Source organism: Streptomyces sp. NBC_01314 (assembly GCF_041435215.1).
Classification (GTDB): Bacteria; Actinomycetota; Actinomycetes; order Streptomycetales; family Streptomycetaceae; genus Streptomyces.
In genome coordinates this window covers 2,817,361-2,931,841 of the sequence record NZ_CP108394.1, presented here as the reverse complement: position 1 = coordinate 2,931,841, position 114,481 = coordinate 2,817,361, and the positions used below count along the sequence as shown (strand labels likewise).

The 114,481-nt window shown below is 71.4% G+C and carries 101 protein-coding genes and 4 pseudogenes (2 of these 105 running past the window's edge); 49 read left to right on the top strand and 56 right to left on the bottom strand.

Translation table 11 applies throughout. The features are described from left to right. From OG622_RS12910 to OG622_RS12900, 3 genes are all read right to left on the bottom strand, one after another. On the bottom strand, positions 1–18 hold the 5' end (the start) of the coding sequence (locus tag OG622_RS12910) for an HRDC domain-containing protein (RefSeq protein WP_371575919.1). Its footprint begins 1,284 nt before the window's first position; only the first 18 of its 1,302 coding nucleotides appear in the window; its start codon is at positions 16–18; the stop codon falls past the left edge of the window. 176 nt (positions 19–194) lie between these two features. Next, positions 195–854: a response regulator transcription factor gene (locus OG622_RS12905; RefSeq protein ID WP_037701061.1), complete on the bottom strand. Its 660-nt coding sequence runs from the start codon at positions 852–854 to the stop codon at positions 195–197. A 318-nt stretch (positions 855–1,172) separates the two neighbouring features. After that, the gene (locus OG622_RS12900; RefSeq protein ID WP_371575916.1) at positions 1,173–1,844 is read right to left on the bottom strand and encodes a DUF3000 domain-containing protein; all 672 of its coding nucleotides are present in this window, start codon (positions 1,842–1,844) and stop codon (positions 1,173–1,175) included. Positions 1,845–2,030: 186 nt separating this feature from the next. Between OG622_RS12900 and hemE the strand changes: the two genes are divergently transcribed. Further along, positions 2,031–3,098: a uroporphyrinogen decarboxylase gene (hemE, locus tag OG622_RS12895; protein ID WP_371575914.1), complete on the top strand. Its 1,068-nt coding sequence runs from the start codon at positions 2,031–2,033 to the stop codon at positions 3,096–3,098. A gap of 18 nt (positions 3,099–3,116) precedes the next feature. Here hemE and OG622_RS12890 read toward each other — a convergent pair whose 3' ends face one another. Next, positions 3,117–3,926, bottom strand: coding sequence for a rhomboid family intramembrane serine protease (locus OG622_RS12890; RefSeq protein WP_371575912.1), 810 nt, complete (start codon positions 3,924–3,926; stop codon positions 3,117–3,119). A gap of 138 nt (positions 3,927–4,064) precedes the next feature. Here OG622_RS12890 and OG622_RS12885 point away from each other — a divergent pair, with 138 nt between their 5' ends. After that, positions 4,065–4,400, top strand: coding sequence for a hypothetical protein (locus OG622_RS12885; protein ID WP_371575910.1), 336 nt, complete (start codon positions 4,065–4,067; stop codon positions 4,398–4,400). A 142-nt stretch (positions 4,401–4,542) separates the two neighbouring features. On the opposite strand, the gene OG622_RS12880 is transcribed toward OG622_RS12885, so the two are convergent. Then, positions 4,543–5,943 (bottom strand): FAD-dependent oxidoreductase, encoded by a 1,401-nt coding sequence (locus OG622_RS12880; protein ID WP_371575908.1) that lies wholly within the window; start codon positions 5,941–5,943, stop codon positions 4,543–4,545. A gap of 57 nt (positions 5,944–6,000) precedes the next feature. Then, complete coding sequence (locus tag OG622_RS12875; protein WP_371575906.1) at positions 6,001–7,005, bottom strand: DUF4349 domain-containing protein; 1,005 nt, start codon at positions 7,003–7,005, stop codon at positions 6,001–6,003. A gap of 201 nt (positions 7,006–7,206) precedes the next feature. Here OG622_RS12875 and hemG point away from each other — a divergent pair, with 201 nt between their 5' ends. After that, a complete protein-coding gene (gene hemG / locus OG622_RS12870; protein ID WP_371575904.1) occupies positions 7,207–8,706 on the top strand; it encodes a protoporphyrinogen oxidase in 1,500 nt (499 codons plus the stop codon). A gap of 5 nt (positions 8,707–8,711) precedes the next feature. Further along, entirely contained in the window at positions 8,712–9,443 is a 732-nt protein-coding gene (hemQ, locus tag OG622_RS12865; RefSeq protein WP_371575902.1) for a hydrogen peroxide-dependent heme synthase, read from the top strand. 54 nt (positions 9,444–9,497) lie between these two features. On the opposite strand, the gene OG622_RS12860 is transcribed toward hemQ, so the two are convergent. Next, positions 9,498–11,102, bottom strand: a complete 1,605-nt coding sequence (locus OG622_RS12860; RefSeq protein ID WP_371575900.1) for an alpha/beta hydrolase — start codon at positions 11,100–11,102, stop codon at positions 9,498–9,500. 108 nt (positions 11,103–11,210) lie between these two features. Next, positions 11,211–11,978 carry a TIGR04222 domain-containing membrane protein gene (locus OG622_RS12855; RefSeq protein ID WP_371575898.1) on the bottom strand — a complete coding sequence of 256 codons (768 nt, stop codon included), beginning with the start codon at positions 11,976–11,978 and terminating at the stop codon, positions 11,211–11,213. Positions 11,979–12,139: 161 nt separating this feature from the next. Between OG622_RS12855 and OG622_RS12850 the strand changes: the two genes are divergently transcribed. After that, positions 12,140–12,334 carry a hypothetical protein gene (locus OG622_RS12850; protein WP_371575895.1) on the top strand — a complete coding sequence of 65 codons (195 nt, stop codon included), beginning with the start codon at positions 12,140–12,142 and terminating at the stop codon, positions 12,332–12,334. Between the two features lie 7 nt (positions 12,335–12,341). Here OG622_RS12850 and OG622_RS12845 read toward each other — a convergent pair whose 3' ends face one another. From OG622_RS12845 to OG622_RS12825, 5 genes are all read right to left on the bottom strand, one after another. After that, positions 12,342–13,136: a DUF4142 domain-containing protein gene (locus OG622_RS12845; protein WP_371575893.1), complete on the bottom strand. Its 795-nt coding sequence runs from the start codon at positions 13,134–13,136 to the stop codon at positions 12,342–12,344. A 250-nt stretch (positions 13,137–13,386) separates the two neighbouring features. Further along, positions 13,387–14,709, bottom strand: coding sequence for a DUF692 domain-containing protein (locus OG622_RS12840; protein ID WP_371575891.1), 1,323 nt, complete (start codon positions 14,707–14,709; stop codon positions 13,387–13,389). Positions 14,710–14,869: 160 nt separating this feature from the next. Next, a complete protein-coding gene (locus tag OG622_RS12835; RefSeq protein WP_371575890.1) occupies positions 14,870–15,676 on the bottom strand; it encodes a DUF4142 domain-containing protein in 807 nt (268 codons plus the stop codon). A gap of 121 nt (positions 15,677–15,797) precedes the next feature. Then, positions 15,798–16,406 carry a DUF4142 domain-containing protein gene (locus tag OG622_RS12830; protein ID WP_371575888.1) on the bottom strand — a complete coding sequence of 203 codons (609 nt, stop codon included), beginning with the start codon at positions 16,404–16,406 and terminating at the stop codon, positions 15,798–15,800. Between the two features lie 230 nt (positions 16,407–16,636). Next, positions 16,637–17,395 (bottom strand): peptidyl-tRNA hydrolase, encoded by a 759-nt coding sequence (locus OG622_RS12825; RefSeq protein WP_371575886.1) that lies wholly within the window; start codon positions 17,393–17,395, stop codon positions 16,637–16,639. A gap of 71 nt (positions 17,396–17,466) precedes the next feature. Here OG622_RS12825 and OG622_RS12820 point away from each other — a divergent pair, with 71 nt between their 5' ends. Together OG622_RS12820 and OG622_RS12815 are read left to right on the top strand one after the other, a co-directional pair. Continuing rightward, positions 17,467–18,474: an ATP-binding cassette domain-containing protein gene (locus tag OG622_RS12820; protein ID WP_371575884.1), complete on the top strand. Its 1,008-nt coding sequence runs from the start codon at positions 17,467–17,469 to the stop codon at positions 18,472–18,474. Next, positions 18,474–19,145, top strand: coding sequence for an ABC transporter (locus OG622_RS12815; protein ID WP_371575883.1), 672 nt, complete (start codon positions 18,474–18,476; stop codon positions 19,143–19,145). The genes OG622_RS12820 and OG622_RS12815 overlap by 1 nt, the downstream gene beginning before the upstream one ends. A 90-nt stretch (positions 19,146–19,235) precedes the next feature. On the opposite strand, the gene OG622_RS12810 is transcribed toward OG622_RS12815, so the two are convergent. Genes OG622_RS12810 through OG622_RS12800 form a run of 3 tightly spaced genes read right to left on the bottom strand, consistent with a single transcriptional unit; the run spans position 19,236 to position 20,555 of the window. Then, positions 19,236–19,388, bottom strand: coding sequence for a hypothetical protein (locus OG622_RS12810; RefSeq protein ID WP_371575881.1), 153 nt, complete (start codon positions 19,386–19,388; stop codon positions 19,236–19,238). A gap of 34 nt (positions 19,389–19,422) precedes the next feature. Continuing rightward, positions 19,423–20,301 carry a polysaccharide deacetylase family protein gene (locus OG622_RS12805; RefSeq protein WP_371575879.1) on the bottom strand — a complete coding sequence of 293 codons (879 nt, stop codon included), beginning with the start codon at positions 20,299–20,301 and terminating at the stop codon, positions 19,423–19,425. Further along, positions 20,298–20,555, bottom strand: coding sequence for a DUF397 domain-containing protein (locus OG622_RS12800; protein WP_371584083.1), 258 nt, complete (start codon positions 20,553–20,555; stop codon positions 20,298–20,300). The genes OG622_RS12805 and OG622_RS12800 overlap by 4 nt, the downstream gene beginning before the upstream one ends. A 101-nt stretch (positions 20,556–20,656) precedes the next feature. Between OG622_RS12800 and OG622_RS12795 the strand changes: the two genes are divergently transcribed. Beyond that, entirely contained in the window at positions 20,657–21,790 is a 1,134-nt protein-coding gene (locus OG622_RS12795) for a hypothetical protein (RefSeq protein ID WP_371575877.1), read from the top strand. After that, on the top strand, positions 21,783–23,342 hold the full coding sequence (locus OG622_RS12790; RefSeq protein ID WP_371575875.1) for an Imm1 family immunity protein: 1,560 nt from the start codon (positions 21,783–21,785) through the stop codon (positions 23,340–23,342). Before OG622_RS12795 ends, OG622_RS12790 begins: the two co-directional genes overlap by 8 nt. A gap of 61 nt (positions 23,343–23,403) precedes the next feature. On the opposite strand, the gene OG622_RS12785 is transcribed toward OG622_RS12790, so the two are convergent. The 5 genes from OG622_RS12785 to zapE form a co-directional block, all read right to left on the bottom strand. After that, positions 23,404–24,783: an alkaline phosphatase PhoX gene (locus OG622_RS12785; RefSeq protein WP_371575873.1), complete on the bottom strand. Its 1,380-nt coding sequence runs from the start codon at positions 24,781–24,783 to the stop codon at positions 23,404–23,406. 108 nt (positions 24,784–24,891) lie between these two features. After that, on the bottom strand, positions 24,892–25,713 hold the full coding sequence (locus tag OG622_RS12780) for a slipin family protein (RefSeq protein ID WP_371575872.1): 822 nt from the start codon (positions 25,711–25,713) through the stop codon (positions 24,892–24,894). A 409-nt stretch (positions 25,714–26,122) separates the two neighbouring features. Beyond that, a complete protein-coding gene (locus OG622_RS12775; protein ID WP_371584082.1) occupies positions 26,123–27,628 on the bottom strand; it encodes a SulP family inorganic anion transporter in 1,506 nt (501 codons plus the stop codon). Positions 27,629–27,711: 83 nt separating this feature from the next. After that, positions 27,712–28,290: a carbonic anhydrase gene (locus OG622_RS12770; RefSeq protein ID WP_371575870.1), complete on the bottom strand. Its 579-nt coding sequence runs from the start codon at positions 28,288–28,290 to the stop codon at positions 27,712–27,714. 609 nt (positions 28,291–28,899) lie between these two features. Beyond that, positions 28,900–30,045 (bottom strand): cell division protein ZapE, encoded by a 1,146-nt coding sequence (gene zapE / locus OG622_RS12765; protein WP_371575868.1) that lies wholly within the window; start codon positions 30,043–30,045, stop codon positions 28,900–28,902. On the opposite strand from zapE, the gene OG622_RS12760 reads away from it, so the two are divergent. The 5 genes from OG622_RS12760 to OG622_RS12740 all read left to right on the top strand — a co-directional run bounded on the left by OG622_RS12760 (position 30,044) and on the right by OG622_RS12740 (position 35,100). Continuing rightward, positions 30,044–30,982, top strand: coding sequence for a pyrimidine reductase family protein (locus tag OG622_RS12760; RefSeq protein ID WP_371575866.1), 939 nt, complete (start codon positions 30,044–30,046; stop codon positions 30,980–30,982). The genes zapE and OG622_RS12760 overlap by 2 nt on opposite strands. 121 nt (positions 30,983–31,103) lie before the next feature. Next, positions 31,104–31,559 (top strand): indole-3-glycerol phosphate synthase, encoded by a 456-nt coding sequence (locus OG622_RS12755; protein ID WP_371575865.1) that lies wholly within the window; start codon positions 31,104–31,106, stop codon positions 31,557–31,559. Between the two features lie 186 nt (positions 31,560–31,745). Beyond that, entirely contained in the window at positions 31,746–33,131 is a 1,386-nt protein-coding gene (murC, locus tag OG622_RS12750; protein WP_371575863.1) for a UDP-N-acetylmuramate--L-alanine ligase, read from the top strand. 13 nt (positions 33,132–33,144) lie between these two features. Further along, positions 33,145–33,552, top strand: a complete 408-nt coding sequence (gene msrB / locus OG622_RS12745) for a peptide-methionine (R)-S-oxide reductase MsrB (protein WP_371575861.1) — start codon at positions 33,145–33,147, stop codon at positions 33,550–33,552. 291 nt (positions 33,553–33,843) lie between these two features. Continuing rightward, positions 33,844–35,100 (top strand): DUF6545 domain-containing protein, encoded by a 1,257-nt coding sequence (locus tag OG622_RS12740; protein ID WP_371575859.1) that lies wholly within the window; start codon positions 33,844–33,846, stop codon positions 35,098–35,100. Between the two features lie 289 nt (positions 35,101–35,389). Here the strand turns inward: OG622_RS12740 and OG622_RS12735 are convergent. The 5 genes and pseudogenes from OG622_RS12735 to OG622_RS12715 all read right to left on the bottom strand — a co-directional run bounded on the left by OG622_RS12735 (position 35,390) and on the right by OG622_RS12715 (position 43,915). Next, positions 35,390–36,144 (bottom strand): annotated as a pseudogene (locus OG622_RS12735) (alpha/beta fold hydrolase). 65 nt (positions 36,145–36,209) lie between these two features. Further along, positions 36,210–37,190, bottom strand: a complete 981-nt coding sequence (locus tag OG622_RS12730) for an alpha/beta hydrolase (RefSeq protein ID WP_371575857.1) — start codon at positions 37,188–37,190, stop codon at positions 36,210–36,212. Positions 37,191–37,601: 411 nt separating this feature from the next. Continuing rightward, on the bottom strand, positions 37,602–38,549 hold the full coding sequence (locus OG622_RS12725; RefSeq protein WP_371575855.1) for a helix-turn-helix domain-containing protein: 948 nt from the start codon (positions 38,547–38,549) through the stop codon (positions 37,602–37,604). 103 nt (positions 38,550–38,652) lie between these two features. Then, a complete protein-coding gene (locus OG622_RS12720; protein WP_371575853.1) occupies positions 38,653–40,896 on the bottom strand; it encodes a BTAD domain-containing putative transcriptional regulator in 2,244 nt (747 codons plus the stop codon). A 94-nt stretch (positions 40,897–40,990) separates the two neighbouring features. Then, complete coding sequence (locus OG622_RS12715; protein ID WP_371575851.1) at positions 40,991–43,915, bottom strand: BTAD domain-containing putative transcriptional regulator; 2,925 nt, start codon at positions 43,913–43,915, stop codon at positions 40,991–40,993. Between the two features lie 280 nt (positions 43,916–44,195). Between OG622_RS12715 and OG622_RS12710 the strand changes: the two genes are divergently transcribed. Next, positions 44,196–45,581: an FAD-dependent oxidoreductase gene (locus OG622_RS12710; protein WP_371584081.1), complete on the top strand. Its 1,386-nt coding sequence runs from the start codon at positions 44,196–44,198 to the stop codon at positions 45,579–45,581. Positions 45,582–45,865: 284 nt separating this feature from the next. Here the strand turns inward: OG622_RS12710 and OG622_RS12705 are convergent, their stop codons facing one another. Continuing rightward, the gene (locus OG622_RS12705; protein WP_371575849.1) at positions 45,866–46,321 is read right to left on the bottom strand and encodes a GNAT family N-acetyltransferase; all 456 of its coding nucleotides are present in this window, start codon (positions 46,319–46,321) and stop codon (positions 45,866–45,868) included. A 303-nt stretch (positions 46,322–46,624) separates the two neighbouring features. Between OG622_RS12705 and OG622_RS12700 the strand changes: the two genes are divergently transcribed. The 4 genes from OG622_RS12700 to OG622_RS12685 all read left to right on the top strand — a co-directional run bounded on the left by OG622_RS12700 (position 46,625) and on the right by OG622_RS12685 (position 53,490). After that, on the top strand, positions 46,625–47,839 hold the full coding sequence (locus OG622_RS12700) for a sugar MFS transporter (RefSeq protein WP_371575847.1): 1,215 nt from the start codon (positions 46,625–46,627) through the stop codon (positions 47,837–47,839). A 103-nt stretch (positions 47,840–47,942) separates the two neighbouring features. Further along, positions 47,943–49,718 carry a beta-galactosidase family protein gene (locus OG622_RS12695; RefSeq protein ID WP_371575845.1) on the top strand — a complete coding sequence of 592 codons (1,776 nt, stop codon included), beginning with the start codon at positions 47,943–47,945 and terminating at the stop codon, positions 49,716–49,718. Beyond that, entirely contained in the window at positions 49,718–52,168 is a 2,451-nt protein-coding gene (locus OG622_RS12690) for a beta-galactosidase (protein WP_371575844.1), read from the top strand. Before OG622_RS12695 ends, OG622_RS12690 begins: the two co-directional genes overlap by 1 nt. 227 nt (positions 52,169–52,395) lie before the next feature. Then, positions 52,396–53,490 (top strand): LacI family DNA-binding transcriptional regulator, encoded by a 1,095-nt coding sequence (locus OG622_RS12685; protein WP_371575843.1) that lies wholly within the window; start codon positions 52,396–52,398, stop codon positions 53,488–53,490. Positions 53,491–53,641: 151 nt separating this feature from the next. Here the strand turns inward: OG622_RS12685 and OG622_RS12680 are convergent, their stop codons facing one another. From OG622_RS12680 to OG622_RS12670, 3 genes are all read right to left on the bottom strand, one after another. Further along, the gene (locus OG622_RS12680; protein WP_371575842.1) at positions 53,642–54,457 is read right to left on the bottom strand and encodes an SAM-dependent methyltransferase; all 816 of its coding nucleotides are present in this window, start codon (positions 54,455–54,457) and stop codon (positions 53,642–53,644) included. A 102-nt stretch (positions 54,458–54,559) separates the two neighbouring features. Then, positions 54,560–54,820 carry a DUF397 domain-containing protein gene (locus OG622_RS12675; protein WP_371575840.1) on the bottom strand — a complete coding sequence of 87 codons (261 nt, stop codon included), beginning with the start codon at positions 54,818–54,820 and terminating at the stop codon, positions 54,560–54,562. A gap of 1 nt (position 54,821) precedes the next feature. Further along, complete coding sequence (locus OG622_RS12670) at positions 54,822–55,697, bottom strand: helix-turn-helix domain-containing protein (protein ID WP_371575838.1); 876 nt, start codon at positions 55,695–55,697, stop codon at positions 54,822–54,824. A gap of 476 nt (positions 55,698–56,173) precedes the next feature. On the opposite strand from OG622_RS12670, the gene OG622_RS12665 reads away from it, so the two are divergent. Continuing rightward, complete coding sequence (locus OG622_RS12665; RefSeq protein WP_371575836.1) at positions 56,174–56,641, top strand: ATP-binding protein; 468 nt, start codon at positions 56,174–56,176, stop codon at positions 56,639–56,641. A 251-nt stretch (positions 56,642–56,892) separates the two neighbouring features. Here the strand turns inward: OG622_RS12665 and OG622_RS12660 are convergent, their stop codons facing one another. From OG622_RS12660 to OG622_RS12650, 3 genes are all read right to left on the bottom strand, one after another. After that, positions 56,893–57,495, bottom strand: a complete 603-nt coding sequence (locus OG622_RS12660; protein ID WP_371575834.1) for an ATP/GTP-binding protein — start codon at positions 57,493–57,495, stop codon at positions 56,893–56,895. A 44-nt stretch (positions 57,496–57,539) separates the two neighbouring features. Continuing rightward, positions 57,540–57,968 carry a roadblock/LC7 domain-containing protein gene (locus OG622_RS12655; protein ID WP_371575832.1) on the bottom strand — a complete coding sequence of 143 codons (429 nt, stop codon included), beginning with the start codon at positions 57,966–57,968 and terminating at the stop codon, positions 57,540–57,542. A gap of 74 nt (positions 57,969–58,042) precedes the next feature. Continuing rightward, positions 58,043–58,324 (bottom strand): hypothetical protein, encoded by a 282-nt coding sequence (locus OG622_RS12650; RefSeq protein WP_371575830.1) that lies wholly within the window; start codon positions 58,322–58,324, stop codon positions 58,043–58,045. Between the two features lie 796 nt (positions 58,325–59,120). On the opposite strand from OG622_RS12650, the gene OG622_RS12645 reads away from it, so the two are divergent. Further along, positions 59,121–60,356, top strand: a complete 1,236-nt coding sequence (locus tag OG622_RS12645) for an acyl-CoA dehydrogenase family protein (RefSeq protein ID WP_371575828.1) — start codon at positions 59,121–59,123, stop codon at positions 60,354–60,356. A 161-nt stretch (positions 60,357–60,517) separates the two neighbouring features. Here OG622_RS12645 and OG622_RS12640 read toward each other — a convergent pair whose 3' ends face one another. The 6 genes from OG622_RS12640 to OG622_RS12615 form a co-directional block, all read right to left on the bottom strand. After that, complete coding sequence (locus OG622_RS12640; RefSeq protein ID WP_371575826.1) at positions 60,518–61,102, bottom strand: GAF domain-containing protein; 585 nt, start codon at positions 61,100–61,102, stop codon at positions 60,518–60,520. A 37-nt stretch (positions 61,103–61,139) separates the two neighbouring features. Then, the gene (locus OG622_RS12635; RefSeq protein ID WP_371575825.1) at positions 61,140–61,742 is read right to left on the bottom strand and encodes an ATP/GTP-binding protein; all 603 of its coding nucleotides are present in this window, start codon (positions 61,740–61,742) and stop codon (positions 61,140–61,142) included. After that, positions 61,720–62,088: a DUF742 domain-containing protein gene (locus tag OG622_RS12630; protein ID WP_371575823.1), complete on the bottom strand. Its 369-nt coding sequence runs from the start codon at positions 62,086–62,088 to the stop codon at positions 61,720–61,722. Before OG622_RS12630 ends, OG622_RS12635 begins: the two co-directional genes overlap by 23 nt. Positions 62,089–62,092: 4 nt before the next feature. Next, the gene (locus OG622_RS12625) at positions 62,093–62,530 is read right to left on the bottom strand and encodes a roadblock/LC7 domain-containing protein (RefSeq protein ID WP_046707851.1); all 438 of its coding nucleotides are present in this window, start codon (positions 62,528–62,530) and stop codon (positions 62,093–62,095) included. Further along, complete coding sequence (locus OG622_RS12620) at positions 62,517–64,316, bottom strand: ATP-binding protein (RefSeq protein ID WP_371575821.1); 1,800 nt, start codon at positions 64,314–64,316, stop codon at positions 62,517–62,519. Before OG622_RS12620 ends, OG622_RS12625 begins: the two co-directional genes overlap by 14 nt. A gap of 561 nt (positions 64,317–64,877) precedes the next feature. Continuing rightward, entirely contained in the window at positions 64,878–65,834 is a 957-nt protein-coding gene (locus OG622_RS12615) for a helix-turn-helix domain-containing protein (protein ID WP_371575818.1), read from the bottom strand. 365 nt (positions 65,835–66,199) lie between these two features. Here OG622_RS12615 and OG622_RS12610 point away from each other — a divergent pair, with 365 nt between their 5' ends. Genes OG622_RS12610 through OG622_RS12590 form a run of 5 tightly spaced genes read left to right on the top strand, consistent with a single transcriptional unit; the run spans position 66,200 to position 70,265 of the window. Then, a complete protein-coding gene (locus OG622_RS12610) occupies positions 66,200–67,555 on the top strand; it encodes an ATP-binding protein (RefSeq protein WP_371575816.1) in 1,356 nt (451 codons plus the stop codon). After that, entirely contained in the window at positions 67,552–67,965 is a 414-nt protein-coding gene (locus OG622_RS12605; protein ID WP_371575815.1) for a roadblock/LC7 domain-containing protein, read from the top strand. The genes OG622_RS12610 and OG622_RS12605 overlap by 4 nt, the downstream gene beginning before the upstream one ends. Further along, positions 67,962–68,318, top strand: a complete 357-nt coding sequence (locus OG622_RS12600; RefSeq protein WP_371575813.1) for a DUF742 domain-containing protein — start codon at positions 67,962–67,964, stop codon at positions 68,316–68,318. Before OG622_RS12605 ends, OG622_RS12600 begins: the two co-directional genes overlap by 4 nt. Next, a complete protein-coding gene (locus tag OG622_RS12595; RefSeq protein ID WP_371575811.1) occupies positions 68,296–68,904 on the top strand; it encodes an ATP/GTP-binding protein in 609 nt (202 codons plus the stop codon). Before OG622_RS12600 ends, OG622_RS12595 begins: the two co-directional genes overlap by 23 nt. Positions 68,905–68,954: 50 nt before the next feature. Further along, positions 68,955–70,265: a cytochrome P450 gene (locus tag OG622_RS12590; RefSeq protein ID WP_371584080.1), complete on the top strand. Its 1,311-nt coding sequence runs from the start codon at positions 68,955–68,957 to the stop codon at positions 70,263–70,265. 290 nt (positions 70,266–70,555) lie between these two features. On the opposite strand, the gene OG622_RS12585 is transcribed toward OG622_RS12590, so the two are convergent. Continuing rightward, positions 70,556–71,803 (bottom strand): cytochrome P450, encoded by a 1,248-nt coding sequence (locus OG622_RS12585; protein ID WP_371575809.1) that lies wholly within the window; start codon positions 71,801–71,803, stop codon positions 70,556–70,558. Positions 71,804–72,002: 199 nt separating this feature from the next. Here OG622_RS12585 and OG622_RS12580 point away from each other — a divergent pair, with 199 nt between their 5' ends. Then, a complete protein-coding gene (locus tag OG622_RS12580) occupies positions 72,003–72,392 on the top strand; it encodes a hypothetical protein (RefSeq protein WP_371575807.1) in 390 nt (129 codons plus the stop codon). 93 nt (positions 72,393–72,485) lie between these two features. On the opposite strand, the gene OG622_RS12575 is transcribed toward OG622_RS12580, so the two are convergent. Together OG622_RS12575 and OG622_RS12570 are read right to left on the bottom strand one after the other, a co-directional pair. Beyond that, entirely contained in the window at positions 72,486–72,881 is a 396-nt protein-coding gene (locus OG622_RS12575; protein ID WP_371575805.1) for a DUF6114 domain-containing protein, read from the bottom strand. Further along, entirely contained in the window at positions 72,878–73,540 is a 663-nt protein-coding gene (locus OG622_RS12570; RefSeq protein ID WP_371575803.1) for a DUF6230 family protein, read from the bottom strand. The genes OG622_RS12575 and OG622_RS12570 overlap by 4 nt, the downstream gene beginning before the upstream one ends. A 570-nt stretch (positions 73,541–74,110) precedes the next feature. Here OG622_RS12570 and OG622_RS12565 point away from each other — a divergent pair. After that, positions 74,111–74,269: a hypothetical protein gene (locus tag OG622_RS12565; RefSeq protein WP_371575801.1), complete on the top strand. Its 159-nt coding sequence runs from the start codon at positions 74,111–74,113 to the stop codon at positions 74,267–74,269. A gap of 14 nt (positions 74,270–74,283) precedes the next feature. Next, on the top strand, positions 74,284–74,937 hold the full coding sequence (locus tag OG622_RS12560) for a Tat pathway signal sequence domain protein (protein WP_371575799.1): 654 nt from the start codon (positions 74,284–74,286) through the stop codon (positions 74,935–74,937). A gap of 77 nt (positions 74,938–75,014) precedes the next feature. Here the strand turns inward: OG622_RS12560 and OG622_RS12555 are convergent, their stop codons facing one another. After that, positions 75,015–76,064, bottom strand: coding sequence for a lytic polysaccharide monooxygenase (locus OG622_RS12555; protein ID WP_371575798.1), 1,050 nt, complete (start codon positions 76,062–76,064; stop codon positions 75,015–75,017). A gap of 385 nt (positions 76,065–76,449) precedes the next feature. Here OG622_RS12555 and OG622_RS12550 point away from each other — a divergent pair, with 385 nt between their 5' ends. The 4 genes from OG622_RS12550 to cyc2 all read left to right on the top strand — a co-directional run bounded on the left by OG622_RS12550 (position 76,450) and on the right by cyc2 (position 82,520). Further along, a complete protein-coding gene (locus OG622_RS12550; RefSeq protein WP_371575796.1) occupies positions 76,450–78,252 on the top strand; it encodes a S8 family serine peptidase in 1,803 nt (600 codons plus the stop codon). 135 nt (positions 78,253–78,387) lie between these two features. Continuing rightward, entirely contained in the window at positions 78,388–79,062 is a 675-nt protein-coding gene (locus OG622_RS12545; RefSeq protein ID WP_371575794.1) for a hypothetical protein, read from the top strand. Then, the gene (locus OG622_RS12540; RefSeq protein WP_371575792.1) at positions 79,055–80,215 is read left to right on the top strand and encodes a damage-control phosphatase ARMT1 family protein; all 1,161 of its coding nucleotides are present in this window, start codon (positions 79,055–79,057) and stop codon (positions 80,213–80,215) included. Before OG622_RS12545 ends, OG622_RS12540 begins: the two co-directional genes overlap by 8 nt. Before the next feature lie 97 nt (positions 80,216–80,312). After that, positions 80,313–82,520, top strand: coding sequence for a germacradienol/geosmin synthase Cyc2 (gene cyc2 / locus OG622_RS12535; protein WP_371575791.1), 2,208 nt, complete (start codon positions 80,313–80,315; stop codon positions 82,518–82,520). Here cyc2 and OG622_RS12530 read toward each other — a convergent pair. After that, positions 82,508–83,272, bottom strand: coding sequence for a hypothetical protein (locus OG622_RS12530; protein ID WP_371575789.1), 765 nt, complete (start codon positions 83,270–83,272; stop codon positions 82,508–82,510). The two genes, cyc2 and OG622_RS12530, sit on opposite strands and share 13 nt — an antisense overlap. 97 nt (positions 83,273–83,369) lie before the next feature. Between OG622_RS12530 and OG622_RS12525 the strand changes: the two genes are divergently transcribed. Together OG622_RS12525 and OG622_RS12520 are read left to right on the top strand one after the other, a co-directional pair. Next, positions 83,370–84,254: a LysR family transcriptional regulator gene (locus OG622_RS12525; protein ID WP_371575787.1), complete on the top strand. Its 885-nt coding sequence runs from the start codon at positions 83,370–83,372 to the stop codon at positions 84,252–84,254. Between the two features lie 76 nt (positions 84,255–84,330). After that, entirely contained in the window at positions 84,331–84,954 is a 624-nt protein-coding gene (locus tag OG622_RS12520; RefSeq protein ID WP_371575785.1) for a PDZ domain-containing protein, read from the top strand. Positions 84,955–84,979: 25 nt separating this feature from the next. Here OG622_RS12520 and OG622_RS12515 read toward each other — a convergent pair whose 3' ends face one another. After that, entirely contained in the window at positions 84,980–85,735 is a 756-nt protein-coding gene (locus tag OG622_RS12515; protein WP_371575783.1) for a phosphodiesterase, read from the bottom strand. A gap of 209 nt (positions 85,736–85,944) precedes the next feature. Between OG622_RS12515 and OG622_RS12510 the strand changes: the two genes are divergently transcribed. After that, positions 85,945–87,105 carry an aminopeptidase P family protein gene (locus OG622_RS12510; RefSeq protein ID WP_371575781.1) on the top strand — a complete coding sequence of 387 codons (1,161 nt, stop codon included), beginning with the start codon at positions 85,945–85,947 and terminating at the stop codon, positions 87,103–87,105. Between the two features lie 48 nt (positions 87,106–87,153). After that, positions 87,154–88,095 (top strand): aminoglycoside phosphotransferase family protein, encoded by a 942-nt coding sequence (locus OG622_RS12505; protein WP_371575779.1) that lies wholly within the window; start codon positions 87,154–87,156, stop codon positions 88,093–88,095. Positions 88,096–88,195: 100 nt separating this feature from the next. Here OG622_RS12505 and treZ read toward each other — a convergent pair whose 3' ends face one another. Then, on the bottom strand, positions 88,196–89,941 hold the full coding sequence (treZ, locus tag OG622_RS12500; RefSeq protein ID WP_371575777.1) for a malto-oligosyltrehalose trehalohydrolase: 1,746 nt from the start codon (positions 89,939–89,941) through the stop codon (positions 88,196–88,198). Between the two features lie 242 nt (positions 89,942–90,183). Between treZ and OG622_RS12495 the strand changes: the two genes are divergently transcribed. From OG622_RS12495 to OG622_RS12485, 3 genes are all read left to right on the top strand, one after another. After that, positions 90,184–90,735: an FHA domain-containing protein gene (locus OG622_RS12495; RefSeq protein ID WP_371575775.1), complete on the top strand. Its 552-nt coding sequence runs from the start codon at positions 90,184–90,186 to the stop codon at positions 90,733–90,735. Positions 90,736–90,888: 153 nt separating this feature from the next. Next, complete coding sequence (locus OG622_RS12490) at positions 90,889–92,253, top strand: M14 family zinc carboxypeptidase (protein WP_371575773.1); 1,365 nt, start codon at positions 90,889–90,891, stop codon at positions 92,251–92,253. Further along, positions 92,250–92,657: an SSI family serine proteinase inhibitor gene (locus tag OG622_RS12485; RefSeq protein WP_371575771.1), complete on the top strand. Its 408-nt coding sequence runs from the start codon at positions 92,250–92,252 to the stop codon at positions 92,655–92,657. The genes OG622_RS12490 and OG622_RS12485 overlap by 4 nt, the downstream gene beginning before the upstream one ends. 34 nt (positions 92,658–92,691) lie before the next feature. On the opposite strand, the pseudogene OG622_RS12480 reads toward OG622_RS12485, so the two are convergent. From OG622_RS12480 to glgX, 3 genes and pseudogenes are all read right to left on the bottom strand, one after another. Continuing rightward, positions 92,692–92,913 (bottom strand): annotated as a pseudogene (locus tag OG622_RS12480) (3-hydroxyacyl-CoA dehydrogenase); the annotation flags it as partial. A 141-nt stretch (positions 92,914–93,054) separates the two neighbouring features. Beyond that, entirely contained in the window at positions 93,055–95,382 is a 2,328-nt protein-coding gene (treY, locus tag OG622_RS12475) for a malto-oligosyltrehalose synthase (RefSeq protein WP_371575769.1), read from the bottom strand. 88 nt (positions 95,383–95,470) lie between these two features. Continuing rightward, positions 95,471–97,609: a glycogen debranching protein GlgX gene (gene glgX / locus OG622_RS12470; RefSeq protein ID WP_371575767.1), complete on the bottom strand. Its 2,139-nt coding sequence runs from the start codon at positions 97,607–97,609 to the stop codon at positions 95,471–95,473. 326 nt (positions 97,610–97,935) lie between these two features. On the opposite strand from glgX, the gene OG622_RS12465 reads away from it, so the two are divergent. The 3 genes and pseudogenes from OG622_RS12465 (at position 97,936) to OG622_RS12455 (ending at position 100,500) form a co-directional block, all read left to right on the top strand. Next, complete coding sequence (locus OG622_RS12465) at positions 97,936–99,183, top strand: SAV2148 family HEPN domain-containing protein (protein WP_371575765.1); 1,248 nt, start codon at positions 97,936–97,938, stop codon at positions 99,181–99,183. 211 nt (positions 99,184–99,394) lie between these two features. Continuing rightward, positions 99,395–99,700: pseudogene (locus OG622_RS12460) on the top strand (exonuclease domain-containing protein); the annotation flags it as partial. 86 nt (positions 99,701–99,786) lie between these two features. After that, positions 99,787–100,500, top strand: a complete 714-nt coding sequence (locus tag OG622_RS12455) for a 3'-5' exonuclease (protein ID WP_371575763.1) — start codon at positions 99,787–99,789, stop codon at positions 100,498–100,500. A 9-nt stretch (positions 100,501–100,509) separates the two neighbouring features. Here the strand turns inward: OG622_RS12455 and OG622_RS12450 are convergent, their stop codons facing one another. From OG622_RS12450 to OG622_RS12430, 5 genes are all read right to left on the bottom strand, one after another. Continuing rightward, positions 100,510–102,009 (bottom strand): S1 RNA-binding domain-containing protein, encoded by a 1,500-nt coding sequence (locus tag OG622_RS12450; RefSeq protein ID WP_371575761.1) that lies wholly within the window; start codon positions 102,007–102,009, stop codon positions 100,510–100,512. 164 nt (positions 102,010–102,173) lie between these two features. Continuing rightward, positions 102,174–102,581 carry a hypothetical protein gene (locus OG622_RS12445; RefSeq protein WP_371575759.1) on the bottom strand — a complete coding sequence of 136 codons (408 nt, stop codon included), beginning with the start codon at positions 102,579–102,581 and terminating at the stop codon, positions 102,174–102,176. After that, positions 102,568–104,601: a hypothetical protein gene (locus OG622_RS12440; protein WP_371575757.1), complete on the bottom strand. Its 2,034-nt coding sequence runs from the start codon at positions 104,599–104,601 to the stop codon at positions 102,568–102,570. The genes OG622_RS12445 and OG622_RS12440 overlap by 14 nt, the downstream gene beginning before the upstream one ends. Next, positions 104,601–106,373: a hypothetical protein gene (locus OG622_RS12435; protein WP_371575755.1), complete on the bottom strand. Its 1,773-nt coding sequence runs from the start codon at positions 106,371–106,373 to the stop codon at positions 104,601–104,603. The genes OG622_RS12440 and OG622_RS12435 overlap by 1 nt, the downstream gene beginning before the upstream one ends. 35 nt (positions 106,374–106,408) lie before the next feature. Beyond that, entirely contained in the window at positions 106,409–107,863 is a 1,455-nt protein-coding gene (locus tag OG622_RS12430; protein WP_371575754.1) for a tyrosine-type recombinase/integrase, read from the bottom strand. Positions 107,864–107,928: 65 nt separating this feature from the next. Here OG622_RS12430 and OG622_RS12425 point away from each other — a divergent pair. Both OG622_RS12425 and OG622_RS12420 read left to right on the top strand, forming a co-directional pair. Further along, positions 107,929–108,351, top strand: a pseudogene (locus OG622_RS12425) (3'-5' exonuclease); the annotation flags it as partial. Continuing rightward, positions 108,348–108,833, top strand: a complete 486-nt coding sequence (locus OG622_RS12420; RefSeq protein ID WP_371575752.1) for a GNAT family N-acetyltransferase — start codon at positions 108,348–108,350, stop codon at positions 108,831–108,833. The pseudogene OG622_RS12425 and the gene OG622_RS12420, both read left to right, overlap by 4 nt. Positions 108,834–108,845: 12 nt before the next feature. Here OG622_RS12420 and OG622_RS12415 read toward each other — a convergent pair whose 3' ends face one another. Beyond that, positions 108,846–109,709, bottom strand: coding sequence for a phosphotransferase enzyme family protein (locus OG622_RS12415; protein ID WP_371575750.1), 864 nt, complete (start codon positions 109,707–109,709; stop codon positions 108,846–108,848). Positions 109,710–109,853: 144 nt separating this feature from the next. Here OG622_RS12415 and OG622_RS12410 point away from each other — a divergent pair, with 144 nt between their 5' ends. From OG622_RS12410 to OG622_RS12395, 4 genes are all read left to right on the top strand, one after another. After that, positions 109,854–110,801: a carbohydrate ABC transporter permease gene (locus OG622_RS12410; protein WP_371575748.1), complete on the top strand. Its 948-nt coding sequence runs from the start codon at positions 109,854–109,856 to the stop codon at positions 110,799–110,801. After that, positions 110,798–111,631 (top strand): carbohydrate ABC transporter permease, encoded by an 834-nt coding sequence (locus OG622_RS12405; RefSeq protein WP_371575746.1) that lies wholly within the window; start codon positions 110,798–110,800, stop codon positions 111,629–111,631. Before OG622_RS12410 ends, OG622_RS12405 begins: the two co-directional genes overlap by 4 nt. Next, positions 111,631–112,917, top strand: coding sequence for an ABC transporter substrate-binding protein (locus OG622_RS12400; protein ID WP_371575744.1), 1,287 nt, complete (start codon positions 111,631–111,633; stop codon positions 112,915–112,917). Before OG622_RS12405 ends, OG622_RS12400 begins: the two co-directional genes overlap by 1 nt. 291 nt (positions 112,918–113,208) lie before the next feature. Beyond that, positions 113,209–114,165 (top strand): CDP-alcohol phosphatidyltransferase family protein, encoded by a 957-nt coding sequence (locus OG622_RS12395; RefSeq protein ID WP_371575742.1) that lies wholly within the window; start codon positions 113,209–113,211, stop codon positions 114,163–114,165. Positions 114,166–114,239: 74 nt separating this feature from the next. On the opposite strand, the gene OG622_RS12390 is transcribed toward OG622_RS12395, so the two are convergent. Next, a protein-coding gene (locus OG622_RS12390) for an MMPL family transporter (protein WP_371575740.1) crosses the window boundary here: on the bottom strand, positions 114,240–114,481 show its end. The gene runs 2,017 nt beyond the window's last position; 242 of the gene's 2,259 nt are visible here — the last part of the coding sequence; the start codon falls outside the window, past its right edge — the gene reads right to left on this strand; it ends in the stop codon at positions 114,240–114,242.

Below are 114,481 nucleotides of genomic sequence, written 5' to 3'. Positions count from 1 at the left end.
CTCTTGGGCGTCGGTCACCTGTCAAGGGTATCTGTGTATGGACATGGCCCGCCGACGGAACGTTCCGTCGGCGGGCCATCCAGGGGCGTAAACCAGTCACGTATCACACGTGTCAGTGAATGTTCCCGGCGAACCGGGAGGGGCCGGACATCGGCGAACGATCCCGGCCCCTTCCTGCCTCGGTGTCCCGGGTGTCAGTGGATGATCCCGGTGCGCAGGGCCACCGCAACCATTCCGGCGCGGTCGCCGGTGCCGAGCTTGCGCGCGATTCGGGCCAAGTGGCTCTTGACCGTGAGCGCGGACAGGCCCATGGAGACGCCGATCGCCTTGTTCGACTGCCCCTCCGCGACCAGGCGCAGCACCTCGACCTCGCGGCCCGACAGCTCCCGGTAGCCGCCCGGGTGGCTCGGGGCTCCCGGGGGGCGGCGGTGCATACGGGCGGCGGAGCCGATGGGGGCGGCACCCGGGCGGGAGGGCAGTCCGATGTTGGTACGGGTGCCGGTGACGACATATCCCTTCACACCGCCCGCGAGGGCGTTGCGTACGGCGCCGATGTCGTCGGCGGCGGAGAGGGCGAGGCCGTTGGGCCACCCCGCCGCGCGGGTCTCGGAGAGGAGGGTCAGGCCGGAACCGTCCGGCAGGTGGACGTCCGCGACGCAGATGTCGCGGGGGTTTCCGACGCGGGGACGGGCCTCGGCGATGGACGAGGCCTCGATGACATCGCGGACCCCGAGGGCCCACAGGTGCCGGGTGACGGTGGACCGGACCCGTGGATCGGCCACCACCACCATCGCGGTCGGCTTGTTAGGACGATAGGCGACCAGGCTTGCGGGCTGCTCGAGGAGAACGGACACCAGGCCTCCGGGGTACGGGACAGGGGCGGGTTCGCCGGGCTCGTGGGGTCGAAGCCGGGACGAACCATGCTTTGAAGGTCACAGAGGTCTTCGGCATCAAACCTCTGCTCCTTTAGAGAATGATCACGATTTAGTGAGTAACAATCCGTGCAATTCGGACACATCTTCGATCATTCGAAGACCGAACGGTGACGCTTCACGTCGATACAAGGCCGAAAGTGGCCGTATCGACAAAGTGATGGTTTCGATCGGCGTGGCGACGCGCACGAAAAAGGACCGCACGCTCCACGGCGTACGGTCCCTGGTTCTGCGGAGTTCTCAGCGGGACTGCGGCCCCCGCCGCTGCGGCAGCGACACCACCGCCGCGTCCCCGGGGTCGACGGCCGGAGGCAGCCCCGCGATCTGGGCGAGCAGGTCGCACCACGCGGCGAGATGCGCGGCGGTGTCGGGAACGCCGCCCAGCACCTCGCGGGGGGTCCACGACGCCCTGATCTCGATCTGCGACGCGGCCGGCCGCGCCGCCAGCCCACCGAAGTAGTGCGAACTCGCCCGCGTCACCGTCCCGCTCGGCTCGCCGTACGACAGCCCCCGGGACTGCAGCGCGCCGGTCAGCCACGACCAGCAGACCTCCGGCAGCAGGGGGTCCGCCGCCATCTCGGGCTCCAGCTCCGCCCGGACCAGGGTCACCAGCCGGAAGGTGCCCTGCCAGGCGTCGTGCCCCGCGGGGTCGTGCAGCAGGATGAGCCGGCCGTCGGCCAGGTCCTCGTCGCCCTCGACGACCGCGGCCTCCAGGGCGTACGCGTACGGGGCCAGCCGCTGGGGTGGTTTGGTCGACTCGATCTCGATCTCCGGCCGCAGCCGTGTGGCCCGCAGCGCTTCGACGGCGGAGCGGAACGGCAACGGGTCCGTCTCCATCGCATCGCGCTCCCCCTCTTTCGCGTCGTCCATCCCGCCAGCGCCGTCCGACAGTCGTCCCTGAGCCGCAGCCATGCCGGAACATTAAGGGGAACCGGGCCTCGGCGCAGGGCAAGACACCCGTGCGCTGGGTCACTGTCGCATCGCGCTCAGCGAACGGAGGCCGCTCCGGAGGCCGGGAGCGGTGGCCGCGGAAGCAGGGGCCTCGGTTGTCCACAGCCCCGGCCCTCGCCGTCAGGCGGGCGTGCGAGACTTTGCCTCGTGAGTGCCAATGCCGGCCCCTCGGGCCACCAGCCGACCGCCACGTACAACTCCGCCTTCCTGAAGGCGTGCAGGCGTGAGCCCGTGCCGCACACACCGGTGTGGTTCATGCGGCAGGCCGGGCGTTCGCTCCCCGAGTACCTGAAGGTGCGCGAGGGCATCGGGATGCTGGACTCGTGCATGCGGCCCGAGCTGGTCACGGAGATCACCCTCCAGCCGGTCCGCCGCCACCACGTGGACGCGGCGATCTACTTCAGCGACATCGTCGTCCCGCTCAAGGCCATCGGCATCGACCTCGACATCAAGCCCGGCGTCGGCCCCGTCGTCGAGAAGCCGATCCGCAGCCGCGCCGACCTGGCCCAGCTCCGCGACCTGACCCCCGAGGACGTCTCCTACGTCACCGAGGCCATCGGGCTGCTCACCGCCGAGCTGGGCGAGACCCCCCTCATCGGCTTCGCCGGCGCCCCCTTCACCCTCGCCAGCTACCTCGTGGAGGGCGGCCCGTCCCGCACGTACGAGAACGCCAAGGCGATGATGTACGGCGACCCCGAGCTCTGGGCCGACCTGCTCGACCGCCTCGCCGGCATCACGTCCGCGTTCCTCAAGGTCCAGATCGAGGCGGGTGCCTCCGCCGTCCAGCTCTTCGACTCCTGGGCCGGCGCCCTCGCCCCGGCGGACTACCGCCGCTCGGTGCTGCCCGCCTCCACGAAGGTCTTCCGGGCCGTCGAGTCGTACGGCGTCCCGCGCATCCACTTCGGTGTCGGCACCGGCGAGCTGCTGGGCCTCATGGCCGAGGCCGGCGCGGACGTCGTCGGCGTCGACTGGCGCGTCCCGCTCGACGAGGCCGTCCGCCGCGTCGGCCCCGGCAAGGCGCTCCAGGGCAACCTCGACCCGACCGTCCTGTTCGCGGGCACGGAGGCCGTCGAGACCAAGACCCGCGAGGTCCTCGACGCGGCCACCGGCCTGGAGGGCCACATCTTCAACCTCGGCCACGGCGTCATGCCCAGCACCGACCCGGACGCCCTGACCCGGCTCGTGGAGTACGTCCACACGCAGACCGTGAAGTAGGCGGGCGGGCCGCGGGGCTCACCAGCCGGGTCGCGCCCGTCTGCCGAACAGCAGGCCGCGTGGCTCGGGTGGGGGCGGGGTGCCCGGGCGCAGGGGCCAGGCGAGCAGCATGCCGGCGACGAAGCCGACGAGGTGGGCCGCGTACGCCACCGTGCCGACGTCGGAGCCGCTCTCGCCGGACGAGTGGACGGCCTGGAGCACGAACCAGGAGCCGAGCACCAGCCAGGCGGGCAGTCTCAGCGGCAGGAAGACCAGGAACGGCACGAGGACCCAGACCCTGGCCTTCGGGTAGAGGACGAGATACGCGCCGAGGACCCCGGCGATCGCCCCGGACGCGCCGATCAGCGGGTCCGTGGAGCCGGCGTTGACGAGCGCGTAGCCGTACGTCGCCGCGTAGCCGCAGGCCACGTAGAACAGGGCGAACCGTATGGGGCCCAGCCGGTCCTCGATGTTGTTGCCGAAGATCAGCAGGAAGAGCATGTTGCCCAGCAGATGCACCCAGTCGGCGTGCAGGAACAGCGCGGTGAGGACGGACAGCGCTGGCGACTTGTCGTAGCCGGGTGGGCCCAGCGCGCAGCCGCCCGACCGGGCGAGTTCGCCGGTGGGCACCAGCTGTGGCAGCTGATGGCGGATCAACTCCTGCGGTATCGCCGCGTACTGCTCCACGAACGCCTGTGTGTGGCACAGCCGGGCCGTCTCGCTGTCGCCCGGCACGGAACCGGCGAGACCCGGCATGAAGACGAAGACGAAGACGCTCGCGGCGATGAGCGCGTAGGTCACGTAGGGCGTGCGGCCCGCGGGGTTCACGTCATGGACGGGGATGACCACACCGGACTTGTGCCCTGGATACGGGGCCGGAATCAGCGTGCCCGGTGTCGGTGCCGGCCTCGGAGCGGATGTCGGTGAACGTGCGGGGCGGGTGGTGCGTATGACTTCTCAACCGCGGATCTACGTGAGGAACAGGCGATGAACGACCGAGTTGCCCCGGCGATGCACGCCACCCCCGATGGTGAGGCCGAGATCTCGCTGGTGGTGCGGCTGCCCTGGGAGGACGTCGCAGCGCTGGGCCAGGAGGCCGGGCGGCTGGCGGCGCGGATGCAGCGGCCGGTGACGCTGGACGAGGCGGTCAGTCATCGGCTGCGGTCGGCTCGGCCTGCGGCCGCGCATGCGAAGCCGGCCGCCGCGCCTACGGCGCCGGCCGCTGTGACCTCGGCCGCGTCGGTGTCGTCGTTGCCGGCTCGGCCGCCGGCGGAGCAGGCTCGACAGGCGATCGATCGGATAACCGGTACGTCGGCCATGTAGCGGGGAGCGCCGTGGGGGTGCTGTGCGTTCCCGGGTGCGGGTGCGGGTGCGGGTGCGTCGTGGCTGGTCGCGCCCACGCGGCGGAGCCGCATATCGAAACAGCCCCGCGCCCCTTTAGAAGCATGGGCGCGGCCCTCGCTTGTCAGGCGCCCGACCTCACCGCCGCCACCGCCTTTCTCGCCGCCACCAGGATCGGGTCCCAGACCGGGGAGAAGGGTGGGGCGTAGCCGAGGTCCAGGACGGTCATCTGTTCTACCGTCATGCCTGCTGTGAGGGCCACCGCCGCGATGTCGACGCGCTTTCCCGCACCCTCCCGGCCGACGATCTGGACGCCCAGGAGGCGGCCGGTGCGGCGTTCGGCGAGCATCTTCACGGTCATGGGTGCGGCGCCGGGATAGTAGCCGGCGCGGCTGGTGGACTCGATGGTGACGGTGACGTACTGGAGGCCGGCGCGGTCGGCGTCCTTCTCGCGCAGGCCGGTGCGGGCGATCTCCAGGTCGCAGACCTTGCTGACGGCGGTGCCGACGACGCCGGGGAAGGTGGCGTAGCCGCCGCCGACGTTGGCGCCGATGATCTGGCCGTGCTTGTTGGCGTGGGTGCCGAGCGGGATGTGGCGCAGGTGACCGGAGACCAGGTCGAGCACCTCGACACAGTCGCCGCCCGCCCAGATGTTCTCGTGGCCCCGGACGCGCAGGGCCAGGTCGGTCAGCAGGCCGCCGTGGTCGCCCACGGGCAGGCCCGCCGCCTTCGCGAGTTCCGTCTCCGGGCGTACGCCGATGCCCAGGACCACCACGTCCGCCGGGTACTCGGCGTCGTCCGTGGCCACCGCGCGGACGCGGCCGTCGTCGCCGGTGCGCAGGGCGGTGACCTCGGCGTCGTCGACCATCGTGATGCCCAGGCCCTCCATGGCCTTGTGCACCAGACGGCCCATGTCCGGGTCGAGGGTGGACATGGGCTCCCTGCCCCGGTTGACGACCGTGACCTCGTACCCCCGGTTGATGAGCGCCTCGGCCATCTCCACGCCGATGTAACCCGCTCCGACGACCACCGCCCGGCGGCCCCGGGTGGCGGTCAGGGTGTCCAGGAGGGCCTGCCCGTCGTCCAGGGTCTGCACGCCGTGCACACCGGGGGCGTCGACGCCGGGCAGGTCGGGGCGGATCGGGCGGGCGCCGGTCGCGATCACGAGCTTGTCGTACGAGGTCCAGGACTCGGTGCCCGAGTCGAGGTCCCGCGCGCGCACGCGGGAGCCCTCGACGTCGATGTCCACGACCTCCGTCCGCATGCGCAGATCGATGTCGCGGGCCCGGTGTTCCTCGGGCGTGCGGGCGATGAGCCGGTCCCGTTCGGGGACGTCGCCGCCCACCCAGTACGGGATGCCGCACGCCGAGAAGGAGGTGAAGTGGCCTCGCTCGAACGCCACGATCTCCAGTTCCCCGGGCCCCCGCAGCCGACGTGCCTGCGACGCGGCGGACATGCCCGCCGCGTCACCTCCGACGACCACCAGGCGTTCCCCGGAACGTTCCTCAGCACGGCTCATGTTCATGGGAACACGCTACGGGGGCCCGGCATTTCGCTTCGTCGCCGACAGTCCGACCGGCCGTCAGTCCCGCTCCTCCTCGGCCGGTGCGGCGGCCGGGAGCGAACCGGTCGTGCCTGCCGCAGCCGCAGCCGCAGCCGCAGCCGCAGCCGTCGCCGGGGCGGGGCGGCGGGAGCGGGCGAAGCGGGACCACAGGAACAGCAGGACCGCGGCGGCCACCGCGAAGGGGAGGATCGCGGCGAGGGCCATGGCCAGCCAGCGGAACACGGCGACGAACGCGTTCCAGCCGCCCGCCAGCGCGTCCATGAAGCCGGGGTCGTCGTCCTTCGCGGCCTTCTTCACCGCGGTCTCGGACAGGGACAGCGTGATGGTGGCGAGACTCGTACGGTCCTTCAGGGACTTCTGCTGGGCGAGCAGCGACTCCAGGTCGGCCTGGCGGCTGCTCAACTCGCCCTCCAGGGTGACCACGTCGCTGAGCTTGGTCGCCCGGTCCATCAGCTCGCGGATCCGGGCCACGCTCGCCTGCTGCGTCTTGATGCGGCTCTCCACGTCGACGACCTGGTCGGTGACGTCCTCGGCCTTCGTCTTCTTCTCGATCAGCTTCCCGGTGCCCTCCAGTTCGGTGAGCACCTCGTCGTACTTGTCGGCGGGCACGCGCAGGACGACCCGGGTGCGCTCGCGGTCCTTGCCGTCACGGGTCGTGGACTCGCTGCCGACGAACCCGCCCACGTTCTCGACGGTGGTGCGGGTTTCGTCCAGGGCCTTCGGCACGTCCTTGACGCGCACGGTCAGGGTGGCGGTACGGATGATGTTGCTCGGAGCGATCCGGGGCGGTGCGTCGGCGGCCTTGCCGCCGCTCCGGTCGCTGGTGTTGCCGTTCTCGCCGTACAGGGCGCCCTCCTGCTCGGCGGACGTGTCCGCCTTGCTGTCGGAGCCCGCCTTGCTGCCCGAGGCGCCGTCGTCCGCGCTGCCGGCGCCGCAGCCCGTGAGCGCCAGGGCTGCCGCGAGGAACAGGGCGGCCAGGGCCCCTGCGGGCCGCCGGGAACGTCGTACGTGTGTTTCGGCCATTGCGGCGTACCCCCGAGGGTCGTGGCAGGCGTGCTTGCCCGCCTTGCTGACGACTCTTCGACGCGGGAGGGGGCCGGAACGTTGGGGGGAACCGGTCCCGAAGCGGTCACGGTCGGGACTCGGCGAGGCCACAGGGACGGACGGCCCCACGGCGGGGGAACCGGCGTCATGACTGTCAGTGACATCTGAGAGGGTGGAGCCATGAGCGGAGCACGGACGGACGTCGGGCGCGACGCCGGGCATGTCGTCGTCATCGGGGCCGGGATCGCGGGGCTGGCCGCCGCGCACGGGCTGCTGGACCGGGGCGCGAGAGTGACCGTCCTGGAGGCCTCGGACCGGGTCGGCGGCAAGCTGCTGCCCGGCGAGATCGCGGGCGCGCGCGTCGACCTCGGCGCCGAGTCGATGCTCGCCCGCCGCCCCGAGGCGGTCGCCCTCGCGCGCGAGGTGGGCCTCGCCGACCGGCTCCGCCCGCCCGCCACCGCCACGGCCTCCCTCTGGACCCGGGGTGCTCTGCGGCCCATGCCCAAGGGCCACGTCATGGGTGTCCCCGGCACCGCGTCCGCCCTCTCCGGGGTCCTGTCCGACGAGGGCCTGGCCCGCATCGAACGCGACGCCGACCTGCCGCGCACCGAGGTCGGCGACGACGTGGCGGTGGGGGAGTACGTGGCGGCCCGCCTCGGCCGCGAGGTCGTCGACCGCCTGGTGGAGCCCCTGCTCGGCGGTGTCTACGCGGGCGACGCGTACCGCATCTCGATGCGCTCGGCCGTCCCGCAGCTCTTCCAGGCCGCCCTGACCCACACCTCCCTCACCGAGGCCGTCCGGGGCATCCAGGAGCGCGCCGCCGCCGCGCAGCAGACCGGGCCGGTCTTCATGGGCATCGAGGGCGGCGTCGGGCAACTGCCGCTCGCGGTCGCCGAGTCGGTGCGGGCGCGCGGCGCCGAGATCCTCACCCGGACACCTGTCACGGAGCTGCGCCGCGAAGCATCCGGAGGCTGGCGCGTCGTCACCGGCGGTACGGGCAGCGGCGGAAGCGGCGGCGGTGAGGACCGTGTCCTGCACGCCGACGCCGTGGTCGTGGCCGCCCCCGCCCCGGTCGCCGCCGGCCTCCTCCGCGCCGAGGCACCCGAGGCCGCCGCCGAACTGGCGGGCGTCGAGTACGCCTCGATGGCCCTGGTCACCCTCGCCTACCGCCGCGCCGACCTCACCCTCCCCGAGGGCAGCGGCTTCCTGGTGCCGCCGGTCGACGGCCGCACCATCAAGGCGTCCACCTTCTCCTCCCAGAAGTGGGGCTGGATCGCCGACGAGAACCCGGACCTGCTCATCCTGCGCACCTCGGTCGGCCGGTACGGCGACACGGCGATCCTGGACCACGACGACGCCCACCTCGTGGACGTGTCGAGAACCGACCTGCGCGAGGCCACCGGCCTGTCCGCCGCGCCCCTCGAAACCCGCGTCACCCGCTGGGACGCCGGCCTGCCCCAGTACCCGGTCGGCCACCACGCGCGCGTGGCCCGCGTCCGCGAGCACCTCGGCAAGCTGCCGGGCCTCGCGGTCTGCGGCGCGGCGTACGACGGCGTCGGCATCCCGGCCTGCGTCGCGAGCGCCGCCGCCGCCGTCGACCAGGTCCACGGCGATCTGCGCGCGGTGCTGGACGTCACCGCCAACCCGGTGCGGAGCCTCCACGGCGGAGCGGGAGAATAGGCACCATGAGCGACGTCGCCCCCACCACCGAGTCCGGCCGGATCCCGAACAAGGGCAAGCTGGCCAAGGACCTCAACGAGGTCATCCGCTACACGCTGTGGTCCGTCTTCCGGCTGAAGGACGTGCTGCCGGAGGACCGCGCCGGTTACGCCGACGAGGTCCAGGAGCTGTTCGACCAGCTCGCCGCGAAGGACGTGACCGTCCGTGGCACGTACGACGTGTCGGGCCTGCGCGCCGACGCCGACCTCATGATCTGGTGGCACGCCGAGACCAGCGACCAGCTCCAGGAGGCGTACAACCTGTTCCGCCGGACGAAGCTGGGCCGCGCGCTCACCCCGGTGTGGTCGAACATGGCGCTGCACCGCCCCGCCGAGTTCAACCGCTCGCACATCCCGGCGTTCCTCGCCGACGAGACTCCCCGCGACTACGTCAGCGTGTACCCCTTCGTGCGCTCCTACGACTGGTATCTGCTGCCCGACGAGGACCGCCGCCGCATGCTCGCCGACCACGGCAAGATGGCCCGCGGCTACCCGGACGTCCGCGCCAACACGGTCGCCTCGTTCTCGCTGGGCGACTACGAGTGGATGCTCGCCTTCGAGGCCGACGAGCTCTACCGCATCGTCGACCTCATGCGTCACCTCCGCGCCTCGGAGGCCCGCATGCACGTCCGCGAGGAGGTCCCGTTCTACACGGGCCGCAGGAAGTCGGTCGCGGAACTGGTGGCAGGCCTGGCGTAGGCCCCGCGAGGGGCGCGGGGCCGTCACACAGGCGGCTTCGCCGCACGGGCGCGCTCAGCCACCGACGGCCCGCGGTTTCTCCAGACCCTTGACCCGCTGAGCGCTCGGCTCCGGACGCGGTGCGCAGGCCGCGTGCCGCTCCGGCAGCCGCCCCTCCAGCAGGTACGCCTCCACGTACCCGTTGACGCACGTGTTGGACCCCCAGCCCACCCCGTGGTTACCGGCGTCCCGCTCGGTCACCAGCACCGAGCCCCAGAGCCGCCGGTGCAGTTCGAGCGCCCCGGCATAGGGCGCGGCCGCGTCCCGCTCGGCCGCGAGGATCAGCGTGGGCGGCAGCTCCCCGGGCCCGGTCCGCACGTCGAACGGTCGCTGACGCGGCCCGCCCCAGTACGCGCACGGCAGGTTCGTCCACACGTTGTCCCACGTCTCGAAGGGCGCGGTCCGCGCGAGCCGCGTGTTGTCACGGTCCCAGACCCGCCACCGCGTCGGCCAGGGCCCGTCGTTGCACTCGACGGCCGTGTAGACGGCGCTCGCGTTCTCCTGCTCGACGGCCGCCCCCGGGTACGGGCCGGCGATCCGGACCAGCGGCTTCGGGTCGCCCTTCAGATACGCGGAGAGCGCCAGGGCACGCTGCGGCCAGTGGTCGTCGTAGTACGCGGCCTGCAGGAACGCGCCCTGCAGCTGGCCCGGCCCCACCTTGCCCCCGGCGGGCCGGGCGGCCAGCCGCGCCGCCGCCCGCTCATAACTGCGCAGCACCTTCTCCGGGGTGTCACCCAGCCCGTACACCCTGTGGTGTCTGGCGACCCAGGCCCGGAAGTCGGCCCAGCGTCCCTCGAACGCCGCCGACTGGTCGAGGTTGTTGCGGTACCAGATCTGCTCGGGGTCCGGGTTCACCGCCGAGTCGAAGACCATCCGGCGTACGTGCGAGGGGAACAGCGACGCGTACAGCGCCCCGAAGTACGTCCCGTACGACGCCCCCATGAACGTCAGCCGGGGCTCGCCGAGCGCGGCGCGCAGTACGTCCAGGTCACGGGCGTTGTTGAGGGAGTGGTAGTGCCGCAGCGCGCTCCCGCCCCGCCGCGCACACCCGCGCGCGAACGCCTTGGCCCGCGCGATGCGCTCCTTCTTGTACGCCTCCGAGGGGTGCGTCGGCGCCGGTGAGAGCCCCTGGTGCAGCCGCTTCGGGTCCCGGCAGGACAGCGGCGCCGAACGGCCGACCCCGCGCGGGGCGTACCCGACGAGGTCGTACGCGGCGGCGACCCGCTTCCAGCCAGGGAGGTGGCCGACGAGCGGAAAGAACATCCCGGAGGCCCCGGGCCCCCCGGGATTGAACACGAGCGCCCCCTGCCGGGCGACCTTCTTCCCCTTGGCGTCCTTGCCCTTGGCTTCGACCCGGCTGACGGTCAGCGAGATCTGCCTGCCGTCGGGCCGTGCGTAGTCGAGCGGCACCTTGACCGTCCCGCACCGCACCCCGTCCGGCAGACCTTCCACCACAGGGCACTTCCCGAACCGAATACCTTCGTCCGCCGCCCGCGCCGCCGCCCGCTCGACGGCCGGCTCCGCCGCCCGGCCGGTACGCGTGTCACCCCCGGCCGGGGGAGCGGCGAGGCCACTCGACACCACCGCCGCGACAGTCCCGTAGAGAACGGCAGCCCGCATAGCGAATCCCTCCGAAGAACGACAGCGACAAAGGGATGTTTGGTAGTAAAGAGGGTGAATGTAAAGCACCGTTCGAGGGTGTCGCCGCCCATCGGGCCCCGGACGGCACTATCGCTGCTCGAACGCCGCCCGCAACTCGGGAGAGTCCACCGCTCCCACCCCCCGGACGGCCACGGAGACAAGGTCCGCCACGTCACCTGCGCCCCGCCCGACCAGGGCCCCCAACACCCGCACCCCCTCCGGCGACGCCCACCGCGAACCAGGCGGCCCCTCGACCCGCGCGACGACCAGACAGCTGAGGGTCAGCACCAGCGGCAACGCGAACCACAACGCGACCAGCACGCGGTGCTCCTGGAACCCGTGCGAGGGCAGCATCAACGCCAGCGCCCCCAGTGCGCACACGCCCAGCGCGGCCCCCCGTACCTGCGTGACCGCGTCGGCCACGGCCGTCCGCGCGGCGTCCGGTACGGCCAGCCCCGCCGCGACGAGCCGGTCGGAGAGGTGCCGTACGGACTCCGCGGCCGCTGCGGTCCGCCGGACGGGCGCTATCCGGGACTGTCCGCCCGGGCCTATCGCGCCTATGACGGAGCGTTCCATCTCGTCCCGCCCGTCCGGGTCCACGACGGTCGCCCAGCCGGTGTGGGCGAGGAGGAGCCGGCGCTGGCGGGCCATGGACACGAGGGTGAGGTCGGCGACACGCGCCGGGCCGCCGGACAGGAACGCCGCCTCGTACAGCGTGAGTCGGTGGCAGTGGTGTACATGGTCGGCGCGGACGTCGGTGGCGGCGGCCGCCGCGCGCAACGAGGTCAGGCACAGCCGGGCACAGGACACGCCGGCGGCGGCCCAGGCGAGGAGGAGGAAGAGGACCCAGAGCATGGCGTGTTTCTATGCGTCGGCCGGGGGTGGCGGCGCGCGATGTCCGTAATCCGGAGGGAAGGTTCCCGGTCTCTTCCGTTTGTTCGCCGTTGCGGCCCGCAATTGCCAGGTCCCGGGAGCGGCGGGACGGCCGGGTTGTAGGGTCCGGCCAGGGGGTGATCATGTCGGGTCGCGGCTGGGACGACGACAGTGAGTACCACGACGCGGCGCGGCGGGCCGATCGGGCGGCACGGTTCGGCTGGGCGGCCGTCGGCGGCACGGTAGGGGCGCTCGGCTGCGTGCTGATCGCCGCGGCCGTCGTCTGCGCGGTCGCGGTCGCCGCGTTCGTGTACCTCGTGGTGGCGAGGGGCTACTAGACGATTCCTAGTCGTCGTCCGCCGGGCCGTTGGCAGCCGGGGGCAGGGTCAGGCGCGGTGAGGGCGTCGCCGGGGGCGGGGCGGTCGGCGAGGGGGCCACCGGGATCGGGGAGCCGGGGTCGACCGACGGGCCGGGCGGGGCCGGGGAGTTGGTGAGGGGCGGGGCGCTCGCGGAGACGGTGTCACGGGCGATCGCGTCGTAGTCGACGAGCCCGGTGGCCTCCAGGACCTTGATGTGGTCCAGGACGGTGGTGTTGGCGTCGTCGGCGAGGTCGCGGACCAGCGAGTTGCGAGTGGTGGCGCGGACCTGGGCGACGACGGAGAAGACCCTGCCGTGCGCCAGGCGCAGGACGTTGGCGAACTCGCGGTCGTAACTCTCGCCCTGCGCCGCGGTCAGGCTGTCCAGCCACGCCCTCTGCTGGTCGTTCGGCTGGTTGGGCAGGGACAGGCCGAGGCGGGCGGCGACGTTGCGGACGCGGGCGTCGAGGAAGGTGTGTCCCTCGATGAGATGCGCGCCGGCCGTCCGTACGGCCTGGGTGGTGCCCTTCGTCTCGGCCTGCTGCCCGGCGGGCAGTTCCCACAGCCCCGCCAGCCTGACCTTGGTGATGAACTCCCGGTCCAGGGCGGACAGCGGACCGTACTGCGTCGTGACGGTGGACGCGTTGAGCACACTGACGCCGGTGCCGGAGCGGTCCGCGTACGACCAGATCGGGAACACCAGCGCGGTGAGCGTCGCCGTCAGTCCGGCGACGATGAGTCCTGTGCCACTGAAGGGTCCCCCTCTACCGCTGGTGGTTCGCATGGCGCCTCCTGCTCGCGGCACCGCACGCTAATGCGCAACGGGTGCTGGTCGGCCTACGGACTGGCATGTTACTGCCGAGTCCACGCCAACTGCCGTATGCGGAGGAACGGTTGAGGAGGGGACAAAGTGCTTCGGATGGGGTATGCGGAGCGGTGGATGAATCGCGCCAAAACATGGCGTATGGATGGCAAACCCGTGTCTGGGGTACGGGTGTGTTAATCGCAGCACATTCTGGGGGCAACACCCCGGCTCAGCGGCGTAGCAGCACCCTGCGGGTCGCGCGGGCCAGCCGGGCCGTCGGGCGCTGGGAGAGCGGGGCGGGACCCGAGCGCTCCAGCCACCACCGGCGCAGCTCGCGGAGGAGGTCCCCGTCGTCGGGGCGGCCCGTGAGGAGCACGTGCTCGGCGAAGGAGAGGGCGTCACGCCGGTAGCCGTCGGCCATCGGGTGGCCCTGCGCGTACGCGACGAAGGCCGGCCGGTACGACGGGCCGAGGATCTCCGGGAGCTCCGGCGCCACCTTCGCCACGACGTCCGCCCGCTTGGCCGCGAGGGCCCGCGCCTGGACACCCAGCCGCACCCGGTCGAACCCCTCGGGCACCGGCGTCCCCGCGACCAGCGCGGACAGCAGCGCGGCCTGCGCGAGCCCGAGCCGCTGGCGGGCGACAGGCTCGGCCTCTGCGGTGGGCGTCGGCCCGGCGGAGAGCGCGTTCTTCTCGGGGTTCCGCACCTCGGCCTTCTCCAGCACCCCCCGGATCGCCCTCAGCTCCCGCTCCAGCTCGCCCGGCTCGGGGAAGTTGTCGTCACGCTCCAGGAGGACGCCCGGCGGGGTCACCCGGGAGGTGAGGTCGGCGAGGACGTCGAGGACCTGCTGGGGGACGGGGTGGGCGTGGCTGTCGTGCCAGACGCCGTCCCGCTCGAAGCCCCCCGCGACATGGACGTACGCGATGGCCTCGACCGGCAGTTCGTCGAGCGCCTTGGCCGGGTCCTCGCCCCGGTTGACGTGGTTGGTGTGCAGGTTCGCCACGTCGATGAGGAGCCGGACGCCGGTGCGGTCGACGAGGTCGTAGAGGAACTGACCCTCGGTCATCTCCTCCCCCGGCCAGTTGATGAGGGCGGCGATGTTCTCCAGCGCGAGCGGCACGGGCAGCGCGTCCTGGGCGATGCGGACGTTCTCGCACAGCACGTCCAGGGCGTCCCGGGTGCGCGGCACCGGCAGCAGGTGCCCGGCCTCCAGTTGCGGCGACGCGGTGAGGGCACCCCCCGCCCGGACGAACGCGATGTGCTCCGTGACGAGGGGGGCGCCCAGTGCCTCCGCGCGCTCGGCGAGGGAGCGAAGGCGCTGCTCGTCGGGGCGGTCGGCGCCGCCGAGGCCCAGGGAGACGCCGTGCGGCACCACCGTGACACCGCGCTCACGCAGCCGTAGCAGCGACTCGGCGATGTGGCCGGGACAGACGTTCTCGGCGACGACCTCGACCCAGTCGACACCGCCCGCCACACCGGCCATGCGCTCCACGGCCTCGGCGATCTCCGGCCGCCAGCCGATTCCCGTCCCCAACTGTGCGATCTGCTCCATCGTCCCCTCCTCGGTCACGCCGGCCACGGCTGCACCAGGACTGCGTCTCGTCGCGCCACGTCTCCCTACGCGGACCCGTGTTCCGGCGTGACGGAGTCATGGCCCCGGGATGAGGGTCCGAACCCCGTGGAGGGGACCTTCAGAGCAACATTTGAGCTTTCTACTGGACCGCCGGCTCGCCCTGGTCCTTGTTGATCTCCTCCGGGTCCGGACGGCCGGTGGGGACCTGGTTGGACGGGAAGGGCGACGGCTTCGACTGCACGTCCGGGTTGGTGGACGGCACCGCGGGGGGCGCGGCGGGCGGCACCTGACCGGGGGCGGGCGGCGGCGGGCCGGACGGGCTGGCGGTACCGCTGACCGAGTTGTTGGCGATGGTCGCGAAGTCGACCTCGCCGGTGGCCTCCAGGATCGTGATGTGGTCCAGCACGGTCTGGTTGGCGTCGGAGGCCAACTGACGGATCAGCGTGTTGCGGGTGGAGTTCCGTACGGAGGCGATCGCCGGGAAGATCTTGCCGTGGGCGGTCCGCAACAGGTTCGCCCAGACCTTGTTGTAGTCGGCCTCGCTCTTGGCGGCGGTCATCTGGTCCAGGAACCCCTGCTGCTCCGCCGTCGGCTGGTTCGGCAGCTCGACGCCCAGCTTCGCCGCGATGACCCGTGACCGCTTGTCGAGGTCGGTGTGGCCCACGATCAGGTGGTCGGCGGCTTCCCTGATGGCCTTGCTGCCGCTGCGCTCCAGGGCCTGCTGCCCGGCCGGCAGCTCCCACAGACCCGCCAGCCGCACGCGGATGAGCAGGTCGCGGTCGCCGGGGGTGAGCGGCCCCCACTGCGTGGTCACGGTGTCACCGGTGAGCGCGGCCGCGGCTGTCGCGTTGCGGTTGGGGTACGAGTAGAAGATGGGATAGGCGACCGCGGTGAGCGTGCCGGCGATCGCCAGGGCGACGAGGACTGAGCCCTTGGAGCGTCGCAAAAGAGCCTCCGGGAGGAAACCAACTGATCGTTGGGGTCTGACTGTTGCTTGGGGACGCGGATGGTGACCGCGGTGTGTGCCTGGTCCGTGGCCGCCGTTCGGCGGCGGAGCCGGGGTCGCGTCAGATCGTGCCGTTGGCGATCGCGTCGAAGTCGACCTGGCCGGTCTTCTCCAGGAACGTGATGTGGTCGAGCACGGTCTGGTTGGTGTCCGAGGCCAGCTGGCGCACCAGGGTGTTCTCGGTCTGGTTCCGGATCGTCCCGATGGCCGGGAAGATCTTGCCGTGGGCGGAGCGCAGCAGGTTGGCCCACACCCGGTCGAACTGGTCGTCCGTCGCGTTGTCCATCTGCTGGAGGAAGCCCTGCTGCTGCTCGTTCGGCACGTTCGGCAGCTCCATGCCCAGCTGGGAGGCCACGGCCCGCACCCGCTCGTCGAGGTCCTTGTGGCCCACGATCAGGTGGTCGGCCGCCTCCTTCACCTGAGGGCTCTTCGACCGCGCCATCGCCTTCTCGGCGGCGGGCAGCTCCCAGAGCCCAGCCAGCCGCACACGCATGATCAGATCCCGGTCGGAGGCCGTCAGCGGCCCCCACTGGGTGTTCACCGAGCCGGCGGCCATGTTGGCCTGAGCGGTGCCCGAGCGGTCGGCGTAGGACCATACGGGGAACGCCAGCGCGCCGACGGTGACGACGAGGGCAAGGCTGGCGATGAGCGAGCCGTTGAGACGCCGCAAAGTAATCCTCCCGGATGATGCCAACTGGTCGTTGGAACAGTTACTTGGCCAGTACCGGGGAGTACGTGTGGGGCGGCGGAGTTGTTCAACGGGCTTTGAAGCGGCTGAGCAGATCCAGTTCGGGCGGAGGGTCAGGCGGACACGATTCAACGCGACTCGGGCGGACGGCGGTCGATGAGTTCGGGCGGGCGCCGGTTGTCGGCCCGCCGCGCCTTCGGGTGACCGGGGGCTCAGCCGCGCAGCGCCCGATGGTCGGCGACCACCGTGCAGGAGCCCGGGGCGACCTCGGTGAAGCCCGCGTCTCGGACGAGGGGGAGGCCGGCGGTGGTGAGGGCCTGCCAGTGGGCGGGGGCGGCCGTGCGGACGGCGAGCGGGAAGCCCGCGTCCCGCCAGGCGGCGCGGGCCGCGTCGTCGAGGTCCCACCAGGCGAGCTGGGCGCCGTGACCCGCCTGGGCCATCGCCTTGCCCGCCGACATGTCGACCTCGGGGTTCAGCCAGAGGACGGGAGCGGCGGGGTCGGGATCGGCCGGCGGTTCCGGGTCGTCGAGGTCCGTGCCGGAGACCTGGAGGCGGGCCAGATCCTTGGGCCAGCCGTCGAGGGGGACCGGCGGGAAGACGCGCACCTCGGCCGACTTGCCCGCCACAGTGATCCCCGGCAGCGCCTCGGCCCGCCGCCACTCCGCGCCGCGCGCCCGCCGGACCACCTTCCTGATCCGGGCGTCCTGCCAGCTCCGCATCGCCTCGGCCCATTCTCCGTCGCCCAGCGACCGCGTGTCGCTCAGCATCACCAACACCGCCCGCGCCGCCGTCTCCAGCGCGTCCGTACGCGCCGGGGGAGCGTCCCGCTCGATGCGCGCGACCAGGGGCAGTACGAACTGCGGGGCCTCGTCACGCGCGGTCCGCTCGTCCCGGAAGGGGCTGTCCTGGGCGGGAGCGGGAGCGGGAGCAGGGGCCGGGGCCGGGGTGGGGGTCAGGTCGTTCGTGGTCACCCGCCCAGTCTGCCAGGCGGAAGACGCGTTACCCGGGACACGTACTCGCCCGCTTGTACGAGGATGGGGGCATGGAACGTGAGTTACTGCTGAGGCTGGAGGGTGTCGGCCGCCGCTACGGGTTCCGGGGCGCCTGGGTGCTGCGCGGCGTCGACCTGGAGATCGCCCCCGGCGCGCTGATCCGGGTCGAGGGCGCGAACGGCACCGGCAAGTCGACGCTGCTCCGCGTCCTCGCCGGGCTCGACGCCCCCACGGAGGGCCGGGCGACGGGGCGCCCGCGCACGGCGTACGTCCCCGAACGCTTCCCCGCCGCACTGCCGTTCACCGCCGCCGAGTACCTCACGCATCTCGGCGCCGTCCACGGCCTGGACCGCCCGGCCGCCGCCCGCGCGGCCGCCGAGTGGCTGGAGCGCTTCGGGGCCGCCGAGTACGCCCGTACGCCCATGGGGGAACTCTCCAAGGGCAGCAGCCAGAAGGTCGCCGTGGCCCAAGCCCTGCTCGCCGGACCGGAGTTGCTCGTCCTCGACGAGGCGTGGACCGGTCTGGACGCCGACGCCCGCGACGAGCTGGAGCGCGTGGTGGTCGAGCGGACCGCCGCCGGGGCCGCGGCGGTGTTCGTCGACCATGACCCGAGGCGGCTGGCGGGGGCGCCGGACGCGACGTACGCGGTGGTCGGGGGCTCCCTCGACCTCCTTGGTGGGAAGGGGACTTCGCCGGCGGAGGTGGGTGACCGCCGGCCGGCCGTCTCCGTCTCTGTCGTCGTGGAGGGGCGGGGACCGTCGGGTGCCCAAGTCCCGGACGGGGTACGGAAACTGGTGACGGCCGTCGAGGAGACGGCCTCCGGGGCGCACCGGTTCACCGTGCCGCAGGCCGGCTCGGACGCCCTGCTCAGGGCGTTGCTGGAGGCTCGCCCGCCCTGGCACGTGGTGAGCGTGGGTCCGGCTCGCGCTCCGGCCGACTCGCCGGAACCCGAAGCCCCGGCTGAACCGGCACCGGCACCGGCACCGGCACAAAAACGGCGCAAGGAAGTGGAAATGGCACCGGAAATGGCACCGGAAATGGAAGTGGAGAGCTCCTGATGACCGCCCTGCTCCGCTACCAGGCCGCCCTCCTCGTGCGCTCCCAGCGCTGGCTGCCGCCCGTCATCCTGTACGCGGCGTTCCTCGGCATCGGTGTGCAGAGCGGGCAGCCGGTGCTCGACTCCCTCGGCTACACGGCCGCCGCGCTGCTGCCCGTGTCCGCCTGGCTGACGCGGATCTGCGTCACCAACGAGCCGCCCGCCGCCCGCAGTTGTACGGGCGCGGCGGCCGGACCGGGCCGGGCGCACCTGGCCTGCGTCCTGGTCGCGTTCTCGGCGGCCGTGCTCCTCGGCACGGTGGCCACGGTTCTCGTCACGATCATCAGCGCCCCCACGAGCACGGACCACCAGACGCGCGTGGAGTCACTCCCGGCGGGCGGCGCGGGCTTCCTGGCCGTGCTCGTCTGCGCCCTCCTCGGAACGGCGGTCGGCGCGCTCACGAACTGGCCGCTGCTGCGCTCGCCGGGCCGAGCCGTTCCCACCCTGCTCCTCGGCGCGCTGCTGGCCCTGGTGGTGGCCGGGTCCCCGGCCCGGATCGCGGTCACGGCCCTGGTCGACGGCTCGCAGCACGCGACGATCCCGGTCCCCGTCCTGCCCCTGATCGCGGCCGGGCTCCTCACGGCGGCCGCCACGGCCGTGGCCTGCGCCCTGACGACCCGCCGCGCGGCCTGAACGGGCCCGCGCGTCAGCCGGAGCAGGCGGTCCGCTCGGCCTCCCGCCTCCCCCAATTCTCGACTTCGCTCGAACCGGGGGGGACCCCCATCACACCGGGCACAGGGTGATCCCCTTCCGGGACTCCGGATACTCGGTGGGCTTCCGGCACAGGACGCACTCGGCGAAGGGCGGGCCGTCGGTCGTGGCCCGGGCGGGTACCTGGGCCGCGGGCGTCTGTCCGGTGCCGCAGTAGTCGCTCATAAGTCCAGCGTAGAGCGACCGGCCGGGGACCGGCTCAGGACACGGTCGCTGCCGTCGCTGCCGTCGTCGCCGTGGCCCCGACCAGCTCCGACACCTTCACGAACCGGAACCCGCGCGCCCGAAGCGTCGGCACGATCTTCCGTACGGCTCTCTCCGTCACCGGCGCGGCACTCCGCGTGCAGTGCATGACCACGATGGATCCGGGCCGCACCCCGTCCAGCACCTCTCGCACCACGTCGTCCGCGTCCGTCGCGAACGCGTCCCCGCTCACCACGTCCCACTGCACGGCGGTCACGCCGGACGCGCTGAGCTGCCGCAGCGCACGGCTGTCGTAGCAGCCGCCGGGGAAGCGGAAATACGGCATCGGATCCGTCACCCCCGCCGCACGGAACACCCGGTAGGCCCGCTCCAGATCCGCCCGCATGCGCCCCGGCTCCATGGTCGGCAGGCCGTAGCAGTTCTTGGTGAAGGCGTGATGGCTGTACGAGTGGTTCGCCACCTCGAACTGGGGGTCCCGCCCGATGGACCGCGCCTGGATCGGATACTCCTCGACCCATCGACCCGTCATGAACACCGTGGCCGGAACCTCCAGTTGCCGCAGCGCGGCGATCAGCTCCGGATTGTCGAACCGCTCGCCCGCGGCGGCCCGCTCCCCCTGATCCGCGGTCATGTCCGCGTCGAAGGTGAGCGCGACGGTCTTGTCGGTGCGGGTCCGCAAACCGTGCTTGAACACCGGGGTCAGCCCGGCCGGGCCCGGCGCGAGCGTGGGCGGCCGGGACGACGACACGGCCGAGGGACTGGCGGTGGCGTTCACGATGCGCGTCGAGGCGTGCGGTGTGCCACAGGCGGTGAGCGAGGCGCCGAGTACGCCGAGTACGCAGAGCGCGGTGATTCTTCGTACAGGACTGATCACCGCACGAAAGTACGGCGGTGGGGTCGGCGGACAGTCGGTTCGGCTGCCGGACTACAGGGAGTCCGGCACGAAGTCACCCGCCTGGGTGACGGAGGGAGTTCAGGCGGTGGGGGCGAGGGCAGCTCCGGGCCGACGGGGTGCTGGGAGTCGCGGACGTGGATGGCGGAGGGGAGGGTGGCGACTTGTACGCAGTCGTCGCCCTGGGCGCTGCTGTACGTCGACTCTCGCCGGGCGAGCGCGGTGTCGCAGGCCACGATCAACTCGCCCAGCGTCACGAAGGGTTACGCGTACTGTCCTTCGAACACGTGTGTACGGCCGCGGTCCGTAGACACGCGTCGTCTTCTACAGTCGGCGTGTGGCGCGATTCCTGCAGTGGTCCCCCGTGGTCGGCGTCGGCCATGTCGTCGTGTTCCTGGTGCGGCACCCGGCCGAGGGGTCGGGCGACGCGATGCGGCACGACTTCGCGGTGCAGGGGCTGTTGGCGCGCCGCAGGTATCGCCTGGACGCGCCGGACTCGCGCGAGACCGTGCCCGTGACCGGTGGGCGGCGGCCCGGGGCCGAGGTGTACGTGGGCGACCTGGGGCCGTACCCGGTGACGCTGGCGTGGTCGAGTCAGGGGGAGTTCCTCGATGCCTGCCGCGCGCTGGCCCCGCATGTCGAGCCCACCGGTTTCCTGGTCCGGGACCACTACGCGGTGCGTGTCGAGGACGGCGAGTGCCGGGTGACCGAACTCGACGGACGGCCGTGGACGGAGGTGCTGGTGAGCCAGTGCCCGCCGGACGCGGCGTGGTCGCTGCTCCTGCACGAACCGCGAGCCTGTGTACGGGGAGAGCGTCCGGTCCGGGAGGGCGTGCTGGACCAGGCACGTGCGGCACTCGCGGTGGCGCCGGAGGTGTCGTCCGGCTCGGCCGCGCACGAGGCCCGGGTCCTGGCCGCCCGGCTGCTGTTGCTGCTCGGCCGTCCGGAGGAGGCGGTGCCGTACGCCGAGGAGACGGCTTACGCGGACGGCGGCGTGCCCGCGCGGGTGCGGGCGGACGCGTATGCCGTCCTGGGCCGGGTGTGGGAGCACGCGGGGGAGGGACGCAAGGCGCTGGAGGCGTTGCGACTCGCCTGCGAGACCGATGCCAGGGGAACCGATGCCGACGGGACCGGCCCGGGTGGGGCCGGCCTCGCGCAGGCCCGGGCCGAGCATCGGCGTGCGCTGGCCGTCGCGCTGGCGAGGGCAGGGCGGCCGGCGGAGGCGGAGGCGCTGCTGATGCCGGACGGCTTCAGCGGGTTGACGTTCGTCGAGGCCGCGCGGGCACTGGTCGATCTCGACGAGGCCGACACGGCCCGCGCCCTGCTGCGGGCGGGCCTGGCCCTCGATCCCGGCCTGCTCGCCGCCCCGGGCGACGGTTGGCCGCGTCCGCCGGATCTGTCCTGGGCGCTCATGAGCGGTTTCGGTGATGTGCTGATCGAGGCGCGGGCGTCGGCGATGCGACGTGGCTGAGGACTTCGAGGCGGTCCAGGCGTGGCCGTTCCGTTCCACGGCCGGTGTGGTGCTGGCCGTGAACGAGTCCCAGGAGGGGCCCGTCGCGGAGGCGTTCGCGGCGGCCCGGCCGTTCCCCCTCCAACTCACCCTCTCGACACGCCGGTTGCGCACGCGCGGCGGCCAGGAGTACGAACTCCCGCCGACTCACGACAGGTGGTACCTCGCCCTCCCCGGGCATGCCCGCACCTATTACACCGAGTCCGTCCAGGAGTTCATGGCGGAGGTGGCACCGCATCTGGAGGACGCCTGGTTCGTCACGTCACTGGACTTCGACAGCCATGGCCACGACTGGCGCATAAGGGACGGTGTGCTGACGGTGACCGAGCGGGAGTTCCCGCACGGCGTGCTGGGACACCTGGAGCGCCAGGGCGACGGTTACACCCATAGGCTGGTCGTCAACGAGTCGTACGGGAAGCAGCGCGTGGCCGAGAGCGTCTTCTATTGGCTCGACAGCGAGGTCGAGACACTGACGAGGCTCGCCCCGCAGCGATGGGAGACGCTGCACGCCCACGGCGCGGCACTCCTGCGACGCGGTGCCTGGCCCCAGGCCCTGGACAGCCTGCGACGCTGCCTGACCGCACTCGACGGATCAGGCCAGGACGACGACCACCCGCTGCGGACCCTACGGCCGATGGTCCTCGCGGACGTACGGGCCCGTCTCACGGAGGCACTGAGCGCGATCTCCCCCGGGGAGGCGCTGGACGGCGCCCGCGCCTACGAGCCGCTGTGGCGGCAGACGGACTGTGCCCGCGGTCTGGAACTGCTCGCCGTACTGGAGACGCTGCACGGCAACCGGTCGGAGGCCGTACGGCAGTGGCTGGCCACCGTGACCGCCGGCGGACGGGCCGTCCGCCGCGACCACACCCCGGCGGATCTGGCGGCGGACTTCTACGCGATGGCCCAAGTCCGTGCCACCCAGGGCGTCGACCGGTACGAGGAGGCGGTGGACTGGCTGCTCGCCGCCCTCGTCGTGCGCCCTTCCCTGGAGGCCACGGCACGCGCCGAACCCGGCCTGGCCACCCTGTGTGCCGACCCCCGGGTGCGCGCCCGCCTCGACGCCGCGGCCGGGTCGAGGCCCCCACAACCGCGGGCACTGGAGGCGATCTGGCACCACGGGTACCACAAGGGCGAACACCACCCCCTTCCGTACCCCTTCCACACCCACCTCGTGGAGACCGAGGCGGACGTCGCCGACCTCCTCGCGGTGCTGGGAGAAGGTGACGACGAGGTCCTCCTGATCGACGCGGACGCCCCGACCCGGCAGTCGGCCGGCCACAGCCTCCGCGCGGCCGTGGCCCATGGCTTCACCTACTTCGGCTTCTCCGACCCCGGCCACCGCGCATGGTGGACCGTCGGCGACCCGGCCTCCCCACCTCACTCCCCCCACTGGTGGGACACCCGCTACCCACCCGGCTCGGGCCTTCCGGCCTCCCGCGCCGCGACCGTCATCCGGGAATTCCTGCACACCGGCGCCCGCCCGACCTGCGTGCGATGGAGCCGCCGAGCCTGAGAGTCCCGGCGGAGTCTCTCCATGCCCTGTCGTGGGGTGCCGGGCGCAGGTCAGGTGGTCGTCATCGGCGCCACGGCCCCGTCACCGCGAACGTCGTGCCCGGGGCGTAGCAGTTGACGTACATCGTCTGCCCGTCGGGGGCGAAGGTGACGCCTGCGAACTCGCCCCATTCCGGGTCGGTCGGGGTGCCGATGTTCTGGGCGTTGCGGGCCATGGCGTAGACGGTGCCGTGGCGGGTCACGCCGTAGACGTGCTGGGTGCCGCTGCCGTCCTCGCAGACCATGAGGCCGCCGGAGGGGGCGAGGCAGATGTTGTCGGGGGATTCGCCGGGGAGTTGGAGGTCGGTGTCGGGGCCGAAGGCGATCACCAGGGTGAGGGTGCGGTGGTCGGGGTCGTAGCGCCAGATCTGGCCGTAGTGGTCGGCGGCCGAGCCGTCAACGCTGCGGGCGAAGGAGGAGACGAAGTAGACGCATCGGCCGCCCCAGTAGCAGCCTTCCAGTTTCTGCGCGTGGGTGATGCCCTTGGGGCCGAAGTCCTGGTAACGGATGGCCGTTTGGGTGGCCAGGGGGTCGGGGACGTCCACCCATTCGATCCCCTCGAAGCAGGCTCCGGGGTCCTGGACGGGGGAGAGGTCGGGGACGCCCGGGACGCGCATCGCCTGTAGGCGACCGCCCGCGCGGAGTGAACCGAGGCCGCCCTTCGGCCTGTTGGGGAGGAAGCGGTAGAAGAGGCCGAAGGGGCGCTCGAAGGCGTCCTCCGTCTCGTAGACCACTCCGCGCTTCGGGTCGACGGCGACGGCCTCGTGCTGGAAACGGCCCATCGCCGTCAGGGGCACGGCCCCCGAGCGGCGCGGGTCGGCCGCGTCGACCTCGAAGATGAAGCCGTGGTCCTTGGTGTAGCCGTTCGTGCCGGCCCTGTCCTCGGTCTCCTCACAGGTCAGCCAGGTGCCCCAAGGGGTGGGGCCACCCGCGCAGTTGACCGCGGTGCCGGCGATGGCGACGCGTTCCGAGAGGACCTTGCCGCGGGCGTCGAGGGTCAGGGACGTACAGCCGCCCTTGCCCATCGGGTCATAGGTGAGGCCCTCGATCGTGGGGACCGGGATACGGCCGTTGTGGCGGTTCTCGTGGTTGCGGACGAGGTGTACGGCGCGAGCACCGCCGTGTCTGCCAGGGAAGGCGGACATGCCGTCGTGGTTGCTGGGGACCAGGCCCTCGCCGGAGCGGAGGGGGTCGCCCTCGCGGGACAGGACCTGATAGCGGAAACCTTTCGGCAGGTCGAGCAGGCCGTTCGGGTCGGGGATCAGGGGGCCGTACCCGGAGTGGCCGAGGTCACTCTGCGCGGCTGCCGAGCCCGCGAAGAGTTCGGAGAGGGCTCCGGTGAACGCGATGCCTGCGCCCAAGGCGCCGGAGCGGGCGAGGGCCTGACGGCGGGTCACTGACATGGGACTACCTTCCTGTTGGCGGACAGGATGTGACCCGCCTGTGTGTATCACGCGGTTCCGGCCACGTGAACCACGCGCGTATCAGGAGGCGGAGGAGTCGTCCGCGTGTCACTCGGTCGGAGGGGGCCGGGACGGCGGGGGCGGGGGAGGCGGCTGAGGCTGCGGGGGGCCTGCCTGGGCTCGTTCCAGGAAGCGGAGCAGCTCCACCGGGAAGGGGAGTACGAGAGTGGAGTTCTTCTCCGCGGCGACAGCCACCACCGTCTGCAGCAGGCGGAGTTGGAGGGCGGAGGGGGTGTCGGCCATCTCCTTCGCCGCCTCGGCCAGGACCCTGGAGGCCTGCAACTCCGCGTCCGCGTTGATGATGCGGGCCCGGCGTTCGCGGTCGGCCTCGGCCTGGCGGGCCATGGAGCGCTTCATGGTGTCGGGGAGGGACACGTCCTTGATCTCCACACGGTCGATGGTGACACCCCACTCCACGGCCGGGCTGTCGATCATCAGCTCCAGACCCTGGTTGAGCTTCTCGCGGTTGGAGAGGAGGTCGTCGAGGTCGCTCTTGCCGATGATCGAGCGCAGGGAGGTCTGGGCCATCTGGGAGACGGCGAAGCGGTAGTCCTCGACCTGGATGACCGCGCTGGACGCGTCGACGACCTTGAAGTAGACGACCGCGTCGACACGTACGGTGACGTTGTCGCGGGTGATGCCCTCCTGGGCCGGGACGGGCATCGTCACGATCTGCATGTTGACCTTGCGGATGTGGTCGATGCCGGGGACGACCATGGTGAAGCCGGGAGTTCTGGGCTCACCGCGCAGGCGGCCCAGGCGGAAGACCACGCCCCGTTCGTACTGTTTGACGACCCGGGCCGCGGCCGCGACGTAGACGGCGGCTGCGGAGCCGACCGCTGCGGCGGCGATGAGTAGCTCTTCGAGCATGACGACCCCCTCGGTCGTCCCGTATTCATGGGAATACCACGATATGTCGAGGGTGGGGGGTCGGTCGACTGCCGTGGGGAGAATGCGGCGCCGAGCCGAGCTGAGCGGGGGTGGGTGGGCGCCCGGTGCCGGGGCTGGGCGGGCGTGGGAGGAGCTTGCCGGCGCTGACAGGGTGCCGCTGCGCCCACCTTCCCCCACCCTCCCCCACTCTCGGCTTCGCTCGAGCGGGAGGTGCCCCCACCGCCCCAGCGGCACGATTGCCCACGTCAGGGCAAGGGGCTGGGACGGCGGGGAGGAGGGCCCCAGGGAGACCCCCAGGGAGACCCCCAGGGAGGGCCCCCAGGGAGGGCCCCAGGGAGGGGCCCTCAGGGAGGCCGCAGGGAAGGGGGTGCAGGTCAGGGACCGCAGGTCAGGGTGTTCCCGACCGCACCTTCTCCGGTTCCGGGACCGTCATCCGTACCGGTTCCGTGCCGGTCGCGCTGTGCCGGGACGCCCAGTTCTCCAGGGCCGTGCGGCAGGCGTGGTCGAGGTGGTGCAGGCCGGTGAGGTGGAGTTCCACCGGGCGGTCCTGGGGCAGGGACTCCAGGTTGTCGAGGATCTTCGGCAGGCGGAGGAAGGTGGCGTTGCCGGAGAGGTAGGCCTGGACGGGACCGGCGCCCTTGTCGATGACCTCCAGCTTGATGTGCGAGGCCTCCCAGGCGGTCTTGGCCACGGAGAGGGCCAGACCGATCAGTACGCCCTCGAACATGTTCACCGCGACGATCGCCACCGCCGTGGCCACCAGGATCAGCGCCTCGCCCCGGTGGGTGCGCCACATGGAGACGATCTCGCGGAACGGGATCAGCTTCCAGCCCGCGTGGACGAGGATGCCGGCCAGGGCGGGGAGCGGGATCAGGGCGAGGGCGCCCGGCAGCAGGGCCGCGAAGAGCAGCAGCCAGACGCCGTGCAGGACCCGGGACGCCTTCGTCCGCGCACCGGCCTGGAGATTGGCGGAACTGCGCACGATCACCGCTGTCATCGGCAGCGCGCCGAGCAGCCCGCACACCGTGTTGCCGGCGCCCTGGGCCATCAGCTCCTTGTCGTACTCGGTGCGCGGACCGTCGTGCATACGGTCCACGGCCGCCGCGCTGAACAGGCTCTCGGCGGAGGCGATCAGGGTGAAGGCGAGAATCGTGCCGAGGATCGCCACGTCCGCGAGTTGGCCGAAGGCGTCCAGGCCCGGGGGCTGGACGGCGTCCAGCAGGCCCTTCACCTCGACGTTCGCCACCGGGAGGCGGAAGGCCAGGGTGGCGAGCGTGGCCAGCAGGACCGCGGCGAGGGCGCCGGGGACCAGCTGGACCTTCTTCGGCAGGCGCTTCCACAGCACCAGCACGGCGATGGTGCCCGCGCCGATCGCCAGCGAGGCGAGGGCGGCGGTGCTGCCCATGGCGTCGACGAACGCGCCGGGCAGGCCCGCGATCTTGTCGATACCGGAGGCGGGGGCCTTCAGGCCGGCCGCCGCGTAGAGCTGGCCCGCGATGATCACGAGGCCGATGCCGGCGAGCATGCCCTCGACGACGGAGACGGATATGGCCCGGAACCAGCGGCCCAGCCTGAACGCGCCCATGGCGAGTTGGAGCAGGCCGGCGGCGAGCACGATCACCCCGAGAGCGGGCAGCCCGAACTGGCGTACGGCCTCGAAGACCAGCACGGTCAGACCGGCCGCCGGGCCGGAGACCTGCAGGCTGCTGCCGGGCATCAGACCGGCGACGAGACCGCCCACGATGCCGGTGACCAGGCCGAGTTCGGCCGGAACTCCGGAGGCGACGGCGACGCCCACGCACAGCGGCAGGGCGACCAGGAACACGACGAGCGAGGCGCCGAAGTCCTGACGCAGGTGGGGGAACCTGGACGTGAGGGGGGACTTGGAGGACATGGAGATCCTGGAGGACGGGGACGTCTTGGAGGACACGGGAATCCTGGAGGTCTTGTCGTTCATCTCGGACACCTGGCCGCCGGTCAGAGGGTCTCGAACCGGTCCGTGTCCGCGCGGTGTTCGCGCACGGCGCCGGTGTGGACCTCGTAGTACCAGCCGCGCAGCCGCAGGCGGCCGTCGGCGAGGCGCTTCTCCACGCACGGGTAGGAGCGCAGGCGCAGGAGCTGGCTGAGGACGTGGTTCTGCACACCGTCGGCGACGGTCGGGTCCTCGACCGCCCCTTGCGGGCGCGGAGTCGCGTGGGTCAGCCAGTCGCGTACGGCAGGTACGGCGTCCAGGTCGTCGCCGCGCACCAGGGCGCCGACGGCGCCGCAGTGCGAGTGTCCGCAGACCACGATGTCGGTGACGCCGAGGACCTCCACGGCGTACTCGATGGTGGCCGTCTCACCGGTGGGGCGGTCAGGGGCGTACGGGGGGACGATGTTGCCGGCGGTGCGCAGCTCGAAGAGCTCGCCGGGGCGGGCGCCCGTGATCAGGGCCGGGACGACCCGCGAGTCGGAGCAGGTGATGAACAGGACCTCGGGGGACTGGCCTTCGGCCAGCCTGGCGAACTCCTCAGGGCGCTGTCCGAACGTACGGGCGTTGTCGATGAGGGGCTGCATGATGTGGTGACTCCTCCTGGCGCGTCTCGGTGGCGCGTCGGGTTTGCACGGCAGAGTGTGGGGGGAACAGGCTCCGCGGCTGTGCGGCGGAAGACCTGGGGAACGGCCGGGGTGTGGGCCGTGAGGGTTGCTGCGCGATGCCGGTCGCGGGTGCGGAGCGGACCGGTCGGGTCCAGTGAGGGTGCGCACCTGCGGTAGGTGACGGCTCTGTCACACACCGGCTTCGCAGCGAGGGTGTTTCCGGGCTCGGCCTTGGCCTTGACCTGACCAGACGTATGCGCGGCTGCGAAGGATGTCGTGGGAGCGAAGAACGTGCGGGCGAGCAGGACGGCGGCTGGGGCCGCCAGGGCGGTCCGGGTCGTCGTACCTCGCAATATGAGCCTCCTCGCTGGCAGTTCTCGGTGTCTCCCACGCGCCGACAGTTGCTCGACTTGGTCAACCGATGGTCAACCGCTGGTCAAGAAACACGTTAACCCTGCAAAGTTGTTTGCAGGGTTAACTTAACGTTGCGAGCTGAAGAGAGCCTGAAAAGCGAGGGCGGGTTGGCCGGAATCGTCCCTTGACCTGGGGGAGTTGTCCCGGGTCGGCCAATGACCGGTGCCCGTGGTGTCAGTGCTCCACGAGTCGCCTGGCGTCACGCGCGAGGGCGGTGAGGCGGGAGATGGCGCGGAAGTACTTCTTGCGGTAGCCGCCGCTCAGCATCTCCTCGCTGAACAGCCGGTCGAAGGGCAGCCCCGAGGCGAGCACGGGCACCTCGCGGTCGTACAGCCGGTCGGCGAGCACCACGAGCCGCAGGGCCGTGGACTGGTCCGGGATCGGCTGGACGCCGGTCAGGCAGACCACCTTCAGGTCGTCCGTGAGCGCGCCGTACCGGCTGGGGTGGACGCGCGCGAGGTGGTCCAGCAGATGCGGGAAGTCGTCGAGCGAGGCGCCCTCGGTGGCGTACGCCGCCTTGGTGACCTCCTCGTCGGAGTACGGCGCGGGGGCTTCGGGCAGACCGCGGTGGCGGTAGTCCTCGCCGTCGATGCGCAGGGGGCGGAAGTGGGCCGACAGGCCCTGGATCTCGCGCAGGAAGTCGACCGACGCGAACCGGCCCTCACCGAGCTTGCCCGGCAGCGTGTTCGACGTGGCGGCGAGGGCCACGCCCGCGTCGACGAGCTTGCCGAGCAGGGTCGACACGAGGACGGTGTCGCCCGGGTCGTCCAGCTCGAACTCGTCGATGCACAGCAGACGGTGACCGGAAAGCGTCTGGACCGTCTTCTGGAAGCCGAGGGCGCCGACCAGGTTCGTCAGCTCGACGAAGGTGCCGAAGGCCTTGAGCGAGGGCTCGGCCGGGGTGGCGTGCCAGAGGGAGGCGAGGAGGTGGGTCTTGCCGACGCCGTAGCCGCCGTCCAGGTAGACGCCGCGGGGTCCGGCGGGCACCTTGGGGGCCTTCGCCCTGCCGAAGCCGAGGAAGCCGCGCTTGCCGGCGCCGGTCGCGTGTGCCCCGCCGAGACCCGCCGCGAAGCCGCTCAGGACGCGGACGGCCTCGGTCTGGCTGGGCTGGTTCGGGTCCGGGATGTACGTGGCGAAGCGGACCGAGTCGAAGCGGGGTGGCGGCACCATCTCGGCGACGAGCCGGTCCGCGGGGACGTGTGGCTCGCGGGTGCACAGGGACGAGGGGGCCGCTTCGGGTATCGGGCCGATTCCGGACACGGTGGCTGAGGACGACGACACGGTTACCGAGTCTAAGGGTCGTGCCACACTGCACGACATGCGACGCCTGTTCCCTGTGACCGAAGAGACAGCGGCCCGGACACCCGAAGTGACCGGTGGTGCGAAGGTGACCGAGGCTCGAACGCCCGGTGGGGGCGAGGGCCCGACGGTGGCCCGGACGCCGGGTGGGGTCCAGACGCCGGGCGGGACCGAGACGGCGGGTGGGACCGAGAGGCCGGGGTCGGCCGGGGGATCGGACTTCGTGGACCGGGAGTGGAGTCTCGGTGAGCTGGCCGTGGTGTACGCCTATCCCGAGCCGGCGCCCGGGGGGCGGGAGCCGTGGCTGCGGGCCAACATGGTGTCCACGATCGACGGCGCCGCCCAGCACGGCGGGCGTTCGCAGCCGATCTCCAGCGACGCCGACATGCGGATCTTCGGCACGCTGCGGGGGCTCGCGGACGTGGTGATCGTCGGCGCGGAAACGGTACGCCAGGAGGGATACCGTCCGGCACGCGCGCGGGAGGCGTTCGCGGAGGCGCGTCGGGCGGCCGGGCAGACGCCCGCGCCGGCCATCGCGGTGGTGAGCGCGAGTCTGGATCTGGACTTCTCGCTGCCGGTGTTCAGCTCGCCGTCGGTCCCCACCATCCTGCTGACCGGTGCCGCCGCGGCCCCCGACCGGGTCGCCACCGCCGAGAAGGCCGGTGTCCGGGTGGTGGTCGCCGGTGACGGCATGGGTGTCGACCCCGCGCGGGCCGTTCGGGCCCTCGCCGACCTGGGGCTGACCCGGCTGCTGACCGAGGGCGGCCCCCGGCTCCTGGGCCAGCTGATCGCAGCCGACGTCCTGGACGAGCTGTGTGTGACCCTGTCGCCGATGCTCACGGCGGGGGACGCCCAGCGGATCGCCGGGGGCCCCTCCGTGCCGGTGCCCAAGCGCTTCGCGCTGGCGTCCCTGCTGGAGGAGACCGGGTTCCTGTTCGGTCGTTACCGTCGTACGTGAAAGCGGGCGGAATCTACCGTTCCGTTTAGCTTTCGCCGGGCACACTAGAACCCTGAGGAGTGAGGGCCCGCGGGGCCCTCCGAGGAGAAGGGCGCCTGTGGTGTCGTTCACGAGCGTATTGATGATCGAGAAGGCTCTGACGTCCGCGGACGTGGAGTTCGTCACGACCCTGCACGGCGACGAGCGGGCCTCCTTCCATGTGCTGCTCCAGCCGCGCGGCAATCAGGCCGACCGGTTGCTGCGGGCCATCGACGACCTCGCCCTCGGTGAGCTGGACGAGGCGACGCGGGAGGGCGAGACGCCGGAGGGGGAGCTGGCGCTCGATGCCGGGGAGCAGGCTCTTGAGGTTTCGTTGCAGGCGTTGCGGGGGGCGGGGAGTTCGGCCGAGGGGCGGTTGATCGAGGATCATCCGCTGGACGCGCTGAAGTCGCTGGTGGAGGAGGTCGGTGCGGATGAGGTGCTGGTGCTGACCGATCCTCATTACGTGGAGGAGTTCTTCCACCGGGACTGGGCGTCCCGGGCTCGGCACAAGGTGGGGGTGCCGGTGTTGAAGTTGTTCTCGCACAGTCGGGTTTGAGGGAGGGGCGCGGGCGCGCCGCAGGGGGTGCTGTGCTTCTCCGGCTGTCGGCTCGTCGTGGCTGGTCGCGCAGTTCCCCGCGCCCCTTCAGGGCGCGGTCCCGGGCCGGTGGTTTTTAGGGGAGCCGTTGTCCAGGCAATAGGCTGGGGGCGTTCATCGGCTTCGTACGTCATTGGGAGAACACGCATGGCACCCGGCCTTCCTAGCGCCATGGAGCGACCGCACTTCATCGGGATCGGTGGGGCCGGGATGTCGGGGATCGCGAAGATTCTCGCGCAGCGGGGCGCCGAGGTCGCCGGCAGCGATGCCAAGGAGTCGGAGACGGCCGAGGCGCTGCGGGCGCTGGGCGCGACCGTGCACATCGGCCATGCCGCCGGACACCTCGCGGACGACGCGACGTCCGTCGTCGTGTCGTCGGCCATCCGGGCCGACAACCCGGAGCTGGCCCGCGCCGCCGAGCTGGGGATCCCCGTCGTCCACCGGTCGGACGCGCTCGCCCGGCTGATGGACGGGCTGCGGCCGATCGCGGTGGCCGGGACGCACGGCAAGACCACGACGACGTCCATGCTTGCGGTGTCGCTGGGGGAGCTGGGGCTCAAGCCGTCGTACGCCATCGGGGGCGACCTCGACGTACCCGGGTCGAACGCGCTGCACGGCGACGGGGAGATCTTCGTCGCCGAGGCGGACGAGAGCGACCGGAGCTTCCACAAGTACGCGCCCGAGGTGGCGATCGTCCTCAACGTGGAGCTGGACCACCACGCCAACTACGCCTCCATGGACGAGATCTACGAGTCCTTCGAGACGTTCGCGGGCCGGATCGTGCCCGGTGGCACGCTGGTGATCTCGGCCGACCACGAGGGCGCGCGGGAGCTGACCTCCCGGCTGTCCGAGGTGCGCGTGGTGACGTACGGCGAGCGCGAGGACGCCGACGTGCGGGTGCTGTCGGTCGTGGCGCAGGGGCTGAAGAGCGAGGTCACGGTGGTGCTGGACGGGCAGGAGCTCGTCTTCACGGTGTCCGTGCCCGGTCGGCACTACGCGCACAACGCCGTGGCCGCGCTGGCGGCCGGCGTCGCTCTCGGGGTGCCGGCGGCGGAGCTGGCGTCCGCGCTGGCGGCGTACACCGGGGTGAAGCGGCGCCTGCAGCTGAAGGGCGAGGCGGGGGGCGTCCAGGTGATCGACTCCTACGCGCACCACCCGACCGAGATGACCGCCGACCTGGAGGCCATGCGGGCCGCGGCCGGGGACGCGCGGATCCTGGTGGTCTTCCAGCCGCACCTGTTCTCCCGCACCCAGGAGCTGGGCACCGAGATGGGGCAGTCCCTGGCGCTGGCGGACGCGTCGGTCGTCCTCGACATCTACCCGGCCCGTGAGGACCCGATCCCGGGGGTCACCAGCGAGCTGATCATCGACGCGGCGCGGAACGCGGGCGCGGACGTCACGGCCCTGCACGACAAGGCCGAGGTGCCCGACGCGATCGCGGGAATGGCGAAGCCGGGTGATCTCGTTCTCACCATGGGCGCGGGTGACGTGACGGACCTGGGCCCGAAGATCCTGGACCGTCTTTCTGATTGAGGGGCTGAGGCTCATGTCGTACGACGTCGAGAAGCCGGACGAGCAGTGGCGTGCGGAGCTGACACCGGCCGAGTACGCCGTGTTGCGACAGGCCGGTACGGAGCCCGCGTTCGTCGGTGAGTACACCGACACCAAGACCAAGGGCGTCTACTCCTGTCGCGCCTGCGGTGCCGAACTCTTCACCTCCGGCACGAAGTTCGAGTCGCACTGCGGCTGGCCGTCCTTCTTCGACCCGAAGGACAGCGACGCGGTGGAACTGCTCTCCGACCGGTCGCACGGCATGGTGCGCACCGAGGTGCGGTGCGCCCGGTGCGGCTCGCACCTCGGGCACGTCTTCGAGGGCGAGGGGTACGCCACGCCGACCGACCAGCGGTACTGCATCAACAGCATCTCGCTGACGCTGACCGCCGACGAGGGCTGACATCGGCCGGGCCCGGAGCCTCGATTCCGGGCTGGTTTCGGGGCACTGATCCCGGGCCGGTTCGGGGCACCGGTTCCGGGCCGGTCTCCGTCGACGTCTCTTCACCTCGTCGCCCGTCGCCCGTCGCCCGTCGCTCGTCGCCCGTCGGTCGGTCCGTCCGTCCGTTGCCAGGGTTGACCATGTGGCTATTGTGTGAAGGGTGTTGACGGGGGATCGAGCGGAAGACGAAGAGGCCGAGTGCCCGGCCGGGCACCGGCGTGAAGTCTTCCGGACAGGGTCCGTGGGCCTGACGTGAACGGACTGGTCTACTTCATGGCGGCCGCCGTCGTGTGGACCGGCCTCGCGGTCCAACTGCCGGGCCTGTGGCACGACTGGCGCGATCCGCTGAAGCGCACGCTCTGCACCGTGATCTTCCTCGCCGGCTTCTGCTTCGCCCTCGGCGCCCCGCCCACCGTCGGCTTCGTCAACCGCGCCGTCGGCGTGCCCAACGCCGCCGCGTGCGTCACCTACGGGGCCGTGAACGCCTTCTCCGCCGCGTCCCTCGTCCTGATCGTCCACTGGCGGGGTGCCGACGACCCCGCCCAGCTGCGGCGGGTCTCCCGCAGGTGGCTGCTCGCCTACACCGTGATCATCGTGGTGCAGACCGGGCTCTTCGCCGCCGGGGACGCGCCCGTCGAGCGACGCGCGGACTTCGACACCTACTACGCCGGCACACCGTTCATCCGCGAGATGATCGTCCTCTATCTCGTGGCCCACATGGCGGCGGCCTTCACCACCACGATCCTGTGCTGGCGCTGGACCCTCCAGATCAGCGGCTGGACGCGACGGGTCCTGGCCGTGCTCGCCGTCGGATGGCTGTGCACCAGCGCGTACGGCGTCGTCAAGATGGTCGCCGTCGCCGGCCGCTGGGGCGGGCAGCACTGGGACCCGCTGAGTACCCGGCTGGCTCCGATGCTGGTCACCGTCGGCGCCGTTCTCACCTCGGTCGGCTATGTCCTGCCCCTGCTCGGGCCGCGCATCGACAGCCTGCTCGCCTTCCTGCGCCTCGGGCCACTCTTCCGGCTCGTCGGCTCCAGGAACAACGGCCGGAACAGGCGCAACGTCCTGCTGTCCTGGCGCTCCCTCGGCGACGTCGACCTACGTCTGACCAGCCGTGCGACGGCCATCCGGGACGGCCTGCGGGACGTGTCCGTCCACTTCGACGAGGCGGTCCGGGAGCGTGCCTACCGGCAGGCGCTCTCCCTGGGCTCCAGCACCAGGGAGGCCGAGGCCATCGGGGACGCGGCCATGGTGGCCGTCGCCGCGCTGACGGGCACGGGCGACCGTGTCGGGGGGCTGGATCAGGGCGTCCTGGATCCGGCTGTTCTGGACAGTGTCGCCCTCGCCGCCATCGCGGGACTCGTCGGTGGGTACGTGGGGCCCGGGGCCGGTGAGCGAAGTCTGGACACCGGCCAGCCGTCCCTGATCCGGATGTCGCGGGCGGTGCGGGCGGGTGTCGTCGAGGGCGCGGTGCGCGCGGAGCGTACGAAGAGCGGACAGGTGGGGTGAGGGGCGCCGACGCCCCGGTACGAGGGTTGTGGGGCTTGAGGGTTCGACGGACCGGGCCAGGACCGCGGCGGCCGGCATGCCCGTCATGCTCGCGCCGACGACTACCGCGGTACGCGGTATGGATCCCCCTGCGCTCGGTGGCAGCCTTCACCGCACAGTCGAGTGCCCCGCCCGGTGGTACCAGGCGGGGCCTTTCCCTTGTCGGCCCGTCGGCCCGTCGGCCCGTCGGCCCGTCGGCCCGTCGGCCCGTCGGCCCGTCGGCCCGTCAGCGGGTCAGCGGGTCAGCGGGTCAGCGTGTTGCCAGTACGGCGTCGCGGATCACCGACGCGACCGCCTTGGGGCGGGAGACCGCCACGGCGTGGGAGGCGCCCTCGATCTCGGTGACGGTGGCGCCGGCGCGCTTGGCGCCGAAACGCTGGACGTCGGGGTTGATGGCCTCGTCGGCGTCGGCGACGACGGCCCAGGAGGGCTTGGTCTGCCAGGCGGCGGTCGAGGTCTCCTCGGTGAAAACCGCTGCGGCCAGGGGGCGTTGGGAGACCGCGAGGATCCTGGTGACCTCGGCCGGGACGTCGGCGGCGAAGATGTTCGGGAAGGCGTCCGGCTTGATCGTGACCTCGACGGCGGGGTCGGCGCCCTCGACGGGGTACGTCCACTCGTCGAGGTTGGCGACGAGCGGGGCCAGCGGGTAGCGGCCCTGCAACTCGCCCAGGCTCTCGCCCTGTTCGGGGACGTACGCGGCCACGTAGACCAGGCCGACGACGTTCTCGGCGGCACCGGCCACGGTGATGACCGCACCGCCGTAGGAGTGGCCGACGAGCACGACCGGGCCGTCGATCTGGGCCGCCGCGGAGGCGACGTACGCGGCGTCGGAGGTCAGGCCGCGATGGGGGTCCCCCCGGGTCGAGCGAAGCCGAGAGCTGGGGGAGGGTTCGGCAGCGCCCGGACGGGGATGTCCTGGCTCCGCAGTTCCTCGATGACACCGGCCCAGCTGGACGCGTCGGCGAACGCGCCGTGTACGAGGAGGGCGGTGGGGGTGGGGGACATGGTGGAGTTCTCCTTCTCGGTGCCGGGTCACCCGGCGGCTGTCGGTCTTCGGGGAGCCGGGTGGCTCAGCTGCGGTGCAGTGCGGCGCGCAGGGTGCCCGTGGCCAGGGTGATCGCGGCCTCGGCGGCGTGCGTGCCGCGCAGGGCGTCGAGCATGACGAAGTCGTGGATGATGCCCTGGAAGCGCACGGCGGTGACCGGTACGCCCGCCTCGCGCAGCTTGTTGGCGTACGCCTCGCCCTCGTCGCGCAGGACGTCGGCCTCGCCGGTGATGACCAGGGCCGGCGGCAGGTCCTTGAGCTCTTCGACGCTCGCCCGCAGCGGGGACGCGGTGATCCGGGCGCGTTCGGCCTCGTCGGTCGTGTACTGGTCCCAGAACCACTGCATGCCGTCGCGGCGCAGGAAGTAGCCGGTGGCGAACTGGTGGTAGGAGCCGGTGTCGAAGGCGGCGTCGGTCACGGGGTAGAACAGCACCTGCTGGACCAGCGGAACGTCACCGCGCTCCTTGGCCATCAGGGTCAGCGCGGCGGTCATGTTGCCGCCGACCGAGTCACCGGCCACGGCCAGCCGGGCACCGTCCAGGTCCTTGGTGGCGCCCTGCTCGACGACCCACTTCGCGACCGCGTAGTTCTGCTCGATGGCGACCGGATAACGGGCCTCGGGGGAGAGGTCGTACTCGGGGAAGACCAAGGCGGCGTTCGCGCCCACGGCCAGCTCGCGCACCAGCCGGTCGTGGGTGTGCGCGTTGCCGAACACCCAGCCCGCGCCATGGATGTAGAGAACCACCGGCAGGACGCCCTCGGCACCGGCGGGCCGCACGATGCGCGCCCGGACACTGCCCGTCGGACCACCCGAGACGGTGACCCACTCCTCGTCGATCTCCGGCTTCGAGATCTCGCCGGACTGCACCTCGTCGACCGCCTTCTGCCCCTCCGCGGGCGGCAGTTCGAAGAGGAAGGGCGGGTTGGCGGTGGCTTCCGCGAAGGCGGCGGCCGCCGGCTCCAGGACCGGTTGGACCGGCTGGACCGGCTTGAAGGCGTCGGACATGTGGATCTCCCGATGTGGTGCGGTGAATTGAGCGCAATACGCGCGGTGTTGTGCGTGATACAGGCCGTGTTGTGGCTGCTGGACGCCGTGGCACGCGCGCAGCGCTTCGGCCTGCACGCTAGAACCGGAACGCCGTGGGAAAGTGCCCACCAGTGCACCGATACCGGTCCGACAGTGCACTGGCGCAGGGAATTCGGGGCCCGGTGCGCTGTGAGAACGAATGTGGTGCGTCGCTGGAACGGCCTCATCTACGTGCTGGAGCTGCGCTGGGACGGCGACCCCACCCTCCGTCAGGGCCTGGCGAGGCCGCGCGAGCGGGAGGCCTGTACGCCGAAGGGCCGGGCGCGAACGGCCAGGAGTGGGTGTCCGGGTGGTACGGGCAGGTCCCGCGATATCGTGGCAGGTCCCTCGTTATCGGGCGTGAAGCCGTGTGCCCCGTCCGTCCGCCGGCCCCTGTCCCGCCGTGTCCCGCCACTCGCTCGGTGACATGCCGTACGCCGCCCGGAACACCCGGCTGAAGTGGGTCGCGCTCAGGAAACCCCAGCGTCCGGCGACCGACGCGATGGTGCGGCGGTTGCGGACGCCGAGCACCAGGTCGCGGCGGCACTCCTCCAGCCGGCGGCGCTGGATCAAGCGGCCCACGGTCGTGCCCTCGTCCTGGAACAGCTTGTGCAGGTAGCGCACCGAGATGTGGTGGGCCTCCGCGATCACCTCGGGCGACAGGTCCGCGTCGGCCAGGTGCGCGTCGATGAACCGCAGGACACGCGCCACCAGCGGCGACCGGCTGCCCGGTGCACCCGGTGCACCCGGTGCACCCGGCATGCCCGTGACGGTCCGCCCCAACTGCTCCGTGGCGAGGGTGGCCAGCAGGTTCACGGCGTTCCGGGCGAGCATCTCGCCGACCAGGGGCTCGGCGGAGACCACCGTGTCGGCCAGCTCGGACAGGAACGGCGACACCAGCGTCCCCAGCCGGGAGGACCGGGCGACCGGGGTGGCGACGATGCGCCGCAGGTCGCCGTTCTCCAGCCCCAGCTCCTCGTGCGGGACGAGGAAGACCTTCAGTCGGCAGCGCTCGGGGAAGTCCGGTAACGGCGGGTGTTCCGCGTCGTAGAAGCAGATGTCCCCTGGCTGGAGGGAGACATCCGGTATTCGTTCGGCAGGCGCGAGGCTCGTCCCGCGCACCCCCACGAACACATACGCGCCACCGGTTCGCGTGGTCAGCCGGTACGCGTCCGGCGCGGGCCGCCCCGCCCCGGGCAGCTGCGCGGTCGTTCCGTCGAGGCCTCGGCCGGGGCCGACGTCGAGGACGGAGACGCGGATTCCCGCTGCCCCGACGGCGCTGGTGTCGGACCTGGTCATCTGTTGTCTCCTTCACGGCAGTTCGAGCACACCGTCAAGCACGGCTCTCGGAGCGTAGGAAGGAAGATGTGAAAAAAGAGTGACGGTGAAGTGACGGCGCCCGCTACGGGCCGTCCGCGTGCGAGCCGTGGTCGAGCAGACGTCGGCGGGCGGCGCGGAGGTCCTCCGGCGAGTCGTGCGTCGTGGCCAGCTCGGCGGCGAAGACGCGCAGCAGGTCGTGCTGGGTGTAGCGGCCGGGCGCGTGCTCGGTGACGAGGTGGGCGTCGGCGAGGTCGTCGAGCAGCAGCCGGGCCCGGCGAACCGGGAGACCGGCCAGGGCCGCGGCCGTGTCCGGCGCCAGGCCGGGGCCGGGGCGCAGGGACAGCAACCGGAACAGCCGGGCGCTCTCCGGCGGCAGCCGACGGTAGGAGCCGGCGAAGGCGGCACGGAGGTCGGGTTGTTCGGTGGTGGGGGTGAGGCCGGTGAGGGTGTTGGGTGACATGGTGGGGTCGGCGAGGCTCGTGGGGGCGTCGGATGTCTCTGCGGCGCAGGCGCGGCCGGCAGGGGCGTGGGGCGCTTCTCCGGTGTTCGCGGGGGTGGCTGGGGCGTGGGGCGTTGCTCCGGTGGCGGCGAAGGCGGCGATGGCGTCGAGGGTGTTCCCGGAGTGCCGCAGTTCGGCTGCGACGGCCGTGAGCGGGAGGTCCGGGCGGGCTCCGGCGCGGGCGGCGACGATCGTCAGGGCCAGTGGCAGTCGGCCGCACCGGACGACGATCTCGTCGGCTGCGTCGGCTGCGTCGGCTGCGTCGGGCTCGGCGGTCGGCCGGTCGTGGCCGGTGTGCGCGGTCAGCATCGCCCGCGCGTCCGCCGCCGAGGGCAGGTCCAGGCGCAGCGGATGGGTGCCCGAAGCGATCAGACCGGACAGCCCGTGGCGACTGGTGACCAGGGTCAGACAGCCGGGCGAGGCGGGCAGCAGCGGCCGTACCTGCTCGGTGTCGGCCGCGTCGTCCAGGACGACCAGCAGCCGCCGGCCGGCCAGCAGACTCCGGTACAGCCCGGCGAGGGAGTCCGTGCGGTCCGGCAGGCGCGCGGGCGGCACCCCCAGCGCGGCGAGCATTCCGCGCAGCGCCTCCGCCGGGCCCAGGGGAGCGCGGACGGGGTCGAACCCCCTCAGTCCGACGTGCAGTTGACCGTCGGGGAAGCGTCCGGCGACCCTGTGGGCCCAGTGCACCGCGAGGGCCGTCTTCCCGATGCCGGGCATCCCGCTGATCAGCACGGTTGCGGGTGTGTCCGGGGAGAGGGCGCGCGCGCTCGGGGGAGCTTCGGCGGAGACGGCGGTCGCGTCCGTGATCTCCGCCAGGCGGGAGAGTTCGGACCGTCTGCCTATGAACGCTGGTTGTCGGGACGGCAGTTGGGCGAGATGGGTGGGGTGGTTCATGCCGGCGGGCGCCGGTCCGGGCCGCGGCGTACGCGAAGAGGGTCCGGTCGCCGCGACCGGACGGTCGGCCACGGAAACCGGTGGGCTGGGTGGTGGTGTGCGCGAGGAGGGCCACGGCTGCCCGGCCGACCGGGCGGCCGGGGAACCCGGCACCGTGTGCGGACCGGTCGGCCCCCACTCCTGCCGGAGCACCCTGGTGTGGGCCGCGGCCAGTTCCGTGCCGGGTGCCACCCCCAACTCCTCGGCCAGCAGCCGTCGTACGCGCTCGTACGCGGCCAGCGCCTCCGCCTGGAGGCCGGACGCGGCGAGGGCCAGGACGAGCGCGGCGTGCAACGACTCGTCGAGGGGTTCGAGTTCGAGGGCCTGCCGCAGGCCGGGCAGCATCTGCTCGGTGCTCCCGCAGAGGAGCGCCGCGTCGGCCGCCATCCGGGTCGTGCCGGTCAACTCGCGTCGCACTTCGGCGAACACGGCGTGCTCCCGTACGGCGGCGGGGATCCCCATCGCCACCGGGCCGCGCCACTCGCTCAGCGCGTCCAGGAAGTACCGCGACGCCACCTCGGACCGCCCGGTGGCCGCCGCCCGCTTGCCCCGCTTGGTGAGGGCGCGGAACCGCAGCAGATCGACCTCGTCCTCGCCCGCCTCCAGCACATAACCCCCGGCGCTACGCAGCAGCCGCCGTCCCGGCGCCCGGGGCGGCAGCCCGGGTTCGAGCAGTCGCCGCAGCGAACCGGCGTAACGGCGTACCACGTTCCTCGCACTGGCCGGCGCCCGCTCCGGCCACAGCACGTCGATGATCTCGCCCGACGGCACCGGCCGACCGGCCCGCACCACCAACAGCGCCAGCAGCGCCCGCTGTTGGGGGAAACCGAGGTCGAGTTGCTCCTCGCCCCGGCACACCCGAAGCGGCCCCAGTACGTCGAACCGCATCAACATCCCGCAATGACATACGAGTTGGCGAGGGCCGGCCTGGCCCGCCCGGCTCGGCCCGGTGGCCTGCGTGGTGTCCCGGCGGCACTCGGGGCGCAGGTCACCCGCATCGCTCGCTCGCGGCGATCTGGGCCCGGACCTGGTCGGCGTCGGGGTGGCCGAGGGTGATGAGGAGGGTGAGGGCCTGCTGCCGGACCTCGTGGGCGGAGGCGTGGTCGCTCATCGCGGTATGCGTGTCGCCGATGTGGACGAGGGTGCAGGCCTCCAGGTACGGCACGCCCAGCTCCCGGTAGAGGGCGAGGGCGTGGCCGTAGCCGACGAGGGCGTTCGGGTGGCGGCCGAGGTGGTGGTGGGCGTACGCGATGGTGTGCCAGGTGGCGGCCTGGCCGTAGCGGTCGCCGAGTTGCTGGAGCAGGGTCAGGGCGTCGTGGCAGTGGCTCAGGGCCTCCCGGTGCTCGCCGAGCAACGCGTGGTACCAGCCGACGGAGTTGAGGACACTGGCGTACGCGGCACGTCGGCCGCTGCCGCGGAACAGTTCCATGGCCAGCCGGTTGTGGTGGAGGGCGCCGGGCAGATCACCCTCCTGGTCGCGGGTCCAGCCGACACTGCGATGGGTGTCGGCCCGCCCGATGTCGTCCCCCAGTTCGGCGAAGAGCTCCAGCGCACGGTCGAGGCGGGGGCGGGCCGACCCGTGCAGACCGAGCCGGCTCTCGGCCCGGGCCAGCGCGCGCAGCCCTCTGGCCTCCCACACGGGATCGGTCAGTCGCAGGGCCGCGTCGAGCGCGATCCGCTGGACGGTCGCCCAGTCGTGCCAGTGCCCCCGCCGGTCGAAGAACGGCTCCAACGACCAGGCCAGCAGACATGCCGTCCGGTCGCGGCCGGACCGGGCGGCCGCCCCGACGACGGCGAGCAGCACCGGATACTCGGCGGCCAGCCAGTCGAGCGCCCGCTCGTGGCCGACGAGCGGCTCGGCATGGACGCCCGCCGGGAGCGGCCCCGGCGGCATCGGGTCCGCGTACGGGGCGAGGAGCGGCTCGGTGGCGTGCGCGGTGTGCAGGTAGTACGCGTACAGCCGCTCGGTGGCCGCCTCACGCCCGGCGCCCGGGAGCCGGTCCTCCAGGAGTTCGGCCGCGTGGGCGCGCAGCAGATCGTGCAGGGCGTACCGGCCGGGGGCGGGCTCGGCCACGAGGTGGACGTCGGCCAGCTCGGCGAGGAGCGACCGCGTCCGGCGCACGGGCAGTTCGGCCGGCGAGGCCGTGGCGGGCACGGAGAAGTCCGGGCCGGGGTGCAGCGCGAGCAGCGGGAAGAGACGCGCCGCCTCGGCCGACACGGCACCCAGCGACCAGGAGAACACCGCCCCGACGTTCGCGGTCGTGTCCGTCCGGCTGAACGCGTCCAGGCTGCCGTGCGCCGCGCGCAGCTCCGCCGCGATCGCCGACAGCGGAAAGCCCGGGTGTGCCGCGGCCCGCGCCGCGACACAGGCCAGCGCCAGCGGAAGCCCAGCGCACAGCGCCGCGATCTCCGCCACCGCCCGCGCCTGACCCGTGAGCCGTCCGGCGCCCAGCCGGCGTTCGAGGAACACCCGCGCCTGCCCGGCGTCCAGCGGACGCAGCGCCAGCGTGTGCGCGCCGTGCGCGGACACCAGGCCGGACAGCTGGTTGCGGCTGGTGACGATGGTGAGACAGCCGGGTGTGCCCGGGAGCAACGGCCGCACCTGCTCGGTGTCCCGAGCGTTGTCCAGCAGCACCAGGAACCGCCGCCCCGCCAGCAGGCTGCGATACAGCGCCGCCTGGGCCTCCAACCCGTGCGGGACCCGTTCCGGTGGTACGCCCAGCGCGTCGAGGAAGACCCGCACCGCCTCCCCCGCCCCCATCACGGCCCCCGACGGCGCGAACCCCCGGAGATTGACGTAGAGCTGCCCGTCCGGGAAGCGGTCCGCGACCCGGTGGGCCCAGTGCACGGCGAGCGTGGTCTTGCCGATCCCGGCCATACCGCCGATGGCGCTGATCACGACGGTGCCGGTGGGACGCCCGTCGTCGTCGGCACCGCTGTGGTCGGTGTGGCCGGGATCGGGGAGGAGGGCGAGCACCTGTTCCAGCTCGGCGCGGCGACCGGTGAACGTCGGCAGGTCGTGGGGGAGTTGGGCGGGCACGGTGACCGGAGGGCGCGGGGCCGCGGCGGTGGCGGGCTCGGTGGCGGCCTCGGCACCCGAGGCGGCGGGTGTGGCCGAACCGGCGCCGCGCACGACAGTCGCGTGGGCCTCGCGGAGTTCCGGCCCCGGATCGATGCCCAACTCGTCGGCGAGCCTCGCGCGGGCGGCCCGGTAGGTGCTCAGTGCCTCGGCCTCGCGCCCGGTGGCGGCCAGCGCGAGAACGAGCCGGGCCAGCAGGGGCTCGTCCAACGGGTCGTCGGCCACGGCCTCCTGGAGCAGGGGCAGGACGGCGCCGGGGGTGCCGGCGCACAGCGCCGCGTCGGCCGCCTCCCGTACGGCCGCCGGCCGTTCACGATCGACCGCCCCGAACCCGGCACGCTCCCGAACCTCGGCGGGCAGCCCCGCCCCGACCGGCCCCCGCCACAGACCGAGGGCCTCGGTGAGAAGTTCCACGATCCGCGCCGGCGCCCCGTGGCCGTCGCCGCCTGCCCGATGCGCTTCGTCCCGCAGCCGACGCGCGTCGTCCCGCAGCCGACGGAACCGCAGCAGATCCAGGGAGTCGGCATCGACCACGAGCCGGTACCCGCCCGCGTCCCGTATCAGCCATCGGCCGGCGGCGCGGTTGGGCAGTCCGGGCTCCAACAGTCGGCGCAGCGACCCGACATGACGTCGAATCACATTCACCGCGCTGTCCGGCGGCCGCCGCCCCCACAGCACGTCGACGATCTCACTCACCGCCACCGGCTGCCCCGCCCGCGCCAACAGCAGTGCCAACAGCGCCTTTTCCTGCGGGCGCCCCCACGCCGGCTCCGCCCCAACCCCCTCCACCCGAACCGGCCCCAGAACCGCGAACCACACCGGCTCCAGCGCCAATTGACCCTCCTGATATCTCGTATCTCGTATCTTCCCCGCGCCCCATGACCATACGTGACCTGGCGAGTTACCCAGAGTTACGCGCACGTCGTCACGGCGGGCGATCCGGACCCGGCACCGTCACGGTGCGCCGACCCGGCGGCTCGTCGGCGACGGTGATAGAGCTGTGCATCGAATGGGTCTCCGAAAAAGAGGGGTGCAGTCGGTGAACTCGGTACGGAGGAACGGCCGTTTGATCTCAGATGGAGTGGCCGGGTCGGCAGGGCGGCACGTGGTGGTGATCGGGGGCAGCCTCGCCGGGCTGCTCGCGGCGCGGGCTCTCGTCGGTCACGCCGAGCGGGTGACGATCGTGGAACGGGACCGCTTCCCGAAGGAGGACGCGGACGGGGACGGGGAGGGCGGGGCGCCCCGGCCGGGCGTACCGCAGAACCGGCACCCGCACGTCCTGCTGGAGGGCGGCCAACACGCCCTGGACGCACTGCTGCCCGGGTTCATGGCCGAGCTGACGGCCGCGGGCGCGCCGCGGGTCGGGATGCCGGCGGACATGGTGCAGTTCCAGAACGACCGCTGGTTCCGGCGGGTGTCCGCGACGACCCACATCCACACCGGGTCACGGGCGCAGCTGGAGCGGCTGGTACGGCGCCGGGTCCTCGCGGAGCCGTCGGTCACCCTCATCGAGGGGACCGACACCGTCGGCCTGACCGGGGACGCCACGCGCGTGCGAGGCGTCCTGGTGCGGGAGCGCGGTGACGGGGCCCGGCGCGAACAGCGGGAACTCGCCGCCGACCTGGTCGTCGACGCCTCCGGACGCGGCACGAAGGCACCGCGATGGCTGGCGGCCGTCGGAGCGGAGGCCCCGCACGAGGAGATCATCGACACGGGGCTCGCGTACGCCTCCCGCGTCTACCGCGACACCACCGGCACCCTCGGCACCCTCGGCGGCGACCCGTCCGCCGACGCGCTCGGCCTGCACGTCGTCCCCAACCCCACGCAGCCGTACGGAGCCGTGGTCCTCCCCCTGGAGGACGGCACCCATCTGGCCACCTTCTCCGGACTGCGCGGCGACGAACCGCCCACGGACGAGAAGGAGTTCGAGGCGTACGCCGAGCGCCTGCCGCACCCGGTGGTGCACCGCTGGATGCGCGACGCCGAGCCGCTGTCGCCCATCTCCGGCTTCCGGCTGACTGCGAACGTACGGCGCCGCTACGACCTGCCCGGCCGCCCCGCCGGATTCCTGGCCACCGGTGACGCCCTGTGCACCTTCAACCCGATCTACGGGCAGGGCATGGCGGTCGCCGCGATGAGCGCCCTGGCCCTGCGCGACGCGCTGGGCGATCCGCGCCGTACGCCCACCACCCGCCGGGTTCAGCGGGCGCTGCTCGCGGCCTCGCGGCAGGCGTGGGACATCTCGGCCGGGGCGGACAAGAAGATGCCGGGGGCGACCGGCAACGCGGTCGCCGTCCGGCCCGCGGACCGCGTCGCCGGCTGGTATCTGCGCAGGGTGCAGGAACGCGTCCCGGGCGACCCCGTCGTGGGCCGCGCCTTCCGTTCCGTCGTCTCCCTCAACGAGCCGCTGGGCGCCCTGTTCGCCCCGGCCGTGGCACGGGCCGTCCTGTTCGGTCCCGTCAAGGAGACACCCGCCGAGCCGCCGATGACGCGTGAGTGACGTGAGGGAACGAAGGGCGGCGCATCCTGGCCCTTGACTCCCGCAGAAAGCGCCTTCCGCACTCGCGGCCCGCCACATGAATCACCGGCCCGTCGAGCCCTCGATCGCGGACGACTCGGTCGAATCGGATTCGACTCGGTCCGTCCCGGGTCCGTTGCGGGTTTGTTCCCCGAGTTTGTGCCACATCTGCTGACCGGCCCTCCCGCGGCGCGCCCGGCACCCGCTCCCGGGCGCGCCCGCCCCGCCGCCGCGGGCCGGCGGCACTCCGGGACCCGACGGCGCGATCAGGGCGCCGCCGCGTAGCACCGGACGGCCACGTGCTGGTCGGGGCCCCACCGCTGCTCGACCGTGGCCAGGAACTGCCAGCCGAGCCGTTCGTAGAGGGCCGCCGCGGCGGTGTCGGACGCCACCACGTCGAGTACCGGATGCAGACCGCGCAGCCGCGCTTCGGCGACGGCCCGGGCCATGAGCGACGCGCCGAGCTCCCGCCCGCGGGCCGACGGAGCGACGAACAGCCGGCTGATCACGGCCGTCCCGTCGACGCCCACACCCGTACGGTCGCTCCACAGTCCGGGCGCCGCGTCCCCCGCGCCGCTCCGGGAGAGGCCCACATGGCCGGCGATCCGGCCGTCCAGCTCCACCACCCAGGCGGCGACGAGCGAGGGGGGAGTCAGCCAGTTGCCGGGCTGCTCGGGCCAGTTGACGGGATAGCCGTCGCGTTCGTGGACCTCCGCGAGCACCCGGACACAGTCCCCGAGATCACGATCGGTTCGATACCGGACATCCCGGGCCGCACTTTCGCCGGACCTGCTCTCGCTCTTCACGGCCGCATGGAAACACAGTCCGAAGAGCCGTCGCGCGGGAATATCCACCCGCCACGAGCGGACCACGCCGGGTCCCCGCCCGACCCGGCCGACCGCCTCCCACGCCCCGTCCGCCACTCCCGTACCCCGCTCGCAGTGAAGCCCTGCGGGGGATCTTGACGGCGGTGATGTTACCGGTAACACTTCGAGGGACCCAGTCACGGAGAGGCGGAGTCCCGCGTGCCCGACACATCGACCGCGCAAGAGGTGAAGCACATCCGGCCGACCCCGGAGACCAGGGTGTTCAGCCCGGTTGCCGTGGTCGCGTCCTGTGTCGGCTTCGTCCTCATCGGCGCGCTCCAGGCGCTCTACGGGCCCGCCATCCCGGCCTTCCGTGACGAGTTCGGACTGTCGCCGTCGGCCGCCGGGCTCGGCCTGAGCGCCCACTTCGTCGGCGGGGTCGTCGGCGTCCTGCTCTTCGACCGGCTGTACGGGCGGCTGGGCAACCGGCGGATCCTCGGCACCTCGTACCTGCTGATGGCCCTCGGCGCGGCCGGCTTCGCGCTCGCGCCGAACTGGCCCGCCGGTCTCGCCGCCGCTCTGCTCGCCGGACTCGGCTTCGGCGGCATCGACTACGGCCTCAACCAACTCTTCGCCGTCGGCTTCGGCCACCGCTCGACCGCCATGCTGAACATCCTCAACGCCCACTTCGGCGTCGGCGCGATCCTCGGACCCGCCCTGATCGCCGCCGTCGGTGCCGAGCACTACCCGGCGCTCTTCCTCGCCTTCGCCGCCGCCAACCTGCCACTGCTGCTGTGCCTGCGCGGCGTACGGGACCAGGCGCCCCAGCCGGCGACCGGTGCGACCGGCTCGGAGGTCGGTGGCTCGGCGCTCGGGCGCAGCCTGGGTTCGGTGCTCGCGGTGTTCGTCGCGCTCTACGTCCTGCACGTCGGCATCGAGGCCGGGGTCGGCGGCTGGGAACCCACGCACCTGGAGACGGTCGGGTACGGCGCCGGGGCCGCAGCGACCGCCACCTCCGTGTACTGGCTGATGATGACGGTCGGCCGATTCCTGGTCGCCCCCATCGCCCTCCGCTACCCGCCCCGCACGATCATCACCGTGTCCTGCGCCGGCATGACGGTCTGCCTGCTACTGGCCTCGGTGCCCCGGCTCGCCCCGTACGCCTACGCCGGAGTCGGCCTGTTCATCGCGCCGATCTTCCCCACCGGCCTGCCCTGGCTGCACGCGGCCGCACCCCGGGCCCGACGGGCCGGCGCGCTCGTCATCGCGGCCTCCATGATCGGGGGAGTGGTGGCCGGTCCGGCGCTCGGCAAGGCCATCGAGTGGTCCGGCGTCCGCGCGGTCCCGCTGCTGCTCTGCGCGGTCTCGGCCCTGTGCCTGCTGGCCACGCTGTGGCTGATCCGCGCCACCCGCTCCAACTCCCCGTCCCCGTGAGCCGGTCGCGTCACCGCGCATCCGCCACCCGAACCCGATCCCCTGCCACCCGCAGACGGAATCGACCCCCTGCCCCCGTACACCCCGCCGAAGGGAAACAGCCTTGCGCCCGCCCGCTCTGACCACGTCGTCCGACGGTTTCCTCCTGAACGGTGAACCGTTCCGGATCATCTCCGGCGCGATGCACTACTTCCGCATCCACCCCGACCTGTGGGCCGACCGGCTGCGCAAGGCCCGGCTGATGGGCCTCAACACCGTGGAGACGTACGTCCCCTGGAATCTCCACCAGCCCGACCCGGACAGCCCGCTCGTCCTCGACGGCCTGCTCGACCTGCCCCGCTACCTGAGCCTCGCCCGCGCCGAGGGCCTGCACGTCCTGCTGCGCCCCGGCCCGTACATCTGCGCCGAATGGGACGGCGGCGGCCTGCCCTCCTGGCTCACCTCGGACACCGACATCCGGCTGCGCTCCAGCGACCCCCGCTTCACCGACGCCCTCGACCGCTACCTCGACATCCTGCTGCCCCCGCTGCTGCCGTACATGGCGGCGAACGACGGCCCGGTCATCGCCGTCCAGGTCGAGAACGAGTACGGGGCGTACGGCGACGACACCGCGTACCTCAAGCACGTCCACCAGGCGCTGCGTGCCCGGGGCATCGAGGAACTGCTGTTCACCTGTGACCAGGCGGGCTCCGGCCACCACCTGGCCGCCGGGAGCCTGCCCGGTGTCCTGTCCACCGCCACCTTCGGTGGCAGGATCGAGGAGTCGCTGAAGGCGCTGCGGGCCCACATGCCTGAAGGGCCGCTGATGTGCTCGGAGTTCTGGATCGGCTGGTTCGACCACTGGGGCGAGGAGCACCACGTGCGGGACGCGGCGAGCGCCGCCGCCGACCTCGACAAGCTCCTGGCCGCCGGCGCCTCCGTCAACATCTACATGTTCCACGGCGGCACCAACTTCGGCTTCACCAACGGCGCCAACCACGACCAGTGCTACGCCCCGATCGTCACCTCCTACGACTACGACGCCGCCCTCACCGAGTCCGGCGACCCCGGCTCCAAGTACCACGCCTTCCGCGAGGTCATCGCCCGCCACGCGCCGGTCCCCGAGGAGCCGGTCCCGGCGCCCGCGCCCAAGCTCTCGGGCATCACCGTGGAGTTGGACCGCCTCGCCCCCCTGCTGCCGTACGCCACCTCCCTCGGCGCTGCCCTGGAGCGCACGGAACACCCGGTCACCATGGAGGAGTTGGGGCAGCGCTCCGGCTACGTCCTCTACCGCACCACCCTCCCGGAGGCGGGCGACGGCCTGCTCCACTTCGACGGCGGGGTCGGCGACCGCGCCCAGGTCTTCGTGGACGGCGCCCCCGTCGGCGTACTGGAACGCGAACGCCACGACGAGACCCTGCCCCTGCGCGTCCCGCGGGCCGGCGCCACACTCGACGTCCTGGTCGAGAACATGGGCGGCGTCAACTACGGCCCTCGCATCGGCGCCGCCAAGGGCCTCCTCGGCCCGGTCACCTTCAACGGCACCGCGCTGCTCGGCTGGGACACCCACCGGCTCCCGCTGGCCGATCTGTCCACGGTGCCCTTCGCCCCGGCCGAGGGGACCCCGGTCACCGTTCCCGCCTTCCACCACGGCACCTTCGACGTCGACACCCCCGCCGACACCTTCCTCTCGCTGCCCGGCTGGACCAAGGGCCAGGCCTGGATCAACGGCTTCCACCTCGGCCGCTACTGGAACCGGGGCCCTCAGCGCACCCTCTACGTCCCGGCTCCCGTCCTGCGCCCCGGGGCCAACGAGCTGATCCTGCTGGAACTCAACGCCACGACCAGCGCCCGCGCCGAGTTCACGGACACACCCGACCTGGGCCCGGTGAAGCCCTGATGACGCCGGCGCACCATGTGCGCGTACCGGCGCCCGGCGACCCTCCGGCGCGAGGCCACATCCCCTTCGCCGACGCGCCGGGCGTGCCCGACCCCATCGAGGTCAACAGCCGTTGGCTGACGCGGGGCGGCCGTCCGTGGTTCCCCGTCTCCGGCGAGTTCCATTACACCCGCTACCCGGCGGGGGAGTGGGAGGAGGAACTGCTGAAGATGAAGGCGGGCGGGGTGACGGCCGTCGCCGCCTATGTCATCTGGATCCACCACGAGGAGGTCGAGGGCCGCATCCGTTTCGACGGCGACCGCGACCTGCGGCGCTTCGCTGAACTCTGTGCCCGCCACGGTCTGGACCTCGTCCCCCGCATCGGGCCCTGGGTGCACGCCGAGGTCCGCAACGGGGGTCTGCCGGACTGGGTCCTGGACCGTGCCGACGCCCCCCGCACCGACGACCCGGCCTACCTCGCCCCCGTACGTGCCTGGTACGCGGCGATCGCCGGGCAACTCCACGGTCTGGACCGGTCCAACGGCGGTCCGATCGTCGCGATCCAGATCGAGAACGAGCTGTACGACCAGCCGGGCCATCTGCTCACACTGAAGCGGATGGCCCAGGAGGCCGGCCTGTCGGCGCCCCTGTGGACGTCGACCGCCTGGGGCGGGGTGCGGCTGCCGCCCGACGAACTCCTGCCTCTCTACGGCGGCTACACCGAGACCTTCTGGACCGAGGCGGACGGCGGCTGGCCCGACACCTGCCGCAAGCACTTCTTCTTCACCCATCAGCGCGACGACGAGGGCATCGGCGCGGACCTCCGTCCGACGACGGTACGCGGCGGCGATCCGGAGGCATCGACGGGCCGATTCCCGTGGGCCACCTGCGAGTTGGGCGGCGGCATGGCGGTGGCCTACCACCGCCGGCCGCGCGTCGACGCCGCCGACGTCGGCGCGCTCGGCCTCACCAAGATCGGCTGCGGATCGGTCTGGCAGGGCTACTACATGTTCCACGGCGGCACCAACCCGCCGGGCGACCTCACCCCCCTCCAGGAGTCCCACGCCACCGGCTACCCCAACGACCTCCCCGTCCTGACCTACGACTTCCAGGCCCCCCTCGGCGAGTACGGCCAGTACCGCCCCTCCTACGACGAACTCCGCCTCCAGCACCTGCTGCTGGCCGACTTCGGCCACCTGATCGCCCCGATGGACTCGGCCCTGCCCGAGCGGCGGCCGACGGGCCAGGACGACCGGGAGACGCTGAGGTGGGCGGTTCGCGGCGACGACCGATCGGGCTTCCTCTTCATCAACAACCACCAGCCGCACGAGCCGTTGCCGGCCCACCCGGGGACGACGTTCACAGTGGAGTTCCCGGGCGACCCGGAGGGGACCAAGGGACCGTTCGGCGCGGCCGGTACGGTGCTGTCGCTGCCCAGTACACCCGTCACGATTCCCCAAGGGGCGTATGCCTGCTGGCCGTTGCGGCTGGACATTGCCGGGCTGCGGCTCGACTGGGCCACCGCGCAGCCCGTCTGCACGGTCGACGACGGCCGTGGCCGTACGGTGCTGGTCCTCGCCGCGACCGACGGCATCGCCGCCGAACTCGCCCTGGACCCGCGCACGGTGACGACGGTCTCCGCGCCCTCGGGCGAGGTCACGACCGTGGGCGACCGGATCCTGGTGACCGGGCTGCGCCCCGGCACGGACGCCCTGGTCGAGGTCGACACCACCGACGGCGGCCGGGTCGGCCTCCTGGTCCTGGACGCGGCGACGGCCCGTACCGCCTACCGGGGCCCCGCCTGGGGCGCCGAGCGGCTCGTTCTCGCCGACTCAGGCGGTGGTGTGGTCTTCGACGCCCACGCGGACGAGGTACGCGTCCACAGCGCCGCCCCGGAACCGTCGTTCGCGGTACTGCCCGCCCCGGAGCGGGCCCCGGTGGTGACCGGGGCCGTGGTGAAGGAGGCCACGGACGGGGTCTTCGTCCGCTACACGGTGGTGGCGCGGGGCGACGGGCGGCGCGGACCCGGCGGCGCGGACGGTGAACTCCCGGTCACCCCGGTCCGACCGGCGGGCGAGGCGCCGCCTGTCACCACGGGCGTACTGGGGCGGGCGAGCGTGCCGGCCGACGAGCACTTCGACACGGTGGCCGCCGAGTACGCCATCGCCCTGCCGGACGATCCACCGCCCGGCACCCTCCTGCGCGTCCACTGGACCGGGGACGTGGCCCGCGCCTACGTGGGGGAGCACCTCGTCGCCGACCAGTTCTACTCGGGTGGTGTCTGGGACATCGGCCTCGACCGGCTGCCCGCGGGGGCGCCGCGATCGGCGGGACTGCGGCTGCGCGTGCTGCCGCTGCCGGCCGGGGCGCCGGTGTACGTACCGGGCTGGGCGGGCGACTCGGAGATCCCGGCGGAGATCGTCCGAGCGGAGCTGACAACCACCCACACCTGGCCCCTCCGACCCGGCTGAGCCCGGCTTCCACGCCCCGCAGCCCCTGCTTTTTTGAGGGGCGCGGGGAACTGCGCGAGCAACCACACACCACCCGCACCCGACGACACACGCCCCCCGGGGTCGAAGGGGCAGCGCCCCTGGGGGAGGGACGGGCAGGGGCGGCGGGGGCGAGACCCATCAGACCTATCCTGTGGCCCCGGACAGGACCACACCGATCCGAACCCCGTCGAAAAGGACCCAGCCGCATGCCCCGAAGCACGACGGACGGCAACGCGGCCGGCGACCCCGGCGGAGCCACCCGAGGCCGCAGCCGACGCAACTTCGCCGGCTCCCGCCCGGTGATGGACGACGTGGCCCGTCTCGCCGGCGTCTCCAAACAGACCGTCTCCCGCGTCCTCAACGACCACCCGGCGGTCCGGACGGAGACCCGGGAAGCCGTGCTGGAGGCCATGCGGACGCTCGGCTACCGCCCCAGCCGCAGCGCGCGCTCACTGGCCAGCGGCCGGACCAGGATGCTCGGGGTGATCTCCTTCGACGCGGCCCGCTACGGCCCCGCCTCCACCCTGACCGCGATCAACACGGCGGCCCAGGAGGCCGGTTACCTCGTCAGCTCCATCGCCCTCGACACGGCGGACCGGGACACCGTCGTCCAGGCGGTGGACAGGCTGTCGGCCGAGGGCGCGGACGGGATCATCGCCATCGCCCCCCAGCGCCCGGTCGCCACCGCCCTCGCGCAGGCCCGCCCGGACACCCCGCTGGTCATGCTGGACAACGGCCTCGGCGACGGCACCCCCGTGGTCTCCTCCGACTTCACGGCGGGCGCCCGGCTGGCGACCGAACATCTGCTGGGCCTCGGCCACCCCACCGTCTGGCACATCGCGGGCCCCACCGGCTGGACGTCCGCCGACCGACGCGCCGCGAGCTGGCGCGAGACCCTGACGCGAGCCGGCGCACGCGTCCACGAACCCCTCGCCGGGGACTGGAGCGCCGACTCCGGCTACGAGCTGGGCCGGCGGCTCGCGGGCGACCGGGACGTCACCGCCGTGTTCGTCTCCAACGACCAGATGGCGCTCGGTCTGCTGCGCGCCCTGCACGAGGCCGGCCGCCGGGTCCCGCACGACGTGAGCGTGGTCGGCTACGACGACATCCCCGAGGCGGCGCATCTGCTGCCGCCGCTGACGACGATCCGTACGGACTTCTCCGCGATCGGCACGATGGCGCTGCGCTTGCTGTTGAGGCAGTTGGACGGCCCGGAGTCGACGGGTGACTCTCCGGAGCGGGAACCGGTCGTTCCTGTCGAGCTGATCGTTCGTGACAGTACGGGGGTGGCGGTGAGGTAGGGCGCCCAGGCGCCTATGGGGGTGCCGCGATGGGGTGTCGGGCGCCTGCGGGTCCGGTGGGGGCCGGTCGCGCAGTTCCCCGCGCCCCTGAAAGACCTCTGGCCCGGCATCGAGTGCCGGGCCAGAGAGTGAGCGAGCGCGTCGCCCTGGATCAGGGCTTCCGTGCGATCGCCCCGTACATCGCGATGTCCTCGTCGCGGATGTCGTCCTCGCCCGTGCCGTCCGGGTGCCACTTGTGGACCTGGACGATGCCGGGCTCGACGAGTTCGAGGCCGTCGAAGAACTCGTGGGCCTCGTCGATCGTGCGCAGCCGCATCGGCATGTCGCGGGCCGCGTACTCGCGGGCGACGCGGCCCACCTCCTGCGGGGCGTACTCGGCGGTGCCGATGGTCATCGCCAGGTAGCTGCCCGAGGGGAGGGGGTCGAGGAGACGGCGGACGATGCCGACCGCGTCGTCCTCGTCCAGCACGAAGTGGACGATCGCGATCACGGTGAGCGCGACCGGCTTGCTCAGGTCGAGGGTCTCCGCGAACTCGGCCGAGCCGAGCACGGTCTCCGGGTCCTGGAAGTCGGCCTCGATGTACGCGGTCCTGCCCTCGGGGGTGCTGGCCAGTAACCCCTGGGACAGCGTGAGGACGATCGGGTCGTTGTCCACGTAGACGACCCGGGACTCGGGGGCCACCGACTGGGCTATCTCGTGGAGGTTGGGGGAGGTGGGGATGCCGGTTCCGATGTCGAGGAACTGGCGCATGTCCGCCTTCTCGGCGAGCCAGCGCACCGCGCGGTTCATCCAGTCGCGGTTGGCCCGCATGTGGACCGGCAGGGCCGGCCACTCGCGCGCCATCGCGTCACCGGCCTCCTTGTCGGCCGGGTAGTAGTCCTTGCCGCCGAGGATGTAGTCGTAGATACGCGCGGAATGCGCGTGCTCGGTGTCGATCCGGTCGGCAGGCCATCCGTTGTCGGGCAACGTCGCCCCTCCCATCAGGTCAAGTCGTACAGGTGCACGGTCGGGCAGGTGGTGCGTCGGTTCACACAGGTGGTGCGTCAACGAGGCGTGGCAGCAAGCGGGTCAGAGCAGGAAGTCGGCCTCGCCCGCCTTCACGCCGGCCAGGAAACTGGTCATCTCACGGGGGGTGAAGAGCAGCGCCGGGCCGTCCGGGTCGGTCGACTGGCGGACGGCGACCCGGCCGTCGGCGAGCTTCTTGACCTCCACGCAGGCACCGCCGGCGTCGTCGCTCCAGGGACGGTGCCAGTCGTGTCTGCCGAGGTCGCGGGCGGGCATGCCGTTGCGGACGCCGTTGTGTACTCCGTCGGGTATGTGATGGTGCACGTCAGAGCTCCTTGCGTAGCGCACCGAGGAGGGCCTCGGTCTTGCGGGCGGGCGCCGACTGCGCGCCCATTCGGTCCAGGGCCTCGCGGTAGACGACTACGTCGTCCTGCTTGTCGAGGTAGACGGCGCCCACCAGACCGCTGAGGTAGACGATGTCCGGCAACTCGGGTGCCCTGAACCGGAAGAGGTGGAACGCACCGGCCCGCATCGCCGGATGCGGACCGTTGTGGAACGGCATGAGCTGGACCGTCACATGCGGCAGCCGGTTCAGCTCGATCAGGTGGTCGATCTGGGCGCGCATCACGTCCGGTCCGCCGACCGGCCATCTGAGCACCGTCTCGTCCATCACCACCCAGAGCCGCGGTGGTTGCGCACGGGTGAGGAGTTCCTGGCGCCGCATCCGCAGCGCCACCCGCCGTTCGGTGTCCTCGGTCGCCGCGTGCGGATTGCCGGCGCCGAGCAGGGCGCGCGCGTACTCCTCCGTCTGCAGCAGGCCGTGCACGAACTGGGCCTCGTACGCGCGGATCTGGAGCGCCGCCTGTTCCAGGCTGAGGTAGGCGGCGAACCAGTCGGGCAGTACGTCGCGGTAGGTGTGCCACCAGCCGCGTTTGTTGGCCTCGCGGACCGACTTCAGGAAGGTCTCGATCTCCTGCTGGTCCTGCACGCCGTAGATCTGGAGCAGTTTCTCGACATCCGGGAGGCGGAGCCGGGCGACCTTGGCGGCTTCCAGGCGGCGGATCGTGGAATGGCTGACACCGATCGCCTCGCCCGCCTGCTCGAACGTCAGCCCGGCGCGCGTGCGCAACTCCTCCAGCTGTCTGCCGAGGATCATGCGCAACACGGAGGGGGCTCCGCCCCACTCCGTTTCCGCGGTCACGCCCACCACCCCCTCACACCGAGCACAGAGGTCATGTCGAACTGATAACGACTCTTGCGCACTTTCCTTCAAGGGTTGCGCGTTGTTGTACGGGTCGCTTCGAGAGCGCAGTCTGACACGATCTTGGCTCGAACGGGGACGGCATGCGACTCACAAATTGCAAATTTCAACTTGCTGGTTGCGAGGTGTTGTTCGCGGATGCCACAGTGGACGTACCGTCACGGCCTCGGCGAAAGCTGGGGCTGCGCGGCCAGGTTGGGGGAGATGTGGCCGCAACTCAGCGCTGTCCGCCGTGAGTTGTAAAAGGTTGCGGCGAACGTCGAGGCGGCCGTGGCACCGGCACCGCTGCGGTGCGAAGGGCCGACGAAAGGCATATGGCGATGGCTCCGCCCACTCTCCCCCAGTCCACGGACCGGTTAGCCCCGGTCATGTACCCACCCCTTGGATCAGAGGCGTACGAACCCCACAGAGCGGGCGTGTTCGGTCTGCCCGCGGTGCCCGCGTCGGCGGGCGAGGCGCGCAGAACCGTGCGCGAGCTGCTCGGTGAGTGGGGGGTGCGCCCGGAGACCCGTGAGGACGTCCTCCTGATCACGTCCGAGCTGGTCACCAACGCGTTGAACCACACGGACAGCGAGTGGATCGTGTGCCGGCTGCACTTCACCGGCCGTCGGCTCCGCATCGAGGTCGAGGACCAGAACAGTGGTCACGCACAGCCTGCCCGGCGTCGTCCGGGCCCCGACGACCAGAACGGGCGAGGGCTCATGCTGGTCGGCATGCTCAGCAGCGACTGGGGGGTGCGCGACACCCCACAACGGTCCGGTCGTGTCGTCTGGGCAGAACTGCCGTCGGAGGGCCGGGAAACCGCCGAGCCCGCCCCTCCGACGGCTCCGCGCGAGAACGAGGTCTTCCCCTTGACCGACCTGACCGACCCGTCCTGGACCTAGGCGGGTCTTCCGACCGGGCCCGAGTCCCGTCGGACGCGTTCGCCGGTGAGAGTGACTGGAGTCCCGCTCCGGTCACTCCCCGGCCTACCCGGACGTACGCCGCCTCCCCATCGAACCCTCCCCAGCGGCAGCAGGGGGATCCCCGACTCAGGAAGCCCTGCCGGTCAGCGACCCACGAGGTCCTGCTCCCTGGCCCGCGAGGTCTTGTTCCCTCAGCCCCGGCCGGGGGTCGCGAGCGGGCGCTCCGGGGCTCAGCCCGGACGCAGGCCCGCCGCCACCAGCTTGGCCTCCATCTTCCGGCGGGCCGCGCCGAGCACGGCCAGCAGGAGCTCCTTGCTGGACTGGCGCTGGCGTACGTCGCAGAGGAGGACCGGGACGGTGGGCGCCAGGTCGAGCGCCTGGCGGACCTGCTCGGCGTCGACCTCACGGCGGCCGTCGAAGCAGTTGACGCCGACCGCGAAGGGAATGGAGCGGGACTCGAAGAAGTCGACCGCGGCGAAGGAGGCGTCGAGTCGCCGGGTGTCGGCGAGGACCACGGCCCCGAGGGCACCGCTGCACAGGTCGTCCCACATGAACCAGAAGCGGTCCTGGCCGGGCGTACCGAAGAGATAGAGCACCAGCTCGGGGGAGATGGTGATGCGGCCGAAGTCCAGGGCGACGGTGGTCGAGACCTTCCTCTCGACGCCCCTGAGGTCGTCGACGCGCCGGCCCGCCGCGCTGATGTGCTCCTCGGTCGCCAGCGGGGTCACCTCGCTCACCGCGCCGACCATGGTGGTCTTGCCGACGCCGAAGCCACCCGCGATGAGGATCTTGAGAGCGGTGGGTACGACGGTCTGGGAGCTGACGGACACCATCCATCACCCTTTCGACGAGTTCCGGGCCCGGCCGCCGCGGCGGCTCACGCGTCCTGCACGTAGTCGGACGGGGTCTCCGCACGGGGCGCGGCGCTCAGGTACTTGCCGACCTGCTTGACCAGGGTGCCCATCTCGAACGCCATCATCCCGACGTCGACCTCCTCCGAGGCGATCGCGGCCAGCCGCGCGCCCCGGCCGGCGGCGGTGACGAAGAGGAACGCCCGCTCCATCTGGATGACCGTCTGCTGGACCTCGCCGCCCTGGAAGTGGCGGGCCACGCCCCGGGCCAGGCTGTGCATGCCCGAGCCGACCGCGGACAGATGCTCCGCGTCGTCGAACCGGATGTCCTTCGACTTGCCGATGAGGAGGCCGTCCCCGGACAGCACGATGGCGCAGTGGATCTCGGGTATGCGTTCCACGAGCCCGTCCAGCAGCCAGTCCAGTTGGGGACCGGTTCGTACCTGCTCTGTCATGTCGTGCGTGTTCCTCACGGTCGGTCGGCGCCGGGGGCGGCGACGGTTCGTCGGGGCGCTGGGGGAGGCGCCCGTCAGGCGGCGTCGGGGCCGGGCCGTGGTGCCGGTCGGCCGTCGGTGCCGCCGGTGTCGTCCGGTCCGGCGAGCCGGGCCCGCGTCGAGCCCCGCTGGATCGCCACGATGGCGCGGGCCAGGGCGTCCGGGCGGAGCGTGTCGTCCGCTTCGTCGTCCGTCGAGGGGACCTCGGCCGTGTCCTCGCGGGGCCTTGGCGCGGCCGGCGTGCTCCGGGGCCGTCGGGGCAGGAGCTGGGGGAGGGGTGGAGCGCCTGTCTCGGCGCGGGGCGGTTCACCGCTCATCCGGGCCACCGTGCCGTATCGCGCGTGGGGCCGATCGGGGTCCCCCCGCGCGAGTCCGTTCGAGCGCTGGGGAGGGTGCCTGGCATCTGATTCCTCGTACGACAGCGAACATCCGATGACGATGGGGGTGCCGCGAGCCGCCCGGCATCCCTCGTGCTCCGGCTTGACACACCGTCGGCGAATGTCAGCGGGCTGACGAAACGGTATCAGGACCCGCACCCCGTCGTCAGCATCCGCCGGGCGTCAACTTGGCTCCGGACGCCCGTCCTTGACGACGCATCCGGCGTCGGCCGGGCGGCGCCGGGACGGTTCGGCGGAACGAGTACGTCCGGTGGCTACCCGGAATGGGTACTTGTCGACACATCAGGGTCTCGGAATCGGCACTGTCCGGCCACATTCGCCCTTGGAGCGGGTGGCCGAAAATCTGTGTCACCCTGATCAAACACGCATGGACGGTCCGTCAGTTTGGTATTTGGGGGTGCACAGTGCCGAGGGAAGGCTTGCCGGAGCGGGTGTGCCTGGTGATCCGGTCGCCGCGTGCCTGATTCCGGATCGGGGGAACCGTGCAAGTTCGGCTTGGAAAGTATCAAATTGTGGACATCGTCCGTTTCTCTTCTCACATTCAAGCTCAAACTTCAACTGCCTATCTTTCGGCCAAACCCTCTAAGCGATCTTGGCCTTAGAGGTTGATTTGTAGACCATGTTGCACGTCGGTCAGTCTCCCAACCGGAACCACGACTGACGCACAGCCACCGCGTCTCCCCCGGGCGCGGGAGAACGCCTAGAAGGGCTTGGCGTGGAACACGTCTTCACGACCCAGGATCACGAGGATCTACGGCAGCGCGTACGCGAGTTCGCCGAGCGTGTGGTACGGCCACTCATACCCGAGATGGAGGGCTCCCGCACCGCACTGGTGGGGCTCTCCCGGCTGATCGCCCAACAGGGCTGGATCGGCGCCACGATCGACCCGGCGTACGGAGGCATGGGCGCGGGCCATCTCGCCAAGACCGTCATCATCGAGGAACTGTCCCGTGTGAGCGGCGCGATGGGGGCCATGGTCCAGGCCTCCCAGCTGGGCGTCGCCAAGATCATTCACTTCGGCGACGACAGCCAGAAGAGGTACTGGCTGCCGAAAATCGCCGAGGGAGAGGTGCTGCCGACCATCGCGGTCACCGAGCCGGGGTCGGGGGGCCATGTGGCCGGCATGGAGAGCAGCGCGGTACGGGACGGCGACGACTACATCCTCAACGGCCGCAAGGTCTTCGTCGGCAACAGCCATGTGGGTGACGTACACGGTGTCGTGGTCCGCACCGGTCCGGGCTCCCAGGGCATGACGGCCTTCCTCGTCGAGTCCGACCGGCCCGGCTTCTCCCTCGCCGAGCAGGTGCCCTCCATGGGTCTGCACGGATTCAGCTTCGGGGAGCTCATCTTCGACAACTGCCGCATACCGGCGGCCAATCGGCTCGGGGCGGAGGGCGAGGGGCTGGCCGTCGCGTACTCCTCGTCGGTGCTCTACGGCCGCCTCAACCTGACCGCGGTGTCCCTGGGCATCCACCAGGCGGTGTTCGAGGAGACCGCCCGGTACTGCGGTGAGACGCAGCGCTACGGAGGGCCGCTGGGGCACCTGCCCAACATCAAGATCGAGCTGGGGCGGATGCTGCAACGGCTCACCCTCGCGCGGCAGAGCGCCTATCTCGCCGCGCATCTGCTGGACCAGGGGCGGCCCTGCGACATCGAGCTCATGTCCGCGAAACTCTTCAACGTCGAGTCGTCCATCGAGTCGGCCCAGGCGTCCGTCAAGATGCACGCGGCCTGCGGCCTGTTCACCGACCGCCCGGTGGAACGCTATCTGCGCGACGCCTTCCACATCTACGCCCCGGCCGGCACCTCCGAGATCCAGGGCCTCAGGCTGGGCGAGTTCGCGCTCGGCGAGAACAAGGGCCAGTGGTCCGAGCGGCTGGCCGATCTGGTCCGTACCCCGCAGGTCGAGTCGCGGGAACCGGAACCGATCCCGGTCGGCGAACTGGTCTAGGCGCACTGGGCCATGACCCGGGCCGTCGTCCGCTCCCGCCCGCCGGGCGGGGCCGGGAAGCAGAGAAACCGCGGACACGACGTCGTGTCCGCGGCTTTCGTGAGCCGGGTGGGTGGCCCGCTGCCCTTCGACCCACCCGACCGGGGGCGCCCGGTCGGGCTTCAGCGGCCGGAGGCGATGGCCTGGATCTGGTCGGACATCTCCTGCGCCATGCGCTTGATGATCTCCAGCCGCTGCCGTCCCCACGTACGGGAGTCGGTGTCGACGACACAGATCGTGCCGAGGTTCATTCCCGCCAGCGTGTCGACCAGCGGTGCGCCCATGTAGGAGCGGATGCCGATCTCGTCCACGACCGGGTTGCCAGCGAACCGCGGGTAGTCGCAGACGTCGTCGAGCACCAGCGCCGCCGTCCGCTTGACGGTGTGCGGGCAGAAGCCGTGGTCCAGGCGCATCTCCCGGCTCATGGAGGTCTCGGCCACCTGACCCTGCGAGATGTTCACCGGTCCGGCGTCCGGGGTGTAGAGCCCGGCGAAGAACTGGCGTCGGTCATCGACGAAGTTGACCATCGCGTACGGCGCGTCCAGCTCCAGGGCCAGCCGGCGCGCGAACGCGTCGAACTCGGCCCGGGGGGTGTTGGCGAGCCCCAGCTGGGCGAGCCTGGCGCCGCGCTGCGGGGCGGCCGGGTCCTCGGGGGTGAGGAGCAGACGGTCGAGCGGTGGCTCATAGGAGGCGTAGGGGCTGTTCATCGGAACTCCGTTCGAGGTCGGCCGAGTTGAGTAGGGATCAACGGAGCACGGGTGGCTGGTGCGTCGCCACGCCGGGTGTCATGCCGAGCAGATGCTGCAGGAGTTCGACCAGTACACCCGTACCGGAGCTGCAGTGCCGGGCGTCGCAGAACACGATCGGTGCGTTGGACTTCAGGCCGATGGCGTCGCGGACCTCTTCGACGGAGTACTGGTACGCGCCGTCGAACTCGTTCACCCCCACGACGAACGGGATTCCGCGCACCTCGAAGAAGTCCACCGCGGGGAAGCAGGCGTCGAGCCGGCGGGTGTCGGCGAGCACCACCGCGCCCAGCGCCCCGTCGGACAACTCGTCCCACATGAACCAGAACCGTTCCTGCCCGGGTGTGCCGAACAGATACAGGACGTGGTCCGAGTCGAGGGTGATCCGGCCGAAGTCCATGGCCACGGTGGTGGTGGACTTCTCCTCCACCCCGTCGAGGCTGTCGGTGCGGACACTGGCCGTGGTGATGACCTCCTCGGTGCTCAGCGGCGCGATCTCGCTGACCGCACCCACGAAGGTCGTCTTGCCCACCCCGAACCCGCCCGCCACGAGGATCTTCAGGGCGGTCGGGAAGGGGTCAGAGCCGTGCGCGTAGGCCATCAAGCACCGCCTCCAAAACATCTCGGTTGGCGGCGGAGGCCGCCTCGACGGCACGGGGCGCCCGTGCGGTGAGCGCCTCGTGCTGCACTAGGTCGGACAACAGGACTTTGGTGACGGCGATCGGGAGGTTCATCCGCGCGGCCACCTCGACCACCGGCACCGGCCTGACGCACAGGCCGAGCACCAGGTCGTGGTCGGGGCCGAGGTCGATGAACGGCCGCATGCCGGTGGCCATCACCAGGGTGAGCAGGTCGAACGGCGTCGAGGGCCGAGTGCGCCCGTTGCTGACGGTGAACGGCCGGACTAAGCGTCCGGCCTCCTCGTCCAGGAACATCTCGTCCGTCATCGCGTCACATCCCCGCGCTGGAGGGTGCGTTGGTCGGGCGGCGGGCCGGCGTGGCGAGGAACGGCTGCACGGCCCGGATCAGCATGCCCATCTCGTAGCCGAGCGTCTCGGTGTGCGTCGTCGCGTCCGCGGTGACCGCCAGCACGGCTCCGTGGCCCGCCGAGGCCACGATGAGGATGCCGTTGTGCAGTTCCACGATGACCTGACGGACGGTGCCGCCGTTGCCCAGGACCCTGTCGTGGCCGAAGGAACGGCCCAGGGAGTTGAGCCCGGAGGATATCGCCGCCAGCCGGTCGGCGTCGTCGGCGCTCAGATCCACATGGGCCTTGCTCAACCCGTCGGACGAGAGCAACAGCACCTGCCGGGTACCGGGCACGGTCTTCTTGAGGTTGTCCAGCAGCCAGTCGATGTTCTGTCCGGTGGGGTGGCTATCGCTCACCATGGTGGGGGTCTTCTCCTTGCGGTCGGTGCGGGGCCCAGCGCGCGTCGTCGACGGGGATCGCGTCGGAGGTCGCGCCGGCGAGACCGAAGCCTCGATTGATCCCGGCCAGGAGGCCGGGGCTGAAGTTCAGGTCCTGCTCGTGCGTCTCGGGACGCGGAGCGGGCCCCTGGCGGAGTTCGGGCGCCAGGTGCTCCATCGCACGGCGCTTGGGCAGGACCGGCCTGGCCGGCCCACCGGACCCCTGCGGGGTGGCCGTCGGACGCTCGTAGCCCGACGAGGGGCGGTACTCGGACCGCCTGTCGGAGACGGGCTGCGCCCGCTCGTGCCGGACGGCCGCCGGGGGCGGCACGGGACCCGCCGACCGGCGCGGTACGCCGGCCGGGGGACCGGGCTGGGACGGGATGGAGACCGGGGGGCCCGCGTGCGCGTGGGACGGTACGGCGGCGGGTGGCGCCGCGTGCGGCCGGGCCTCCCAGGCGGGCGCGGACGCCTGCCCCGGGTGGGGTGCGGCGGGAGGACGTACCTGGACCGGTGCCTGGGCGGGCGCCTGCCCCTCCTCCTCGCCCAGCAGGCCCTGCGGGAGCACCAGGATGGCCTGGACGCCGCCGTAGATGTTGCCCTGCAGCTGGACCGCGATGCCGTGCCTGCGGGCCAGGGAGGAGACCACGAACAGACCGATCCGGCCGTCGGCGAGCAGCTTGGCGACGTCGATGCGGGCCGGGTCGGCGAGGAGCGTGTTGATCCGGTCCTGATCCTCCTGGGGTATGCCCAGGCCGCGGTCCTCGACCTCGATGGCGATGCCGGCGGTCACCCGGCGGGAGCGCAGGAGGATCTGGGTGTCCGGGTGGGAGAACATGGTGGCGTTCTCCACCAGTTCGGCCAGCAGGTGGATGACGTCGGCGACCGCGTGGCCGCGCAGCGTGCCCTCGATGGGCGGCACCAGCTTGACGCGGGAGTACTGCTCGACCTCGGCGATGGAGGACCGCAGCACCTCGGTCAGCGACACCGGATTGGTCCACTGGCGACGGGAGATCGCGCCGCCGAGCACCGCGAGGTTCTCCGCGTGCCGCCGTATTCGGGTCGCCAGGTGGTCGATGCCGAAGATGCGCCGGAGCAGGTCCGGATCCTCGACCTGGTTCTCCAGATCGTCCAGCTCACGGATGGTGCGGTGGACGAGCGACTGCAGCCGGCGGGCCAGGTTGACGAAGACCTCGACCTTGTCGCTGTTGTCGTCGGAGGCGGACTGGAAGTAGCTCGCCGCCCAGACGAGCGCCTCCCGGGCCCGGTGCTGTGCCTCCGTGACGTCGTACTGCAGCTTCTGGTAGGGGTCTTCGGCGCGCGTCGCCTGGTAGGCGAACCCGCGTGAGAGCAGCTGCTCGCCCCGCTTGAGGCGGGTCAGGTCCTCGTCGAGCGCCCAGTTGCCGGTCGTGATGGCCTGCCGCAGCGACTGGGCACGCTTCGCTTCGGACCTGGCCCGTGACCTGGCCGCCATCACGGCCCCGGCCAGACAGCCGCAGCCGAGGACCGCGCCGCCCGCCAGCACACCCCAGGTGGCGGCGTCGGCCGTGCCCTCCTGCAGTCGCAGGACCGTGCCCGTGACGGCAGTGGATATTCCGGCCATGAACGCGGCGGGGAGCACGGCGAGCCGCGTCAGCCGCGGTTGGGCCGCGGAGGAGTTCGCGGAATCCGACGCCCCGGGCTTTCCGTGCCGGTGACGAGACGGGGGAGTCGTCGTGTCCGGCCGACCGTGTTCCGGGGTCGCTGCGAAGGGTGGGGGTTCAGGCATCGGAGTCCTCTCGATCAGCCAGTACGCGACAGAGTAGCGAAGAACGTCAACTATCTGACCAGCGGTCCTAGACGCTCAGGGGAGGTCTGTCACCTGAGGTGCCGTCAGTCGCGGCAAGGGTTCTGCGTCGCCTTTTTACCGTCTATTCACGGGGTGGCGCCGCAGCAGTTCTTCACACCTCGGCCAGGGCGGCGCCCCGTCTGTGAAAGAGAGCCGCCGGGTGGCGGGTCACCTGCGGGTTCCGCCTCGTCGACGGTTGTTCCGCTCGCGCGGAGCGCACGGTTCACGCCATTCGGCCGTCGTGCTGCCTCGTGTCAACTCCCGCTGTGACAAGCGGAGTCGGGCGCGAACTGGGTTCGGTCGCACACGGTGGGCACGACGCGCCCCAGGAACATTCACACCAGGAGGGCCGGAAAAGCCCGGGATCGAGGCCGGTTATGCTTTGACCAAGCTTTAGACTTCAACCTTACGTGCGGGGGAGCGGGTGTGAGAGCCTGTTCACCGAGTGGCCCCTCGCCGTATGTTTTCCGCCGAACTCTCCGGAGTTCACCAGAAGTTGAGTCAACGTATGCTCTGTCGCATCTCACGGGGGCTGACGTCGTAGCGTCGCCGGAAGGCCGTGCTGAGGGCGCTCGCGGAGGAGAAGCCGACGGAGTAGGCGAGATCCGTGATCGTCATGTGCTCGCACTCCGCGCACAGTAAGCGGTCCCGGACCAGGCGCAGCCGCTCCTCGCGGATCAGCTCGCGGGGCGTGGTCCCCGCCTTCTGCAGGGCCAGTTGGATCTGGCGCAGCGACCAGCCGAGGGCACGCGCCACCGCCGTACCCGTGAGGTCGGGGTCGGCCACGTGGTCGCGCACATAGCGGCGGACCATCGCCTCCACCTCGCCCAGTTGTCCGGGGGCGTCGGGGCGGTCGTCGCCGACGGCGAGCATGCACACCAGCTCCACGACCCGGTCGGAGACGGCGTTGAACTCCGGGTCGGTGAGGTGCTCCCGTTCCTCGTGCAGTCCGGTCAGCATCGAGCCGACGATCCGCCCGAGGCCTGCTGTGAGGTCCAGACCGCTGGCGACCGGTGACCTGTTGTTGAGCCGGCCGTCCACCTCGCGGGCCGGGATGGTGAGGATGAACGCGTCGATGGCGTCGCTCTGGAGACACTGGAAGGGCGCCGCGAAGGTGACCAGCGCCGCCGTGCCCGGGATCAGCCGGGCCTCCTCGCCGTCCTGCCGCAGGACGATCTCACCGCTCATCGGCAGCAGCAGCCGGTAGTCCTCGTCGGGGTCCTGGCGCACCTGGCGCGTCGTGCGGGTGTACTCGATCTCGTCGGACCGGTACTTCACCAACTGGTACGTGTCAGTGCGCTGCCGGACGGTCTCGCCCCGGAAGTTGTCCGACTGGGCGTACCTGAAGCCCATCCGGGACTGGTACGAGCCGATCTGCTCGGTCCAGAAGTCGGCACGCTCGCGCGGGTTCAACTCCTCGGTGGTCAGCGCCTCGACGCTGTAACTTCCGGCGGGCAACGCTGCTCCTCCCTGGTGCCGAACCCCCGACTGTGTGCTTGTGGTCTCTTACGGTCCTCGGCGGGAAAATCTTCAACATCTACTTGATCAAAGATAGTTACCACCCGGTCGGACCCGGAGGGCACCCTAGCGTGGCAAGCGGTTGCTATGTCGTCCCGGCCGAAGTGGCCGAATATGCCGGGGGAAGAGTCACGGCTTCACCTGCGCCCCTTGCGCCACTCATGCGCCCTGTGGCAACTTCCCTGCGCGTCACGGAAAGTACCCGCGCGGTCGCGCCGCTAGCGTCGGGCGCTCCGTCAACTCCCGCCCGGCGTCCCGGACCCCGCCGACGCCTGGGGACTTGGGGACGTAAGGACTCGTACTTCATGACCGAACCGATACCGCAGGCGGTGACCTGGGCGCTGGCAGCGGCCCTGCTCGCCATCGCCGTACTCCTGCTGCGCCAGCAAGGGATCACCAGACGGCAGCGCAGGAGAAACGCCGTCCTGGCCGACGACGTGCGGGCCCGGGAGGAGGAGCTGCGCCATCTGGTCACGGTCCGCCTGCCCGCCCTCGCCGGCCAGAGCGTGCCGGGCGTCGGACCGCTCGACGGCCGGCTCGCCGAGACGGAGTTCGGCAAGGGCCTCGACGAGGTGCTGGCCCGCTTCTCCGGCGCCGTCGAGCACGCCCAGACCCGCGCCGACCAGTCCGCCAAGGCCGCCCTCAAGGCGTCCATGCGCTCGATCCAGGCACTCGCCAACGAGCAGCAGGTCTCCATCTCCGAGATGCAGGACCGGCACGACGACCCCGACGTGCTGCGCGACCTTCTCGAAGTCGACCACACGAACGCCCAGTTCGGCCGCCGCGCCCAGGCCATCGCCGTACTCTGCGGCTCCTGGCCGGGACGGCAGCGCGCCACCTCCCCGCTCGTCGAGGTCGTCCGGGGCGCCACCTCGCGCATCCGCGACTACCGGCGCGTCCGCGTCCACGGCCAGGTCGACATCGCCGTGGCGAGCCGCGCCGTGGAGCCGGTCGTCCTCGCCGTCGCCGAACTGCTCGACAACGCCGCCCGCCACTCCCAGCCCAACACCACGGTCGAGGTCGACGTCCAGCACGTGCACAACGGCGCGTGCGTCGTCATCGACGACGCCGGCGTCGGCATGGACGCCCAGGCCGTACGACACGCCACCCAACTGCTCGGCGGACGCGGCGAGGTGGACGTCACCCGCCTCGACGACCCGCCCCAGTTCGGCTTCGCCGTCATCGGGATGCTCGCCCGGCGCTACGGGTTCACCGTCTCCGTGGACACCCGCTCGCCCTACGGCGGCGTCCGCGCCGTCGCGTTCCTGCCCACCGCTCTGCTCACCCACCTGGAGCCCGCCGCCCCGGAGCCACAGATCGACCTGACACCCCTTCCGGAATCGGCCGCCGTCCCCCGCCGGGCCCGCACCGAGACCACCACCGAGACCACCCCCGAGAACACCACCGAGGGCGGACTGCCCAAGCGCCGCCGACGCACCCCCAAGCCGACCACCGCCCCCGAGCCGGAGCCCGAGACGGCCGAGGAGATTCCCGGCCGATCGCCCGAGGAGAACGCCCGCATCATGGGCGCCTTCGCCCGCGGCACCCGCTTCGGCCGGGCGGCGGGACGCATCCTCGACGAGGACGAGTACGTCCCCGACCCCGCCGCCGACGCCCGGCCGCCCACCCCCCACACGAACGAAGGGACCCCCCACGCATGATCGAGCCCACGACCAACGAGCTGGGCTGGATGCTCGACGACGTGCTGAAGGTGCCCGAGGCCCGCCACGCCATCCTGCTCTCCGCCGACGGCATGCTCCGAGCCCACTCCGCCGACATCGACCGCGACGACGCCGAGCGGCTCGCGGCCGGGCTCTCCGGACTGCAGTCGATCAGCCGCAGCACCGCCGAGTTCTGCGGCCCGACGGAGAGCCCGTGGCGGCAGACCCTGATCGAGTTCGGACACGGCTTCGTCTTCCTCGTCGCCGCCGGCGAGGGCGCCTACCTCGCGGTGTCCACCGGCGACGAGGTCGACATGGAGTCCGTGACGTACCGCATGCACAAGCTCGTCGACCGGCTCGGCAAGGAGCTGACCAGCCCGGCGCGGCTGGACACGGGCAGCAGGGCATGACGCCCCGCCGGCCCGGGGGACGTCTGGTGCGGTCGTACGTCGTCACCGGCGGCCGCGCCCACCCGACCCGCAACACCCTGGACCTGGTCACCCTGCTGGTCGCCACCACCGACCTGCCGCTGTCCGGCCTCACCCCGGAGACGCGCCGGGTGATGGAGCTGTGCCGCCCCGGCGCGCTCTCCCTCGCCGAGGTCGCCGGCCATCTGCTGCTGCCGGTCAGCGTCACCAAGGTGCTGGTCGCCGACCTCATGGACAGCGGCCACATCGTCACCCGCGCACCGATACCGGCCGCCCGGCCGTCCGACGCCAGAATCCTCCAGGAGGTCCTCGATGGGCTCCGCGCCCGCCTCTGACGACGTCTACCTGCGGCCGACGGTGAAGACGGCGGCCAAGCTGCTCGTCGTCGGTCACTTCGCGGTCGGCAAGACCACGTTCGTCGGTACGCTCTCCGAGATCCGGCCGCTGCGTACCGAGGAGGTCCTGACCGAGGCGGGCGCCCTGGTCGACGACCTCGCCGGCACCCGCGACAAGACCACCACCACGGTCGCCATGGACTTCGGCCGGCTCACCCTCGACGACTCGCTGGTGCTGTACCTGTTCGGCGCCCCCGGACAGCAGCGCTTCACCAAGCTCTGGCAGGACATGACCCGCGGCGCCCTCGGCGCGCTGGTCCTCGCCGACACCCGGCGCCTGTCCCACTCCTTCGACGTGATGGGCGTCCTGGAGGAGCTGGGCCTGCCGTACGCCGTCGCCGTCAACGGCTTCGACGGCGCCCCCGTGCACGATCTGGACGAGGTGCGCGAGGCTCTCGACCTACTGGACGAGACCCCGCTGGTGCGCTGCGACGCCCGCGACCCGGACTCCTCCACCCGGGCGCTGATCGCCCTCGTCGAGTACCTGCTGAGCCGCGAGACCGAGACCGAACTGGAGCACGCGTGACTCCCGCATCGCCGTCCGGCCCGCCCCCGGGCTGCCCGGCCCACCAGCCGATGTACGGACCGGAGTTCGCCGCCGACCCGGCCTCGTTCTACCGGCGGGCCCGCGTCACCGGCCCGACCGCACCCGTCGAACTGGCCCCCGGCGTGCGGGCCACCCTCGTCACCTCGTACGAGGCCGCGCTGCACGTGCTGCGCACCACGGAGACGTTCGCCAAGGACCCACGCCGCTGGAACGACCTCAACGACGGCACCGTCCCCCCGGACAGTCCCGTCGTCCCGATGATGATGTACCGGCCCAACGCCCTGTTCTCCGACGGTGAGGAGCACCGGCGGCTGCGCGGAGCCATCACCGACAGTCTCGCCCGGGTCGAGCCCAACACCCTGCGCGGCTATGTCGAGCGCAGCGCCGACATCCTCATCGACCGGTTCGCCCCCACCGGCAAGGCGGACCTGCTCGGCGAGTACGCCCAGGTCCTGCCCCTGCTCGTCTTCAACCACCTCTTCGGCTGCCCGGCCGAGCTGGGACTGAAGCTGGTCGAGGGCATGTCCGGCATCTTCGACGGGGTGGACGCCGAGCGGGCCGACGAACTGCTCACCGCCACGCTCTTCCAACTGGTCACGCTGAAGCGGAGGCAGCCCGGCCCGGACGTGACGTCGTGGCTCACCCTGCATCCGGCGCGGCTCACGGACGAGGAGATGATCCACACCCTCGTCGTCCTCATGGGCGCGGGCACCGAGCCGCAGCAGAACCTCATCGCCAACGCGCTGCGCCTGCTGCTGGCCGACGACCGCTTCGCCGGTGACCTGTCCGGCGGCAGCCTTCCCGTGGAGGACGCCCTCGACGAGGTGCTGTGGACCGACCCGCCGATGGCCAACTACGCCGTGCACTACCCGGTGCGGGACGTGCTGTACGAGGGCGCGCTGCTGAAGGCCGGCGACCCGGTCGTCGTCTCGCTGGCCGCCGCCAACACCGACCCGGCCCTGACGGGCGGCAATCAGCGGGCGGGGAACCGGGCCCACCTGGCGTGGAGCGCCGGCCCGCACAACTGCCCCGCGCAGAGCGAGGCCCGGCTCATCGCGTCGGTGGCGGTCGAGAAGCTCCTCGACCGACTGCCGGACGTCGAACTCGCCGTACCGGTGGAGGCGTTGGAGTGGCGTCCGGGCCCCTTCCACCGGGCGCTCGCCGCACTGCCGGTGACGTTCCCGCCGACACCCGTGGCCGGTGCGGCGGCCGAGGCGCCCGCATCCCCGGCGCGCCGCTCGACGGACCCGTACGGCAGCGGTGCCGACGCCCGTCCGCCGGAGCCCTCCCGCCCGAAGAGCGGCTGGGCCCGGCTGCTGTCCTGGTGGCGCGGCGAGTAGCCGCGGCGCGGACGGGGCTCCGCCGGGCCCCACGGACGCGGGCTGTCCGCAGGTGTGGCGGACGCGGGGCGCTCGCCGACACCAGGGCCGCGGGCAGTCCGCCGGCGTGGCGGCCGCCCGGGCGCCTTGTGCGGGCAACGCGGACGAGAAACAGTTGTCAGCCTTGCGGATGGGGGACGGCCGTCAAGGTCGGCGGACGAGGGACGGCCGTCAGGGATGGCGTGTGTGGGACGGCAGCCAGGATGGCGGACGAGGGACGGCCGTCATGCCTCGCGGACCAGGGGTGTCCGTCATGCCTCGCGGACCGGGAGGCGGCGGTGGCCGTTGGAGATGAACGACTCCACGTGGCCCAACTCCGCGCCCGTGGCGCCCAGTTCGAGTGACGGGAACCTTTCGAAGAGCGCCGGGAGCGCGATGCGGGCCTCCATCCGGCCGAGCGGAGCGCCCAGGCAGAAGTGGACGCCGTGTCCGAAGGCGAGGTGCTCCTTGTCGGCGCGGGTGACGTCGAAGACGTCGGCGTCCTTCCCGTGCCGCTCGGGGTCCCGCCCGGCGCCGGCGTAGGCGGCCAGGATCGGGTCGCCCTTGGCGATCACCACACCTTCGGGGCCGCCGAACTCGGCGAGGTCGAGGTCCTCCACGGCGTAGCGCAGCGGCAGGCTCGCCACCGGCGCCTCCACCCGCAGGGTCTCCTCGATCACGTCGTCCCAGGTCGCGCGGCCCTCCCGGACATGGGCGAGCTGCTCGGGGTGGGTCAGCAGGGCGTGCACGGCCTGGTCGAGGAGGTTGACCGTGGTCTCGTGCCCGGCGCTGACCACCAGGACCAGGGTGTCGAGCAGTTCCTGCTCACTGAGCCGGGTGTCGTCCTCGTCGCGGGCGGCGATCAGCCCGCTGGTGAGGTCGTCGCCCGGCGATTCCCGCTTGGCGGCGACGAGTTCGCCGAGCACGCCGTACATCCGCTCGTAGGCGGCGGTCATCTCACCGGGCTCGGCGGAGGTGTCGAACAGCTTGTCCACCAACTCCTTCAGCACCAGCCCCTTCTCCTCGGGCAGGCCGAACAGCTCGCTGATCACCTGGATCGGCAGCGGATAGCAGAACTCCTCCCGCAGATCGACCGTCTCCCCGCGCCGGAAGCCCTCCTCGACCCGGTCGAGCAGCTCCTTGGTGATCTCCTCGATGCGCGGTCGCAGCGCGGCCGTCCGACGCGCCGTGAGCGCCTTGGAGACCAGGATCCGCAGCCGTTTGTGGTCACCGCCGTACGCGGTGAACATGTTCTGCACCGCGACCCAGGTGAACAGCGGCCACTCCGGGGTGATCTCCCCGGCGGCGAACCTCGGCCAGTGCTGCCGCGGGTCCTTCGACACCCGGGGATCGGTGAGCAGCCGCTTGAGCAGATCGGGGCTGCTCACCGCCCAGGCCTCGACATCGTGCGGCCCCGGAAGCACGACCCGGGTCGCCGGACCCGTCTCGCGGATACGGGCGGCCTCACCGTGGATGTCACGGCCGGTCGCGTCAATCACCAGGGGGCTGGGGTGGCCCATGGGGGGTCCTCCTGCAGTCGAGAGCAGTCCAACAGCGCAACGTGTAAGCCCGGTCACGCTACGGCTTGGTAGCGTCGGCGGGCGAGATCCCGCACCGCGTGCTGCGTACGACGGCAACTTCCCTGCGCGTACCCGCAAGTCGGGTTCCGGGCCGACTCCTAGGATCGGGCCCACCCCCCATGAAAAGCCGGTGAGTGCCATGACTGTCAGCAGGGCTCCGCGCTGGATGTGTTCCTACAGCCCCGAAGTGCGCACCGTGCCGGCCGGGCGCTGGTGGACCGCCGTACGGGTGCCGGTCGCTCTCGGCGCCCTCGCTCTCGAGTCCCTCGGGGACGAGACGGGCGCCGTCATCAAGGACGGCTACGGCGGCATCATGTACTGGCTGGTCCCCCCGGGCGACGCGTCCGAATGGCGCCTGCCCGACGTCCAGGTCCTCGGCCGCGGCAGCCATGTGGCCGTCCCGCCCCTGCGCCGCACCGCGGGCCCCGGCCTCTACTGGCGTGTCCCGCTCTCCCACGACACCTACTGGACGAACGCGGAACGCCTGCGCACGGCCCTGACCGAGGCGGCGGCAACAGCCACCCTGTGAACGCCGAACCCCGCACCCCGGCTACAGCTTCTGAGGGGCGCGGGGAACCGCGCGAACAACCACGGACTACCCGCACGCGCCGAACAGCCGGAACTATCCGACCTCCGCGGCGTGCTTCTCTCCCTGCTTGGCCGACCGCTTCTGCCGAGGCTCCTGATCCGGCAGCCAGCCGAAGGCCAACGTGCTGCCCACCGCCCCCATCAGCAGGCCCACGATGAACCCGCCGATGTTGGACGTGAGCCAGGTGCCCAGCGAGAGCATGATCCCGAGGATGGAGTAGAACAGCCGCTGAGTGGGGTTGAAGAGGATCAGCAACCCACACAGGATCATCAGCGAGGGCAGCAGGTAGCCCGCCAGCCCCTGCATTCCGATCTTCAGCATGACCGGCAGCGGTGCCTTCATGGTCAGCAGGATCTCGGCGCCGCCCAGCACCAGCAACAGGCCACCGGTGAACGGCCGGTGTCCCCTCCATTCCCGGAATCGGCTCACTGCGGGCAGCCCTCGCTCGTGAAGCTCATGTGCAGGTCGGGGAGCTTGAAGACGGCCGCGGTGGCGGCGTAGTTGTGCTGGTACAGATCGGTGATGACGACCGAGTCGGCCTGCTGGCCGTAGACACCCTGCGGGCCCTGCTGGTCGACCTTGTCGAACGTGCTGGAGTCGCGGCCGATCTCGATGTTGTTGAACGAGGCGTCGCCCGAGATGTCGTCGGAGTCGATCGCCAGGTTCTTCACGCTCACCGGCGTGCCCTTGTCGCCGGCCGTGAGGACCAGCTGAATGCCGCCGAGGTCGACGCTCTGGCACAGGTTCGTCAGCTTGCCGTTCTTCACGACCGAGGTCACGACCAGCACCTGACCGCCGGTGTCACCCTCGTTCGGGCTGTTCTCGATCATGTGGTCGAGCGAGCCGAACTGGGCGAAGCCCGTACCTTCGAGCTTGTCGGCGGTGACGACGAACGGCATGCCCGAGATGGCGAACTGGACACCCAGAGCGCCCTGCGCGGTGAGGATCATCAGGCCGGCGGCGATGGCCGTGGCCGGCACCGCCATCACGGCGGCGCGCTTGAGCCGAACCCGCCCGCGTCTTCCGGACGCTCCGGGACCCTCGGGTCTTTCGTTGGTGGACGCCGTGGCGTCCGAGGACGAGGCCATGTGTGCTCCCTGGACTTCCAAGTCATTGCAGATGGGGCTTCATTGGCACGTTGTCCTGGCGCGGACAGCGGTTGCGGCGCACGCCTCAGCGCACCTCCCGTAGGTGCAAGGGCTTACTAGCTACGCCGCAGTAGCCATTCGGGAAGTTACCGGTGGTTACTTTCAAGGGTCAAGGCGCTTGTGGCAAAAGGATGTTGGTTGTGCCGCCGCTGTGAAAGGTGAACATCTCTCACCTTTGGTTAAACCACCACGGGCCTCCGATTTCGGCCATCCCCGGAGCGATCTTGAGACACCAACTTCCCCACGACGCCTTGACGTTGGCTCTTTCGCAGGTCTACAACTCATCGGGGTCTCCCCCCACGGATCCGTGGCGCCGGATCCGACGCGCAGCGCATGCCACCGTCCCGAACACCCTGTCGCAGGCGGGGTGTGGGTGGCGCCAACTGAACGCGCTGCGCGGCCCGACGCAGCACCACCCCTCACCGCGGTGCCGGGCACGGTCGCCTTCCCTCCACTGGGCCGTGTCCGGTCCCCGGCTGTCGCTGTCGATCCGTCACGTACGGAGAAGGCGTGTCATGGATCGGCAGCGACCGTACGGCGCTGTGCGGCATCGCCGCGTTCCCCCGCGCGAACGGTGTCGACTCGCGCGCCATCACCGCAGTCCCCGCGTTCGCGGGGACCGTCACCCGCACCTTCCGAGGGTCGTCACCCACGGCCCTCACTTCATGAGAAGAGGCACCCTCATGCGTAGCCGATCCCTCCTTGCCCTCGCCGCCACCACCGCCGCCGTGATGGTGGCCGCCGTCAGCCCGGCCTCCGCCGCCGACTCCGTGCTCACCACCGGCGGCCTCGCCGGCGACGCGGTCGCGGTCGGCGACGTGCTCAACGCGTCGCTGGCGACCGGTACGGCCGGCAAGTTCTACTCCAGCGCGACGGGCACGAGCGGCGTCTCCTGTGCCGCGTCGACGTTCACCGCCACGGTCACCGACAACCCGGCCGCGCCCGGCACGGCCACCGAGACGGTCGACGCCCACACCTTCGGCAGCTGCACCAGCAACGTCGTCGGCGTGCTCGGTGTCACCAGCGTCACGGTCAACAACCTGCCGTACACCACCACCGTCACCTCGGACGGCGTCGTCACGGTCAGCCCGGCGGAGGGCTCGGTCCTGCAGACCACCGTCGTGCTGCGCACCCTGCTGGGCACCATCAACTGCGTCTACCGGGCGGCCAGCATCACCGGCACCTCCAGCAACGACGACAACAGCATCAACTTCACGAGCCAGCCGTTCGCGAAGTTCTCCGGCTCGTCCCTGTGCTTCGCCACCGGCTACTTCACGGCGAAGTACGCGCCCGTCACCGACGCCAACCAGGCCGACGCGAGCGTCTACACCAACTGACGGCCCGAGCCACGACGTCAGTTACCGGTCCGGCGGCCGGTAACTGACTTACCTCACTGATCAGTCGCCCGTACCGGTCAGTTGCCCGATCGGTGGCCCGACCGTTCACCCGGTCGGCCGCCGACACGAGAGCGGCGCCTGCGTCCGCGGAGGAGGAGGGCGGTGCCCGCGGCGAGTACCAGCGCCGTGGCGCCGCCCGCCACCAGCGGCACGGAGGCGCCGCTCTCGTCGGTCGTGGAGGCGACGGGGCTGCCGGGGTCGGCCGCCTGCGCGTCGGCGCCGCCGGCGGTGGTCGGCGCGTCCGTCGGCTCCGTCGGCGCGGTGGTGGCGGACTCGGCCTTCCCCGCGGCCGGCCTCTCGGCCGCGGTTTCCTCGCTCCCGGCGGGCGTCTCCTTCGAACTGCCGTCATCCGCACCGGAGTCGGCCTGCTTCGCCGCCGGGAACACCACGTCCGAACACGAGTAGTAGGTGTCGACCGTGCTCGTGTTCTGCCAGATCGTGTACAGCACCTGGTGCCCGGACCGGTCCGCCGGCAGCTTCGCCGAGAACTGGTAGGAACCGTTCCGCAGCGGCGGGTCGGTGACCGTGGCGAACGGCTTCTCGGGCAGGTCGGACCACGCCAGGGGCTTCGCCGGGTCGTACCCCGGTTTCGTCAGGAACAGCTTGAAGGTCCCGGTGTGCGGGATGGTCGACCGGTATGTCAGGTCCAGCGTGGTGCCGGGGGAGAGGCGGGTCGAGGGCCAGTCGGCGCGGGCCAGGTCGAGCCCCTTGTAGGCCGCGAGGCCTCCGCTGCACAGCTGCCCGTCCGGGACGACCTCCCGGTCCCGCCCGTTCACCCCGGCGACGCGCATGTTGTCCCACGCGGTGAAAGGAGCGCCGTTCGCGGCGACCGCGGCCCTGCACGCCGCCGACCCCTGACTGTCGCCCTCGGGCGAGCACGCCGAGACCCGGCTCACCGGATCCGTCGGCGCGCCGTGCGCCCAGGCCGGGGTGACGGCGCCCGCGGTGAGCAGCAGCGGGGCCACGACGGTGGCGGCGGCGGTCGTGACCGCGGTGCGGCGACCGGTGCTGCGGCAGCCGAGGGCGCGGCGGGCGGACAAGCGGTACATCCGGTACGTCCGATCCATGGGGTTCGAGGGTTGACGGGTCCACGGTGTCGTACGGGACCCGGGGGTGCCGCGTTCAACGCCGCGGCCCTGTTCGACCGGTCGGATCCAGCCAGGCGCCATGCGGCGGCGGAGCCCCGGCAAACCCGGCGAACCGGCACATCAGAGCCCGACTGCCGGGCGGAGTAGGGGAGTTCCCCGGGGGTCGAGGGTTTTCCCCGTATCCCCATGACCTGGGCTTTGCCTAATGTCATCGCACAGCCGAACCATAGGTAACCCCTGGTGGTACGGCTCGCGCCTGGTCGGCTTTCGCGCCATCCCTTTCTGGACCCCCCGCCGCTTCGATGACGAAGCGTTTCAATGCCGCTCCTCCCCTGACATGAGCAGGCCACGAAAGGCGAAGCCCTTGCGTACCTCCCTCTCCCGTACCGCCGGACGGAAGCTCATATCCGTCGCCGCGGTCTCCGTCGCCCTGGTGGCAGGCATGACCTCCTCGGTCGCCGTCGCCCAGGCCCCGTCCGCCAAGACCGACGCCGCGCCCGTCGGCGCCACCGAGGCCGCGGCCGGGACCACCGCCGAGCGCCTGATCGTCGGGTACAAGTCCGGCGCCGCCGAGGCCACGTCGAACAAGGCCGCCGACGCCGACGCCGCGGCCAAGGGCAAGGAGGCCGGCGAGAGCCTCGACTTCCAGCGCCGGCTCGGCAGCGGCGCTGCCCTCGTCGACCTGGGCGAGGACGTCACGAAGGCGGACGTCGCCGACGTCATCGCCGAGTACCAGGCCGACCCGCAGGTCGCCTACGTCGCCCCGGACCGCCTGAACAAGGCGCTGGCCACCCCGAACGACACCGAGTACAGCAAGCAGTGGGACCTCTACGAGGCCACCGCGGGCATGAACGTGCCGGGCGCCTGGGACAAGGTCACCGGCACCGGCGTGACGGTCGCCGTCATCGACACCGGTTACGTCGCCCACTCGGACCTCGCCGCGAACATCGTCGGCGGCTACGACTTCATCGCCGACACCGCCGTCTCCAACGACGGCAACGGCCGTGACAGCAACCCGGCCGACCCGGGCGACTGGACCTCGGACGGCGAGTGCGCCACCGACTGGGCGGCCACCACCTCCTCCTGGCACGGCACGCACGTCGCCGGCACCATCGCCGCCGTCACCAACAACAGCAAGGGTGTCGCCGGTATCGCCTACGGCGCCAAGGTCTCCCCGCTGCGGGTGCTCGGCAAGTGCGGCGGCTACGACTCCGACATCATCGACGCGATCACCTGGGCGTCCGGCGGCACCGTCTCCGGCGTGCCCGCCAACACCAACGTCGCCAAGGTCATCAACATGAGCCTCGGTGGCGGCGGAGCCTGCACCACCGCGACCCAGAGCGCGATCACCGCCGCCGTCAACCGCGGCACCACGGTCGTCGTCGCGGCGGGCAACAGCAACGCCAACGCGGCCAACTACTCGCCGGCCAGCTGCAACAACGTGATCTCGGTGGCGGCCACCAACCGCGCCGGCTCCCGCTCGTACTACTCCAACTTCGGCACGACCGTCGACATCGCGGCCCCCGGCGGCGAGACCCGCACCACCGAGTCGGGCGGCATCCTGTCCACGCTGAACACCGGCACCGCCGGCCCCTCCGGCGAGACGTACGACTACTACCAGGGCACCAGCATGGCCGCCCCGCACATCGCGGGCCTCGCCGCGCTGGTGAAGTCGGCGAGCTCCGCGCTGACCCCGGCCCAGATCGAGTCCGCGATCAAGACCAACTCGCGTGCTCTGCCCGGTACCTGCTCGGGCGGCTGCGGCGCCGGGCTCGCCGACGCGGCCAAGACGGTGCAGGCGGTGAGCGGAGGCTCCACGGGGGGCACCACCTACACCAACACCACGGCCGTCGCCATCCCGGACAACGCCGCGGCGATCGAGTCCTCGATCTCCGTCACCGGCCGCACCGGCAACGCGCCCTCGACCCTCCAGGTCGGCGTGGACATCACCCACACCTACCGCGGTGACCTGGTCCTGACCCTGGTGGCCCCCGACGGCTCCACCTACCCCCTCAAGGCCTCCAGCTCGGACTCCGCCGACAACCTGGTCACCACCTACTCGGTGAACGCCTCCAGCGAGGTCGCCAACGGCACCTGGAAGCTGCGTGTCCAGGATGTCGCGGCCGCTGACACGGGCCGCCTCAACAGCTGGAACCTCACCTTCTGATCCTCGGCCCCCGGGCCGAACCCCGGCCGCACGGCCGGGACGAATGACCGCCACCCCCCCATGCCGGCGGCCGACCGATGCGAGCGGGCATCGGCCGGCCGCCGGCTCATGTACGCCGGGCGTTAGCGTATGCGTATGTCGACAGAGAAGTTCGAGGTGTCCGGGCCGGCCGAGGGCCCGGCCGAGCGGCGGGCCGGGAAGCCGGCCGAGGAATCCGGGCCGACCGGGGTGTTGGCCGGAGTTCCGGCCCCGGCGGTGTGCCCTCGCTGCGGGGCTTCGGGTCCGTCGGTGCGAACGGTCCCCGACGCCTGCGCCGATCCCGACTCCCCGCGCTCCGGCCTCGCCGACCGGCTAGCCAAGGCCCCGGGCGCGCACTCGACGTTCGACAGCGTCACGCACTTCCTGGAAGGCATGATCCTCGCCGGCATCGGCGCGGGCCTCGCCTACAGCGGCGTACAGAACGACAAACCCCTCTACACGGCCGGCGGTACGATCCTCGCCGTCCTCCTCTTCGCCGGCACCCTCTGGGTGATCCGCGGAGAATCCCGCGAACGCGCCACCGTCAAGGCGGGCAAGCCCCGCGCCGAGCACCTGTGGCAGCCCGCCCACTACTGCGCCTCGTGTGAGTCCGTGTTCTACCCCACCGGCAGCCCGTGGCCGGGCCCGCTGACGACGGACCAGTTCAGGAAGTACGTCTGGACCGAGGCCGGCTTCGACCAGCAGATCGACGAGCAGCTGAGGAAGGTGGAACTGCCGCCCCGGACACCCACCGGCCCCGCCGCCCCGGGAGGAACCCACGGCCATGCCTGACGCCCCCGTCATCCGAAGCGACGACCCGGCCTCCTTCCCGCACAGCGTCCTCGCCGAACGGCACCCCGCCCTCATCCGCAAGGTCCGCGACGCCACGCCCTACGGTCCCGAACAGCGCCGCGCCCTCGACGAGTTGCTGAAGAACGGGATCGAGGGCGTGCTCACCCCGCCGGCCGACGACGACTGGTGGGACACCTGGAACGTACGCCGTTACGCCGGCCGGTCCTGGTTCTCCCTCCCCTTCCTCGCCGCCGAGAGCTGCTTCTACCGCCAACTCCTGCGAGCCGTCGGCTACTTCGGCCCCGGCCCCTGGCAGGGCGTCGACCCGTTCCGCCCCTTCAAACTCGCCGAACTGGACACCCCCGAGGCAGCCGCCGAACTCAGCGCCCTCGGCCCCCTCGCGCAACAACCCCTGCCGGACCAACTCAAGGCCCTCCTGCACGGCTCCCTCTGGGGCAACCGGGCGGACCTCGGCTTCCGCATCCAGACGGCGGAAGGGAGTGAGGATGCTGCTTCCTCCCAACTGGTGTTGGACGACACCGAGTTGCTGCTGTCACTGCTGACGGACAAGGCCACGGCCCCTGTCGGGCGAACGCTCTGCCTGGTCGCCGACAACGCGGGCCGTGAACTGCTCCCCGACCTCCTCCTCATCGACCACCTCCTCACCCACGGCCACTTCGACCGTGCCGTCCTGCACCTGAAGCCGTACCCGTACTTCGTCTCGGACGCCACCACCGCCGACACCCTCGACGCCGTACGCCACCTGGTGTCCGCCGAGGCCGACGCCGGGAACCGTCTGTACTCCGCCCTCTCCGACGGCCGCCTGATCCTCCGCGCCCACCCCTTCTCCTGCGCACCTCTGCCCTACGCGGACATGCCCCCCGACCTGCGCGACGACTTCGCCTCCGCCGACCTGACCCTGATGAAGGGCGACCTCAACTACCGCCGCCTGGTGGGCGACCACCTCTGGCCCCCCACCACCCCCTTCACCGAGGTCACGTCCTACTTCCCCGGCCCGGTCGCCGCCCTGCGCACCCTCAAGTCCGACGTCATCACGGGCCTGACCCCCGAGACGGAGAACGCCCTGGTGACAGCCGAGGGACAGAGCTGGCGCACGAGCGGGACGAGGGCACTGATCCAGGTCAAGGTCTGACGACGGCGGGGCGAGGAAACCTCCTGGATTCACGCGATGGTGTGATCATGTGTCCCCATCCGGATGCCCGCCGGAGGCCACGGGTAGGGCCCCGCCCATGACGCAGCCGTTCGTACTCCCGCACTTCTACATGCCGTATCCCGCGCGGCTGAACCCCCACCTCGAAGAGGCCCGCGCCCACTCCTCCAAGTGGGCGCGGGAGATGGGCATGCTGGAGGGCTCCGGCGTATGGGATCAGGCGGACCTGGACGCGCACGACTACGGCCTGCTGTGCGCGTACACCCATCCCGACTGCGACGGTCCGGCGCTCTCGCTCATCACCGACTGGTACGTGTGGGTGTTCTTCTTCGACGACCACTTCCTGGAGCTCTTCAAGCGTTCCCAGGACCGCCCCGGCGGCAAGGCCCACCTCGACCGACTCCCGCTCTTCATGCCGCTGGACCTGTCGACCCCCCTGCCGGAGCCGCGGAACCCGGTGGAGGCGGGCCTCGCCGACCTGTGGGCGCGTACGGTGCCGTCGATGTCGATGGACTGGCGCCGCCGTTTCGCCGTGGCCACCGAGCATCTGCTCAACGAGTCGATGTGGGAGCTGTCCAACATCAACGAGGGCCGGATCGCCAACCCGGTCGAGTACATCGAGATGCGCCGCAAGGTCGGCGGTGCGCCCTGGTCGGCCGGTCTGGTCGAGTACGCCACCGCCGAAGTCCCGCCGTCCGTCGCGGAGTCGAGGCCCCTCAGGGTTCTGATGGAGACGTTCTCCGACGCCGTCCACCTCCGCAACGACCTGTTCTCGTACCAGCGGGAGGTCGAGGACGAGGGCGAGAACAGCAACGGCGTGCTCGTCCTGGAGACCTTCTTCGACTGCGGCACCCAGCAGGCCGCCGAGACGGTCAACGACATCCTCACCTCCCGGCTGCACCAGTTCGAGAACACCGCGCTCACCGAAGTCCCCGGACTGGCTCTGGAGAAGGGCCTCACCCCGGACGAGCTCGCGGCCGTCGCGGCGTACACGAAGGGCCTGCAGGACTGGCAGTCCGGCGGCCACGAGTGGCACATGCGCTCCAGCCGCTACATGAACGAGGGGGCCACCTCCTCGCGCGGCCCGCTCGACCTCGGCGGCGCGGTCCTCACCGGCCCGGCCCTGGCCGCCCGGCCCGGGTTCGGCACGTCCGCCGCCGACATCGGGGCGCTGTTCGCGACCGCCGCGGCGGAACGGCTGCGCGCCCACACGCATGTGCCGTACCAGAAGGTGGGGCCCTCCCGACTCCCCGATTTCTACATGCCGTTCAAGGTGGAACTCTGCCCGCACCTGGACGCCGCCCGCCCCCGCCTCACCGACTGGATGCACGCGATGGGCATGCTGAGCGAGGGCGTCTGGGACGAGGAGAGGCTCGCCGCCGCCGACCTCCCGCTCTGCTCGGCCGGCCTCGACCCTGACGCGACACCCGAGCAACTCGACCTCAGTTCCGCCTGGCTGGCCTGGGGCACCTACGGCGACGACTACTACCCCCTCGTCTTCGGTCACCGCCGCGACCTCGCCGCCGCGCGCCTGACCACGGCACGCCTCTCCGACTGCATGCCCGTCGAGGGGGAGCAGGTCCCCGTCCCGGGGAACGGCATGGAACGGGGCCTCCTCGACCTCTGGGCACGGACGACGGCGGGGATGACCCCCGACGAACGACGCGGTCTGAAGGCGTCCGTCGACAAGATGACCGAGAGCTGGGTGTGGGAGCTGTTCAACCAGATCCAGAACCGCGTCCCCGACCCGGTCGACTACCTGGAGATGCGGCGCGCCACCTTCGGCTCCGACATGACCCTCAGCCTGTGCCGGATGGGCCACGGACCGCAGGTTCCGGACGAGGTCTACCGCAGCGGCCCCGTCCGCTCACTGGAGAACGCGGCGATCGACTACGCGTGCCTCATCAACGACGTCTTCTCGTACCAGAAGGAGATCGAGTACGAGGGCGAGGTCCACAACGCGATCCTCGTCGTGCAGAACTTCTTCGGCTGCGACTACCCGACCGCGCTCGGTGTGATCCACGACCTGATGACCCAGCGGATGCAGCAGTTCGAGCATGTCGTCGCCCATGAACTCCCCGTCGTCTACGACGACTTCGACCTGTCGGAGGAAGCACGCGCCATCATGGGCGGCTATGTGACCGACCTGCAGAACTGGCTGTCCGGCATCCTCAACTGGCACCAGCGGGTCGACCGCTACAAGCCCGAGTTCCTGGCCCGCCGGGCCCACGGCTTCGTCCCGGACCGGCCGCCGGTCCTGTCCTTCGCGCAGGCTCACATCGGCTGACCCACCGTCACCCGGGTCGCGTGCTCGACCGCGGCCCGGGCGAACGCCCGCACGACCGGGTGCGGACGGCTGCCGTCGCCGGCCAGCTCCGGCTGGAAGAGCGTCGCCAGGAAGAAGGGGTGGCCGGGCAGTTCGGCGATCCGGACGTGCCCGTCCTCGTCGAGCCCGGAGAACCGCAGACCGTGCGCGCGCAGGGTGTCGAGATGACGGGTCGGGCCGTACGCGCAGAAGTACCGCTCGACCGACCGCTCGGCGTTCATCACGGACTGCGCGAGCGAGCCGGGCTCGATCACGACCGTCGCCTCGTGTCCGATCAGGGAACAGGCGAGCGGCTCGATGAGGAAGTCCTCGGCGTCCGGCTCGGTCTCGGCGTGCGCGACCCGGGTGAGCCCGCACTCGTGCCGGGCGTACTCCAGCAGCGCGTGCTGGAAGCCGCCGCACGTGCCCAGGAACGGGATGCCCTCCTCCCGCGCGGTCCGGATCGCGGAGAGCACCCCGGCCTCGCTGCGGTACGGGCTGCCCGGCACCACCCACACCGCGTCGAAGCCCCGCACGGCCCCCGCGTCGGCGGCGGCGTCCCCGGAGGGGATCCAGTACGCGTCGAGGACGAGCCGGTCGCGCCCGGCGAGGGCGTCGAGGAGGAGCGGGATCCGGCTGTGCGAGACGACGTCGGGGGAACGGTCGCCGACGATCGCCAGCCGTGCGGACCGGGCGGAGAGGGAAGAGGCGGGCTGAGCCGCGTGCTGCGTCATGCCCGTCATCCTGGGCGCGACCTCGACTTCACGTCCAACGATGATTTCCGCATGCTCGATAAGCATTGCTGATGGACGGTGCGCGATCCTGTCGGTCATGGATCCCCATCTGCTGCGTACGTACGTCACCGTGGCCCGGCTCGCCTCCTTCTCCGAGGCGGCCCGCGCGTTGGGCTACACCCAGTCCGCGGTGTCCCAGCACATCGCCGCGCTGGAGCAGGACCTGGGCGCCGCGCTGCTGACCCGGCGCCCCGTCGCCCCCACGGTCGCGGGCGAGCGGCTCCTCGAACACGCCGGGCCCCTGCTGCTGCGCCTGGAGGCGGCCCGTGCCGACGTCGTACGGATGGCGGCGGCACCCGAGCACGGGCTGACGCTCGCGGCGACCCCGACGGCGCTCGGCCCCCGTACGATCGCCGCGCTGCCCGCCGCGGGCGTGACCCTGCGGACCCTCGCCCGCGACGAGATCCCGGCGGCCGTCGCCACGGGCGCCGCGGACCTGGGCCTGGTCGACGGGCTCGCCGCACCCAGCGACCCCCTCCGGCTCCCCGACGTGGCACCCCTGACCACCCGGGGCATCGGGGAGGAACCCGTCTGCGTGCTCCTCCCCGCCGGCCACCCCCTCGCCCGCCGCCCCGGGCTCCGCCTCGCCGACCTCGTCGACGCCCGCTGGCTCGACGCGCCCGGCGCGGGCCTCCCGCTGGACCGGCTCCGCACCGCGAGCGGTACCGGCGGCGTCCGCACCGCCCTGCGCTACGAGGGCACCGACCTGCGCACGCTCACGGCCCTCGCCGCCGCCGGACACGGCCTGACCCTCCTGCCCCGAGGCTTCGCCGCCGACGTCCCCGGCGCGGTCGCCGTCCCCCTGGTCGAACCGCGCCTCGTGCACCGCACGGAGATCGTCCACGGCGGCACACCCGGCGGAGCGGCAGCGGCCCTGGTGCGGGAGCTGACCGGGCCGGAGCCGGTGCGGGGGCCGATGTGACGGAGCGTCAGTCTCACTCTTTCGTGGCTCGTCGCGCCGTGGTGCGCCGGGTAGGTGTCCGGCCGGAGGCGACACCATGGAACAGACCGCGTTGCGACCCAAGCCCCTGCCGGGCCAGGAGTCCGGTGACGGCCGCCCGTCCGGCACCGCCCGGCGCCCGCACGCCGCACCCCGCAGTGGCGGGCAACGCCTGATCACCCTGCTGTTCGCCCTGGTCGCCTGCGCGGTCCTCGTCCTGTCGGGCGTAGGGCTCGGCACGATGGGCACCACGGTGATCGGCATGAGCGGACTCGCTGAGCTGCGGGACGGGGCGCCGGTCGGGCCGGAGGTTTCCGCCCGGCCGGTCGGCGGCCAGTCGCGGTCGGGCTCCCCCAAGTCCTCTTCGGGGAAGGGCAGTTCGGTTTCCGCGACCTTGGCGTCCGCACACCCCGCCCTGGGTGTCGAAGTCGTCGACGCCGCTGGAGACGCCCGGAGCCGAGGCGCGCTCGTGTCCGGTGTCCACGTCCCCGGCGCCGGTTACACCGCGGGCCTGGTCCGCGGCGACGTGATCCTGGCCCTGGGCGGAACCCGGACCGGCACGGCGGCCGACCTCGCGCGGGTGATCGGTGCCGCCCGCCCCGGAGCGGCGCTGCGGCTCGTCGTGCGCCACGCCAACGGCGCCCGTCAGTACCTGGTGGCCGTACCGGGAGTCGTCACCTGACGCGCCCTTTCCGCCCCGGGCGCCCCTATACGGCCACCCGGAAGTGGCTCGTCAGCCGTCCCTCGTCGTCCAGCACATGGAAGGCGAAACCGGGCGGCGCCTCCCGGTCCGCGACCGGGTCGCCCTCCCAGGGCAGCCGCAGTGTCCAGGTGACCCCGGGACCGACGACCAGTGGGCGCCCGGCGAACGTGGTCGCGGCAGGGGTGTGGGCGTGTCCGGTGATGATCCCCGCGATCTCCGGCCGACGCCCGAGCAGCCGGTCCAGTTTCGAAGGCCGGCCCAGCCGGTACGCGTCCGGCAGGGGATGGTGGAGGGCCACCGGCGGGTGATGGAAGGCGAGCAGCACCGGCCGTTCGCCGTCCAGCCCGTCGAGGGTCTCCTCGATCCAGACGTACGTCTGCGCGTCCAGCTCGCCCTCGTCCCGGCCCGGGATGCTGGAGTCGCACATCAGCACGGCCGCGGTGGTGAAGACGTGCGCGCTGTTGACCGGCCCGTCGGAGGGCGGCTCCCCGAGCAGCGCCTTGCGGTAGGGCGCCCGGCTGTCGTGGTTGCCCGGGCAGGTGAGCACAGGGAAGGGGGCCCCGCCCTCCCGCAGCCCCAGGATGCGCGCCGCCTCCTCGTACTCGGCCTCCGTGCCGTGGTCCGCGATGTCCCCGGTCACCAGCAGCGCGTCCACCCGCCCCGGCAGCCCCCACAGCAGATCCCGTACCCGCTCCGCCCGCCGGGTCGCCCGGTCGCTCCCGTCCAGATGCAGATCGCTGATGTGCGCGAGTACGAGCATCGTCGTACGCCTCCTAGGGGCGGTGCGTGCCTAATGGAACAGTCGCATACAAGCATTAGCGTTAACGGATGGGCAACTCTCAAGCATTAGTGGGAGTCGCGCGACGGCTCGACAGTTGACGCGACGACGCAATCGGCTCGCGTGCGCCACGGTGGAGGGGCAGGATGCTGCCCGTGGACCCAGGGAACTCCGAGCAGACGGAGGCATGGATGACCGGTACGCCCAGCGACGGGCCCGCGACCGTCACGACCGAGGCCCCGCCCGCGCCCTTCACCGCCGACGACTACCGGGCCCGGATGCGGCGCGCGGCGCGGGCCGCCGCGGACGCCGGACTCGACGGGCTGCTGGTCGCGCCCGGCCCGGACCTGGTGTGGCTGACGGGGCACCGGCCGCCGGAGACCGAGCGGCTGACGACGCTGGTGCTGCGCGACGGCGAGGACCCGGTGCTGGTGGTCCCCACGCTGGAGGCCCCGGACGCCGCCGGGGCACCCGGCGGCCCCGCGCTCACCCTCCGCGACTGGACCGACGGCAAGGACCCGTACGAGGCGGCCGTCTCCGTCCTCGGCCCGCGCGGCCGTTTCGGCGTCAGCGACAACGCGTGGGCGCTGCACCTGCTCGGCCTGCAGCGGCGGCTGCCCGGGACGACGTACGTGGCGCTCACCGAGACCCTGCCCATGCTGCGGGCGGTGAAGGACGCGGCCGAACTGCGGCGGATGGCCGCGGCGGGTGCGGCCGCCGACCGGGCCTACGAGGAGATCCGGCAGGTGTCCTTCGCCGGGCGCCGGGAGGCGGAGGTCGCGGCCGATCTCGCGGGGCTGCTGCGCCGGTTCGGGCACTCCCAGGTCGACTTCACCATCGTCGCGTCGGGCCCGAACGGCGCCAACCCGCACCACGAGGCCGGCGACCGCGTCATCCGCCACGGCGACATGGTCGTCCTCGACTTCGGCGGCCTCAAGGACGGCTACGGCTCCGACACCTCCCGCACGGTCCACGTCGGCGAACCGACCGCCGAGGAGCGCGAGGTGCACGACCTCGTGCGGGCCGCCCAGGAGGCGGGGTTCCGTGCGGTACGGCCGGGCGCTGCCTGCCAGGACGTGGACCGGGCCGCCCGCGCGGTCATCGCCGACGCCGGGTTCGGGGACCGCTTCATCCACCGCACCGGGCACGGCATCGGCGTCACCACCCACGAACCGCCGTACATGATCGAGGGGGAGGAGCGGCCCCTCGTGCCCGGCATGTGCTTCTCGGTCGAACCCGGTGTCTATCTGCCGGGCCGTTTCGGCGTACGGATCGAGGACATCGTGACCGTGACCGAGGACGGCGGCCGACGCCTCAACAACACCGCGCGCGAGATGGCGGTGGTCGAGTGACCGACCGCGTACCCTCGCTGATCTGAACCCCCGGACGACGGCGCGACCATGACCCAGGCACCGACACCCACCGCGGACAGCGTCCGCCGACTGGTCCGTTCCCTGTTGAGGAACGGGGAGGGTCGGCGCGGCGGCGGTGAGGGCGGCGACGGACCCGAGGTGCGGCCCGTCGCCGGGGACGACGCGCACTACACCTGGTGGGTCGGTACCCGCCATGTGCTGCGCCTCACGTCCGACCGGCACGCCGTCGGACGGCAGAAGCGCGAGCTGCGGCTGCGGGACGTGGTCCGTCCGCACATCGGCGTTGCCGTCCCGGTGAGCGTCGCGCACGGTGAGTGGTCCGGCAACCTCACGTACACGCTCGACACGAGGCTGCCGGGCGGTACGGCGGAGGGGCACGACGTGTCCGCGGTGGGCGAGGCCGATCTGGCGGCGCTCCTGACGGGGCTGCGCGAGGTGCCGCTGCGGCAGGCCGAGCCGCTCGGGGTACCGCGGCTGGCCCCGCGCTCGCTGGAGGCGCTGTGTGCGGCGGCGGGGCGTGCGGCGCGGCTCCTCGCCAAGGCCGACGAGTTCGACGCGGGGCGGCTCGGGCAGCTGACGTCCGCGAGTGCCGCGCAGCTGACGGCGCCGGGCGCGGTGCTGGTCCACCACGGGCTGACGGGCGACCACCTCGTGGTGAGCGCGGACGGCCGGGTCCGTGGCGTCCTCGACTGGACCGACGCTGTCATCGGTGACCCCGCCGAGGACATCGCCGGTCTCGCCGCGGCCGTCGGTTCGCCGGCCGCCGTCCGTGCGGCCACCCTCGCGGGGTACGGCGCCCGCCCCTGTCTGCGCGGCCTCTGGCTGGCCCGCTGCGACACGGTCATCGGCCTCGCGGAGGGCTTGCGGGGCCGGTCCGCCGCCCCGCTCCCGGTGCTCCGGCACCGGCTGCGGCGCACGTGGGAGGCGATTCTGCTGGAGAGGGTGACGGATCTGCGGGGCGAGGACTGAGGGTATTCGTCGGGCGCCCGACAGCTCGGGGCTCGGGTGCCCAACAGCTCGGGGCTGCGCCCCTCCCGCCCCCGTCCGGCCCCAGCCACCGGGTGCCCCCTCACGCCACCGTCAGCACCACGCACGACTCCCCGCCCAGCGTCAGCACTCCGTCCGCCCCCGGCGCCTCCACCGGGTCCCAGGCCGCCAGCACCCGCGCGTGCGGGACGCCGACCGGGATCGCGGCCGACTCCTCGCCGAGGTTCAGCGCCACGCGCACATCCCCGCGCCGGAAGCCGAACCACCGCGCCTCCTCGTCGAACGCGACCTTGACGTCGGACAGGTCGGGGTCGGAGAGGTCGGGAAAGGTGCGGCGGAGGGTGATGAGGGTGCGGTACCAGGCCAGCGTCCGGGCGTGGGGCGCACGCGCCGGCTCGGACCAGTCGAGGCAGGAGCGGTCGCGGGTCGCCGGGTCCTGGGGGTCGGGGACGTCCTCCTCGGCCCACCCGTGCGCCGCGAACTCCCGGCGCCGCCCCCGCCGTACCGCCTCCGCGAGTTCCGGATCGGTGTGGTCCGTGAAGAACTGCCAGGGCGTGGAAGCGGCCCATTCCTCGCCCATGAAGAGCATCGGAGTGAAGGGCCCGGCGAGCGTCAGCGCGGCCGCGCAGGCCAGCAGGCCGGGGGAGAGGGAGGCGGCGAGGCGGTCCCCCTGGGCGCGGTTGCCCACCTGGTCGTGGGTCTGGGTGTAGCCCAGCAGCCGGTGCGCGGAGACGCTCGTACGGTCCAGGGGGCGGCCGTGGCGGCGCTCCCGGAAGGACGAGTACGTGCCGTCGTGGAAGTAGCCGCCCGTCAGGGTCTTGGCCAGACCCGCCAGGCCGGCCCGCGCGAAGTCCTCGTAGTAGCCCTGCGATTCGCCGGTCAGGGTGGTGTGCAGGGTGTGGTGGAAGTCGTCGTTCCACTGGGCGTGCAGGCCGAGCCCGCCCTGCGCGCGCGGGGTGACCAGGCGCGGGTCGTTCAGGTCCGACTCGGCGATCAGGAACAGCGGCCGGGCCACCTCGTCGGCGAGCGTGTCCACGGCCGTCGACAGTTCCTCCAGGAAGTGCAGGGCGCGGGTGTCCTTGAGCGCGTGCACCGCGTCCAGCCGCAGACCGTCCAGGCGGTAGTCGCGCAGCCAGGCGAGCGCGCTGCCCAGGAAGTACGCCCGCACCTCGTCCGAGCCGGGCGCGTCCAGGTTGACGGCCGCGCCCCAGGGCGTGTGGTGCCGCTCGGTGAAGTACGGGCCGAAGACGGGCAGGTAGTTGCCGGAGGGGCCCAGATGGTTGTGCACGACGTCGAGCACGACCCCCAGGCCCAGTCCGTGCGCCGCGTCCACGAACCGCTTCAGCGCCTCGGGGCCGCCGTACGGCTCGTGCACGGCCCACAGCGAGACGCCCTCGTAACCCCAGCCGTTCGTCCCGGGGAACGGGCACAGCGGCATCAACTGCACGTGGGTGACGCCCAGTTCGACGAGATGGCCGAGGCGCCCGGCGGCCGCGTCCAGCGTGCCCTCGGGCGTGTACGTGCCGACGTGCAGCTCGTAGAGCACGGCGCCCGGCAGCCCGCGCCCGGACCACGGCGCGCGCCACGCGTACCGGCCGTGGTCGACGACCGCGCTGAGCCCGTCGGGGCCGTCCGGCTGCCGGCGTGAGCGCGGGTCGGGCCGGACCGGGCCGTCGTCGACGGCGAAGCCGTAGCGCGTGCCGTCCGACGCCTTCGCGTCGACGGTCCACCACCCCGGCCGCTCCGGATCGCGCTCCATCGCGTGCGTCTCACCCGCGCGGTGGAGCGTCGAACGGTCGGCCTGCGGTGCCCACACCTCGAACTGCACGGAACGGTTCTCCCTCGGCTGCCGGTCATGATCCTGGGTAGTCAGGGGGCAAGCCGCTCCGGGAAAGCACGGACACGCCCCCGGAACCGCTTGTCGTCCATCGTGCGGCAAACGAGATCTCCGCGCGGTCGGATCGCCGCTTTCGCCCCGCGAGTCGCACCGCCCGTCAGGCATGTCCGGGGATCGTCACCGTTTACGGCCTGTCTGGACACCTCCGGGCCCCCTGACCGACAATCACCTGCGTGACGTCGTCCTTCGAGTTCCACACTTACCCCGCGCGGCTGTCGGACGCCGAGCGCGACCGCGCGCTGAGGGCGCTCCGTGACGGCGTCGCACTGGGCCGTCTGTCGCACGACACGTTCATCCGGCGCATGGAGCTGGCCCTCACCGCCCGCCGCTCCGACGAACTCGCCGCGCTCACCGCCGACCTGCCCGCCGAGAAGCGCTGGTCCCGGCTGGTGCTGGGCAGCGTCGGGGCGGTCTCCGGCTTCGGCGTGAAGCTGCGCAGGGCCTGGCAGGCCGAGCGGCTCCCCAAACTCCAGCTGCCGCACCCGGGGAGCGATCACGCGCTGCGTATCGGCCGCGACCCCGGCAGCGGCCTCCGGCTCAGCCACGAGACGGTCTCCCGGGTGCACGCCGAGCTGAGCCGGCAGGGCGGCATATGGATCCTGCGCGACCTCGGCTCCACCAACGGCACCACGGTCAACGGCCGTCGGGTGATCGGCGCGGCCGTCGTCCGCGACGGCGATCAGGTGAGTTTCGGCCGCATGAACTTCCGTCTCTCCTCGGAATGACCTTCCGACCGATCCCCTGACGAAGCTCTGGCCTGGGATTTACGCAGCGAGTTTGTCAACTTCCCTTCCGATCCAGGGTGTTGACGTGCGTTCTCGGCCATGACTGACTGTGCTTACACCATGCACACCAGGTGACCCGACGACGCCGCATCCGTGGAGGTGTGTGCCCTGCCGCCACTCCTCCGCTATCCGACCGTGGACGAGTTGTCCGCCCGCGCCGTGACGCTCGTCGACCGACATCCGCACCGCGCCCGGCTGCGCCGCGTGGGCACCTCACGGGCGGGCACACCGATGTGGCTGCTGTCCGTCGGACGGGGCAGCCGCCACACCCTGATCGTCGCCGGCCCGCACGCCAATGAGCCCGTGGGCGGAGCCACCGCCCTCCGGCTCGCCGAACGGGCCCTGGCCGACCCCCGGTTGAGCGACGCCGCCGACATCACCTGGAACCTGCTGCTGAGCCTCGACCCCGACGGCTCCCGCCGCAACGAGGGCTGGCTGTCCGGCCCCTACACCCTCGGCCACCACTTCCGGCACTTCTTCCGCCCCGGCTTCCTGGAGCAGCCCGAGTGGCTGCCCGACGGCGCCGCCGGCGCCGTCCTGCCGGAGACGCGCGCCCTGCTCGACCTCCAGGACGAACTGCGGCCCTTCCTCCAGTGCTCGCTGCACGGCGTCGACGTCGGCGGCGGCTTCGTCGAGCTGACCCGCGAACTGCCCGGCCTCGACCGGCGCGTCGCGTGCGCCGCCGCCCGCCTCGGCATCCCGCGCGAGCTGAGCCCCTACGACACCCTGTACTGGCCCCGCCTCGGCCCCGCCGTCTACCGCATCCCGCCCCCGCGCCGGGGCGACCTGGCCGCCGCCATCACCGAGGCCGCCGTCGAGTCCACCTGGTACCACCCGCACCGCCATGGCACGGTCACCGCCGTCGTCGAGGCACCCATGTGGGGGGTGACCGCCGTCGAGGACGCCTCCCCGTCGCCCGACGCCGACGCGGTGCTGCGCACCGTCAGCCGCGCCCTGCGCCGCGACACCCGGCTCCTGGAGGGCATCCTCGCCCGCGTCCGCCCCTCGGTGAGCGGCGGACCCGACGCCGCCCGGTTCCTCGCCCCGGTCGACGACTATCTACTGGTCGGGCCGGGCCTCGCCGACTCCTGGGACCCCGACGTCCACGACGGCGCCGCCCGGCCGCTGCCCCCGCTCGACACCGCCCGGCTCACCACCCTCGCCATCTCCGGCCGCCGGGTCGCCCTGCGCACCGCCGGGCTGCTGCACCAGCTGGTGACCCGCGCCGGACGCGACCCGGCCGGCGCGCTGCCCGAGCTGGACCGGCTCATCGACGAGGGGTGCGCCGACTACCGTGACGGCTACGGGGCGCGCTGGATCCCCGTCGCCCGCCAGGTGGAGTACCAGGCCCGCGTGGTCCTCGCCGCGTTCGAACTGGCGGCCGGGCGCCCGCGCCCCTCCCATTCGGGTGAGCCGGAATGGAGTTCCGAGCCCGCCGTGCCGATGCACCGGGAATGACGAACCCCACCCGCGCGGTCCGCGCCGGCCTGCTCGCCGCACTCGCCCTCCTCACCATCGGCGCCTCGGCCCCCGTCCGGGCGACCGCCGTCCAGGGCGACTGGCTCTACGTCTCCCTCACCCGCGGCGACGCCCGCTCCTCCGACACCCGCGGCACCCTGCTCCTCTGCGACCCGCCGCAGGGCCACGGCCGAGCCACCCAGGCCTGCGCGGAACTCCGCCGGACCGACGGCGACATCACCCGCATCCCCCACCGGAACGCCATCTGCACCGAGATCTACGCCCCGGTCCGAGCCACCGCGGAAGGCCAGTGGAACGGCCATCAGGTCGCCTACGAACAGACCTTCGCGAACCCTTGCGTGATGACGGCCAGAACGGGTTCGGTCTTCGCCCTGTCGAGCTGACCGCGGCGCCCCGGTAGGCGCTCAGGACCCCACACCGCCCCCCCGCACACGACGCGGCCGCCAGCACCGTACGCACCTGGTGCTCCACCTGATCACCGACCGGCACCCATCGCGCACGAAACCGCTCACCAAAGGACTCGCACCAGTCGGAGACCACCCCTTCGAGATGCGGCGCCGCCGGGTCGTCGGCCTCCTTCAGCACCCGCGACAGCATCGCCGCGGCCCGCAGAGGAAGCCGACGCCCGAACGCGTCCACACCAATTCGACCTTGTGCGCACTTCTTGGCAAGCAGCCAATACCGGGGCGCCCGGTCGCATCGACCGTCACCCAGCACGGGAGCTACCGCTGACCGGGCCACCGGTGGCGCGTCTTCCGCCACCCGGCAGGGGAGTCTCCGTCACGCGCCGACCCGCTCCAGCAGCGCGACCGGCAGCGTCTCGAAGAGCTCCGCCACCCGCACGCCGCCCGTGAACTCACGCCCCCCGCCGACCACATCGGCCCACCGGCCCTTCGGCAGCGTCAGCCGTGTGTCCCCCCAGCCCCCGGCCTCCGCCAGCCGCAGCGACAACCGCGTCACCGCCGTGACCACCTCCCCGGACCGTGCGAAGGCCACACAGTGCCCGGCCCCGGGCCCGTCCGCCGACAGCGGCGCGTACGTCGCCGCGTCCCCGAACACCTCGGGCCGCCGCCCGCGCAACCGCAGCGCGGCCGCGGTGAGCCGGAACTTGTCGGAATCCCCCTCCCGCGGCGCGAACGGCCGCCGGTTGTCCGGGTCCACCAGCGCCCGGTACTCGCCCTCCGTCCCCTGGTAGACGTCCGGCACCCCCGGCATGGTCAGCTGCACCAGCGCAGCACCGAGCCCGTTCGCCCGCACATGGGGCTCCAGGGCCTCCCGCAGCGCCGCGACCCGGGTGTCCACGGCGGGTCCCCGCGCGACGAAGTCCGCCACCGCCCGCTCGTACGCCGGGTTCTGTTCGGTCCAGGAGGTGTGCAGCCCCGCCTCCCGCACATGCTTCAGCAGGGCACCCCGCAGCCGCTCCCCGTCCGCGGGGCCGAGCCCGAACGCCGTCTGCCAGGCCGCCCACGCCAGCTGCGGATCCGGTGCACCGGCGCCGTCCCGCGTCACCTCCGCCAGCACATCGGCCCACCGCTGAGGGCACTCCCCGAGCACCGCGATCGCCGCCCGCACATCCGCGCTGCGCTTGGTGTCGTGCGTCGACAGCACGGTCCCCGTGGTCGGCCAGTCGCGCTGCACCCGGGCGCAGTAGGCGTGGAAGTCCTCCGCCGACACGGCCGGGCTTCCCGGGTCGCCCCCCACCTCGTTCGCCGACAGCAACGGCACATAGCGGTAGAACGCCGTGTCCTCCACCGACTTCGCCCGCAGCGCCGACGAGGTCTGCGCGAACCGCGCCCGGAACTCCGCGTGCTCCGCCCCCTCGCCCACCCGGCCCAGCACCAGATCCCGTACGGCATCCACCGACCGGGCCTCCTCGGGCACCACGAACATCGCGCGCGCCTCGGCCGCGGCCTCCTCGGTGACGACGAGGGAGGCGTCCTGGGAGGGGTACGGCCGGTACACCTCCATGCGCGCGAGCAGCTCGCACAGCGCGGTGCGCAGCGCCCACGGCGCCTGGTCGCGCAGGGCCAGGTCGGGGGAGCGCTCGCACAACCGGTGCGCCACCCGGGTGAGCCGTTCCACCTCGGCGACCAGCTCGTGCGTGAGCACCCGGTACGCGGCCCGCCGCACGGTGGACTCCCAGTCGCCGCCCCGGTCGGTCTGCGCGGCCGTGAACCGCCGGTACTGCCCCAGCAGCTCGCCCGCCCCCGCCGGATCCGTGAAGAGCCCGTCGATGTGGCGCAGCGCGTCGTAGCCGGTGGTCCCCGCCACCGGCCAGGCCGCCGGCAGCGCCTCCCCGTCGGCCAGGATCTTCTCGACGACGGTCCACCGCCCACCGGTCGCCCCGTGCAGCCGTCGCAGATAGGCGTCGGGATCGGCGAGCCCGTCGGGATGGTCGACGCGCAGCCCGTCGACGACACCCTCCTCCAGCAGCTGAAGGATCTTCGCGTGGGTCGCGTCGAAGACCTCCGGTTCCTCGACCCGCACCCCGATCAGCTCCGAAATACTGAAGAACCGGCGGTAGTTCAGCTCCGTCCGGGCCAGCCGCCACCACACCGGCCGATACCACTGCGCGTCCAGCAGCTGCGGCAACGGCAGCTTCTCGGTGCCTTCCCGCAGTGGGAAGGCGTGGTCGTAGTAGCGCAGCTCCCGCCCGTCCACCACGAACTGCTCGATCTCCTCCCCCAGCGGCCCCCCGAGCACCGGCAGCAGCACCCGCCCGCCCTGCGCCTCCCAGTCGATGTCGAACCACCGCGCGTACGCCGACTCCGGGCCCTCCCGCAACACCTCCCACAGTGCCCGGTTGTGCCGGGGCGCCATGGCCATGTGGTTGGGCACGATGTCCACGACGAGACCAAGGCCGTGGGCCCGCGCGGTACGGGCCAGCGCCCGCAGCCCCTCCTCACCCCCGAGTTCCCCCCGCACCCGCCCGTGGTCGACCACGTCGTAGCCGTGCGCGGACCCCGGCACGGCCTCCAGCACGGGGGAGAGGTGGAGATGCGAGACACCGAGGGAGGCGATGTACGGCACGGCGGCCGAGGCGGCGGAGAAGGGGAAGTCGGGCTGAAGCTGAACCCGATAGGTGGCGGCAGGCACGACAGAGGTCATGCAGTCCTACGTACCCGCCCCAGGACATTTGGAGCACCCTGACACGCGAGGACGCGTGGGTATCGAGGGGCGCGGGGCTGTTCGCGCCCTAGGTCGGCCGCCTGTAAACGGCCAAGCTCCGATCCACCAGGGTCACCCGGTCCCCGGCCGCCACCTTCGGACCGTCCACAGGAACCGCGTCCTCCCGCCCCGTGTCCACGACCATCTGCCACTGCGGCCCATGATTGACCGGCACCACGAACTCCAGCGGCTCCGTCGACGCGTTGACCATCAACAGGAACGAGTCGTCGGAGATCCGCTCGCCGCGCGATCCCGGCTCGGAGATCGCGTTCCCGTTCAGGAACGCTGTCAGTGCCCCGGCCTGCGCGGAATCCCAGTCCCGCTGCACCATCTCCTCCCCCTCCGGCGTGAACCAGGCGATGTCCGACAGCTCGTCGTGCGTCCCCTCCACCGGCCGCCCGTGGAAGAACCGCCGCCGCCGAAACACGGGGTGGTCCTTGCGCAGCCACACCATCGCGCGCGTGAACTCCAGAAGATCCCCGAAGACCTCGCTGCCGTCGTCGCCGTCCCCGTCCTCGCCGGCGGGCCACGGCACCCAGGACAGCTCGTTGTCCTGGCAGTACGCGTTGTTGTTGCCGTCCTGCGACCGCGCGAACTCGTCCCCGTGGCTGAGCATCGGCACGCCCTGCGACAGCATCAGCGTGGCGATGAAGTTCCGCATCTGCCGGACCCTCAGCCCGGTCACCCCGGGATCGTCGCTCTCGCCCTCGGCCCCGCAGTTCCAGGACCGGTTGTGGCTCTCCCCGTCCCGGTTGTCCTCGCCGTTCGCTTCGTTGCGCTTGTCGTTGTAGGAGACCAGATCCCGCAACGTGAAGCCGTCGTGGCAGGTCACGAAGTTGATGGAGGCCAGCGGGCGTCGCCCGTCGTCCTGGTACAGGTCGGACGAACCGGTCAGCCGTGACGCGAACTCCGCGAGCGTACGGGGCTCGCCCCGCCACAGGTCCCGCACGGTGTCGCGGTACTTGCCGTTCCACTCGGTCCACAGCGGCGGGAAGTTCCCCACCTGGTAGCCGCCCTCGCCGACGTCCCAGGGCTCGGCGATCAGCTTCACCTGGGAGACGACGGGGTCCTGCTGGACGAGGTCGAAGAACGACGACAGCCGGTCCACCTCGTGGAACTGGCGGGCGAGTGTCGCCGCGAGGTCGAAGCGGAAGCCGTCGACATGCATCTCGGTGACCCAGTACCGCAGCGAGTCCATGATCAGTTGCAGGACGTGCGGCGACCGCATGAGCAGGGAGTTGCCCGTGCCCGTCGTGTCCATGTAATAGCGGGGGTCGTCCGTGAGCCGGTAGTACGACGGGTTGTCGAGGCCCTTGAAGGACAGGGTCGGCCCCAGGTGGTTGCCCTCGGCCGTGTGGTTGTAGACCACGTCGAGGATGACCTCGATCCCCGCCTCGTGCAGGGCCCGCACCGCCGACTTGAACTCCAGCACCTGCTGCCCACGGTCGCCCCAGGAGGCGTACGCGTTGTGCGGGGCGAAGAAGCCGATCGTGTTGTAGCCCCAGTAGTTGCTGAGGCCGAGGTCGGCCAGACGGTGGTCGTTCACGAACTGGTGTACGGGCATCAGCTCCAGCGCCGTGACGCCCAGTGCGGTCAGATGGTCGATGATCGCCGGGTGGGCGAGCGCCGCGTACGTGCCGCGCAGCTCCTCGGGCAGCCCCGGGTGCCGCATCGTGAGGCCCTTGACGTGGGCCTCGTAGATCACCGTGTGGTGGTACTCGGTGCGGGGCCGCCGGTCGTCACCCCAGTCGAAGTACGGGTTCACCACGACCGACGTCATCATGTGGGGCGCCGAGTCGAGGTCGTTGCGCTTGTCGGGCGCCCCGAAGTGGTAGCCGTACACCTCCTCGCCCCACTTGACCGAGCCGCTGATGGCACGCGCGTACGGGTCGAGGAGCAGCTTCGCGGAGTTGCAGCGCAGCCCACGCTCCGGCGCGTACGGGCCGTGCACACGGAAGCCGTACCGCTGGCCCGGCATCACGCCGGGCAGGTACGCGTGCCGCACGAACGCGTCCGACTCGCGCAGTTCCACCGCCGTCTCGGAGCCGTCGTCGTCCAGCAGACACAGCTCTACTCGATGCGCGGCCTCCGAGAAGACCGCGAAGTTGGTACCGGCGCCGTCGTACGTGGCGCCGAGCGGATACGCCTGTCCAGGCCAGACCTGCATGGATACGACTCTTCCAGTTGTCGCGCGCCGCTGGGGGCGACTCCGTGGGGAGTCTCCCCCAAACTGATGGAACCTCCTAGGACATACGTCTCTCCTGCCCAGCGATGGACACATCGTGACGCTTCGAGGGCCTCCTGTGTCGGGTCCGCGCCGTCGGCCGCTATGAATCAGCTCACTCCCGGCGCGGTAGCGGGCCGCAACGGGCGCGTCACGTGCGGTAGTTGAGAAACGACCTGTCCATCCGGCTGTATCGTCACCCGCTACCGGAGTACCCTTCCTTGATCGTTGAGTAGGGCGAGCTCGGGGGAGCGGAAGGCGGTGCGCGGGTGGGCTCGGGAGGGCTGGAGCTGCCTCCTGGTGACGCGGGCGACACGGGTCACGAGGGAAACTCCACAGATGTCCCACCCGGCGCGGTGTCCCTGGCACGGCCGATGGAGAGGGGATCCATCGGCCCGGAACTGGACTGGAACGCCGACGCCTGGCTCGAAGTGCGTACGCGCGCCCAGCGGGCCGGCCGTGCCTACATCTGGCTGAACCTCGTCGAACAGCGGCTGCGCGCCGTGGTGGCCGCCGTGCTGCGGCCCATCTACGAGCCCGTCCACGGCGACGACTGGGTGGTCGCCGCCGCCGGACCCGCCGGACAGGAGTGGGTGCAGCGGGCTGTCGCGGTGCGCGAGGTCAGCCGCCGCAAGGGCTATCTGCTCGACCCCGCCGACGACAACACGCTCAGCTTCCTCACCCTGCCGCAGCTGCGCGAGCTGATGGTGCAGCACTGGCCCTGCTTCGAGCCGTACATCGACGAGCGGCGCGACGTGGAACTGGCCCTGGACGAGCTGGAGGTCACCCGGAACGTCGTCTCCCGCAACCGGGCCCTCTCCGAGGCCGTCCTCGCCCAGGCCGAGCGCGCCTCGGCGAAACTGCTGGAGATCCTGGGCGCGGGCAGCGACGTGCCCTCCGCGCGCCGGCTGCGCGTCGACGCCGTCGAGGAGCTCGTCGGCGACCGGTACGCGGACGTCGTCGGCGTCCACCCCGACCGGGTGCGGCTGCTGCGGCAGTTCCCCGCCGAGGACCTCTTCGGCGGCGCCCGCCGCGTCGACGCCATCGGGATAGGCCTGAACCTCCTCGTGCAGAACTTCTCCGGGCGACGGCTGGTGCGGCTCGCCGAGTCGGGCTGCCGGGCGCGGCTGCTCTTCCTCAACCCCGCGTCCAGCGCGGTGAAGCGGCGTGAGCGCGAACTGGGCATAAAGAGAGGTGAGTTGAGCCGCGCCGTGGAGATGAACATCCTCCATATGCGCCGGGTCCGCTCCCGGCTGCGCGACCCCGGCGCCTTCGAGATCCAGGTCTTCGACGAGACGCCCCGCTTCACCGCCTACCTCGTGGACGGCGACGGCTCCGACGGCGTCGCGGTCGTCCAGACGTATCTGCGCCGCACCCGGGGCATGGAGGCGCCGGTCCTCGTCCTGCGCGGCGGAAAGCGGGTCCTCAAGGCCGACGAGAACGGCGAAGTCGGGCTTTTGGACACCTACCGCGAGGAGTTCGAAGTGGCGTGGGCGGACTCACGACCGGTGTCGTGAACCGGGCCGTGCCGCCGTCCGTGACCCGGGCCGGAGGATCGGTCGGGACCCGGGCAGAAGGGCCGGTCGGGACCCGGGCAGAAGAGCCGGTCGGGACCCGGGCCGTGAGCGGGTGGCCCGGCGCCGAGCGGAACGCGGTCCTCGGATTGTCAGTGGCCCATGCGATGGTGGTGGTCACTGGGGGAAAGCACCACCAAGAAGGGGGGCCAGCATGGGTTGGCACCGGCAGCTGCTGATCGGCTTCGACCTGGAGACCACCGGGACGGACCCGCGCGAGGCGCGTATCGTCACGGGCGCGGTGATCGAGGTCAAGGACGGGGAACCGGTCGGACACCGGGAATGGCTGGCCGACCCGGGCATGGAGATCCCGGCGGAGGCGGTGGCGGTGCACGGCATCACCAACGCCCGCGCGGTGGCCGAGGGCAGCCCGGCCGACCAGGTCGCCGACGCCATCGCCGACGTCCTCGTCTCCTACTGGAAGACGGGCGTCCCGGTCGTGGCGTACAACGCGGCCTTTTATCCACGCACTCCAGCCGTGTCTCGGGTGTCTCATGCTGCAGCGCGGTGCGTTCCGGCAGCCCACGCTGGAACGGGGGCCGTGTGATGAGCTGGATCACTGGGCCATTGATGGCCTTCGACCTGGAGACCACGGGCACCGACGTCGAGACCGACCGCATCGTGACGGCAGCGGTCGTGCGCCTGGATTCGGCCGGGGCTGTCTCGGCTGAACGGACCTGGCTGCTGAATCCCGGGGTGGCGATACCCGAGCAGGCGTCGGCGATCCATGGCATCTCCACGGAACATGCCCGCGAGCACGGGGTACCGGCTGCTTCCGCTATCGAGGAGATCACGCGGACAGTCGCCGATGGGCTGCGTTCCGGGACGCCTCTGGTGGTGATGAACGCACGCTACGACCTGTCACTGCTTGACCGTGAGTGCCGGCGGCACGAGGTCGAGTCGATCAGCGGGCGGCTGGGCAGTGTGCCTTCGCCCGTCATCGATCCGCTGGTGATCGACAAGCACGTCGACAAGTACCGGAAGGGCAAGCGAGCCCTCCACGCGTTGTGTGCTCACTACGGGGTGTCGCTCGATGACGCCCATGATGCGAGGGCGGACGCCGTGGCTGCCGCCCGGGTGGTGCGGCGCATGGGTGAGAAGCACCAGCCCGTCGGGGTGATGCCCTTGGTGGATCTGCATGACCTTCAGGTGCGGGCGGCGGCTGAGCAGTCGGTCTCTTTGCAGGCGTACCTGCGGCGCACCGCGGATCCGACGGCAGTCGTCGAGCCGGCCTGGCCGCTCATTCCCCGGCGGCGATGACCGCGCTGGTCAGCGCTCTCTGGGGGCGAGAGCCTGCAGGTGGGAGAGGGTGATCCGGCGCCGTGGAAGGTCGACGTCCACAATCTTCACGGTGAGGGTGTCTCCGACCTGGACCACGTCCTCGGGTCGGTCCACGTGTACTTCGGCCAGCTCGGTGAGGTGCACCAGGCCTTCGAGGCCGTCCTCTCTGTCCTCGATACGGACGAAGGCGCCGACCGGTACGAGTTTGGTCACCACGCCGTTCGTGATCTGGCCGACCTGCTGTAGGAACTGCGGCATCGGGTCCTCTTGCAATGCCTTCAGAGACAGTGACACGCGCTCGCTCACCAGGTCGACGCCGAGGATCTCGGCCGAGACCCTCTGGCCGACACTGACGATGTCGGAGGGGTGATTGATGCGCCGCCAGGACAGCTCCGGAATGTTGATCATCGCGGTGAAGCCGCCGATGTCCACGAAGGTCACACCGAAGCTGGCGATCTCCGTGACCGTGCCCGTGCAGATCTGCCCACGGTGGAGAGTCTTAAGGAAGGCCCAGTTCCGGTCGCTCGGCGTCGGCTCGGTCCTCCACAGCGCGCGCAGGACGCCGTCGCTGTCGGGCAGGACCGCGGTGAACAGCGGGTGGCGTTCGTCGAGGGTCAAGGACAGGGCCGTAGCGGCACGGGCGCCTGCCACCCGGGCGGCCAGTTCCCTGTACTCGGACTCGTCGGCCATCGTGCTGGAGATAGCCCCGTTCTCGTCCTCCCATACGAACTCAACCGGACCTTCGTCGGGAAGCGAGGCGAGGACCGCGTCGACATCGGTGGACAGGTCCGGCCAGACGGTCAACTGGGCGCGAGGGGTGAGTCGGGCGCGTACCGCATCGAGGTTCCCATCAGTGAGGCGATGCCAGCGGGAGGCATTGTGGAGGTACCCCTCCTCCAATATCGCTGCGTGCCGCATGGCGATGGACCAGCGCAGACGGGCCCAGAAGTCCTCGTCGGCGGGCCGCTGCACGCCGGGCTCGTCGACGTCCGCGTCGTAGGGCGAGGCCTCCAGCCGCTCCGGGAAGAGACCGAGAGCCCGGGTGCGGGCAAAGGCGCGCTGGCAGGGCTTGTCGCTGCTGACGTAGACGTACTGGTCCCAACCGACCTGCACGGTGAACCTGCCCTCCACCGCCAGACGGCACCAGGCACCGTTGTCGCGGAGCATGACCCTGACCAGCTCCAGGCCGAGGGAGACGGGCACCTCCGCACCGTCGTGGAACCCGCTGAGGTCGGGTGGGAAGAGCCCGGCAAGACCGTGGCCGTCGATCGCCGGCTCCAGGCCGAAGTGGGCAAGGCCGGAGATCCCCGGCTCACGAATGGCCAGATGGCCGATGTCGGTGTCCTCGGCGAAGGCGGCAATCGCTTGCAGATATGCAGCCTCGACCGGCCCGTGGTCGCTGGTCGAGTCCTCAGCGCCGATGTAGCCGCCGTGCTCGTCGCGGTCGGCAGGGTCGTACTTGGTGATCCGGTAGACGAAAGGCGGCACGTTGCTCCCCGTGGTTGTTGACGATGCTCACTCATCGGTCGATCTCGTGATCGGGAGCGTAGGGCGGGATGGGCCGGCGCATCGCCGCCTTTGAGGATGGCGAGCGGGATCACCTTCTGCAAGCGGGATACCGTGCCGCATCAGGTCGCATCAGGTCGCTTCGATCAGCGGCGATCGATGCGAGTGACGCGATCGCTTCGCTCAGTTGCCTTGGAGAGACGCTGGTTCTCGAGTGTGAGGAACTGAACCTGCTGTGCGAGGACGTTGATGGAGGACCGGAGCTCCCGCACCTCGCGCGCGTGCTCTTGGCGAAGGCCACGCTCGGCTGCTTTCAGAGATTGGACCTCCTGCCGGAGGGACGCTGAGGGTGCGGCTGCGTCTTCTCGTTCTGCTACGAGGTTTCTGAACTCCGCCAGAACCTGGGGGTAGCGGTAGGCGCTGGCTCTGCTGACGTCGGCTTCAACGGCGAGTGAGGCGACGGTGAGGGAACCGTCACTACGGGTGGGCTCTCCGCGGAGCAGACGCTCGGACGCCGCTTTGAGGGCTGCTTCGATGGGTTCAGCTGTGGGCACGGTCGATTCCCTCGATCACTCTGATGATGTCGCTCGTGTGCCCTCGCAGAGCCGTGCGCTGGAGGTCGGAGAGTCCGACGAAGGCCAACGCCCGCTCGGTGTCGCTGCGCGCCGCTTCCCATCCTGGGCGGTGCCGGATCGTGATGGTCGAGTTCCCGCAGCGCTCGGGACGGCAGTTGTTGAGGAAGGGCCGGTCCTCGGTGCCTGCGGTTCGGCACAGGGCGGTTTCAGGTTGGTAGTAGCAGTCGTTCAGAGTCCCGACGTGGAGAGTGTGCGCTGAGGTCTTGAGCATGGCGTGGAGGCGGCGCTCATCGACCACCCTGCCGGGAAAGTCCTGCAAATCCTCCTGCACGCGGGCAAACTCGTTGTCGGTCCGTGCACCCCCTGGAGCGGTTGAGCGCACCCCGGCCTTGAAGTCGTCGTAGCGTTCCACGATGTCGGCCAAGCGGGCCAGGGCCTCTTCGGCGGCGACTTCCGCGCGGAAACCGGAGGGCGAAGTCCCTGCGTAGCCCTCGAACATGGCCACGGAGAGGTGCTTGTACTGGACCATCCCCGCGACGGTTCCGTACGGACGGTGAGCGATGTGCCATGCCACGGTTCTGCGGAACTGGCGCGTTGTGAGATTCCACGGCTCTCCGTCGACATCGGGTACTGGAAAGCCGATGTCCGCGCAGTGTGCCCGGAACGCGTTGAGGTTCTCATTCATCCGGTTGGCGGAGATCGTCGAGTACGGGCGACCAGCGACTGGTCGGCAGAACAGCAGGTCACGGTGGGGCAGACATTCCAGGACTTCGATGGCCTGGGCGACGGGCTCGATGACCACCCAGCTCTCCGGCGCCCCTCGCCCGCCCTTGACGAGTTGCGATTGCACCTTGTGCCTGACGACGACGCCGTCCGTACTCCGTTCGGTGAAGTGGCAGCCGTCTCGGAGTTCCTTGACCTCTGAGTCGCGCATTCCCGACAGATATGCGATGAGGATGTAGCAGGCGGCTCGTAGGAGCCGTTCCTCATGGGGGACTGCGGGAGGACTGAACCTGTCCCGCCAGGGGCGTCCGGTCTGCGGATGCGGAGTGATGGGTGTGTCCATGCCGCCAGGCTCAGGTCCGAGCCGCTCCAGTGCCCTGACGATGTGGTCATCGTAGGAGCCGCCGGCTACATCCCGCCCCGCCCCCGACTTGCGCATGATGTACGTGTAGGCGGGTGAACCGGCCAGGTGCGGTTGGAGACCGGTGCCGTCCAGAACCGGGACCCCGCGCCCACCTGCCGCAAGACTGTCGAGATAGCGGTCCAGCCGTGCGAGGGACAGCCCGTGGATCTCGCTGACAGAGGCCTGCAGTTCCGTCAATTCGGCGCGCGCACTGATGATGTCCGGTGCTGCGGTACGTACGTAGAACAGGGCGGCCTGTACCAGCGGGGCAATGACCCTGGGCGGGATCCGGGGAGTCTGGTTCTCGTGTCTACTCGCCGCCTGGCCGCCGATGACGCGGGAGAGAGGGCGGCCGTTCCACGGATTGATCTCCAAAGCGTCCGATGGCATGGCCTCTGCCGCGAGGTGGAGGCGTGGGATGACCTGGAGGCGATGGCGCAGACTGCTCGGCATCAGTTCTTCGCCGTGGCAGTGAAGCAGATAGGAATCGAGAACCGGCTGTGTCACGGTGTCCAGGCGAATCCCAGCGTGCTCGGTGTCGAGGAACCGGAAGAAGCACCGCAGATTCCACCACTCCGCCGCCACTGTCGAGATGGAAGGAAGCGCACCACGCACCGGGTGTGTGTTGAGTCTCCAGAAGAGAAACTCGCGAGCGGCCTCGCGCCGGGTGGCATCACCGAGTGACTCGAAGTCGATGAAGAACTCGCTGGCGTAGCGGTTCCCCGCGTGCCCAGCGACCGCGAGATTCCAGAAACGGTCCCCGAATTGCGGCATGAGGGATGGATCGGCGGCGAGAGGACGTCCGGACAGAACCGGTGTCGTGTCGGCAGGGCGGTTGGCACCATGGCCAAGTGGTAGTGGCTGGGCGGGCATCAGTGGCCTCCCAGCAGGTTGCGGGGCAGGAACAGCAGAGGCTCGGAAGACTCGGCGATTGCCCTGGCGTTCAGCACGTCGCCCTCGCTGAACCTCGGGACGATCAGTTGCAGAATTTGATGGTGAGCCTTGCCGAAGCGTGCTGCCCACTCCGCTGCGGGCGTCTTGGCCCGTTCAGCCTCGATGTGGTTGAGGAAGGCCAGGATGGCTGGGAGTTTCCTTCGGGTGATCACGGCGTTGCTGCACCCCAGACAAGAGAAGAAGGAGACGGGGCATGCCTTGCCCTTGATGCCGAAAGGCGAGTCGAAGAAGCTGCGACAGGACGACAACCACAGGTCGGATTCGCCGGACAGAAGCGGCGGCAGCTCCTCGGCGGAAACGCCGAGTGACTCCCATGCGTCCGCAGGATTTTGCGTGAGCCTCTCTTCCTCCTTTGGCGTCAGCACCGCGGGAGCCTGGGCGTCATCGAGCGCATCCTGCAGGCCGTCTGCCACGGCCTGTTCGTGCAGATTGCGCAATGAGGGGATGTCCGCGTAGTGCGCTGCGGCGACATCCGGTGAATGCCCCTGCACGAACGCCGACATCCTCCCGCCGGTTACCTTGTAGACCGCTGCTTTGTACGTCTTGCGAAGCCGGGAAAGGCGCAAGTCGACGGGTTTCCCCCCATCAGTGAGCCGGTGTGTCGACACGAAGCTCCGCGCCACGCTTGACGCAGATCCAGCGCTGAAGCCGGCGGACAGAATCCCGTCCTTCGTCCGGAACTGCCACAGCGCCGACGAGCCCGTGGCCTCTCTGACAGGGGCAGTGATCCGCAGGGCCAAACGCAGCAGCCCGCCGGGCGAGTTGGGCGAGCCGTCCCGCACCCGCATCGTGTTCCACTCCTGGCCATGCCGACGCCGCTTGAGGTATTCGACCTGCACATAGCCCCGGTTGGGATTCTTCAAGCAGTCGGAGGTCAACTCTCTGGCCGCTTCCACCTCCATGCCGCTTTCGAGGCAGAACAGAAGGAGCAGGGCGAACAGGTCGCGGCTGGTCGGGTACACCAAGGGTGCGAGACGGCCAGGAGTATGCGCATCAGCCAGCGCGGTGCCGACCAGTTGGGCCAGCTGCTGCCGGGTGAATGTTCCTTGGCTCCGGTGGATCTCCCACAGCACATTGGCGTCGGAGTCCCAACCCGCTATCCGTGGATCCTGCCCCTGAGCGAGGAGTGTCGGCCCGTCAAGCGTCAGGCGCCGAACTGCATCGCCGACATCGGAACGTGCAGCGGCGCGCAATTGCTCGACGATATGCGGTGAATAGGCGTCACGAGGCGTGTACGAGCCCACTGGACCGGCAGAGGTATGGGAGAGCCGTCGGAGCATGGCTGCAGAAACGCCGGGTTTCTTGTCGCTGAGGCGGCGCAAGATCCAGACGATGTCGGCGATACGTGAGTACGGCGTCCTGGAGGACTCCGGATGCCTCTCTCGAAGGTGGCTCTCGAACCCGTCGAGGTGATGTGGGAGGAGAGCATCCACTCGCAGTCCCACGCCTTCCGTGGAGTCCAGCCAGCGCGCCCATTCCCGGCAAGAGCGTGCGCGATTCCGGAGAGTATGTGGGGAACCAGTCCCCTGGCCTACGGTGCATGACGCCGCCAGCTCGGCACCCAGCGCGCGCAGCAACCGCTGCTGCGGCTCGTGGGTCCAGTCCACGACAGCCTTCCGGTCGTCCGGGAACGTGACCTCGATTTTCAGGAGTCCGAGCGTGGTTGGAGGCTGGTCAACGGTCTGGAGCACGGGTGCGTTCAACCGAGCCCGACGTCGTCCCCGGGTTACCACGCGCTCGCTCCCTGTGTTTGCGACACCTGAGTTGCTGTGTCCGCGACCTCGGACGTCCAAGCGTCCACCGCACCATCGATCAATGCCTGAGCCTGGTCGGTGCAGTCGAGATAGATGTACGTCGTGGTGATCGAGGAGTGCCCCAGCAGGCGGCGCAAGTGATCGAGCGGGTCGCCAATGATCCGGCGGTATACGCCGTCGGCCACCTCATGCCTCTCAACCGAGCCGATCTGTTCATGGATCAGCGCAGACAGTAGATGCACGGCGAAGGTGTGCCTGAGCACATGGGGGGTGGCGGCGACGTCGATCTCGTACGTACGGCATCTCTCCGAGGCCCGCACGAATACGGACTCCCAGGCCGACAGGGACACAGGCCGAGCTTCCTGGCCCAGCCATACGCACGCCGGCCCGACGGGATGGCCCTGCTCGTCAACGAGGTAGAGCCGGGAGCGGACCGCCGGCGGCACATGTGACCAGGGAACTTTTCGGAGCCGGCCGTTCTTCGAGGGCATCCGCACACCCCGCCGGTCGGCTTGACTTCCGAGCACCGCACCGGCCGGCAGCGGGCAGCCTCGGGCGTGCCAGCGGTCGAGCATCAGGGAACGCTCGATCTCCACATAGTCGACCACCGCACGGAGGACTCGGTTCGGCAGCAGGATCCTGCGTCCCTTGTCCCGTTTGGCGGTCGGCGGAGCCAGGTCGAACGGGACACTCTTCATACCGCTCTGGTCGTCCATAGAGGGGAGTTCCGGCCAACAGAGCGACGCGGCCTCCTCGATACGCAAGCCGGTGGTGACCAGCAGCTCCGCCATGACGACGTTCCGCTCCGCGTTACGGCCACGGAAGGACGAATCGGCGGCCCTGGTCAGCAGCTGACCGCGCAATCCGACATCGCGGAAGGCCGCGTAACGGGCGACGGAGAGGAACTTCACGTTTCCGCGCTTGGCGGCCTTCTCAGCCGCATGGTTGTTGCGGACTCGCACCTGCTGCCCGGGGCCAGTGCGCCGCGAGCTCTCGTAGTACTTGAACGGCGTCCGCTCGATCAGGGCCTCGTCCACCGCCCATGTGTAGAACTTGTCCAAGGCCGCGACGCCCCGGTTCCAGGTCGAGGCTGAGACAACCTGTGTCGGGTCGGGAGAGACACGCCGCGCCCGGTGGAAGGCCGTGACGTCGTCACGGTCGGCGTGCCACAGGGTCTTGCCGCGATGTTCCTGGAGGAACCGCCCCCAGGTCAGCAGATCGAGAGCGTAGGCCCGCCAGGAGTTTGCCGACCTCACGCCGAGAGTCGGCAGGGACCACAAGAAGCGGTTGAGCTGGACGTCGTAGCTGCCGTCATCGCTGACGATGAACGGCGCACCGGCATGCAACCCGTGCCGTTCGAGTGCCTTCTGTGCATCGCTCACCCCGGCCGCTTGCAGCGCTCCCGGGTCGGTGAAGAAGATCTCCATCTGATCGCACCCCCTGGCCGATCAACGACGACGGAGCTCGTGAGACACGGTCGTGCGTGGATAAGGCCTTCGACCTGACCCTGCTCTCCGCCGAGCTGCGCCGGCACGCTCTGCCGTCCCTGCGCGACCGGCTGGGCGGCCTCGACCCGGCGCCGGTCATCGACCCGTACACGATCGACCGCTCCGTCGACCGCTACCGCCGCGGCAAGCGCAACCTCGAAGCGGTCTGCGGGGAGTACGGCGTCCCGCTGGACACCGCGCACGACGCCTCCGCCGACGCCCTGGCCGCCGCCCGGCTCGCCCGTGCGATAGCCCAGCGCCATCCGAAGGTCGCCGCCCTCGGCCCGGCCGAGCTGCACCGCCGCCAGATCGAGTGGTATGCCGAGTGGGCCACCGACTTCCAGGCCTTCCTCCGCCGCAAGGGCGACCCGGAAGCGGTCGTCGACGCGACCTGGCCGCTGCGCGAGTCGGCGGAGGAGACGGTATGACGACCGCGACGGTCTCCCTCCGCGAAGTCCGCGACAGCGACCTGCCGTTCTTCTGGCGGCACCAGTCCGACCCCGAGGCGCAGCGGGTCGCCGCCTTCACCGGGGAGTACCACCGCGACCGGGCGCTCTTCGACGGTCACTGGGCGAAAATCCGCGCAAACTCCGACAACCTGACGCGCACGGTGGTCGCCGACGGCGAGGTCGTCGGCAACGCCGCGGTCTTCGGGCCGCCGGACGAACGCCAGGTCACCTACTGGATCGACCGCGCGCACTTGGGCCGAGGCATCGCCACCGCCGCTCTCACCGCCCTGATCGGCCTCGTCCCCACCCGGCCCCTGCACGCCTACGCGGCCGCCGACAACACCGGCTCGATCCGCGTCCTGCAGAAGTGCGGTTTCGTCGTCACCGGCCACGACCGGGGCTTCGCCCTGGCCCGTGACGCCGAGATCGACGAAGCGGTGCTCATACTCCGAGCCGTCTGAGGCCGGCGCCGCTCAGAACGGATACCAGCGGACCGTCTCGTCCCCGTCCCGCAGTGAGGTGACGCGGCGTTCGAACTCGGTCAGTGCCCCGGGGTTGCTCGGCGCGTGCTGCGCGACCCAGGCACAGCTGGCCGTCTCGCGGGCGCCGCGGAGCACCGAGCAGCCCGGCCATTCCCGCACGTCCCAGCCGTAGGTCGCCGTGAAGGCGTCGTACTCCTCGGCCGGAAGCCCGTAGCGGTCGTGGGAGAGGGCCATGACGACGAGGTCGTGCTCGCGGAGGTCACCGGAGAAGGTCTCCAGGTCGACGAGGACCGGGCCGTCCGGGCCGATGTGCACGTTGCGGGGGAGTGCGTCGCCGTGGACCGGGCCCGGGGGCAGGTGAGGGGTGAGGGCGGCCGCGGCTGCCGCGAAGCCGTCGCGGCGTTCGCGGAGGTAGGCCGCGTCCGCCGGGTCGATCGCGTCGCCGGCCAGGCGCAGCCAGCGTTCCACCCCGCCCAGCAGTTCACGGCGGGGCAGTGCGAACGGAGGGGCGGGCAGGGCATGGACCAGCCGTAGGAGTTCGGCCAAATCGCCGGCCCCGGCGGGGCGTACGGGGTCGGGCAGGCGGTGCCACACCGTCACCGGGTGTCCCTCGACGAGCAGGGGCTCCGGCTCGGCGGGCCGCACGGCCGGGACGCCCGCCTCGGTGAGCCAGGCCGCGACGCCCAGTTCGCGGCGGGCCCGGTCCAGGAGTTCGGCGTCGCGGCCCACCTTGACCACCAGGCCACCGGCGGCGAACACCGCGTTCTCGCCCAGCGCGAGCAGCCGCGCATGCCCGGCCGCACCGGGCAGCACACCGGCCGCGCCCAGTACGTCCCGCGCCCGTGCCTCGTCCATCCTTTGCCCTCCGTGTCCGTACGGCCGACGCTCCCCTCGGGAGCGTCAGGTTCACGCCATTCACGGCCAGTCTCGCATTCGCACAGGTCGGAGCCTGTGCGCGGTGCCTTGACGCCCTGTCATGCCCTCAGCACCATGACGGACATGACCTTGGCGACCGCGAAGCCGAAACGCACGCGACCGGCCAAGCGGCGCGCCCCCGCCGACGGCCGGGAGCCGCGCATCCTCGACCACGGCGCCTGGTTCCTGGTGCTGCCCGCGCTGATCCCCATCCTGGTGCTGAGCGTCGGACCGCTGCTGTACGGGATCGCGCTGGCCTTCACCGACGCCCAGTCCGGCCGGACCGAGCCCACCCGGTGGATCGGCACGCTCAACTTCCAGGATCTGCTGCACGACACCCTGTTCTGGGACTCGTTCCGCATCGGCCTGCTGTGGGCGGTCGGCGTGACCGTGCCGCAGTTCCTGCTCGGCCTCGGCCTGGCCCTGCTTCTCGACCAGCCCCTCCGGCTGCGCTGGCTGGCGCGGGCGCTCGCCATCATCCCCTGGGCCATGCCGGAGGTGGTCGTCGGCATCATGTGGCGGCTCGTCTACAACCCGGACGCGGGCATCCTCAACGAGACCATCCGCGACCTGGGCCTCGGCGACGGCCGCGACTGGTTGAGCGGACTGGCCACCGCGCTGCCCGCCGTCATAGTGGTCGGCGTCTGGGCGGGCATGCCCCAGACGACCGTCGCCCTCCTCGCCGGCCTGCAGAACACCCCACGCGAACTGCACGAGGCCGCCGCGATGGACGGCGCCGGCGCCTGGCGCCGCTTCCGCACGGTCACCTGGCCCGCCATCAGACCCATCGCCCTCGCCATCTCGGCGCTCAACCTGATCTGGAACTTCAACTCCTTCGCCCTGGTGTACGTCCTCACCAACGGCGGACCGGGCGGCCGCACCCGCCTGCCGATGCTCTTCGCCTACGAGGAGGCCTTCCGCTACGGGCAGTTCGGATACGCGGCGGCGATGGGATGCGTGATGGTCGCGGTGATCTCGGTCGTCCTCGCCCTCCATCTGGTCGGCCGGCTGCGGCGGGGCGGTGACGCATGAGGGCCGGCAGAGCGACACGGACCGGTCAGTACGTGGCCCTCCTCGCGTATCTCGTCTTCCTCGCGTTCCCCTTCCTCTGGCTGGTCTCCACCGCCTTCAAACCCGCCCGCGAGCTGGGCACTCTCCACCCGACCTGGATCCCGAAGAACCCGACTCTCGACAATTTCCGGCAGGCCTTCGACGAACAGCCCCTGCTGGAGGCCGCGCTCAACTCGCTGGTCGCGGCTCTCGGCGCCGCCGTCGTCGCCGTGCTGATCGCGACCCCGATGGCCTACGTCATGGCCCGGCACCGCACGACGCTGTCGCGGATGGCGACCGGGTGGGTGGTGGTCAGCCAGGCGTTCCCGTTCGTGCTGGTGATCATCCCGCTGTTCCTGGTACTGAAGAACCTCCGGCTGATCAACTCCGTACCCGGCCTGATCATGGTGTACGTGGTGTGGGCGCTGCCGTTCGCGCTGTGGATGCTCGTCGGCTACGTCCGGGCCGTGCCTGTCGAACTGGAGGAGGCGGCGGCGGTCGACGGGGCAGGGAAGCTGCGGACACTGGTGTCGGTGACGGCGCCGCTGCTGGCGCCGGGCATCGTGGCGACGGCGCTCTTCGCGTTCATCACCGCGTGGAACGAGTTCTTCTTCGCGCTGGTGCTGCTCAAGACCCCGGAGAAACAGACCCTGCCGGTCGTCCTCACCCACTTCATCGGCGCGGAGGGCGCGGCCGACCTCGGGCCGCTGGCCGCCGCGGCGTTCCTGGCGACGCTCCCTTCCCTGGTCGTCTTCGCGGTCATCCAGAAACGGATCACAGGCGGCATGCTCGCCGGGGCGGTGAAGAGCTGATGCGCGCACGATGGCTGACGGCGGTTCTGCTGCTGTGCCTCCTCGCCACCGGCTGCACCGCAGACGGCGACGGTGACTCCGCCGACGGCCGGATCACCCTCCGCTTCCAGTCCCTGGCCTGGCAGGAGGAGTCGGTCGCGGTCAACAAGAAGCTGGTGAAGGAGTGGAACGCCACCCATCCCGGCGTCGAGGTCGAGTACGTACAGGGGAGTTGGGACAGCGTCCACGACCAGTTGCTCACGTCCTTCGAGGGCGGTGAGGCGCCGGACATCATCCATGACGCCTCCGACGACCTCGCGGACTTCGCGTACGGCGGCTACCTCGCCGACCTGCGCCGGCTGCTGCCCGAACGGCTCACGTCGGACATTCCGCGGCGCAGCTGGGAGACGACGACCTTCGGGGACGGGATCTACGGGGTGCCGTTCCTCCAGGAACCAAGGGTGCTGATCGCCAACGCCACCTGGCTGCGCGAGTCGGGTGTGCGCGTTCCCACCCCGGACGACCCGTGGACCTGGCAGGAGTTCCGCGCAGTCGCCAAGGAGCTGAGCGGCGACGGGAAGTACGGCGTCGCCTGGCCGCTGAAGGAGCCGGTGTCGGCCACGCTGAACCTGTCGCTGTCGGCGGGCGGGCAACTGTTCCACCGGGACGCCGACGGCAAGGTCGAGGTCCGCTTCGAGGCGGCCGACGCGGTCGTCCCGAAGACCGTGCACGACGAGGTGAACAAGGACGGCAGCGCGTCGGGTACCACGCTCGGCATGGGCGGCTCCGACACGCTGCCCGGCTTCTTCGGCGGCAAGTACGCGATGGTCCCGCTCGGCTTCTCGTACCGTCAGCAGATCGTCCAGCAGGCCCCCGAGGGCTTCGACTGGCAGGTGCTGCCCGCCCCGGCCGGCGCCGACGGCCTCACCCAGGGTGTCAGCCCGCAGACGCTTTCGGTCGCCGAGGACAGCCCGCACAAGAAGGAGGCCGCCGAGTTCATCGACTTCCTCCTGCGCCCCGAGAACATGGTCCGCCTCGCCCTCGGCGACTGGATGCTCCCGACCGGCACCGAGGCCCTTCAGGACCCGGCCCTGCGCACGACCGAGCACGACTGGGCCACCGGCACGGCCCTCGCCACCCACCTCCGCTCCGCCCCCGCCCAGTCCGTGCGCGGCTACCCGGAGTGGAAGGACAAGGTCGCCACCCCCGCCTACCAGGAGTACTACAGCGGAGCGATCGGCCTCGGCGAGCTGCGTGAACGGCTGGAGGACGACGGCAACCTGGTGCTGGCCCGCTACCAGCGCTGAGCCGGGGGCCGCGTCCCTGAACCGCGGATCGAAGCGGTGCCGACAAGGGGTGGATAGCGGGGCAAGCTGGATGGTTCCACTTTTTCCGTGAAGTCCCGGCGCATTTTGGGTAACGGTCCGGTCATTTCATAACGTTGGGGTAACGTCCGGCCCGCGAGACAAACGCATTGACTCTGTTGCCGGGTTGGACCGTTACCCCCTCCGAAAGGTTGCACTCGGACCTTCTTGTGCCTTGGGTGAACGGATCTCAAGCTGGGTGTGAACTCATTTCGAACGCCAGGAAGTTGACCCATGCGACGAGACATACCCGACCTCGCGGAAGTGCGCCGCGTCACGCAGAAGAAGCGGGACGCCTGGTGGACCGTGCTGCTCGTCGACCCGGTCGCCACACCGCTGGTGCGGCTCACCGCCAAGTACACGAGGATCACGCCCAACCAGCTGACCTGGGGCGCCTTCCTGCTGGGTCTGGTCTCGGCCGCCTTCTTCGCACTGGGCGACTGGCGCTGGCTGATCGCCGGCGCCATTGTTTACCACCTGAGTTTCATCCTCGACTGCATGGACGGCAAGGTCGCCCGGCTCACCGGCCAGGGCTCCGTGTTCGGCGCCTGGCTCGACTTCGTCTTCGACCGCGTCCGGGTCGCGGCGTGCTCGGTTGCCCTGATGGCCGGGCAGTACCACCGCACGGGCGAGACCTTCTACATCTGGCTCGCCGCCGCCGTCATCGGCTGCGACGCGCTGCGCTACATCAACTCGCTGGAGACCTTCAAGGTCCGGCACACCATGCGCAAGCAGATCAAGGCCCGGCTCCGCGAGGCCCGCCGCGCCGAGAACGAGCGGGAACTCGCCTTCATGGAGGACCTGCTGCGCGACAACCCCGAGGCCGACATCGAGCAGGACCTGCGCACGGCCACCGCCGAGGTCACCGAGGCCGCGCCGCAGACCCAGGTCGTCGACCTGCACCAGGAGTTCCGCCGCCGCTTCCCCGCCTATCTGCGGGCCCGGTCCTTCCTGCTGCGCCACCGCGTCCGCCCCCACCTGATCAGCGGCATCGAGTTCCAGATGGGCGTCTTCATGATCGGCCCGATCATCGACTCCGTGATGACGGTGACCCTCGTCTCCGGCGCCCTGCTGCTCGTCTTCGAACTCGCCATCGTCTACAAGCTGCTGCTGTCGACCCGCGACTTCACCCGCACCCTCGACTCCTTCGACCGGGGAGACGTGCGCGGGGACGTGGCCAAGGCGGCCTGAACCGGCGAACACGGCGCGGGGCCGGGGGGGCGGTGACACCGCCCCCCCGGCCCCGCGCCGCACTCGGGCCCCGATCAGACCCGTACCCTCGCGTCCTCCCTGGCCGGCGCCGGACCCGGCTCCGGCGACTCGTCGTGGGTGAGGTCCGGCAGGCGGTTCAGCCACTTCGGCAGGTACCAGTTGCGCTCGCCGAGCAGGGCCATCACCGCCGGGAGGAGCACGCCCCGGATGATGGTCGCGTCGATGAGGACGGCGGCCGCCAGACCCACACCCATCTGCTTCATCGACTGCATGGACAGCGTCCCGAAGATCGCGA

Bases quoted from the DNA above. Each gene is read 5' to 3' on its own strand.
- OG622_RS12610 (WP_371575816.1), top strand. From the start codon at position 66,200: ATGACCGAACCGATACCGCAGGCGGTGACCTGGGCGCTGGCAGCGGCC.
- OG622_RS12595 (WP_371575811.1), top strand. From the start codon at position 68,296: ATGGGCTCCGCGCCCGCCTCTGACGACGTCTACCTGCGGCCGACGGTG.
- OG622_RS12725 (WP_371575855.1), bottom strand. From the start codon at position 38,549: ATGACCAGGTCCGACACCAGCGCCGTCGGGGCAGCGGGAATCCGCGTC.
- OG622_RS12590 (WP_371584080.1), top strand. From the start codon at position 68,955: ATGTACGGACCGGAGTTCGCCGCCGACCCGGCCTCGTTCTACCGGCGG.
- OG622_RS12860 (WP_371575900.1), bottom strand. From the start codon at position 11,102: ATGCGGGCTGCCGTTCTCTACGGGACTGTCGCGGCGGTGGTGTCGAGT.
- OG622_RS12505 (WP_371575779.1), top strand. From the start codon at position 87,154: ATGACCCAGGCACCGACACCCACCGCGGACAGCGTCCGCCGACTGGTC.
- OG622_RS12605 (WP_371575815.1), top strand. From the start codon at position 67,552: ATGATCGAGCCCACGACCAACGAGCTGGGCTGGATGCTCGACGACGTG.
- OG622_RS12485 (WP_371575771.1), top strand. From the start codon at position 92,250: ATGACGAACCCCACCCGCGCGGTCCGCGCCGGCCTGCTCGCCGCACTC.
- OG622_RS12885 (WP_371575910.1), top strand. From the start codon at position 4,065: ATGAACGACCGAGTTGCCCCGGCGATGCACGCCACCCCCGATGGTGAG.
- OG622_RS12630 (WP_371575823.1), bottom strand. From the start codon at position 62,088: ATGACGGACGAGATGTTCCTGGACGAGGAGGCCGGACGCTTAGTCCGG.
- OG622_RS12820 (WP_371575884.1), top strand. From the start codon at position 17,467: ATGGAACGTGAGTTACTGCTGAGGCTGGAGGGTGTCGGCCGCCGCTAC.
- OG622_RS12785 (WP_371575873.1), bottom strand. From the start codon at position 24,783: ATGTCAGTGACCCGCCGTCAGGCCCTCGCCCGCTCCGGCGCCTTGGGC.
- OG622_RS12840 (WP_371575891.1), bottom strand. From the start codon at position 14,709: ATGGAGCAGATCGCACAGTTGGGGACGGGAATCGGCTGGCGGCCGGAG.
- OG622_RS12845 (WP_371575893.1), bottom strand. From the start codon at position 13,136: ATGCGAACCACCAGCGGTAGAGGGGGACCCTTCAGTGGCACAGGACTC.
- murC (WP_371575863.1), top strand. From the start codon at position 31,746: ATGGCACCCGGCCTTCCTAGCGCCATGGAGCGACCGCACTTCATCGGG.
- hemG (WP_371575904.1), top strand. From the start codon at position 7,207: ATGAGCGGAGCACGGACGGACGTCGGGCGCGACGCCGGGCATGTCGTC.
- OG622_RS12520 (WP_371575785.1), top strand. From the start codon at position 84,331: ATGGAACAGACCGCGTTGCGACCCAAGCCCCTGCCGGGCCAGGAGTCC.
- OG622_RS12560 (WP_371575799.1), top strand. From the start codon at position 74,284: ATGCGTAGCCGATCCCTCCTTGCCCTCGCCGCCACCACCGCCGCCGTG.
- OG622_RS12455 (WP_371575763.1), top strand. From the start codon at position 99,787: ATGAGCTGGATCACTGGGCCATTGATGGCCTTCGACCTGGAGACCACG.
- OG622_RS12875 (WP_371575906.1), bottom strand. From the start codon at position 7,005: ATGGCCGAAACACACGTACGACGTTCCCGGCGGCCCGCAGGGGCCCTG.
- OG622_RS12640 (WP_371575826.1), bottom strand. From the start codon at position 61,102: ATGAACAGCCCCTACGCCTCCTATGAGCCACCGCTCGACCGTCTGCTC.
- msrB (WP_371575861.1), top strand. From the start codon at position 33,145: ATGTCGTACGACGTCGAGAAGCCGGACGAGCAGTGGCGTGCGGAGCTG.
- OG622_RS12850 (WP_371575895.1), top strand. From the start codon at position 12,140: ATGTCGGGTCGCGGCTGGGACGACGACAGTGAGTACCACGACGCGGCG.
- OG622_RS12525 (WP_371575787.1), top strand. From the start codon at position 83,370: ATGGATCCCCATCTGCTGCGTACGTACGTCACCGTGGCCCGGCTCGCC.
- zapE (WP_371575868.1), bottom strand. From the start codon at position 30,045: ATGTCGTGCAGTGTGGCACGACCCTTAGACTCGGTAACCGTGTCGTCG.
- OG622_RS12530 (WP_371575789.1), bottom strand. From the start codon at position 83,272: ATGACGCAGCACGCGGCTCAGCCCGCCTCTTCCCTCTCCGCCCGGTCC.
- OG622_RS12685 (WP_371575843.1), top strand. From the start codon at position 52,396: ATGCCCCGAAGCACGACGGACGGCAACGCGGCCGGCGACCCCGGCGGA.
- OG622_RS12395 (WP_371575742.1), top strand. From the start codon at position 113,209: ATGCGACGAGACATACCCGACCTCGCGGAAGTGCGCCGCGTCACGCAG.
- OG622_RS12755 (WP_371575865.1), top strand. From the start codon at position 31,104: ATGATCGAGAAGGCTCTGACGTCCGCGGACGTGGAGTTCGTCACGACC.
- OG622_RS12775 (WP_371584082.1), bottom strand. From the start codon at position 27,628: ATGTCCTCCAAGTCCCCCCTCACGTCCAGGTTCCCCCACCTGCGTCAG.
- glgX (WP_371575767.1), bottom strand. From the start codon at position 97,609: ATGCAGGTCTGGCCTGGACAGGCGTATCCGCTCGGCGCCACGTACGAC.
- cyc2 (WP_371575791.1), top strand. From the start codon at position 80,313: ATGACGCAGCCGTTCGTACTCCCGCACTTCTACATGCCGTATCCCGCG.
- OG622_RS12600 (WP_371575813.1), top strand. From the start codon at position 67,962: ATGACGCCCCGCCGGCCCGGGGGACGTCTGGTGCGGTCGTACGTCGTC.
- OG622_RS12545 (WP_371575794.1), top strand. From the start codon at position 78,388: ATGTCGACAGAGAAGTTCGAGGTGTCCGGGCCGGCCGAGGGCCCGGCC.
- OG622_RS12815 (WP_371575883.1), top strand. From the start codon at position 18,474: ATGACCGCCCTGCTCCGCTACCAGGCCGCCCTCCTCGTGCGCTCCCAG.
- OG622_RS12510 (WP_371575781.1), top strand. From the start codon at position 85,945: ATGACCGGTACGCCCAGCGACGGGCCCGCGACCGTCACGACCGAGGCC.
- OG622_RS12580 (WP_371575807.1), top strand. From the start codon at position 72,003: ATGACTGTCAGCAGGGCTCCGCGCTGGATGTGTTCCTACAGCCCCGAA.
- OG622_RS12415 (WP_371575750.1), bottom strand. From the start codon at position 109,709: ATGGACGAGGCACGGGCGCGGGACGTACTGGGCGCGGCCGGTGTGCTG.
- OG622_RS12430 (WP_371575754.1), bottom strand. From the start codon at position 107,863: ATGGAGATCTTCTTCACCGACCCGGGAGCGCTGCAAGCGGCCGGGGTG.
- OG622_RS12770 (WP_371575870.1), bottom strand. From the start codon at position 28,290: ATGCAGCCCCTCATCGACAACGCCCGTACGTTCGGACAGCGCCCTGAG.
- OG622_RS12780 (WP_371575872.1), bottom strand. From the start codon at position 25,713: ATGCTCGAAGAGCTACTCATCGCCGCCGCAGCGGTCGGCTCCGCAGCC.
- OG622_RS12570 (WP_371575803.1), bottom strand. From the start codon at position 73,540: ATGGCCTCGTCCTCGGACGCCACGGCGTCCACCAACGAAAGACCCGAG.
- OG622_RS12720 (WP_371575853.1), bottom strand. From the start codon at position 40,896: ATGTTGATGCGGTTCGACGTACTGGGGCCGCTTCGGGTGTGCCGGGGC.
- OG622_RS12650 (WP_371575830.1), bottom strand. From the start codon at position 58,324: ATGAGCGGTGAACCGCCCCGCGCCGAGACAGGCGCTCCACCCCTCCCC.
- OG622_RS12655 (WP_371575832.1), bottom strand. From the start codon at position 57,968: ATGACAGAGCAGGTACGAACCGGTCCCCAACTGGACTGGCTGCTGGAC.
- OG622_RS12410 (WP_371575748.1), top strand. From the start codon at position 109,854: ATGACCTTGGCGACCGCGAAGCCGAAACGCACGCGACCGGCCAAGCGG.
- OG622_RS12690 (WP_371575844.1), top strand. From the start codon at position 49,718: ATGACGCCGGCGCACCATGTGCGCGTACCGGCGCCCGGCGACCCTCCG.
- OG622_RS12880 (WP_371575908.1), bottom strand. From the start codon at position 5,943: ATGAACATGAGCCGTGCTGAGGAACGTTCCGGGGAACGCCTGGTGGTC.
- OG622_RS12620 (WP_371575821.1), bottom strand. From the start codon at position 64,316: ATGCCTGAACCCCCACCCTTCGCAGCGACCCCGGAACACGGTCGGCCG.
- OG622_RS12540 (WP_371575792.1), top strand. From the start codon at position 79,055: ATGCCTGACGCCCCCGTCATCCGAAGCGACGACCCGGCCTCCTTCCCG.
- OG622_RS12900 (WP_371575916.1), bottom strand. From the start codon at position 1,844: ATGGCTGCGGCTCAGGGACGACTGTCGGACGGCGCTGGCGGGATGGAC.
- OG622_RS12400 (WP_371575744.1), top strand. From the start codon at position 111,631: ATGCGCGCACGATGGCTGACGGCGGTTCTGCTGCTGTGCCTCCTCGCC.
- hemQ (WP_371575902.1), top strand. From the start codon at position 8,712: ATGAGCGACGTCGCCCCCACCACCGAGTCCGGCCGGATCCCGAACAAG.
- OG622_RS12660 (WP_371575834.1), bottom strand. From the start codon at position 57,495: ATGGTGTCCGTCAGCTCCCAGACCGTCGTACCCACCGCTCTCAAGATC.
- treY (WP_371575769.1), bottom strand. From the start codon at position 95,382: ATGACCTCTGTCGTGCCTGCCGCCACCTATCGGGTTCAGCTTCAGCCC.
- OG622_RS12625 (WP_046707851.1), bottom strand. From the start codon at position 62,530: ATGGTGAGCGATAGCCACCCCACCGGACAGAACATCGACTGGCTGCTG.
- OG622_RS12855 (WP_371575898.1), bottom strand. From the start codon at position 11,978: ATGCTCTGGGTCCTCTTCCTCCTCCTCGCCTGGGCCGCCGCCGGCGTG.
- OG622_RS12730 (WP_371575857.1), bottom strand. From the start codon at position 37,190: ATGTCCGACGCCTTCAAGCCGGTCCAGCCGGTCCAACCGGTCCTGGAG.
- OG622_RS12555 (WP_371575798.1), bottom strand. From the start codon at position 76,064: ATGGATCGGACGTACCGGATGTACCGCTTGTCCGCCCGCCGCGCCCTC.
- OG622_RS12760 (WP_371575866.1), top strand. From the start codon at position 30,044: ATGCGACGCCTGTTCCCTGTGACCGAAGAGACAGCGGCCCGGACACCC.
- OG622_RS12635 (WP_371575825.1), bottom strand. From the start codon at position 61,742: ATGGCCTACGCGCACGGCTCTGACCCCTTCCCGACCGCCCTGAAGATC.
- OG622_RS12810 (WP_371575881.1), bottom strand. From the start codon at position 19,388: ATGAGCGACTACTGCGGCACCGGACAGACGCCCGCGGCCCAGGTACCC.
- OG622_RS12420 (WP_371575752.1), top strand. From the start codon at position 108,348: ATGACGACCGCGACGGTCTCCCTCCGCGAAGTCCGCGACAGCGACCTG.
- OG622_RS12405 (WP_371575746.1), top strand. From the start codon at position 110,798: ATGAGGGCCGGCAGAGCGACACGGACCGGTCAGTACGTGGCCCTCCTC.
- OG622_RS12515 (WP_371575783.1), bottom strand. From the start codon at position 85,735: ATGCTCGTACTCGCGCACATCAGCGATCTGCATCTGGACGGGAGCGAC.
- OG622_RS12585 (WP_371575809.1), bottom strand. From the start codon at position 71,803: ATGGGCCACCCCAGCCCCCTGGTGATTGACGCGACCGGCCGTGACATC.
- OG622_RS12440 (WP_371575757.1), bottom strand. From the start codon at position 104,601: ATGCCCGCCCAGCCACTACCACTTGGCCATGGTGCCAACCGCCCTGCC.